This is a genomic window from Streptomyces sp. NPDC090077 (assembly GCF_044747545.1).
Taxonomy (GTDB): domain Bacteria; phylum Actinomycetota; class Actinomycetes; order Streptomycetales; family Streptomycetaceae; genus Streptomyces.
On the sequence record NZ_JBIVEG010000007.1, the window covers coordinates 52,485 to 167,290 of the forward strand.

Here is a 114,806-nt window from a genome sequence, read left to right on the forward strand (position 1 = left end):
CGGGGTCGTTGACCGGGTAGAGCTGGGCGCCGCGCAGGGCGGTCAGGAACTGCTCGTCGTTCTTGTCCAGGCCGCCGCCCGAGGGGGTGCGGGAGGCCGTGACGGTCGAGGGCAGCAGGCGGTAGCGGCCCGCGAAGTCCGACAGGTTCTTGTCCTGGTAGACGAAGTCGAGGAACTTGCCGATCTCCTCACGCTTGCCGTTCTGCTTGAAGGCCATCATCCAGTCGGCCACGCCCACGGCCGGCGGGGTCTCACCGGTGCCGAGGAAGTCCGAGACGGGCATGGACACGGTGCCGACGGTGATGCCCTTCGCGCGCGCCTCGTAGGAGAGGGACGGGTAGCCGTTGAGCATCCCGACCTCGCCGCGCAGGAACGCCGCGAAGGCGTCGGCGCGGTTGAGCTGCGCGGGCGGGGTCGGGCCGGTCAGCCCGGGGCCCACCAGCTTCTCCTTCAGCCACTTGAAGGTCTCGATGTTCTGGTCCGAGGCGAGGCTGTAGTTGCCGCTGCTGTCGGCGTAGCCGCCGCCGTTGGACAGCTCCCAGATCATCGCCTCCGCGTGCGCCTCCTCGGGGCCCAGGGGCAGGGCGAACGGGTACTTCACGCCCTTGGCCTTGAGGGCCTTGGCGGCGGTCTCCAGATCGGTCCAGGTCTTCGGCTGCCAGGTGGCCGAGCCGTCCTTGCCGACGAGGCCGGCGTCCGCGAACAGCTTGGTGTTGTAGAAGAGCAGGCGGCTGCTCGCCACGAACGGCAGGCCGTAGAGGGTGTTGCCGACGGACCCGGCCTCGGCGAGGGGCTGGAGGAAGTTCGCCTCCGCGGTGATCGAGAGCAGTTCCTCCGCGGAATACAGCTTCCCCTGGGCGGCGAAGTCCGAGTAGGAGCCCATGAGGGCCATGTCGGGCGCCTTGCCGGCGGCGACCATGCGGGAGACCTCGCGGTCGATGTCGGCCCACGGGATGAGCTCGACCTGGACCTTGATACCCGGGTTGGCCTTGGTGAAATCGGCCGTCACCTTGTCCCAGAAAGCCTTTGAACTGTTGGCGGACGTGTTGCCGTATTCGGCCGCGACCAGGCGCAGCGTGCCGCTGCCGGCGTCTCCGGAGGAACTTCCGCAGCCGGACAGCGGTATCAGTAGACCGAACACGGCTGCTGTCGCGGCCGCGCCGAACATTCTTCGTCGCACGGGTGGATACCCCTGATTTTCTTTTGAGTCCCGTTATTACTTATGAGTTGCTCCGGGCTGGGGTGTCCCGCCGTGCCCGTCTGGCCGGAATTCTCTCCTGAGGGCGGTCGGCTTGAATGCATTGGGTCGACGGTTGTGTTCGATACTCCAATCAATGGTTTTCCGAATTGTGTTTTCCGATATGGGTGAGGGATATGTGACGCGCGTAGAAATGCCAAAAGCCCGTTTCCGGAGCGGAAACGGGCTGTGGGTGCGGGCCGGCGGGCGGCGGGCCGGTGCGCGCTAGTCGGCGAACTCGCCGGCGTAGGGGTCGGGCTCGCCGGTCTCGGGGTTGCGGCCCTCCTGCCAGCGGCGCTGGGCCTTGCGCCAGTGGACGAAGCTCAGGTGCCCGGCGTCCCAGAAGGTGATGCTCACGGGGCTCACGTCGAACTCGTCGGAGCAGAGCCGGAGCAGGAATTCGGCCATGCCGTACGGGTGGACGGCGAAGGCGTCGGCGGTGTGCCGGCCGGCGACCAGCACCGGCCACCGGTCCGGGTCGGGGTCGGTGGTGAGCCAGCACAGGATGTCGGACCCGCCGGTGACGCCCCAGGCGATGATGGACTCCGGGTCCACGTCGAAGGCGGCCCGGCCGCCCCCGGCCTCCCAGAGCTGCCGGGCGTTGGCGGTCTCCTCGGCCATCTCGGCCGGGTCCCACTGGAGTCCGGGCTTGGGCAGCGGCAGCAGGATGCTGGCCTCGCCGTTGATGGAGCCGGCCCCGAAACGGCCCATGAACGCCACGAAGTCGGCCGGGAACCGGGTCCCCCAGGCCGCCTCCGCCGCCTGCCAGTCGATGTCCTCGTCGGCGCCGTGCGTCGCCGGCATGATCTGCTCCAGCGCCTTGATCCGCGCGTTCTCCGTCATGCCGCTCCCCTGAGACCCCAGCTCAACCGCCCCAACCTACCGCCCCGTGCGGAGAGGTCGAGACGGCGACCTGACTCCCCACGGCCAGGCCCCAGCCGGCCATGGCCCCCGCCGCGGCCTCCAGCACGTGCCGGGACCGGAGCCGGGGCAGGCCGAGGCGGCCCGGGGGCATGGTGGTCAGCGCGATCACGCGCAGCCGGCGGTCGAGGTAGGCCACGTCGATCGGGAACCGCATCCGGAAGGTGTGCACGCTCCCCGCGGGCGTCAGCAGCAGCGCCCCCTCGATCCCGTCGCGCCCGAGCAGGCCGCGGGTCCGGGCCCGGTAGGAGGCGGCGACCTCCAGGGGGACCGCGGCGGTGCCGATGTGGAGGGTGCCGATGCCGTCCGGCCAGTGCGCCATGGGGGCCACCCTAGGCTCCTGGGGGCTCCGCCCCCAGACCCTCCCCCAGCTACCGCTGGGGGTGCCCCCAGCCTCAAACGCCGGCGGGGCTGGATTCTGCCGGCCGGCGCGGCGTTGGGTCCTCGGGCCCGTGTCCGCGGCGGCCGCGCGGCCTACCGTCGCCGGATGGGCACCACCGTGATCATCGCCGCAGCCGCGTACGGCGCCACCGCCGGCCTCGCGCTGCCCCGCGCCGCGTACCGGCTCTCGGTGGAGCCGGGCGAGCCCTGGCGCGGGCGCTGCCCGGACGGCCACCCGCTGCGAGGGTGGCTCGGGCCCGCCCGGTGCGCCCCCGGCGGGGCCGGCGGGCCGGTGGCGCGGCGCTACGGCCCCCGCGCCGCAGGGGCCGCCGCCCTCACCGCCGCCGCGTGCGCGGCGCTCGCCGCCGCCGTCGGCCCCCGCCCCGAGGCGGCGGTGTTCGTCGGCCTGGCGCCCGTGCTGGTGCTGCTGGCCCTCGTCGACCTCGCGGTGCACCGGCTGCCCGACGTGCTCACCCTCCCCCTCGCCGCGGCCTGCGCGGCCCTGCTCGGTGCGGCCGCGCTGCTGCCCGGTGCCGCCGGGTCGTGGCGGCTCGCGCTGCTGGGCGGACTCGCGCTCGGGGCCGCGTACCTCGTGCTGTTCCTGATCAACCCCGCCGGGATGGGGCTGGGGGACGTCAAGCTGGCGCTCGCCCTGGGGGTCGCTCTTGGGTGGTACGGGTGGGGGGTATGGGCCGCCGGGGCGTTCCTGGGCCTGCTCTACGGCGCCGCATACGGCCTCGGCCTGGTGCTGAGCGGCCGCGCGGGCCGTGAGCAGGGGTTCGCCTTCGGGCCCTTCATGGCCGCCGGAGCCCTCACCGGAGTGCTGCTGGGCGGATTCGGAGCGTAATCGTTTTGCGGCAATGCACGCAGGACGCTTTACGAAGGGTTATGGTGGAACCCCCCCCTCGGGCCGGTCCGTATCCCCCCCACGGACCGGCCCGTTTTTCGTTCCACCTGCCCCTGGGGCAAAAGCGCAGGTCAGCCGCGCTGGGCCCAGATGTTGGTGCCGGGGGTGGACACCGCGAAGGAGTCGATCTCCTTCAGTTCCTGCTCCGTGAGCGGCGCACCCGCCAGCGCGGCCACGTTCTCCTCCAGCTGCTTCACGCTCGACGCGCCGATCAGCGCGGAGGTCATCCGCTCGTCGCGCAGCACCCACGTCAGCGCCAGCTGGGCCAGCGACTGGCCGCGCCGGGCCGCGATGTCGTTCAGGCCGTGCAGGCGGCGGACCACGTCCTCCGAGAGCAGCGAGGGGTTCAGGGACTTGCCCTGGCTCGCGCGGGATCCCTCCGGGATGCCCTGGAGGTACTTGCCGGTCAGCATGCCCTGCGCGAGCGGGGCGAAGGAGATGCAGCCCATGCCGGCCTCCTCCAGGGTGTCCAGCAGCGCGTCCTCCTCCGTCCAGCGGTTGATCATGGAGTAGGAGGGCTGGTGGATCAGCGGGCGCACGCCCATGTCCGTCAGGATCCGCGCGGCCTCCGCCGTCTGCTCCGCCGTGTACGAGGACACGCCGACGTACAGCGCCTTGCCCTGCTGGACCGCGGACGCGAGCGCGCCCATGGTCTCCTCCAGCGGGGTCTCCGGGTCGAAGCGGTGCGAGTAGAAGACGTCGACGTAGTCCACGCCCATCCGCTTCAGCGAGGCGTCGAGCGAGCCGAGGAGGTACTTGCGGCTGCCCCATTCGCCGTACGGGCCGGGGTGCATGAAGTAGCCGGCCTTGGTGGAGAGCACCAGCTCCTCGCGGTAGCGCGCGAAGTCCTGGGCGAAGATCTTGCCGAAGTTCAGCTCGGCGGAGCCGGGCGGCGGGCCGTAGTTGTTGGCCAGGTCGAAGTGGGTCACGCCGAGGTCGAAGGCGCGGCGCAGGATGGACCGCTGGGACTCCAGGGACCGGTCGTCCCCGAAGTTGTGCCAGAGGCCCAGGGAGATCGCGGGGAGCTTGAGGCCGCTGCGACCCGTGCGCCGGTAGTGCATGGAGTCGTAGCGCGAGGGCTCTGCCCGATAGGGATTGTTATCAGTCACGATGTCCTTGCTATCACGGACTTGTGACAGACCGAGTTGGGTACCCGATCCCGGCGCGCAGTAATGTGGCGGACTCGGGGGAGACCGCAATTCGCACGGGGGCATTGCACGGAGGGGCTCGAAGATCGTGAAGCTGCGCGACCTGGTGTACAGGCTCTATGCACGCCGGGTGGAAGGCCGCCTCGACCATGACGCGTCGCCCAAGCACATCGGCGTCATCCTGGACGGGAACCGGCGCTGGGCCAAGGCGTCCGGAGGCACGACGGAGCAGGGCCACCAGGCCGGCGCCGACAAGATCTCCGAGATGCTCGGCTGGTGCACCGAGACGGACGTCGAGGTCGTCACCCTGTGGATGCTCTCCACGGACAACCTGGACCGTCCGGAGGTCGAGCTCCGGCCCCTGCTCAACATCATCGAGAACACCGTGCGGGGCCTGGCCGAGGACGGCCGCTGGCGCGTCCACCACGTGGGCAACCTGGACATCCTGCCCGCGCGGACCCAGACGGTGCTGAAGGAGGCCGAGCAGGCCACCCACGACATCGACGGGATACTGGTCAACGTCGCCGTGGGCTACGGGGGCCGCCAGGAGATCGCCGACGCGGTCCGCTCCCTCCTGCTGGAGCACGCCGAGAAGGGCACCTCCTTCGAGGAGCTCGCCGAGGTCCTGGACATCGACCACATCGCGGAGCACCTCTACACCCGCGGCCAGCCCGACCCGGACCTGGTGATCCGCACCAGCGGCGAGCAGCGGCTGTCCGGGTTCATGCTCTGGCAGAGCGCGCACTCCGAGTACTACTTCTGCGAGGTCTTCTGGCCGGCCTTCCGCAAGGTCGACTTCCTGCGCGCGCTGCGCGACTACGCCGCCCGCCACCGGCGCTACGGCACCTGACCGGAAGACACCCCGCACCCCCCCCGGTCCCACGCGAACCCTTCACCAGGGATTCACCGAGCGTCCGTCATATGCCATGGCATGGCAGCGCACGTTCGAGGGCATAACCCAGGCAGGTCGACGCCCGATCCACGGGTGTCGAGTCTCAGCGGACGGCACAGGGCCGTCCGCCCGGGAGGCCCTTTGCACCAGGACGCGCGTGCGGTTCGCACGGACGGATTGGAGGGCCGGAATTCGGCCCTGGCATTGGCGCCGATGACCGGTCCGGTCTTCATGGCCCGACCTCTTCCGAGGGGGTACGTCCTTCCGTGGTGACCAGCACAAAGCGCCGCCTGCCCGACAGGCGGACCTACGTCCTCGACACCAGCGTCCTGCTGGCAGACCCCAACGCGTTCTCCCGCTTCGACGAGCACGAGGTCGTGCTCCCGATCGTGGTGATCACCGAGCTGGAGGCCAAGAGGCACCATCCCGAACTCGGCTACTTCGCCCGTCAGGCCCTGCGCCTGCTCGACGACTTCCGGGTCCGCTACGGTCGCCTCGACGCCCCCATCCCGCTGGGAGACCTGGGCGGCACGCTGCGCGTCGAGCTCAACCACTCCGACCCCGGCGTCCTGCCGGCGGGCTTCCGGCTCGGGGACAACGACTCGCGGATCCTCGCGGTCGCCCGCAACCTCCAGGCCGAGGGCTACGACGTCACGGTCGTCTCGAAGGATCTCCCGCTGCGCATCAAGGCCTCCTCCGTGGGGCTGCTCGCCGAGGAGTACCGCGCGGAGCTCGCCATCACCGACGCCGGCTGGACCGGCATGAGCGAGCTCGCCCTGTCGGGGGAGCAGGTGGACCTCCTCTACTCCGAGGAGCGGCTCTACGTACCGGAGGCCTCGGAACTGCCCGTGCACACCGGGCTGGTCCTCCAGTCCGAGCGCGGCAAGGCCCTGGGCCGGGTCACCGCCGACGGCAACGTGAAGCTCGTACGCGGCGACCGCGAGGCCTTCGGCCTGCACGGGCGCAGCGCCGAGCAGCGCATCGCCCTGGACCTGCTCCTCGACCCGGAGATCGGGATCATCTCGATGGGAGGCCGGGCCGGCACCGGAAAGTCGGCGCTGGCGCTGTGCGCGGGCCTGGAGGCGGTGCTGGAGCGGAGGCAGCACCAGAAGGTCATGGTCTTCCGCCCGTTGTACGCGGTCGGCGGCCAGGACCTCGGGTACCTGCCGGGAGACGCGGCCGAGAAGATGAGCCCCTGGGCGCAGGCGGTCTTCGACACCCTCTCGGCGGTCGCCGGGCGCGAGGTCATCGAGGAGGTGCTGGGGCGCGGGATGCTGGAGGTGCTGCCGCTCACGCACATCCGCGGCCGCTCGCTGCACGACGCGTTCGTCATCGTGGACGAGGCCCAGTCCCTGGAGCGGAACGTCCTGCTGACCGTTCTGTCCCGGATCGGGGCCAATTCGCGGGTCGTCCTCACCCACGACGTGGCCCAGCGCGACAATCTGCGCGTGGGCCGGTACGACGGAGTGGTCGCCGTCGTTGAGAAGCTGAAGGGGCATCCGCTCTTCGCCCACGTGACGCTGACCCGCTCCGAGCGCTCCCCGATCGCCGCCCTGGTGACGGAGATGCTGGAGACCCTCTAGGAGGGAACGGGGTAAAACCCCCATAGCGGGACGGTCAGTTGGCGCCGCCCGGCAAAGGCCCAGGAGCCTAGCCGGGCGGCGCCGTGCTGCACAGCCGTTTCACGGAATCACCTGCATCCCAGCAGGTGTGACCTTTCACACGCAACGCGGAATTGCCTTGCGGCGTCGAGGTCCGGCAGAGTCTGGTTTCCGTCAGGCCCCGCATACGGCACACCTGTATCTCCGGTTGAGATACGCGCAGTACGAACAACTCCACAGCCGATGTCCGTATGCCGCCCGGTACAGCCGGCAGCCCCCGCGAGGGAGTTGCCCACGGGCCAGCGTCTCCAGTGACCTCAACACCACGGAGACCAGTGTCGAGGGGGCACTCTTGCGCTCGCGCGGTCACTGCGGACGCTGCTGGAAGGACACCGTGTGAGCCGGATCTCGGTCCGGGGGTTCGCAGTGGCTTCGGCCACCGCGGTCACCACCGTCGGCGCAGTCGTGGGCGTCGCCACTGGCGATGCCGCCTCCAACGACATCGAGACGACCGCTTCCGGCGCGACTCTCCTCACTGACATCCCGCTCGGCGAGCAGGCCCAGGTCCAGAGCGCCACCCTGGCGCAGCAGGCCGACACCATCGCCCACGCCGCCGACGCCGACGCCAAGCGCTCGGTGGAGGAGGCCGCCCGCATCCAGGCCGCCGAGGACGCCAAGTCCAAGAAGGCGGAGGCCGAGAAGGCGGAGCAGACGAAGAAGGCCGAGGCCGAGGCCAAGCTCAAGGAGCAGCGCGAGGAGAGCGGCGAGGTCGCCAGCCGGTCCGCGACCCGCGACGCCGGCGACTTCCCGCTCCAGGGCTCCTACACGGTCGCCCAGGTCAAGGACATCGCCCGGCAGCTGGTCCCGGCGGGCCAGTTCCAGTGCTTCTCGAACATCATCAACCAGGAATCCACCTGGAACTACAAGGCCGTCAACTCCTCCTCGGGAGCCTACGGTCTGGTCCAGGCGCTCCCCGGTTCGAAGATGGCCTCGGCCGGCTCCGACTGGCGCACCAACCCGGCCACCCAGATCAAGTGGGGCCTCGGCTACATGAACGAGCGCTACGGCAGCCCGTGCAGCGCCTGGACCTTCCACCAGGCCAACGGCTGGTACTAGAGCCCCGGCATAGGGCCCGCGTACAACCTCGGGGAACCCCGCACCGTCCAACGGTGCGGGGTTCCTCGCGTGTACGGTCGTGCGAGGTGTCACCGCTGGGCGGGGGGAAAGGAACGACATGGCGAAGAGGGCAGGCTGGCTCGGCCGGCTCGGCAGCAGGCTGAGCCGGATGGAGGCGGCCCTGGACGAACGGCGGGCCGAGGTCGAGGCCGAGGGCGCCGTGGAACCGCCGCTGCCCGCGTCCGCCGTGACCGCGTCCCTGCGGGCCGGCGCGGCACCGGGCGAACCCGGGGCGGTCCCGCCGCCCGTGCGGCCCGACCCGGTGAGCGTCATCCCGTGGGGGGTGCGGGTCGCGGCCGAGGCGAGCTGGCGGCTGCTGCTGCTCGCCGGGATGGTCTGGGTGCTGATGCTGGTGATCAGCGAAGTCCGCCTGGTCGTCCTCGCCTTCGCCGCCGCCCTGCTCGTCACCGCGCTGCTCCAGCCGTTCGTGGTGCGGCTGCGCAGGCTCGGCCTGCCGCGCGGGCTCGCCACGGCCGTCACGGCGATCCTCGGCTTCGTCGTCATCGGACTGGTCGGCTGGTTCGTGGTCTGGCAGGTCATGGAGAACCTCGACGACCTGTCCAACCGGCTCCGCGAGGGCATCAACGAGCTCAAGAGCTGGGCACTGGACAGTCCGTTCCACGTGACCGAGAAGCAGATCAACGACATCGCGAAGAACCTCAGCGAGACCATCGGCACCAACACCGAGGAGATCACCTCCGCCGGGCTCCAGGGCGTGACGGTGCTCGTCGAGGTGATGACGGGCATGCTGCTCGCGATGTTCTCGACGCTGTTCCTGCTCTACGACGGCAAGAAGATCTGGACCTGGGTGCTCGGCCTCGTCCCGGCCGCCGCCCGCCCCGGTGTCGCGGGCGCGGGTCCGCGCGCCTGGCGCACGCTGACCGCGTACGTGCGCGGCACGGTGCTCGTCGCGCTGATCGACGCCGTCTTCATCGGCCTCGGGCTGTACTTCCTCGACGTGACGATGGCCGTGCCGCTGGCCGTGTTCATCTTCCTGTTCGCCTTCATCCCGCTCGTCGGCGCCGTGATCTCCGGCGCGCTCGCCGTGGTGGTGGCCCTGGTGACGCAGGGGCCCGTCATCGCCCTGGCGGTCCTGGGCGTGGTGCTGGCGGTCCAGCAGATCGAGGGGCACGTGCTCCAGCCCTTCATCCTCGGCCGGGCCGTACGGGTCCACCCGCTCGCGGTGGTGCTCGCGGTGGCGGCCGGCGGGATGATCGCGGGCATCGGCGGGGCCGTCGTCGCGGTGCCGCTGGTGGCCGTCACCAACACGGTGGTGGTCTACCTGAGGGCCTACTCGCGCGAGCGGCACCTCGGTGCGGCCGTCGCCGCCACGGGGCCGGGCCCGCACGGGGCCACGGCCGTACGGGCCGCCGCGCTGGAGGCCGGGGATGATCAGCGAGCCTGAGCTCGAAGGGGACTGGGCCGAGGCCCCCGCGGCCGAGCTCGCGGGCCCGCCGGACCGGCCCGGGCGCGGGGAGGGGCGCAGGCCCGCCCGCTGGCTGTGGGCCCTGGGCGGGGCCCTGGCGGCCTCCGCCGTGTGGGCGGGCGTCCTGGTCGTGCAGGAACGTTCCGCCGCCGCCGGGCCGCCGGTCGCGTACCGGCACAGCGAGCAGCTGTGCGGGGAGGTCCCGCTGAAGGCCGTGGGGGCCGCGCTCGGGGGCCTGGGCGTCGGCATGCCGGGCCACGACGAGGGCGCGGCGCTGGACTGGTCGCAGTGCTACTCCCTGGGCGGGCGGGACGACCGGATGCCCACCCACGAGGCCCTGGTGCTCGTGGAGCTGCACCACAAGACCGACCCCGAGGCCGAGTTCGGCTCCGGACCCGCCCTCAACCTCAACCTGCGCCGCCCGTCCGTCCCGCCGGAGCAGGTCCCCGGGCTCGGCGAGCGGGCGGTGTTCCTGGGGGAGGTGGAGGCGCCCCTGCTCCAGGTGCTCGACGGCGGGGCGGTCTTCTCGATGCGGGTCCAGTGGTGGGCCGGCCAGGACGGCGAGGGCGGCGACCTCGACGAGAACGCCGTCAAGGCGGCGATGATCGAGGACATGCGCGCGCTGATGGACCGGCTGCGCCGGAAGTGACCCCCGAACGCGCCGTGCCCCCGTCGCCGCCCGGGAGGGCGGCGACGGGGGCACGGCGGTGCGCGGCGCGCGGGGAGCGCGCCCGCGGGTGACTACTCCGCGGCCAGGGCCGCTTCGGCGTCGAGGGTGACGGCGACGGCCTGGATCACCGAGGCGATCTTGAAGGCCTCCTGGACCGTCTCGCGGTCGACGCCCGCCTTGCGCAGGACCTGCTCGTGCGAGTCCAGGCACTGGCCGCAGCCGTTGATCGCGGAAACCGCGAGCGACCACAGCTCGAAGTCGACCTTCTCCACGCCCGGGTTGCCGATGACGTTCATCCGCAGGCCCGCGCGCAGCGTGCCGTACTCCGGGTCGGAGAGCAGGTGGCGCGTCCGGTAGAAGACGTTGTTCATCGCCATGACCGCGGCGGCGGACTTGGCGGCGTTGTACGCCTCCGGGGACAGCGCGGCCTTGGCCTCCGGCTCCAGCTCACGCAGGACGCGCGGGGAGCGGGCGGCGATCGCGCAGGACAGGACGGTGCCCCACAGCTGCTGCTGGGTCAGGGTGTCCTGGTTGCCGATGACCGAACCGAGGTTCAGCTTCAGGTCCTTGGCGAAGTCCGGTATGGCCGACTTCAGGGTGTCGAGGGACATCCGTCACTCACCGGCCAGCAGGGCGCCGGCGTTCAGGGTGTCCTCGCCCTTGTTCCAGTTGCAGGGGCACAGCTCGTCGGTCTGCAGGGCGTCGAGGACCCGCAGGACCTCCTTGGGGTTACGGCCCACGGAACCGGCGGTCACCATGGCGAACTGGATCTCGTTGTTCGGGTCGACGATGAAGACCGCGCGCTTGGCGAAGCCGTCCTCGCCCTCGACGCCGCAGGCCTGCATCAGGTCGTGCTTGACGTCGGCCAGCATCGGGAAGGGCAGGTCGCGCAGGTCGGCGTGGTCCTTGCGCCAGGCGTGGTGGACGTACTCGGAGTCACCGGAGACGCCGAGGATCTGGGCGTCGCGGTCCGCGAACTCGTCGTTCAGCTTGCCGAACGCGGCGATCTCGGTCGGGCAGACGAAGGTGAAGTCGGCAGGCCAGAAAAACACCACGCGCCACTTGCCCTCGTAGGACTTGTGGTCGATCTGCGCGAACTGCTTGTCGGCGTCGAGGGAGACGCAGGCGGTCAGATCGTAGGTGGGGAACTTGTCACCGACAGTGAGCACACTGACTCCTAGCAGAGCGGAAAGGGGCCCTTTTGGGGGCTTTCCGAAGGGGTTGGACGGTCTCACATGCTGGCACAGTGACATTGATCGCGGAAATCGCTCAGGGCGGTCGCGCTGATCAGGCTTCCCTATCAATGCTCCGGGGGCCGGTGGCCGCGCCCTATCCGTGGCCGCCGCAGAAGGTCGTGGCGGCCAGCGCCGCGCCGGCGTCGTAGCCCTTCTGCCAGACGGGGTCGACCTGGCCCAGGGTGTTCGGCTGCTTGGCGCTGCAGTCCGCCCTGATCGACTGGAACCCCTTCCGGAAGCCGCTGTCGTACCGGGCCTTCGCGTCCGCGCCCGTGCCCGTGCCCGTGCCGTCCTGCGCCGGGGCCGTACCGCCCGTGCAGGCCACGCCCCCGACGGTGTAGTGGCCCGCGGGCAGGCCGGAGAGCCGGACGCTGCCGGCCGTGACCTTGGCCGCGGGGTTGTCGTAGCCGTTGTCGCCCGTGACCGCGGCCGTGTCCCCCGGGAAGCCGCTGCCCTCGATCGCCCAGGTGGTCGCCGAGTAGCCCTGGACGACCTTGCAGGATGCGGCGGCGGGCGCGGCGGGCGCGGGGTGGGCCGGGAGCGCCGGACCCAGGAGCAGCGGTACGGCCGCCAGCGGGGCCAGTACGGTGGTCAGTGCGAGCCCGTTCGTCATGGTCGCCTCCCGGGCGAAGGTCCCGGCCGGGCCCTCCTCGCCCTGTTTCCACTCTCACCCACCGCCGGGCCGCCCGCAGGCCGCACGGCCTACCCTGGTGGCGGGTGATCGGAGGTGCCTATCAGTGGCTGTCGGCAACAGGGGAGCGAAGCAGGCGACGCTCGCGCAGCTGCGCGCGTTCGCGGCCGTCGCCGAGCACCTGCACTTCCGGGACGCGGCCGCGGCGATCGGCATGAGCCAGCCGGCCCTGTCGGGCGCCGTCTCCGCGCTGGAGGAGGCCCTCGGCGTGCAGCTGCTGGAGCGCACCACCCGCAAGGTGCTGCTCTCCCCGGCGGGTGAGCGGATCGCCGCCCGGGCCCGGACGGTCCTCGACGCCATGGCCGGGCTCCTGGAGGAGGCCGACGCCGTGCGCGCCCCCTTCACCGGCATCATGCGGCTCGGGGTGATCCCCACGGTGGCCCCGTACCTGCTGCCGACCGTGCTCGGGCTGTTCCACCGGCGGTACCCGCGGATGGACCTCCAGGTGCACGAGGAGCAGACCTCCTCGCTGCTGGAGGGGCTGGCCGGCGGGCGGCTCGACCTGCTGCTCCTCGCGGTCCCGCTGGGCGTCCCCGGGGTCACCGAGCTGCCCGTCTTCGACGAGGACTTCGTCCTGCTCGCACCCCGCGGGCACCCGCTCGCCGGGCGGCGCGACATCCCGCGCGGGGAACTGCGCGACCTGCGGCTGCTGCTCCTCGACGAGGGCCACTGCCTGCGCGACCAGGCCCTCGACATCTGCCGCGAGGCCGGCCGGGCCGACGGGGCCGCCGTCACCACGACCGCCGCCGGGCTGTCCACCCTCGTACAACTGGTCGCCGGGGGACTGGGCGTGACCCTGTTGCCGCGCACCGCGCTGCGGCTGGAGACCGCGCGCAACGAGTACCTGGCCACCGGGTACTTCGCCGAGCCCGCGCCCTCGCGGCGGATCGCACTGGCCATGCGGACCGGCACGGCCCGGCAGGAGGAGTTCCGGGCCATCGCGGCGGCGCTGCGCGAAGCCGTACGCCCGCTCCCCGTCTGGCCCGCCGAGTAGGACGGGCCCGCGGGTGCGGGCGTACGGGGCGTACGGCCGGGCGCGCTACTCCGTGCGCAGCCCGTCCGGGCGCATCAGGCGCAGCAGCGGCGGCAGGCTCAGCAGGGTGACCACCGCGACCAGGCCCGCGCCCGCGCCGGTCAGCAGCAGCACCGAGGTCCACTCGACCCGGACCCGGACCTGCGCCATCCCCATCAGCACCGAGCCCAGCGCGATGCCGGTGCCCGCCGCGAGGACCAGCCCGAGGGCCACGGGCAGGGCCGTCTGCCAGAGCACCGACAGGCACAGCGTCGAGCGCTTGGTCCCGAAGGCGACCAGGGCGGCGAGCAGCCTGCGGCGTTCGCGCAGCTGCTCCAGCTGGCCGACCAGCAGGCTGGTGCCGATCAGGACCAGGACCCCGGTCGCGCCGGAGAACAGGCCGGCCTCGATGCCCGAGAAGGCGCGGTCCTGCTGCGTGGACCGCAGGCGCAGCACCGTGGCGAAGGGGTCGGCCTTGAAGGAGGCCGTGCGCACCCGCTCCAGCGCGTCCGGCACCGACCGGTCGAGCTGGACGTAGATCTGCGCGGACTGGGCGCGGCCCATGCCCTGGGGGGCGGCGGAGGGGGTGGCCAGCAGTCCGGTGCGGAGCCGGCCCATGGGGTCCTCGCGCGGGGTGACCGTACGGGCGCCCGCCGGGACGGTCCACTCGACGGTCTTCCCGCCCAGTGCCGCCGAGGCCTCGGCGGAGATCCCCACGTCGCCGGCGAGGACCCGGTCGCCGGGCTTGACGGGCGCGTCCAGCGGGCCGCCGGACAGGACGAAGGCGTCGCCGTCGCGGCAGGAGTCGAGCTCCGCGACCTCGGCCAGGGCCCGGCAGGTGCCGATGGTCACGTCGGTGAGGACGGGGCTGGGGACCTGCCGCGCGGTGCCGACGCTGTTCAGCGGGATGCTCCGGGTGACGCCCGGGGTCGAGGCGATCTGCCCGGCCAGGGCGTCGAGGCCGGACTCCGTGCCGCTGTGCAGCAGGATCGCGACCGAGGCCCGGGAGGGGTCCTGGTCCGTCTCCTCCGTCAGCTCGCCCCCGACGCCCGAGAAGAGCATCTGCAGGGCGATGGCCCCGGCGACCGCCACGGCGATGCCGTTGACCAGGCGGGTGGGGGAGCCGCCGGCGGCCTGGAGCCGGCGGACGGCCAGCTGCCAGGAGACGGGTCCGCCGCGCATCCGCCCGACGAAACGTTCCAGCAGCCAGGGGAGCAGGGCCGTGATCCCGACCAGCAGCAGCACCACACCGGCACTGACCTGCCACTGGTTGAACCGGCCCGGCCCGTTGCCGCGGCCCGCCAGCGGCGCGAGCAGGCCGATCCCGCCGAGCGGCAGCAGCAGCCGCCACCACAGCCGGCGCCGCACGGGCGCCGCCGTCCGCAGGACGCCCAGCGGCTCGATGACGACCCGGCGCAGCGTGAACAGGGTCACGGCCACGGCCGCGAGCGGCACGGCGAGCACCACGAGGGCGACCAGCCCCGGCGAGGGCGTGAGGTCGGCCGGGAAGACGCTGCGCCCGCCGAGGGAGACGGAACCGACCAGCCGGCGGCCGGCCAGGAAGAAGACGGAGCCCAGGACGAGCCCGGCCGCCGCCCCGGCCAGCGCCTCGCCGGCCGCGATCCGGCGGACCGCCCGCGCGTCGGCGCCGATCAGGCGCAGCGCGGCGAGCCGCTGGTCGCGCCGCTCCCCGCCGGAGCGGACGGCGGCGGCGATGAACACGGCGACCGGCAGCAGCAGGGCGACGAAGGCCAGCAGGACCGTGAGCATCAGCACCGGGCTGAGCTCCGGGCGTTCGGTCCTCCCGGCGAAGGCGGTGACGCGCTCGACGCGGAACTCGCCCGGCCCCGTCGCCGGGAGGCTGTCGGCGCCCCGGTAGAAGACGAGTTCGGCCGGGCCGGTCAGCCCGGCGTCGGCGATGACCCCGCCGATCCTGCCGTCCAGGCGCTCGCGCAGCAGCGCGCCGTCCGCCGACCGCAGCAGTTCCTCCAGCGCGGGGGAGACGGCCAGTTCGCCGGGGGCCGGGAAGGCCTTCAGGCCCGGCGGGAGGGGGGCGTCCGGGCCCTCCGGCTTCAGGAGCCGGCCCTCGATGTCCCGGCCGTGGTACGTCATGTCGGTCCGGGCCACCAGCAGGGTGTCCAGGCCCGGCGCAGAGGCCTTCGGCGCGCCCAGCAGGGACCGCGCCCCGTCGCGCTCCGCGCGGGCGGTGAGCGCGCCCGGGAGCGCCGTGGTGATCAGCAGCAGGGCGACGCCGAGGCCGACGCCCACGCCGGTGAACAGGGTGCGCGTCCATCCCTCCCGGCCGCCGCCGAGGGCGAACCGGGCGCCCATGGCGAGGTCCCGGGACCAGACGGCGAGCCTGCCCGGCGCGCTCATACGACCGGCTCCATGTCGCGGGTGCGCCCGTCGCGCACGACGATCTCGCGGTCGGAGTACGCGGCGACCCGGGTCTCGTGCGTGACGAGGACGACGGCCGCGTTCGCGGACCGGGCGGCCTCGGTGAGCAGCTGCATCACCAGCTCGCCGTTGAGGGAGTCCAGGGCGCCCGTGGGCTCGTCCGCGAAGATCACCCGGGGTCCGGTGACCAGGGCCCGCGCCACGGCCACCCGCTGGCCCTGGCCGCCGCTGATCTCGCCGGGGCGCTTCGCCCCGAGGTCCTCGACCTGGAGCCGCTCCATCCAGCGCAGGGCGGCCCGCTCGGCTTCCTTGCGCTTGGTCCCGGCGAGGCGCAGCGGCAGGGCCACGTTCTCCACGCAGGTCAGCTCGGGGACGAGCTGGCCGAACTGGAAGACGAAGCCGAACTCGCCGCGGCGCAGGGCGCTGCGCTCGGCGTCGGTCATCGCGGACAGCTCGCGGCCGGCGTAGGTGACGGTGCCGGAGTCGGGGGTGATGATCCCGGCGAGGCAGTGCAGCAGCGTCGACTTGCCGGAACCGGAGGGCCCCATGACGGCGACGACCTCGCCGGGGTGGACGGAGAACCCGGCGCCGTCCAGGGCCCGGGTGGGCCCGTACGACTTGCACAGGCCGGTGGCGGAGAGCAGGGTGCCGGCGGGGGTCATCGGCGCACCTCCCGGGCGAGCTGGTCGAGACGGGCGGCGGTGAGCTCCAGCCAGCGCAGGTCGGCCTCCAGGTGGAACAGGGCGTGGTCGCAGACCAGCTGGTCGGCGATGTCCCCCTTGCGCTTGCGCTGGGTCAGGATGCGCATCAGCCGCAGGTGCTCGGCGCGCTGGGTGTCGAGGAGTTCGTTGGCGCTGCGGTGGGTCAGCAGCGCCAGGACCACCTTGGTGTAGAGGGTGGACTGGAGGTACGGCTCGGGCTTCTCGGGCTCGGAGAGCCAGTGCTCGACGTCGGTGATGCCGGCGTCGGTGATCGCGTACCGCTTGCGCTCGGGACCGCCGCCGCTCTCGACCCCGTCGACCTCGACGAGGCCGTTCTTCAGGAGCCGGGACATGGTCGAGTAGACCTGCCCGTAGGCGAGCGGGCGGTCGTGGCCGAAGGTTTCGTCGAAGGCGCGCTTGAGGTCGTAGCCGTGGCGCGGGCCGGCCTCCAGGAGGCCGAGCAGGGTGTGGCCGATGGACATGGCGCGACTATACACAACGTGTATACGCACGGTGCATAGTGGCCCGACGTGCGGATGTGTGCATCCGGCATGCCGAAGGCCCGCCGGTGACACCGGCGGGCCTTCAAGGGCGTACGGGCTTGCGTGCGTGCGGGGTTCAGGAGTCGGGCGCCTTGCGGGGGCGGCCCCGCGGGGGGATCGGGGCGGCGCCGCCGGGGAGCCGGCCCGACTCGGCCAGGGCCCGGCGGAGCAGGAACTCGATCTGGGCGTTCGCGCTGCGCAGCTCCTCGCCGGCCCAGCGCGCGAGGGCGTCGTAGACCTGCGGGTCGAGCCGCAGGAGCACCTGCTTGCGCGCCTGCCGGGCCGCCCGGGCGGGCCTGGCGTCGGCGGGGGCCGCGCCGGGGTCGGGGGCCGGGGCGGAACCGGCGCCGGACCCCTGGCCCTGGGAGCCGCCGGGGCGGGCGGAGGGGGTCACTGGTAGAGGGTGCCCGTGTTGATGACCGGCGAGGCCGCGCGGTCGCCGCAGAGCACCACCATCAGGTTCGAGACCATGGCGGCCTTGCGCTCCGGGTCCAGGTCCACGATGTCCTCCTCGGCCAGCCGGGTCAGGGCGAGCTCCACCATGCCCACCGCGCCCTCGACGATCTGCTTCCGGGCCGCCACGACCGCGCCCGCCTGCTGGCGCTGGAGCATCGCGGAGGCGATCTCCGGAGCGTACGCGAGATGCGTGAACCGGGACTCGATGATCCGGACGCCGGCCGCCTCGACCCGGGTGGCCAGCTCGACCGCGAGCTTCTCGGTGATCTCCTCGGCATTGCCGCGCAGCGACAGGCCGCCCTCGTCATGGGCGTCGTACGGGTACTCGATGGCGATGTGCCGGACCGCCGCCTCGGTCTGCGTCTCGACGAACTCGGTGAAGTCCTCCACCTCGAAGACGGCGCGCGCGGTGTCCGAGACCTTCCACACCACGACCGAGGCGAGCTCGATCGGGTTGCCGTAGGCGTCGTTGACCTTGAGGACGGCCGTCTCGTGGTTGCGCACCCGGGTGGAGATCTTCCGGCGCGAGGTCAGCGGGTTGACCCAGCGCAGTCCGTCCGCGCGGACCGTGCCCCGGTAGCGGCCGAACAGCTGGACCACCCGGGCCTCTCCCGGGGCCACGGTGTTCAGTCCGGTCATCGCGAAGAGCGAGCCGAGGAACAGCAGGAAGCCCAGCGGGATCAGGGTCGCCTTGACCGCCGTGGCGTCCGACACGGCGGCGAGCGCCAGCAGGCCCGCACCGGCCGCCACCCCCGCCAGTCCGAGCAGCAGGGCGGGTCCGCCGCCGACGCTGCGCGCCGTGAACTCCCGTACCTCGGTCGGTCGTGCGTCCGCAGTGATTGCCATGGAATGCCCCCGTTTGATCCGATGTGTCCGGTCGTCGCCGACCGCGCCGTACTAGCAAAGTGATAACACTTTTTGCGGACACCGCAACCCTTCCGGCATCGTGGGCGTCGGTTCCATCGGAGTGGGTGCTGATTCTCACGTCCGAATTGACCGGTATTGATCTAGGTTGATCAACCTTTGTCACAGCCTGCGGTGTTAGTTTTCTGAGCTGACGTCGGGGGGGTAATCGAGCGGAGCGGGAGCGATGGGCCGAGCAGATGCGCGACGGGCGCAGCAGCAACGCAGTGCGCGGAAAGCGCCGAGCGGGCGCGCCAACGGGCGCGCGGGCAAGGCGACCGGGAAGCGCAGTGGCATACGTCGCTTCCTCAACTGGAAGACGCTGCTGGGGACTTTCCTCGGCGGCATCCTCCTCATGGTGGTCGCGGGCATAGCCCTCTACTTCTCCGTGGACGAGCCGACCGACCCCAACAAGACCGCGACGCTCCAGAGCAACACGTACAAGTACGCCGACGGTTCGATCATGGCCCGCACCGGCGACATGAACCGCGAGATCGTCCCGATCGACAAGGTCCCCGAGGACGTCCGCTTCGCGTTCATCGCGATCGAGAACAAGACCTTCTACCAGGACCGCGGCGTCGACGTCATGGGCGTGTTCCGCGGCCTCGTCAACACGGTCCGCGGCAAGGGCACGGCCGGCGGTTCGACGATCACCCAGCAGTACGTCAAGAACTACTACCTGACCCAGGACCAGTCGCCGACGCGCAAGCTGCGTGAGCTGATCATCTCCCTCAAGGTCGACCAGCGCATGGAGAAGCCCGACATCCTCGCCGGTTACCTGAACACCAACTTCTACGGCCGCAACGCCTACGGCATCCAGGCCGCCGCCCAGGCCTACTACGGCGTCGACTCCGACAAGCTGACCCTGGAACAGGGCGCCTACCTCGCCGCCGTCATCCAGGCCCCCAGCCAGTACGACTGGGCGACCGCAGGCCCCAACGGCAAGCGGCTGGTCATGATCCGCTTCAACGCCGTCCTCGACAACATGGTCGAGATGGGCAAGCTGGACGAGGCCAAGCGCAAGACCCTGAAGTTCCAGGAGCCGATCAAGCCCAAGCCGCGTCCGGGCATGGACGGGCAGAAGGGCTACCTCATCCAGGCCGCCGAGGCCGAGATGAACCGCCAGGGCATCAAGGACGCCGAGATCAACGCCGGCGGCTGGACGATCACCCTCGCGATCGACAAGAAGAAGCAGGCCGCGCTGGAGAAGGCCGTCCAGGACGAGCTGGAGTCCAAGCTCGACCGCAAGGACACCAAGAACCGGCCCCAGGACCAGAGCGTCCAGGCCGGCGCCACCTCCGTGGACGCCAAGACCGGTCACATCGTCGCGATGTACGGCGGCGTGGGCCTGACCGAGAAGGCGGCGAGCAACGCCCTGCGCACCGACTTCCAGCCGGGCTCGACCTTCAAGCCGATCGTGCTGGCCGCCGCCCTGGAGAACGGGTCGAAGACCCAGGACGGCCGCCCGATCAACCCGAGCACCCTCTACGACGGCACCAGCAAGCGCCCCGTGGTCGGCAGCGACACCCCGTTCGCCCCGCAGAACCAGGACAACGAGAACTACGGCGACCCGATGATCTCGGTCCAGGACGCCACGAACTCCTCCGTCAACTCGGTGTACGCCCAGATGATCGTGGACGCCAAGCCCACGAACGTGAAGAAGACCGCCATCTCCATGGGCATGACCGACCGCGACGGCTGGCCGGCCGACAAGCCCGCCATGTCGCTCGGCACCATGAGCGCCAACACCGTCGAGATGGCCGCCGTCTACGCGACCCTCGACAACCACGGCAAGAAGGTCACCCCGAGCATCATCAAGAAGGCCGAGCACAAGGACGGCGAGTTCAAGCCCGTCACGCCCATCGGCTCCCAGGTGCTCACCAGCACCACCGCCGACACCGTGACCAAGGTCCTCACCGGCGTGGTCGAGAACGGCTCCGGCAAGGCCGTCCGCAGCTCCGCCTACGAGGCCGCGGGCAAGACCGGCACCACCGAGTCCAACGTGGCCGCCTGGTTCACCGGTTACACCCCCGAACTGGTCACCGTCGTCGCGATGTTCGGCGAGGACCCCAACACGCACGGCCAGGTCACCCTGACCGGTACCGCCGGCAAGGGCCGCGCGGGCGGCTCCAGCTTCCCCGCGCAGATCTGGCAGGCGTACACGACGGCCGCGCTCAAGGGCCAGACCGCGGGCCAGTTCGACCTCGACGACGCCCGGATGGGCACCCCGGCGCCCTCCCGCGCCGCCACCCCGTCGGGCAGCCCCAGCGGCACCCCCAGCCCGACGCCGTCCGGCTCCGGCAGCACCCGTCCCACCGGCACCCCGGACCCGTCCGGCAGCTCCGGCGGCCCGACCCCGCCGACCGGCAAGCCGACCGGGCCGACCGGCAAGCCGACCGGGCCGACGGGCAAGCCGACCGGGCCGACGGGCAACCCGACACCGCCCGTCCCGCCGAACCCGAACCTGGAAGAGCGCTAGGCCGTCTCTTCCGGATCTCGCCTGACCCGCGCCGCCCGGCACCGCGCCTCGCCGCGTTGGCGGAGCACCCGAGTACGTCCAGTACGAGGGCGCCCCGCCAACGCGCCGATGCACGGCACCGGACGACGCGGGCTTGACCGGCAAGATCCGAAAGAGACGACCTAGCCGCACGCGAAGGGGCCCCGCAGCGAATCCGCTGCGGGGCCCCTTCGCACGTCCCGGCTCCCGCCGGTCAGCGCCGTTCGTGCGCCCCCGGCAGCGGGAGCTCGAACCAGACCACCTTGCCGCTGCTCAACCGGGTCGCACCCCACCGCCGGGCGAGCCGGTTGACCAGGAACAGGCCGCGCCCGCCCTCGTCGGTGTCCCGGGCCCGCCGCTGGCGCGGCAGCTGCGGGGAGTCGTCGCCGACCTCGCAGCGCAGCACGTCCGTGCGCAGCAGCCGCAGCGTCACCGGCCGCTCCGCGTACCGGACGGCATTGGTGACCACCTCGCTGACCAGCAGCTCCAGCGAGTCGCTCAGCTCCTCCAGGCCCCAGCGGGCCAGCGCCCGGCGGGCGAACCGGCGGGCCCGGCCCGGAGCCGTCTCCTCCGGGTCCAGGAACCAGTACGCCACGTCGCTGGGCGCGATGCCCTCGAAGCGGGCCGCGAGGAGCGCGATGTCGTCGTCCCGGTCGCCCGGGCCCAGCATGTCCAGCACGTCGTCGCAGAGGGCCTCCAGCGGCGGCGAGTGGTCCAGCCCGGTCAGCTGCGCGGTGGTGGCGAGGCGTTCGCGCAGCTGCTCGATGCCCGTCCACACGTCCCGCAGCCGGGACTCCACCAGCCCGTCCGTGTACAGCAGCAGGGTGGCCCCGGCCGGGGCGTCCAGCTCCACGGCCTCGAAGTCCACGCCGCCGACCCCGATGGGGGCGCCCGGCGGGACGCGCAGCACCTCCGCGCGGCCGCCCAGGTGCAGCAGCACCGGCGGCGGGTGGCCGGCGTTGGCGATGGTGATGCGGTGCGAGACCGGGTCGTAGACCGCGTACAGGCAGGTGGCCATGCGGTCGGAGCCCAGCCGCTGCGCCTGTTCGTCCAGGTGGTGCAGCACCTCGGCCGGCGGCAGGTCCAGCTGGGCCAGGGTCTGCGCGGTGGTGCGCAGCTGGCCCATGATCGCCGCCGAGGTCATGGAGTGGCCCATGACGTCGCCGACGACCAGCGCGACGCGGCTGCCCGGCAGCGGTATGGCGTCGTACCAGTCGCCGCCCACCCGGGCCGTCTCGGCCGCGGGCAGGTAGCGGGAGGCCAGCCGGACCCCGGTGGGCTGGGGGAGGCCGTCGGGCAGCATGGTGCGCTGGAGCTCGTCGGCGATGTAGGCCTCGCGCCCGTAGAGCACGGCCTTGTCGATGCCGAGCGCGGTGTGCGTGGCCAGCTGCGCGGCGACGAGCAGGTCGTTCTGCTCGAACGCGTCCCGGTCGGGGGTGCGCAGGAACACGGCCGCGCCGATCACCCGCCGACGGCCCCGCAGCGGGGCCAGGATGGCCCGCTGGCCGCGCGGCACGGGATGCTCGGTGCCCAGCAGCTCCGGGAGCGCGTCCTTGGCCCCGGCGGCCGACCCGAAGACCGGCCGTACGCCGCGCAGCACCTCGGCGAGGGCCCCGCCGGGGCGGATCTCGCACAGCTCGGCCGCGGGCAGGTCACCCTGCGGGCCGACCAGCGGCAGCTGGCTGAAGTCGAGCTCGCCGGCGGCCCCCGCGGCCCCGGCGCCCCCGTCGGCGTCGGTCAGGTCGTCGATCGGCCGGAGCCGGTCGGTGCGGCGCAGCCTTAAAACGACCGGGCCGACGGGCCGCTCGTCACCGACGGGCAGCGGGTCGCGTAGGTAGACGAGGATCGCGTCCGAGAAGGTCGGCACGGTCGCCCGGCACAGGCCGAGCACGATCTCGTCGAGGTCGATGCCGCGCGCGATCCGGCGCGTGGCGGCGCCGACGAAGCGCAGCCGGTCGCCCTCGCGGCGGGCCACGCCGACCTCGCCGGGGCCCGGTCCGCCGCCCGTGCCGGAGCCCGCGGGCGGGACCGCCCGTACGGCGGTGGCCGCGTCGCCGGCCGGTTCCGGACCCGGAGGCGCCGGCGGGGCCTGGCCGCCGGCCGGGGTGCGCCGGCCCGCGTTGCGGGCGGCCTCGCCGTCCCGGCCGCGCGGGGCCGCCTCGGCGGTGTCCGCCGGGCCGTGCCCGGAGCCCTCGCCCGTGGTGCCGCGCGGGCGCGGGAAGTCGGCATGCGTGCGTACGGCCTCGGCGGCCGCGATGGGGGCCTTGCCGTGGCCGAGCTCGTCCGTACCTCCGCCGGAGGCGACGGTGGGCTGCGGGCCCTCCTGGGAGGTGGGGTACTCCGTCACGCGTGGAATTCCGTCCGTTTGCGCTCGATGTGCGCTGCACTCAACTCGGTCAGTCGCGGTATACCCGCTCAGCGGCGGGGGCACCATCACCCCCGGGTACCGCGTCCCGCTCGTTACCTTTCGCTCGCGTCGACCTCCGGTCAAGTCCCGGTCGCCGCAGGTCATTTACGGGTGTGGGACCGGTGGGGCCCCTCGTGAACGACCTGCGGAGGACGATCCTACGGTTGACCCCCGGGGGCGCATCAAGGGTCTCATGAGGTCATATGCGCCGGGGTGCGGTCCCAGTCCTCGGGCAGAACCGGAACTCCCCAGGCCGGATCGGGCCTCCAGTCCTGCCATCCGTCGCAGAACGGAGCCCCCCAGGCCTTCACCACCTCGACCGCCGAGCGCCCCGCGTCGACCACCCGGCGCGCCTGGTCCTGGTCCATCAGCCCGATCCGCTGGGCCTGCGCGAACTCGTCCTCGTCCAGCCACTTCCAGCTGCGGTCCGGGTAGACCGCGATGTCGAGGAAGTGGTCCACGGAGTCGACCCCGCCGGTCCACCGGGTGCGGGGCTCCTCCAGGTTGACGTACCAGTTGCGCAGGTGCCAGTCGTCGTCCCAGAACAGCCAGACCGACCACGGCTCCCCGGGCCGCGCCAGCTTCAGCACGCCCCCGCCGAACCAGCGCGAACGCGCGGTGGTGCGCGGCGCGGTGTACCGGGTGGCGAGCGGCTCCCGGTGCACCGGGCTGCCGTCGGCCAGCACCGGCTTGACGCATTCGGTGCCGGGCGCCATCCACACGGCGAGCAGCTCGTCCGTGTCGCGCACCACCGTCACCGGCCGGGCGATGTGGAACTGGCCGTCCAGTCCCGGGGCGTGGTCGCGGTAGCGCCACAGGATCTGCTCCCCGGGCTCCCAGTGCCGCTCCTGCGCCCCGCCCCCCGCGGCGGGCCGTGCCGCGCCGCCCCCGGACCCCCCGTTGGTACCTGTCATGCGCAGATCTTAGGGCGGAGGCCCCGCGGGATGCTGCGGTGCAGGTCACGGAGGGGGCCGGGGACGGCAAACGACCGGATCCGGCCCATGGCCGGAACCGATTTCAGGGCCGCGTCATCCGCAGCACGTCGAGCGCCTCGTCCAGCTGCGCGAGGGTGAGCGCGCCCCGGTCGACGTAGCCGGACTCCAGCACGACCTCCCTGATCGTCTTCCGCTCGGCGAGGGCCCGCTTGGCCACCTTGGCCGCCTCCTCGTAGCCGATGTACCGGTTGAGCGGGGTCACCACCGAGGGCGAGGACGCGGCGTACTCCCTGGCCCGCTCGGAGTTGGCGGTGATCCCGTCCACGGTCCGGTCGGCCAGCAGCCGGCTCCCGTTGCCGAGCAGGCGGATCGATTCGAGCAGGTTCCGGGCCATCACCGGGAGCATCACATTGAGCTCGAAGTTGCCGGCCGCGCCCGCCACGGCGACCGTCGCGTCGTTCCCCATCACCTGCGCGGCGATCATCAGCAGGGCCTCGGGGACGACCGGATTGACCTTCCCGGGCATGATCGAGGACCCCGGCTGGAGATCCGGCAGATTGATTTCGGCCAATCCGGTGCGCGGGCCGGAGGACATCCAGCGCAGGTCGTTGCAGATCTTGGTGAGCGAGACGGCGATCGTACGGAGCACCCCCGAGGTCTCCACCAGCGCGTCCCGCGCGCCCTGGGCCTCGAAGTGGTCGCGCGCCTCGGTCAGCGGCAGCCCCGTCGCGCCGGCCACCTCGGCGATCACGGCCGCGGAGAAGCCGGGCGGGGTGTTGATGCCGGTGCCCACCGCCGTACCGCCCAGCGGCAGCTCGGCCAGCCGCGGCAGGGCGGCCCGCAGCCGGTCGACGCCGTAGCGGACCTGGGCGGCGTACCCGCCGAACTCCTGGCCCAGGGTGACCGGGGTGGCGTCCATCAGGTGCGTGCGCCCGGCCTTGACCACCTCGGCGAACTCGGCCGCCTTGCGCTCCAGGGCGGCGGCGAGGTGCTCCAGGGCCGGGATCAGCTCGCGGGAGACGGCGGCGGTGGCGGCGATGTGGATCGACGAGGGGAAGACGTCGTTGGAGCTCTGCGAGGCGTTGACGTGGTCGTTGGGGTGGACCTCGCGCCCGAGCCGCTCGGTGGCCAGGGTGGCGATCACCTCGTTGGTGTTCATGTTGGACGAGGTCCCGGACCCGGTCTGGAAGACGTCGACGGGGAAGTGCTCGTCCCAGCGCCCCTCGGCGACCTCGGCGGCGGCGGACCGGATCGCCTGCGCGACGTCCTCGTCCACCACCCCCAGCTTCGCGTTCACCAGGGCCGCGGCGGCCTTGATGCGGGCGAGGGCCTCGATGTGGGCGCGCTCGATGCGCTGCCCGGAGAGCGGGAAGTTCTCCACCGCGCGCTGGGTCTGCGCGCGCCATTTGGCGTGGGCGGGGACGCGCACCTCGCCCATGGAGTCGTGCTCGGTCCGGAACGCCTGCGGCTGCTGATCGTCAGTCATCTTTGTAGCCTCCTCAGAAACTTGAGCAATTGTCTTGTTCGGACTGTTCCCATCTCCCCTACCGGCCAGTAAATACCGGGGGTAACACCGATATCGGGGAGGCGTTCATGGCACGTGCCCGCACGAAACCCAGGCTCAGATGTACCTTCGCCGCCGTCGCGGCGTTCGCGGCCGCCCTCGGGGGCGTCACCGCCGTCACCCCCGTGGCCCAGGCCGCACCCGCCGCGTCCGGCTCGATCACACCCCTGTCGCCGGAGCTGGAGGCCGTACGCGCCGCCGAGGCCGTCAGGATCTACGGCGACCCGGCGATCCGGCCGCTCGCCGAGCGCAGGACCGGCCTCATCTCGCTCGGCGACAGCGAGATCTCCGGCGAGGGCGTCGGCAACTACGACCCCGCCACCAACACCCCGTCCAACCAGTGCCACCGCTCGCCCGACGCGGCCATCCACCGCACCGGCATCCCGGCCGACCTGACCTTCAACGTCGCCTGCTCCGGCGGCTACACGGGCAACATCCGCATCGGCGGCAGCAAGCAGTACGCCGACGAGCTCGTCCAGAGCGACAGCCTCGCCATCAAGGCCCGCAACACGAAGATCAAGATGGTGCTGCTGGTCGCCGGGGCCAACGACGACCTCCAGTTCGGCCCCGTCATGACCGACTGCGTCACCCGCTGGGTGCTCAGCCAGGGCACCTGCGAACCCAAGTACGGCCCCGGCTGGCAGGCGCGCGTCGACGGGCTGAAGCCCAAGGTCGAAGCCACCGTCGCCGACCTCAGGACGGTCATGCGCGACGCCGGCTACGCCGACTCCGACTACAAGCTCGTCGTCATGGGCTACCCGAGCCCCATCGGCCCCGACTTCAACGACAACCCGAACTTCCCCGGCAAACTCCCCGGAGGCTGCGCCGGATACGACTCCGACGCCACCTGGGGCCGCAACTACGCCGTCCCCACCTTCGAGAAGGGCATGCGCGCCGCCGCCCTCGCCTCCGGCGCGGTCTACCTCGACAACTCCAGGCTCTTCCACGGCCACGAGGTCTGCATGGAGGACACCTGGGCCCGCGGCCTCTACCTCGACCTCGGGGACCACTTCCCCTGGGACGAGAACACCGCCCGCCAGTCCTTCCACCCCAACTACCGCGGCCACGGCGCCTTCGCGTCCTGCCTGACCCAGCTCTACGACTCGGGCCTGCGCGAGGCCTCCTGCGCCGACCCCGCCAGCACCGGCACCCCCGTGCTCCAGGCCGGCGCCTGGGACTCCCTCTACAAGCCCCTGAAGAACGAGGCCACCGGCAACTGCCTCGACTCCTTCGGCGGCTCCAGCGCCAACACCACCAAGGTGGTCGGCTGGGACTGCCACGGCGGCCGCAACCAGGGCTGGTGGTACGACTCCGCGAAGAAGTCCCTCCACGTCGAACTCACCCACGACCGCTGCCTCGACGCCCCGGGCGCCAACTACGGCGCCGGCACCGGGCTGATCCTCTACAACTGCCACGGCGGAGCCAACCAGCAGTTCGTCCGCGACGGCGCCACCCTGCGCCCCGCCGCCGCCACCGGCATGTGCCTCACCGTCGCCGCCGCCCACGAGCAGCTGCGCCTCCAGCCCTGCAACGGCTCCGCGAACCAGCGCTTCGCGTAAGCCGCCCGTCCCCGTACCGCCACCGCACCCCCCACACCCGGCCGGACGACCCGGCCGGGTGTTCCCACGCCGGGGTGCCCGCGCACCCCCTACAGGGCCTCCAGCTGCTCCCGCACCTGCCGGGGCCGGTTGGTGATGATCGTCTCCACCCCGAGCCGTACGCACAGCTCGACGTCCTCCGGCTCGTCCACGGTCCACACCCGCACCCGCAGCCCCTTGGCCCGCAGCCGCCCCACCAGCCCCGGATCCCTGCGCACCAGGTCGATACCGGGACCGGCATGCCCCGCGAACGGCGGCCGCGGGGGCCGCAGCCCGCGCTCGATCAGGTAGACCGCGGGCAGGCCGGGCGCCAGCCGGTGCATCCGGGTCAGCGCGTTGCGGGAGAAGCTCATCACCTCGACGCGGCCGTCGGCGCCGTCGGCGAGCCCGTGCTCCTTCAGTACGCGCACGAGCTCCGCCTCCAGCCGCCCGCCGGCGCGGGTCGGGTGCTTGGTCTCCACGGCCAGCCCGACGGGCCGGTCCGCGGCGAGGGCCTCCTTGAGCAGGTCCTCGAAGAGCAGCACCCGCGCGCCCCGGTGCTCCTCGCCCTTCCAGCCGCCGAAGTCGAACGCGCACAGCTCCTCGTACGTCAGCTCGGAGACCACCCCGCGCCCGTCGGAGGTCCGCTCCACCGTCCGGTCGTGCACGCACACCAGCCGCCCGTCGCGGCTGAGCCGCACGTCGCACTCCAGGGCGTCGGCCCCGTCGGCGATGGCCTGCCGGTAGGCCTCGAGGGTGTGCTCGGGGTGCTCGTGGGAGGCCCCGCGGTGCGCGACGACGCGGACCCCACGGGCGGCGGGCGCTGAGGACGGGGAGGCCTGGGAGGACGGAGCAGTCATACGGAGATCCTTGCGAACCGGGGTGAACGGGAGACGCCCGAGCAGTCACTCCGAAGTAAACCGCCCCCACCACCTCCCGCCGCCCGCGGGTCAGTCCCCGAGCCCCGGCCCCGGGCCCCGCGGCCCGGCCTCCGGCGGCGGAGACTGCTGACCGCGCGACGGTCCGGACCCGGGCCCCGGCCGGACCGGCCGCAGGGTCGGTGCGCCCATCGTCCACAGGTGCGACCCGGCCGGACCCCGGTCGGGCGGCGTCCGTCCGGCCGCCGGCGCCTCGACGGAAGGCTTGGCGGCCGGTTCGACCGCCGGCTCGTCACGGGCCACGACCGCCGGGGCCGGGGCCTCGGCGGCGGGGGAGGGACGGGGTACCGCCGGACGCTTCCAGCGGTCCGGCACCGACGGCAGCGCCTGGACCGCCGCCGCGTCCCCCTCCCGCTCCTGCTCCACGGCCCGCGCCCGCAGCGCGCTCTGCCGTGCGACGGGGGCGAAGCCCGGCGCCGCGTTCCCGGTCTCGGAGGGCAGGGCACGCACGCCCATCCGGTTGAGGTCGCCCTGGAGCCCCTGCTCCGGCGGGAACACCTCGCGGGGCAGCTGCCACGCCGCGGCCCCGTCCACGTCCACGTGGTGCACGGTCCCGTCCACGGCGAAGCCGAGCCGGTAGCCGAGGAACTGGTCGTCCCGGTCGAAGAGCAGGTCGCCGGAGACCTCCCCGCCCCGGTCCCGCACGTCGTCCGCGAGTCCCTGCACGGCGGCGGGCAGCGGATTCGTCCGGCCCAGGCACGCCACGTAGCCGTCGGCGTCGACCGTCTTCGTCTCCTCGCCGACCGTGTACGTCATCCGCAGACGGGTGCGTCCGTCCTCACCGACCACCGGCTCGACCGCGCCGACTTCCGCCTTGCCGAACTCCAGGCGGCCGTCGCCGTTCTCCTGGCCGTACTTCTCCTCCATCGCCCCGAACTGCACCTGGTGGCGCAGGGCGGGCGGGGGGTCGCCGCGGCCGACCAGGGTGACCCGGGCCTGCTGGTTCTTCCGGAGGATGATCTCGGCGTTGGCGGCCCCGGTCCCGCCCGACCCGACGATGACCCAGTGCTCGGCGGCGTTCGGGTCGAACCGGTTCTCGGCGACCTCGTCGCCCATCAGGACCCGGCCGGGAGCCTGCGCCCGCGCGTCCTCCCACGTCCGGGTCGCCTCCAGGATGGTGAAGCAGTTGTCCAGGCGCGCGGCGGCGTCGCCCTCCAGGCCCTTGCGCAGCAGGTCCTTCACCGCCCCCGCTTCCAAGGGGCCGAGGACGGCCGCCGCGTCCGCCCCGCCACGCTCGGCGTCCGTCAGCCACCGACTCCAGTCGGCCGCTCCGGGGACGCCCTGCCCGTCCAGCTCCCGGAGCCGGTCCCCGAGCAGCCGTACGGCCTCGGCGCGGCTCTCCACGCCGTTCCTGCCGCGGGGCATGCCCGGCACCACCTCGGGGGTCAGCCCGGTCGCCACGACGGGGATCCCGTCACAGGACACCCGCAGCGGGGCGCCGCCCGAGGCGGGCTGGATCTCCGTGATCAGCTGCCCGTCGGGGCCCAGACGCAGCTGCCCGTGGCCGTTCACCACATCGCCCTGCGTGGCGAGCCGGTCCTCCCACACCCGGACTGCCTTGATCGGCACCCGGTCGCGGGGGTCGGACACGACCGCGTACGGGTCCGCGCCCATCCAGTGCGCCAGATCCCGGTCCTGGTCCGCCGACTGCACGATCCCGGCGCCGGGGTCGTCGTGCCAGCGGCCCACCGCGTCGATCAGCAGCTCCTCCGGACCCCGCCCGCTGAGGCTGGCCCCGCCTCCGATCCGCACCCTGCGGTGTGGCGTCTCCCCGGCCGCGTTCTGCTCTCCCAGCATCTGCGTGGCCTGCCCGCTGCGGTGCTCCCGCCAGGCCGCCCACTCCTGCGCGGCGGCCTTCCCCAGGCCGTCCCTGGGCAACGGCAGCCCGTTCTGGTCGTACCCGGGCAGCGCCATGGTGACCTCCCGCCCCGCGACGAACGCCTCCACCTGCCGCTGCGCCCGCAGCGAGGCCTCCCGGGAGGCGGCGAGCGCGGTGGCGTCGGCGGGGGAGAGGTGCTCGATGGGGCGGGCGAGGTCGCGCAGGAGGCGTTCTGAAGCGAGGGACACGGAGCTGGCGGCCACCAGATGGCGGTGGGCAGCCGCGTTCTGCTCGGGGAGGTGGGTCTGATCGTCCAGCGCCGCGGTCGGACGCAGTCCGTAAGAGTCCAGCAGGGCTGAGAACTCCGACCGTGCGAAGGCCTGCTCCTCCGTCGAGAGACCGGGGTCCGAATGCCGCGCAGCCAGCCAGTCGAGTTCCGCGATGCGCCCCATGTCGGCGGCGGACAGCTCACTTTCGGACGGGAGTACCGGGCCGGAGCGGAGCAAGTCATCCCGCACGGGCGTCAGGCCGTCGGCTGCACGCTCGCGGACGGCGTTGAGTTCGCCGAGCTCGTGGGCGAGGACGCGGTCCAGCATCGAGTCCGGCAGCCGGTCGGTGATCCGGATGACGTAGTTCTGCGAGGTGGTGTTCGTCGCGGTGTCGGCGAGCCTTCCCGACTCCAGCGGGATGGCGTCCACCCAGATCGTCGAGTGCTGCCCCGGGCCTTCCTCCATGACGAAGAACTGGCGGCCGTCCCGGTCCCGCCCTGCTCGGAGGGAGTCCATCCGGTCCCGCAGTACGGTCGCGGCCACCGACGCCATCCGCTGCTCCGCAGCTGACACCAGCTGCTGCCCGTGACCCTCGCGGTACGCCGGCAAGGTGCCGGGCGCCGCCCATGGGTACGTGTCCCGATCCATGTGACGCCCTCTCCCCCCGCACAACAGACCTTAAGATCATGTCATGTTGAAAGCCCGGTCTTCCTTGGAAGCGCACCTGTACATGGACCTGCACCCGTGTGAGTGCGGGGGCGACGGCGACTTCGAGCGTCGGCACCACCTGGAGCAGGTGGGCGAGGACATCGTCGCGGTGTACGAGGGGAAGTGCCGCGCCTGCGGGCGTGACCGGCGCTTCGCCTTCGTGATGGCGGAGGAGATCCCGCCCCCGCCGCCGGCCTATGGCGGGACTGAGCCGTCCGAGATCATCGATCCGGGTGAGTTCGCCGAGGTCGCGAGCCGGTACGGCAACTGGGGTTCACTCGGGGCGCTCAACTCTCCCGCGTCGGAGCACCACAAGTTCCGGGGCGCGCTGGTGAGTGCGCTGGCTGCCCTCGAAGAGGTACTCAAGTTCATTCCGGAGGGTCAGGACGCGGTCCCCGCCTCCGCGCTCACGTCCGAGCGGGGCAAGGCCCGCTATCAGAAGGACCCTGACAAGTTCAGCCGGGAAAGCCTGGAGTTCAGGGTAGAAGCCACGCACAGGGCCCTCGCCGCCATCGACAGCTCCCCGACCCCGCCCGCCGGGGCCGGGGCCGGGGAAGGCTGACGGGGGCTACGGCTTCGGCAGGGGCGACAGGGGGGCCGGTGCGACCTTGAAGCCGCCCTTGACCACCTCCGTGAAGGGGGCCGGGGCCATGCAGGTGCCCACCCGGGGCTCCGCCACCGAGCCGTCGGCCTTCACGTCGACGTTGGCGACCGCCCAGGAGAAGCCGACCCGGTCCGGCGCCCCGCGCTCGCCGTCCTGGACGCTGATCCCGATCCGCTTGCCCTCCCAGCCGACGTTCGAGCTCTTGACCACGGCCGTCAGGGTGGCGGTCTTCCCGCCCGTGACCAGGCAGTCGACCTCCGCCTCGGCGGTGCCGGTGAAGCCGGTCTCCTTGTAGTGGTGGGAGATGGTCACCCGGCCCCGCGCGTCCGTCGGCAGGCCCTTCTCCAGGCCCGGGGTGTCCGGGTGCGGCTTGGTCCACGGGACCGCCTCGGCGTCGACCGTGAAGCGGATGTCGTCCTTGGGGGCGTACGGGAAGAAGATCGCGGCGCCCCCGTGCACCGAGGCGGCCTTCGCCTCGACGGGTGCCGCCGGGGCCGGGGACGCCAGGGCCACGGCCGCGAGCAGGGCGGCGGTTCCGGCGAGGGCGAGGGCGCGGGTACGGGTCTTCATGGTGAACTCCCTTGTCAGGCGGGCCGTTTGGTTACGGGAACAGCCTCGCCGGGAGCGCGCCGGTACGGCATCTGCCGATCGGCCGACATGGGCGAGGGCCCCTCCCCCGAACGGGGGAGGGGCCCTCGGCCGCTCGTATGCCGGGCTACAGACCCGGGCCGCGGACCGGGATGTGGGTGAACGTCGGCTCGGGGGCCGGGTTCTGGAAGAAGTCGTTGCCCTTGTCGTCGACGACGATGAAGGCCGGGAAGTCCTCGACCTCGATCTTCCAGACCGCCTCCATGCCGAGCTCCTCGTACTCCAGGACCTCGACCTTCTTGATGCAGTCCTGCGCCAGGCGCGCCGCCGGGCCGCCGATCGAGCCGAGGTAGAAGCCGCCGTGCGCGCCGCACGCGTCGGTCACCTGCTGGGAGCGGTTGCCCTTGGCCAGCATGACCTTGGAGCCGCCCGCCGCCTGGAACTGCTCGACGTAGCTGTCCATGCGGCCGGCCGTGGTCGGGCCGAAGGACCCGGAGGCGTAGCCCTCGGGGGTCTTCGCGGGGCCGGCGTAGTACACCGGGTGGTCCTTGAGGTACTGCGGCATGCCCTCGCCCGCGTCCAGCCGCTCCTTGATCTTGGCGTGCGCGATGTCGCGGGCCACGACCAGGGGTCCGGTGAGGGACAGGCGGGTCTTGACCGGGTGCTTGGTCAGGGTCGCCAGGATCTCGTCCATCGGCTGGTTCAGGTCGATGGAGACCACGTCCGAGGCCTCGTCCAGGTGGGAGTCCGTGGTGTCCGGCAGGAAGCGCGCCGGGTCCGTCTCCAGCTGCTCCAGGAAGACGCCCTCGGCGGTGATCTTCGCGACCGCCTGGCGGTCCGCCGAGCAGGAGACGGCGATCGCGACCGGGAGGGAGGCGCCGTGGCGGGGGAGGCGGACGACGCGGACGTCGTGGCAGAAGTACTTGCCGCCGAACTGCGCGCCGATGCCGATCTTCTGGGTCAGCTCGAAGACCTGCTGCTCCAGGGCCTCGTCGCGGAAGCCGTGGCCGAGCGCGGAACCCTCGCGCGGCAGCTCGTCCAGGTAGTGCGCGGAGGCGTACTTCGCGGTCTTCAGCGCGTGCTCGGCCGAGGTGCCGCCGACCACGATCGCCAGGTGGTACGGCGGGCAGGCCGCCGTGCCGAGCGAGCGGATCTTCTCCTCCAGGAACTTCATCATGGAGGCCTCGTTGAGGACCGCCTTCGTCTCCTGGTAGAGGAAGGACTTGTTGGCGGAACCGCCGCCCTTGGCCATGAAGAGGAACTTGTACGCGCCGCCGTCGGTCGCGTAGAGCTCGATCTGCGCGGGCAGGTTCGAGCCGGTGTTCTTCTCCTCCCACATGGTCAGCGGGGCCATCTGCGAGTAGCGCAGGTTCAGCTTGGTGTAGGCGTCGTAGATGCCCCGCGAGAGGGCTTCCTCGTCGCCGCCCTGCGTGAGGACGTTCTGGCCGCGCTTGCCCATGACGATCGCCGTGCCCGTGTCCTGGCACATGGGCAGGACGCCGGCCGCCGCGATGTTCGCGTTCTTCAGGAGGTCGAGCGCGACGAACTTGTCGTTCGAGCTGGCCTCCGGGTCGTCGATGATCCGGCGGAGCTGCGCGAGGTGCGCGGGGCGCAGGAAGTGCTGGATGTCGTGGATGGCCTCGGCGGCCAGCGTGCGCAGCGCCTCGGGCTCGACCTTGAGGAACGTACGGCCGTCGGCCTCGAACGTCGAGACGCCCTCCGAGGTCACCAGCCGGTAGGGGGTGGTGTCCTCGCCCAGGGGCAGCAGGTCGGTGTACGCGAACTCCGGCATTTGGGTAGCCATTCCTCACTCGGCAGACAGCGCTGGCGACCAATTGGCAGCGCGGACATCAAGCGTAGGACCTCTCGCGCCGGCTGTGTCTGTGAGGTAAGGCTCACCCAGCAGTATCGCGATCTATCGTGTCTCGCTATGCTGGTCGGCGTGGACATGGAAAAGCACACCGCCGCCCCTGACCCCGCGCCCGCCGCGCCGGCCGCCGGGCCCGCCGGGCTGCGCGCCTCCGACGCCGACCGGGACCGGATCGCGCAGATCCTCTCCGACGCCCTCGCGGAGGGCCGGCTGACCTCCGAGGAGCACTCCGAGCGCCTGGACACCCTGTACGCGGTCAAGACGGTCGGGGAGCTGGACCTGCTGGTACGCGACCTCCCGGCGGCGGCCGGCGGCCACCGGCCGGCCGAGCCGGCCGCACCCGTCGGGGCCGCGGCGGCCGGCGGGCCCGTCGAGACGGTGGTCGCGGTGTTCAGCAGCTCCGCCCGCAAGGGCCGCTGGCGCCCCGGGGCCCGCACCCGCGCGGTATCGGTCATGGGCGACATCACCATCGACCTCTCCGAGGCCGTCTTCGAGCAGCAGGTCACCGAGATCACCGCGACCAGCGTCCTCGGCAACGTCGAGGTCCTCGTCCCGGAGAACGTCACCCTGCGCGGCTACGGGAGCGGCGTCCTCGGCAACTTCGAGGTGCGCGGGGAGGGCGTCGCCACCGACCCGCAGGCCCCCGTGGTGATCGTCCGCGGCTTCGCCCTGCTCGGCAACATCGAGGCCCGGCCCAAGCGCGGCTCCCGCCTCGTGGACCTGGCGGCCAGGCTCCGCAAGCATCTGGACTGAAACGGTCCGCCCGGCGGCCGGTTTCGGACGAACCGTGCCGCCCCGGCGGCGCAGGGTGCATAGCGGCACGCGCAGCGGGTAGGGACTGGTGCATCGTCTCTCGCTCGCGTATACGTCGTCAGGAGTAGACCGTGCCGCATCCGCCGCATCAGTCCCTGCAGGCAGCCGCCGTCCAGAGCCTTCCGACGCGTCCGGCCGTCGTGCCGAAGCCGCGGGTTCCGGCCAGGGAAGAGGACGGCCCATGGCACGCCGAGGCCGTCTGCCGCAGGGACGAGGCGGGACTCTTCTTCGCACCCTCCAAGGAGCCGACCGCGGCCCGGCTCGCCCGCGAGGAGGCCGCCAAAAGGGTCTGCGCCCGCTGTCCGGTGATGGTCGCCTGCCGCGAGCACGCCCTGCTCCAGCCCGAGCCGTACGGGGTCTGGGGCGGGCTCACCGCCGCCGAGCGCCGGGTGGTGCTGGGCCGCAGGCGCCGCCGGGCCGCCGAGCTGCTCCCCGGCGCGGGTGCGCCCGGACCGGTCGCCGCGGCGGGCTGACCGGCGCGCGCCGCACCGCAGACGTGCCGAAGGGGCGGCCCCCCGCACCGGGGCCGCCCCTTCGCCGTGCCGTCGCCGGCCGGACCGCGCCTACTTGGCGCGGTCGAAGTCGATGTCGCTGTAGGCGCGCAGCTTCGTCAGACGGTGGGTGGAGTCGATCTGCCGGATCGTGCCCGACTTCGAGCGCATGACCAGCGAGGACGTGGTCGCGGTCTCCGAGCGGTAGTGGACGCCGCGCAGCAGCTCGCCGTCCGTGATGCCGGTGGCGACGAAGAAGACGTTCTCGCCGGACACCAGGTCGTTCGTGGTCAGGACCCGGTCCAGGTCGTGGCCCGCGTCGATGGCCTTCTGGCGCTCGGCCTCGTCCTTGGGCCACAGCTTGCCCTGGATGACGCCGCCGAGGCACTTTATGGCGCACGCCGAGATGATGCCCTCGGGGGTGCCGCCGATGCCCATCAGCAGGTCGACGCCGGTGCCCTCGCGGACGGCCATGACCGAGCCGGCGACGTCGCCGTCGGAGATGAACTTGATCCGGGCGCCGGTCTCGCGGATCTCCTTGACGATGCCCTCGTGACGCGGGCGGTCCAGGATGACGACCGTGACGTCCTCGGGGGCGATGCTCTTGGCCTTGGCGACGCGGCGGATGTTCACCGAGACGGGGGCGTTGATGTCGACGAAGTCGGCGGCCTCGGGGCCGGTGACCAGCTTGTCCATGTAGAAGACCGCGGACGGGTCGAACATGGTGCCGCGGTCGGCGGCGGCCAGGACGGCGATGGCGTTGGGCATGCCCTTGGCGTTGAGCGTGGTGCCGTCGATCGGGTCCACCGCGATGTCGACCTCGGCGCCGGTGCCGTCGCCGACGCGCTCGCCGTTGAAGAGCATCGGGGCTTCGTCCTTCTCGCCCTCGCCGATGACGACGACGCCGTTCATCGAGACGGTGGAGATCAGGGTGCGCATCGCGTTGACCGCGGCGCCGTCGGCGCCGAGCTTGTCGCCACGGCCGACCCACCGGCCCGCGGCGAGGGCCGCGGCCTCGGTGACCCGTACGAGTTCGAGGGCGAGGTTGCGGTCGGGCGAGTCGGGGGCGACTTCGAGCTGGGGCGGCAGGTTGTGCTCGGTCATCGGAGCGCACCTTTCTGTACGACGACGGCCGGGATGTGAGGGTGCTGGAACTCTATCGGTTCATCGACATATTGAGCAGACCGGGTCACGTATGAGCGGTATATCGGTCATGCCGCACGGCTGAGCGGACACCGTGTGCTCCCGGCGGTGCGCCCGCCGGGAGCGCCACGCCCACCCCCCGCGCCGATCGGCGCGGGCGATGCGGGACGATGGTGCGGTGGCAGGTATGAAAGGCAAGCAGACAGTCTGGGACATGGTCCGGTCGCTGGCGGTGATCGGCGTCGTCGTGGCGGGCATCTACATCTTCATCCCCCATGACGATGATGCCGACCCGACGCGCACGGTGGACTACCGGGTGGAGACCATCACGGCCCGGCGCGCGGCGCCGTACCCGGTGGCGGCCCCGGTGGGCCTTCCGGAGCAGTGGCGGGCGACCTCGGTGACCTTCGAGCGCAAGAACGCGAACGCCTGGCACCTGGGCTTCCAGGATCCGGACCGGCAGTACGTCGCGGTGGAGCAGTCCACCGACGCGTCCGCCAAGAACGTGGCGAAGCTCACCCAGCAGGCGAAGGCCACCGGGCAGACCCAGCAGGTCGGCGACCGGGCGTGGGAGCGCTGGGACGGCGAGAAGTACGACGCGCTCGTCCGCCAGGAGCAGGGCTACGTGACCGTGGTGACGGGCACGGCCGACTTCGAGAAGCTCGGCGTGATGGCGGCGGCGCTGGAGTTCAAGCAGGGGCAGCAGACCCCGTAGCGGGCGCAGGCCCCGCAACGGCCGCAGGCCCCGCAACGGCCGCAGGCATGACGAAAAGGCCGCCCGCCCCGGGAACCCGGGGCGGGCGGCCTTTTGCGTCGTACGAGATGTCCGTGCCGGTGCTCAGGCGGCGCGGGCGGCTCAGACGGTGGTGATGACCTGGTCGAACTCCAGGCGCGGGGAGCGCGGGAACCAGGCGTTCTCGCCCGGCTTGCCGATGTTGACGACCATCAGCGGGGTGTGGTCGGCGTCGAGGAACTCCTTCTGGACGCCCTCGAAGTCCAGGCCGGTCATCGGGCCGGCGGCCAGACCGGCGGCGCGGATGCCGATGATGAAGTACGCGGCCTGGAGGGCGCCGTTCACCAGGGCGGCCTGCTCGCGGACCGGGCGCTCGGAGAAGAAGGCGTCCTTGGCCTGCGGGAAGTGCGGCAGCAGGAAGGGGAGCTCCTCGTGGAACTCGTTGTCCGTGGAGAGGATCGCGACCAGCGGGGCGGAAGCGGTCTTGGCCTGGTTGCCCTCGGCCATGTGCTTGACGAGGCGCTCGCGGGCCTCGGGGGAGCGGACGAGGGTGACGCGCAGCGGGCTCTGGTTGAAGGCGGTGGGGCCGAACTTCACGAGGTCGTAGATGGCCTGGACCTGCTCCTCGGTCACCGGCTCGTCGGAGAACGAGTTGGCGGTGCGGGCCTCGCGGAACAGCAGGTCCTGGGCAGCGGCGTCGAGCACGAGAGACATCGGTAAGCCTTCTTCTATGCGGAGGTGAAGCGGTGCTCCGACTCTACGGCCAAAGTAGATGAAATTTCAACTACTAGCTGAGGGGGTGGTGCGGGTCACTCCTCGCGGCCGTCCCCGTCGCCCCCGGCCGCCGCTTCGCGGGCGGCCAGCGCCGAGTCCAGCCGGGCGCGGGCTCCTTCGAGCCAGTGCCGGCAGACCTTCGCCAGCTCCTCGCCGCGCTCCCAGAGCGCCAGGGACTCCTCCAGGGAGGTGCCGCCGGCCTCCAGCTTGCGGACGACCTCCACGAGCTCGTCCCGTGCCTGTTCGTACCCCAGCGCCGTATCGGTGTCGGTCATTCCTTGGGTCCCATCGTAGGTAGGTGATGCGTCTGATTAGCGTGGAATGTGTCAGTTTTCGAGGGGGTCTGGACCGGTGGTCGAGTCCGCCTCCACCACCGCCTCCGCGACCTGCGGGGATCCCGGGCCGGCCGCCGCGACCGCTTCCGCGACCGCCACCGTGAACTCGCCCTCCGCCACCCGCGCCCGCAGCACCTCGCCCTCCGCGACCTCCCCAGGCGCCCGCACCACGTGCCCGTCGGCCCGCTGGAGCACCGCGTACCCGCGCTCCAGGGTCGCCTTCGGGGACAGCGCCACCACCCGCGCCAGGGTGTGCTCCAGCTCCGAGTCCGCCCGGTCCAGCAGGTGCCCCAGGGTGCGCCGGCTGCGGGCCAGCAGCGCCTCCAGCTCGGCCTCCCGCGTCTCCACCATCCGCTGCGGGTGCACGAACACCGGACGCGCGAGGGCGTGCGCCAGCCCCCGCTCCTCCCGGTCCAGCAGCCCGCGCAGCGCCCGCAGAGACCGGCCCTGGAGCTGGCGCACCCGCTCCAGCTCCTCGCCGACGTCCGGGACCACCTTCTTGGCCGCGTCCGTGGGCGTGGACGCCCGCAGGTCCGCGACCAGGTCCAGCAGCGGGGAGTCCGGCTCGTGCCCGATCGCCGAGACCACCGGGGTGCGGGCGGCCGCGACCGTCCGCACGACCTCCTCGTCGGAGAACGGCAGCAGGTCCTCCACGCTGCCGCCGCCCCGCGCCACGATGATCACGTCCACGCCCGGGTGCGCGTCCAGCTCCTTGACCGCCTGCACCACCTGCGGCACCGCGTGCACCCCCTGCACCGCCACGTTGCGCACTTCGAAGCGGACCGCCGGCCAGCGCCGCCGGGCGTTCTCCAGCACGTCCCGCTCGGCCGCCGAGGCCCGCCCCACCACCAGGCCGATCAGCTGCGGCAGGAACGGCAGCGGCTTCTTGCGGTCCAGCGCGAAGAGGCCCTCGGCCGCCAGCGACCGCTTCAGCCGCTCCAGGCGGGCCAGCAGCTCCCCGATGCCGACCGGGCGGATCTCCGTCACCCGCAGGGACAGCTGCCCGCGCGGGGCGTACCACTCCGGCTTGGCCAGGACGACGACCCGCGCGCCCTCGGACACCACGTCCGCGACCTCGTCCCACACCTGGCGGAAGCAGGTCACGCTGACGGAGATGTCGTGCGAGGGGTCGCGCAGCGTCAGGAACACCACCCCGGCCCCCGGCCGCCGGGACAGCTGCGTGATCTGCCCCTCCACCCACACCTGGCCCAGGCGGTCGATCCAGCCCCCGATGAGCCGGGACACCTGGCCGACCGGCAGCGGCGCATCAGCCGACGTATTCAGACCCATGCACGCAGGCTAACCGGCGCCGCCGACAGCGCCTCAGGGCCCGGTCGGGGTGTCGGCGCCCGCCCGCCCGCGCCCCTGCCCGCGCTGTACGAGCAGCAGCACGAGCCCCGCCAGCAGCCACACGGCCCCCACCAGCTGCGCGGCCCGGGAGGCCTCCACGATCACGGCCACCGTCACCGCCGCCCCCAGCACCGGCACCACCAGGTGCTTCCACCACACCGGGGGCCCCTCGCGCCGCTGCACCACGAACCACCCCACCACCGAGGCGTGCAGCAGGGTGAACGCCACCAGCGCCCCCACGTCCACCACGGAGACCAGGTGGTCGAGGCCGTCGTCGCGGCGCGCCGCCCACACCGCCGCCACCAGCGTCACCGCGGCCGCCACCAGCAGCGCCGCCCTCGGGGTGCCGCCCGAGGTGCGCGCCAGCGCACGCGGCAGCCGCCGCTCCCGGGCCATCGCGAACAGCAGCCGCCCGGCCGCGGCCTGCCCGGCCAGCGCCGCGAAGGCGGCCCCGACGGCCTTGCTCGCCGCCACCACGTCATGCAGCCAGGACCCGACCGAGGCCTCCACCGCGTCGTAGAAGGCCGGCCCCTGCAGCCCCGGGTCGGCCGCCAGCTCCGCCGAGGACACCGGGGCCAGCAGCGCCGCCAGATAGGTCTGGGCGACGAACAGCACCCCGGTCAGCGCCAGGCAGAACAGCACCGCCCGGGCCACCCGGGCGCTGCCCCCGGTGACCTCCTCGGCGAAGGAGGCGATGGCGTCGAAGCCCAGGTACGACAGGACGGCCACGGACACCGCGCCCAGCACGGCCGCCGCCGAGAAGGCCGTCGAGCCGTCCCCGGTCAGCGGCGAGAGCCAGCCCCGCCGGGGCCCGTCCTGCACCAGCACCGCCACCGCGGCCACCAGGAACACCAGCAGCACCACGATCTCCATCGCCAGCACCGCGAAGCCCACCCGCGCGGCCGCCCGTACGCCCCACAGGTTCAGCCCGGTGGTCACCACCACCGCCAGCGCCGTCCACACCCACCGGGACACCTCCGGCACCAGTGCGTGCATCGCGATCCCGGAGAACAGGTACGCCACCGCCGGGATCAGCAGGTAGTCGAGCATCGCCATCCAGCCCGCGATCAGCCCCGCCCCCTCGCCGAGCCCCTTGCGGGCGTACGTGAAGACCGAGCCGGCCTGCGGGGCCACCCGCACCATCTGCGCGTACGAGAAGGCCGTGAAGGCCATCGCCACGGTCGCGACGACGTACACGAGGGCGACCGCGCCGTGCGACTTCGCGTCGAGGGTGCCGAAGACCCCCACCGGGGCCATGGGGGCGATGAAGAGCAGCCCGTAGACCACCAGGTCCCGGAAGCCCAGACTCCGGCGCAGCGCCGAGGGGGCCGCCGTGCTGGTGTCCGCAGCGGATGCCATCGGTCCTCCGGGGGGACGGTCGGTACGTACGTCCGACCAAGTCTGTGCCGAACGGGCGACGTACGGCCTGCTGGAGACCCCCGTACGATGGAGCACATGACTGCTGCCGCCCCTGCTCCCGCCGCCCGCCGCGTCCTGCTCGCCGCCCCCCGCGGTTACTGCGCGGGTGTGGACCGTGCCGTGATCGCCGTCGAGAAGGCCCTGGAACAGTACGGCGCTCCGGTCTACGTCCGCCACGAGATCGTGCACAACAAGTACGTCGTCCAGACGCTGCAGAAGAAGGGCGCCATCTTCGTCGAGAAGACGGAGGAGGTCCCCCCGGGCAACATCGTGATGTTCTCCGCGCACGGCGTGGCGCCGGTGGTGCACGAGGAGGCGGCGCGCGGGAAGCTCGCGACCATCGACGCGACATGCCCGCTGGTCACCAAGGTCCACAAGGAAGCCATCCGCTACGCGAACGAGGACTTCGACATCCTCCTCATCGGCCACGAGGGCCACGAGGAGGTCATCGGCACCTCCGGCGAGGCCCCGGACCACATCACCATCGTCGACGGCCCCGACGACGTGGCGAACGTCGAGGTCCGCGACGAGTCCAAGGTCGTCTGGCTCTCCCAGACCACCCTTTCGGTGGACGAGACCATGGAGACCGTCGACGCGCTGAAGACGAAGTTCCCGCTGCTCGTCTCCCCGCCCAGCGACGACATCTGCTACGCCACCTCGAACCGGCAGGCGGCCGTCAAGGTGATGGGCGCCGACTCCGACCTGGTCATCGTCGTCGGCTCCAAGAACTCCTCCAACTCCATCCGCCTCGTCGAGGTCGCCCTCGACGCCGGCGCGAAGGCCGCCCACCTCGTCGACTTCGCGAGCGAGATCGACGAGGCCTGGCTGGACGGCGTCACCACCGTCGGCCTGACCTCGGGCGCCTCCGTCCCGGAGGTGCTGGTCGAAGAGGTCCTGGAGTGGCTCTCCCAGCGCGGCTACGCGGACGTGGAGATCGTCAAGACGGCGGAGGAGCACATCACCTTCTCCCTGCCCAAGGAGCTCCGCCGCGACCTGCGGACCGAGGCCGCGGAACTGGTCGCCGAGAAGTAAGACCTTTCGTACGGTATGTCCATGCAGATCTTCGGTGTGGACATCGGCGGTTCAGGCATCAAGGGCGCTCCCGTGGACCTGGAGCGCGGCGAGCTGGCGCAGGAGCGCCACAAGGTACTCACCCCGCACCCGGCCACCCCCGAGGGGGTGGCCGGGTGCGTCGCGGAGGTGGTCGGCGCCTTCTCCTGGGACGGCCCGGTCGGGGTGACCTTCCCGGGCGTGGTCACGGGAGGCGTCACCCGCACGGCGGCCAACATGGACAAGGGCTGGATCGGCACCGACGCGGCCTCCCTGCTCTCGGCCGGGCTGGGGGGCAGGCCGGTCACCGTCCTCAACGACGCCGACGCGGCGGGCATCGCCGAGATGGCGTACGGGGCGGGGCGCGGGGTCGGGGGCACGGTGCTGCTGCTCACCCTGGGCACGGGCATCGGCAGCGCGCTCTTCCAGGACGGCCGGCTCGTGCCGAACACGGAGCTGGGCCACCTGGAGCTGAAGGGCCACGACGCGGAGACGCGGGCCTCGGTGAAGGCCAAGGAGGACGGGGACCTCACCTGGGAGCGCTGGGCGCACCGGCTGCAGAAGTACCTGGCCCACGTGGAGATGCTCTTCTCCCCGGACCTGTTCATCCTGGGCGGCGGCGTCAGCCGCAAGCCGGAGAAGTTCCTGCCGCTGATCAAGGGGATCCGGGCGGAGATCGTCCCCGCGAAGCTCCAGAACAACGCGGGGATCGTCGGCGCGGCCATGGCCGCGCGCGACGCCTCCGGCCGGTAGGTCAGGCGGTCCGGGCGCGCTGCTGCCGGGCGGCGCGCTTGCGCCCGCTCAGCGCGGCCCGGCGCACCAGCGCGATCAGCCCGGCGGCCAGCGTGCCCGCGTACAGCCACCCGGCGTGCAGCGACAGCGCGGACACCACCCCCATGAGCTGCCCGCCCAGGCCGCCGGAGCCGCCCGAGACGGGCCACACCCCGGCGGCGAAGGCGATGGGGGCCGAGATCGGCGCGGTGACCAGGTCCGCCGGCCGCACCCACACGCCGATCGCGGCGGCGACGGGCAGGAACAGCAGCCCGTAGGCGAAGAGCGAGGAGCCGAAGAGCAGCCGGCACACCCCCGCCACCAGCAGCATCGCCAGACAGGCGAACAGCCCGGCGCCGAACCCGGTCAGCATGGGCCGCGGCAGCCGGCGGGGCGCGGCGGGGCGCCGCGACTGGGCGGGCACCCGGCCGGGCACCTGCGGGTGACGCACCGAACGCATCCTGTATTGCTCCACCCCACCAAACTAGGCGGGAAGGGCCCCGAACCGGGGCCCGGACACGCGTACAACGAGTGCCGCTCATCGGAAAGTAAACTGTCCGGTGGCCCACCTCCGGGCCGCCGCCCCCTCCAGCTACGGGAAGTCGCCAACGTGTCGCTCACGATCGGAATCGTCGGCCTGCCGAATGTCGGCAAGTCGACCCTGTTCAACGCCCTGACCAAGAACGACGTGCTGGCGGCCAACTACCCGTTCGCCACCATCGAGCCGAACATCGGCGTCGTCGGCGTCCCGGACCCCCGCCTGGGCAAGCTGGCCGAGATCTTCGGCTCCCAGAAGGTCCTCCCCGCCACGGTCGACTTCGTCGACATCGCGGGCATCGTGCGCGGCGCCTCGGAGGGCGAGGGCCTGGGCAACAAGTTCCTGGCGAACATCCGCGAGTCGGACGCGATCTGCCAGGTCATCCGCGCCTTCAAGGACGAGAACGTCGTCCACGTCGACGGCAAGGTCTCGCCCAAGGACGACATCGAGACGATCAACACCGAGCTGATCCTCGCCGACCTCCAGTCCATCGAGAAGGCCGAGCCGCGCCTGACGAAGGAGTCCCGTCTCCAGAAGGAGAAGGTCGCGGTCCTGGCCGCGGTCGTCGAGGCGAAGAAGATCCTCGAAGCCGGCGACACGCTCTTCTCGAAGGGCATCACCAAGGGCACGGAGAAGGGCGACCTCCTCCACGAGCTGCACCTCCTCACCACCAAGCCCTTCCTCTACGTCTTCAACGTGGACGAGGACGAGCTGACGGACGACGCCTTCAAGGCGGAGCAGGCAGCCCTGGTCGCCCCGGCCGAGGCGATCTTCCTGAACGCCAAGCTGGAGGCGGACCTCGCGGAGCTGGACGACGAGGAGGCCCTGGAGCTCCTCCAGTCGGTCGGCCAGGACGAGCCCGGCCTCGCCACCCTCGGCCGCGTCGGCTTCGCCACCCTGGGCCTCCAGACCTACCTGACGGCCGGCCCGAAGGAAACCCGCGCCTGGACCATCAAGCAGGGCGCCACCGCCCCCGAGGCGGCCGGCGTGATCCACACCGACTTCCAGCGCGGCTTCATCAAGGCCGAGGTCATCTCCTTCGCCGACCTCGTCGAGTGCGGCTCGGTCACCGAGGCCCGCGCCAAGGGCAAGGCCCGCATGGAGGGCAAGGACTACGTCATGCAGGACGGCGACGTGGTGGAGTTCCGCTTCAACGTCTAATACGTTCGGCGAAAGGCCGTCTGACCTGCGACGGAGCGGGTTGGGCGGCCTTTGCGGTCCACACAAAGTCCGCAGCGTGCTGGCTTCGGCCAGCGCGCGGGGCAGCGGCTACGCCGCTTCGTCGACCTGTTGCCTGGCATTGGCGGACTGGTCCGCGTACGCCTTGTCGACGGCGGCCCGGGTCCGCTCTTCGGAGTCGGGCCACAGGTGGGTGTAGATGTTCAGCGTCATGGCCGCGTTGGTGTGGCCGAGGCGTTCGGAGACCGTCTTCACGGACTCGCCGTGCTTGATCAGCAGGCTGGCGTAGTGGTGCCGCAGCGCATGAGGCCCAGTGCCCTTCGCTATGTCGGCCTTCGCGCAGGCGGGCTGCCAGGACCCGTCCATGAAGTGCGTGTAGACGACGGGTCTGCCTTGCGGCGCCGTGAAGAGCCAGCCCTCGGGCCCATCGGCGGGGAAGGCCCGGAGATGGGCCTTCATCGCATCCACCGCCATGCGGGGGAGCGGGACCGTGCGGTGCGAGCGAGCGGTCTTGGGCGGGCAGACATACACGCCGTGCTTGGCGGTCTGCTGGACCTGCTGCTCGACCGAGACGGTCGCGTGCAGCAGGTCCACGTGCCGGAGCTGGAGGCCGAACAGCTCGCCGGGGCGGAGCCCGGTGGTAGCGCCGAGCAGCACGAGGCCCTTGTAGCGGGCGGGTATCTCCTCAGGCAGCGTCCGCACCTGCTCGACGGCCAGCGACACGATCTTCTTCCGGGGGTACCGAGGGCTGGACGGTTGATCGATGCCAACCACGGCTATCCCGTTCAGAAACTGAGCTGCGCCCAAGTACAGGCCAGGGACTACATCGCACCCTGATGCCCTCGCTGCCTGTGGCAGCGAGGGCATCAGTTGTCACGCGACCCGGGCTCTGGGCAGCTGCGAGACCCACGTTATGACCTCGGTCAGGTGCTCGGGCTGCAGTCCGAGGTGCGGTTCGGGCTGAACGAGGAGAGTCGGCGTGCCTTTGGCGGTCCGCTCCGCCGCCCAGGCGTGGTCGAGGTTGGTGAAGTCGTCGTCGACCCAGGCGACTGCCGACCCGCCGAGCCACGGTTCGACGTGGTCGCGCTTCCAGAGGTAGCCGTTGGGGTGGCTGGTAGTGATCTCGGGACGGGGGAGATCGAGGTACGGGAACTCCGGCAGCCCGAGGAGCGGCCCGACGATGGTGGTGGCGTCATTGCGCCAGCTCGTGCACCACGCGGGGGCGACGAGGCCGCCGGTCAGGAAGCCGGCGAGCAACGGGCCGTGGGCGGGGGCAGCGTGAACCTCGGGCCGTTCTCGTCGAGCAGGGTGAAGACCAGGGCTCGGGGCGGATACACCCCGATTATGGGCAGGACCATCCGTTGGCGAAGTCGCAGTGGAGGTCAGTCCAGCGGCGCCGCTCTTTGGGTGTGTAGGTGGGGTGGTCGCGGGGCTGGGCCAGGGCATTGATCCACTGGCCCCAGAGGCTGTCGGGCCAGCAGCGCGTTCGAGGTGTGCCGTCTTCGCTGCGTAGCGGCTGGGCACCCCGGGGCCCATGCTGGGTGCCTGATGGCCGTCTTGGAATGGGGCATCAAGTCGGTAGCTCGGGGTCATATCTGCTCAGCCAGTCATCGAGGAACGTTGTGCTGACCTAACGAGTGCCTCCGGATTGGGCGCTGTGTAGTTGAGCGCGTCTCACTGTGTCGATGCTCAGGCGGGCCGGCGCTCTACGACGTCGGGTGCCCTCAGCAACAGGCTTACGGACAGATCGAGTTATCCCCGGCAGTCGCCTTGATGCTGGATAGGATCGAGCTGGAGTACCTGTCGCTGAAGGAGGAAGTATGAGCACGGAATTGGCCAATCTGGCTGCTTCTGCTGCCAATACGGTCGTAGCGTTGATGCTCACTGACACTTGGAACCGCGCTCGTTCGGGCGTGATCTCCCTATGGCAGCGGTCTCGACCAGAGCAGGGAGACGACGTAGCCCGAGACTTGGATGACTCGCGATCGGAGCTAGAGCGCGCCCGTGAGGTTGGGGACTCGGACACGGAGGGAGAGCTGCAGGCCCAATGGGCGGGCAGGTTTCGGCGATTCCTGAGAGACCATCCTGCCGCTGCAGAGGATCTGCGAGCGCTCTTGAATGAGACTCGGAGGCCCGAGGATGTGACAGCGGACGTGAGCATCAGACAGACAGCCAGCGCTAGCGGGAGGAACGCACGGGTCTACCAGGCCGGCGGGGACCAAATCAATCACTGACTGGTACGGCGCGGTGGTGGAGGCGAGATCGGTGAGTCTGGAGCCTGGTCGGAAAGACCCTTCGTTGCATGCCGGCAAGCTGTACCAGGACGGCTGGGCCAGCCAAGGTGGTGAGGTCAACCAACTGGGGCAAGGAACCCAGATCAACGGTCTCTCGGGGAAGGCTGCCATTGGGATCGTTGCTGCGGCCATGTCGATTGCGCTCGCGGCGGTCCTGGTTTTCACCACACTGAATAGCCCGGATCAGCCTCGGGCAGACTCACCACGGTCCCCCGGTGACGGCCAGGTCGCTGGCACAGCGGATGGTGTCAAGGCGGTCCTGAGTTTACCTCGGGAGGGAGGGCTCGACGCCTCGAAGTATCTCCCTACCGACGGTGAGGAGCGAGACTACTTCAGCAAGATCGGGGAGGGTGCCGAGAAGGCTGGGTACGCCTCCTTCGTAGAGAGGCAGCACCTCGTCCACGTTGGCGGCGACTCGTACAAGCTGTCGGTCGTAAACACCGGGAAGGCGCCTATCCGGGTTGTCGAAATCAAGCCAGTCTCCCTTCATCGCGAGGAGCCGATCAGCGAGGTCCTGTACTACCCCGTGGGGGGTGCGGGCGGCGAGGAAGGCGTGATTGCCGACTTGGACCTCGATGATCCGCGGCCTTATCTGGCGCTCGGCAGGGCCGAGTACTTCGCCGGACACTCCGTTCCGATCCAGCCAGCAGATGCCTTCGACATCTTCATCCGGGTCAGAACGCTGAAGTGTTACTGCACCTACTCACTTGAGGTGCAGTACATCGATAGCGGGGGATCCCTGAAGAGCCTGCTGGTTCAGCACCCGAACCGGCGCACTGGTCGCCTTGGTAGTTTCGAAGTGACGGCGGCCCTTGCAGGCACCTCCAAGTACCAGAGGGCCTACAAGCCCAAGCTTGACGACCCACGCGCAAGCATGCGCGAGGCGAGCTACGTGCGGGTCAACCCACCTTCAGGTCTCGAGCCACCGCCGTAGTCTGTGCCTGAGCAGAGCTGCAAGGCTCCGGCTGCGTTACCTATGCGCTATCCGCACGCGGGAGCGGCTACGTGCGGGACCAGCCGTCTGCGAAGTCGCAGTGGAGGTCCGTCCAGCGGCGCTGCTCCGCGGGGGTGTAATCGGGGTGGTCGCGGAGGTGGACCAGGGCATTGACCCACTGGTCCCAGAGGCCGTCGGGCTGGGTGAAGCGGTCGGCGTGGTGGGTGCCGAGGTGGGCGTCGAGGCGGAGGAGGGCGCCGAGAGCTTCTGGCTGGTCGTAGCGGAGGTCGGTGCGGGGCAGGTAGCGGTCGAGGTAGGCGGTGAGGATCTCGGCGTCCGCGTGCGTGCCGAGACGGGCCAGGGCGAAGCAGTAGCCGCCGCCGGAGTAGCAGACCTCGCTGGCCAGAAGCAGGTCGCCAATGCGCTTGCGGAACGAGGTGCGCTGGCCTACGCCGATCAGCCAGGCGGCGGTGAGGCGCGAACGCCATTCGTAGGCGAGGAGAGCTTCCAGCTCGGCGTCGGTGATCGCGGCCGCGTCGTCGATCAGGTGGCGGGCGAAGCTTTCGGCGTACGGCCACCCTGGCCGCAGGACACGACGGCTGTTCAATTCGAGGTAGCGCGGGTGGTCCGAGTCCTTCCTCGTTACGTAGCGCTTGATCACGTGGCCGTAGCCGGTCTCCTCGGGGCGCTGGAACGGCATGGGGTTACCTCTCTGGGTGCAGGTCGGTGCGGTCGATCCAGGTGGGGGCGACGAAGATGTCCTCGCCGACCGGCGCTTCGGTAGCTTCCAGGAGGGACCAGGCGCGGGCCTCTTCGACCAGGTGCTCCCAAGGCGCACTCCAGTCGAGCTGCCAGTCGAGGCCGGTGCCGGAGACGGAGTACGTGCGGCCGGCGTCCACCCGCCAGAACTGGGAGTAGAGGATCAGCTGGGCGTGGTCGGCCAGGTCGTTGATGATCGCCGTGAAGTGGGCAGAGGGCCAGCCGGGGCTGTCCGCTGGGGTATCGGTGCGCAGACGGGCGGTCAGGGAGGGGACGACGGCGCTGCGGGCGCCGAGTTCCGTCATCGCCCAGCGGATGCCGTCGGGCTCGGTCCAGTCCGGCGGGGTGGCACGTTCCAGGCAGGCGCGGTAGGCGCGGCGCAGGGGCTCGATGGCGCCGTCGATCTCCAGGCTCGCCAGGGCCACAGCTGCCCATTCGCGGACGGTCGGGTTGTCGCTGTCCAGCAGTCCGATGAGGGCGGTGCCACAGCGTGGGTCGCCCACCTCCTGGAAGACCTCGATGGCGGTCAGCTGCCCGAAGCCACCGAGGGAAGGCAGGCCGTCGATGATGGCGGGGATGGCGGCGGAGCCGAGCCAGATCAGTTCCGCGCGGGCATCGTAGGACGCCCCGGCATCGCCGTCGAGCTGCTGGATGAGTCTCTCGATGGGGGAGGTCATGACGCCGGGTGGTTGTGGCGCCAGAAGGTGGGGAGCCACCAGCAGAGCACCGAGCGGTCGTCGGGCCACGGGGCGCGTTCGGTCGCGTCCCAGTCCTCGAAGGAGTCGCGCGTCGAGTCGATGGGGCGCCAGGCGGGGTCGAGCGGCTCGTCCTCGGCCGGAGGGCGGACGTACTGCCGGCCGTGCTGGTCGCAGGCGCCGAAGTCCTGGTAGTTGCGCTGGGCCTCGATCAGGGAGACCTTGTTCGCTCCGACGTCCGTGGTCGGCCAGCGGAACTGGACCCCGTCGTCCTCCCAGAAGCAGACGGGGCAGATCTCGTAGGAGCCGGGCATGGCGTCGAGTACGCGGTGCCCGCAGCAGGGACAGGGGTAGCGGTCGCTCACCTGCGCAGTCTCGTTGGAGGTCCGGCCGGTGCGTCATGGATTTCTCTGCCTCGGCACCCCCGGCCAGTCCGCAGCCAGTCCGCAGGACACTCGTAAACAGTCATCGGGAGCCAACGCATGCCAACGGAGAAATGGCTGGTCAGGGCGCTTTACGGGGCTCCGCCGCAGGTCAGGATCGGGCCGCAGACATTCCGCTTCAACGTGTGACGCAATGTCAACAGCTGTGTCCGACCCGCCTGTTGGCGGGTCGGACGCAGCTGTCTGCTCGCAGTGAGTCCTCGGATCCCGCGATGCGCTGACAGCGTTCGGCCGAGCAGCGTGACGGCGACGCGGGCTCAGACCTTGACGACCTCCACGGAAGGGCCGCACAGGAGCGTCAAGTCCTCTGGGTCGGAGGTGAGGACGGTGACCGGCTGGGGTGCGCTGCGGGCGATGACGGCGAAGGCGGCATCGATGGCGTACTTGTGGCCGTGGAGGTGGTGGGTGCGGAGGAGGGCCGCGGCCTGGTCGGTGGTCTCCTTGGTGACGTCGTGAACGTCGACGCGGGAGAGGACCCACTTGATGCGGGCCGGGTGAATGCGCTCGTAGTCGGCCTCAAGCGTGGTCATGGCGCTGGTGGCCACTCGGACGCCCTCCTCTGACGCCGCCTGGACCAGGGTCACGACGGTGCGGTCCTTGCGGTAGAGCTTCGAGAGTCCTTCGCTGCCGAGCAGGAGGGTGCCGGGCATCAGGCGGCGGCCCCGCCGGCCTGCCGGTGGTCGTGGCGCAGCAGCGCCCGGGCGGCCTCGACCTCCTCGCGGGTGAGGGCTTCGTTGTCGGTCTCGAAGTCGGCGACGATCTCCCGCAGCTTGTCCATGGCGACCCGCTGTTCGAGAGCCTCGGCGACGTAGGCGGAGAAACCGCCGGGCCCGACATGGGCGCGTACGGCCTCGGCGAGATCCTCGGGCAGGCTGATCGAATACTTCCTACTACCGCTCATGGTGTTGATCCTACCGACGGTCGTAAGTCTGCGGGTGGGAGCGTGGGGCGTGGCGAGCGGGACACTGTCGCGAGGGGAGCGCGACTCTATGAGGCGGCGCAGGCAGTGGTCGGTGACCACGGAAGGGCAGTGGAGGCGGTAAGGGCGGCACCGGAGCTCGGTCTGCGCCTCGGGTCGGAAGACGGTTCGGTACTCACTCACCGAGTGCCGGCGTCTCCCTCATGACGTGCTCGATCGGGATGCCGGGTGCGGGGTTGGCCATGCGCTCGTCGATGATCCGGTTGATCTCGCGCTCTTCCCACTCCTGGTACTTGCGCAGCACCTCGATGGAGACGGCGGCGGCGACTTCCTTGCCCCGGCGTGTGATCACCGCGGGTACGTCGTCGCGGTCCGCGCGCTCCACCACTTCCGCCAGGTGGGCTCTACGGGCAGTGGCTGCGTCATGCGCTCAAGGGTGCCGAGTGTCCCATGTGTACACAATGCCGAGCGGCTCGGCGGCCTGCCCTCGTGGCGGCCCGGGGCTGGTCCTCGGATTCGGGCTTCAAGAGCAGTTCCACTCTTCGGCGGGCAGGGCGTGCCACAGGTCGAGCCAGTCGTGGAGCAGGAAGAGGGGGCGGGTCAGGGCCAGGTTCCCGGCCCGCTGGGAGCGGATCGCCAGGCCGAGATCGGCGGAGACCGGATCGCCGGCGACGCTGAACGCCAGGCTGCCGGGCCGTGTCGTGCGGTGGACGAGCCACTCCTCCACGTCGGACGGTGCGCAGCCGGTCAGCGGGGCTCCGTCCAGCCGCACCTGGGGGCCGGTGAGGGCGTCCGCGGCGACGCACCCCAGGCGGCCGTCGTGGAAGAGGGCCCTGATCCCGTTCGCGGCGAAGTCGGCGTGGCCGAGCTGCCGGTCTCCGTGGCGGCGGGAGCCGGACGAGGTGGCCGGGGCTTCGCCGAGGGCGCGGGAGACCTCCTCCAAGGTCATCCCGAAGTGCAGGGGGCCGACGCCCACGTACGGCGTGAACGCCCACTCGGCGCGCTCCTCCTCCCGGGCGACCAGCCGCGGAACGGCCACGGGTGGCTCGGTCGGCAGGGGTGCGGTCCGGGCCGCAGGCCGGGGGCCGAGGGGTTCCGGAGCCGCGGTGTCCTCGGGCTGTTCCTCCAGCCAGCGGATCGCCTGCGCCTGAGCCTGCTCCGGGGCGAACGGGTCCTCCGCCAACGCGCCTGCCCGGTTCAGGGCCGCGCGGCGCTCCTCCTCCGCGGTGACGAGGCCGGTGACGTCCTCACCCCAGGCGGCCAGCCGGTCCCGGGCGATCCACCGGTAGTGGGAGTCCGCGCTCACGGCGAGGACCTCGCGGACGGCGGGCGCGTACCGGGGTGTGAGCGGGACGAGGGCGGGGTCGGCCAGGAGCAGGGCGGTGGCCGCGAGCGCGGCCTCCCTCACCCGAGGGTCGCCGTCGTCGCAGAAGTCCGCGATGAGGCCGTGGAGGGCCGGCCGTGCCGCGCGGGCGGCGGCCGGATCCTGCGCCGTGCCGACGCCGTCCTCGAGGTCCAGCCGGGCGATGTCGGCGAACGAAGCCAGCCAGTTGAGGAGTTCGGCGCGAAGGGGCCGCCGGCCGGCCCTGCGCCCCCAGCGGTCTTCGGCGAGGGTGCGCGGGTCGTCGAGGAGGCGGGCGAGGACCAGGGCCGCCGGAGCGGTCGCCGGGAACAGCTGCGCCTGATGGAGGAGCAGACGGTACAGATCGCCCACCGCCCGTACCCGGCGGGCCGGGTCGGGGGCGAGCACGGCACCGAGGACGTCCGGTGTGTCGGGCACGCCGTGCAGGCCGGTACAGACGTGCGGCAGCCCTTCCCAGGCGGTGCCGGCGAGCTCCGCCTGCGCTCCGGGCGGCAGGGAGGTGGCGGGAGCGTCGGGGAGGACCGGGCTCGTCTCGTCGATCATGGCCGAAGTGTTCCAGCCGACTGCGACACCGAACGCCGGCGTGTCCGAGCGCGAGCTGATCGATCCCGACGCGTCGACGATGAACACCGCCTCGTGTACCCGGTGACCGGAACGGAGATCGCCGTCCTCGCGGCCCGGTACCGCTACTGACGCTCCTGCGGGGCGCCGGAGCGGCTAGGTTCGGGGGACGGATCCGGACGGGGGGAGTGGTCGATGTACGCGGGGGAGGCCCGGATCGACGGGGCGGGCCAGGTGATGGTCGCGCCCGCGGGGCGGCACGGTGACGGCGTGGTCAGGGACTTCTTCGGGGTCGTGGTCACGCCGGAGGAGTTCGGTTCCGGGGTGGTCCGGCCGGAGGGGCGGAGCGTCTACCTCTACGGGGAGCCGGCCGGGGTCGATGCCGGGCGGCTGCGGGCGGCGGAGCGGGTGTTCGTCGTGGGGGAGCCGGAGTGCCGGGACGGCCGGGCGGCCGTCGGGCCCGGGCGGGTGCCGCTGCGGGTGCACGGGGTCGGGGTGCACTACCGGCGGTTCTTCGATCCCGGTGCGGGGTACTTCGGGCGGATCCGGGCCGAGCACGAGTTCCAGTCCCTGACGGAGTCCACCAAGCCCGGCACGGCACACCGCAGCGGGATCTACCTGACCCCCGTCACGCGGGACGGCGACGAGCTGCACTTCCGGCTGCTGCGGTGCTCCACGAACCTCTCGGGGCCGACCGAGGGCTTCGGCGCGACCGACACGGAGATCGTCGAGGCTCTGAACCGCGAGGCCGCTGCCGTCTTCCGCGGCCATGCGCCGCTCAACCACGTGCTGGCCCAGATCTACCACAACACCCCCGCCGCGGAAGGCCGCAAGCAGGCGAAGGCGAAGATCTCGGCGCACGCGGACAAGACGAAGGACATGCCCGTCGACGGGGTCATGGCCTTCTGCACGTTCTACGACCGGCTCGACGGGCTCCAGCCCCTGGACGAGGACCCCTTCGACTACGGGGTGAAGGGGGTCAGCGGGCTGACCAGGCTGCGGTTCCGGCTGAAGGAGCAGGGAGGTGGGGCGGCGGGGTTGCCGGAGCAGTTCGGGGTGACGCTCCATCCCGGGTCCGTGTTCTTCATGCCGCTGTCCACCAACCGGCTGTACACGCACGAGATCCGGCCCTCGGCGCTGGACGCCGGGCTGCTCCCGACCCGCCTCGGGTACGTGGTGCGCTGCTCGAACGCCGAGGCCGTGCACAAGGACGGCGGTACGTTCCTCAAGGCGGACGGCGGTCCGGTGAGGCTGGGACCGGCCACGGAGGCGGGCATGGCCGAGCTGCGCAGGCTGTACGCCGAGGAGAACCGGAGCACGTCCTTCGTCGACTACGGTCCGGAGCTGCCGTTCAGCATGAACGAGGGGGACTACCTTGCGCCCCGGGCCTAGGGTCCCGGACGGGATCGTCACGTGTGGTCTGCCGGCCGGGGAGGATCCGGAGGACCTGTACGGGGAGCTCTGCGCGTCGGTCCGCTGGGAGGACGTGGGGAAGGGGCGGCGGGGCGCCGTGCTCACCAGGATGGATGCGGCGGGCGGTGTGCCGCTGGTGCGCACCACCACCCGGTACGGCAGCCCGGCGCAGCGGTTCGGGGCGGTGCACGAACGGCTGGCGCGGCGGGTGCAGGAGGCCGCCGGGGTGCCGGTCGGCTTCAACAACGCGCTCGTGGAGCGGTATGCGGATGCCTACCGGCGCATGGGGGCCCATTGCGACCAGGCGCTCGATCTGGAGGAAGGTCCGGGTTCGTTCATCGCGCTCTTCTCCTGCTATCGGAGTGCCGGGGCCGGGCCGCTTCGGAAGCTGGTGTTCGAGGAGAAGGGGGAGAGGGGGGAGAAGGGGGAGAAGGGCGAGGGGGGCGGGGGGTTCGAGGTGGAGCTCCGGCACAACGGCGTCGTGGCGTTCTCCGTCGAGGCGAACCGGCGGTTCAGGCACCGGATCCTGCTGGACGCGTCCTCCCCGGCCGGGGAGGACGAGTGGCTGGGGGTGACCTTCCGGACCTCCAGGACCCTCGTCCGGTTCCGCGACGGGCACGCGTACCTGCCGGACGGCGAGCGCCTGGCGGTCGCCGGGGAGGAGCAGGCGCGGGAGTTCTACGGGCTGCGGCGGCGGGAGAACCAGGAGACGGACTTCCGTTACCCGCCGCTGGCGTACACCGTCAGCGAGAGCGATCTCGTGCCGCCCGTCCGATGGGTCTGCGGGTTCCCGCAGTGCGGGTTCACCACCCCCTGCGGGCATTGAAGGTGCGGCCGGTGCTGCGTGAGCATGGCGGTACCAGCCCGGTACCCATGAGAGAGGCACCATGTACCGCTTCGCCGCCGCCCCCCTTCCCGCCCCCTTCCCGGCCGCCCCGCCCCTCGGGCCGGTGCCCGGGGACGTGGTGGCCGGTGACATCGGCTGGGACGTGACCAAGCGGTCGGGGCGCCGGAGCGCCTGAGGGGCGGTTCCGGGTCAGCAGGCGCGCGCCGCCGGGGCCGCTTCCCCGGGGGCGCCGTCGAGCAGTCCCGACTTGGCGATCAGGTAGCCCAGTTGGGCCCGGCTGCGGCTGCCCAGCTTCGCGGACATCCGCGCCACGTACTCCTGGCAGCGGCGCACGCTGATGCCGAGCCGCGAGGCCGTCACGGAGTCGGTGTCGCCGGCGACGATGTGCCGCATGATCGCCAGCTCCAGGTCGTCGGTGATGCGGGTCGTGGCCCGGTCCCGGCCGGGCGGGGTGAAGGGGACGGCCCTGATCCACGAGCGTTCGAAGAGGGCCACGAGGAACGAGACCACGGCCGGGGCGCGGATCTCCGCGGCGACCCGGCGGTCGCCGTCCTCGGGGATGAACGCCACCGTCCGGTCGAAGACGATCAGCCGGTCGAAGTTCTCGTCCAGGGTCGCCACCCGGGCGCCGCGCTGCTGGACCGTGCGGACGAAGGTGCGCGTCGCCGCACTGGACCGTGCGTTGTGCTGGTAGATCGTCTTCATCCGCACCCCGCGGTCCAGCATCTCCAGCGTGGCCGGCAGGGACTCGCTCAGAACGGCCTCGGACCTGCCTCCGCCGGGCTGCGAGGTCAGCACCTCGAAACGGCATTCCCGCGCGGCCAGCCGGATGGCGGCGTTGATGTTCGGGTGGTCGGTGTGCGTCACGTACCCGTAGGCGTTCCGAAGCTGGTTGTTCCGGTATTCGGCGACCACCGGGCCCAATTCGTCCCGGACCCGCAGCAGATTGATCGCCGACCGGGCGGAATTCTCCAGGATCTCGGCCACGACGTAACTGCCGATCGTCTCCGGATTAACCGGAGTGAAGCCTGTGCTGCTGCGCTCGTCCGGTACGGCCAGGCCGGAGGAGAGGAGCCTCTCCAGTGAATCCTCCCGGGATTCGGGGGAACGGTCGCCGGCGGATTGGTTCGGGATCGGCGACGGATGGGACGCCGCGTCCTGTGCGAGCAGCTCTCGGTAGAGCTGAATGTCCTGGGATCGGAGTGATTCGAGAGGTGTACCGAACGTAGGCGTCATCGGGCGTTCCCCCATGCTGGCAACTGGCGCTCCCCACCAGGCTAGTTGACGCAAACTCGACCAGCAGCCGCGCCGGCTGGAGATTTAGGTCACGCCCCTGGTGGAGTGGTGGAGGGGTGGATTCGGCCATTGAGTCGGCTGTTTTCAGACTCTTTTGTCGAGGTCTGCGGGCTCGGGGAATATTTGGAAAGGCGGCGGTCGGCCGGTGGGTGAATTCGGTCGGAGGGTGTGATTCCATTTGCTCCGCGTGTTCCTGCGGCGCGGGTTCCCGAACCGGTTTCCCTCCTTGTCCGGGTGGTTGCTTCCGGCCAGGATCGGTGAGGCAGCATTCGCTGTGGCAATGTAGAAGAATCCGAACAGAGGGAGTTCGTGGTGACGACCGAGGCCATACGTTCACAGAGCCCGGCCGGTGATATCAACCCCCCGTACCGGTATTTCTCGGACGAGGATCTCAAGCAGGCCCTGGACCTCCACACGGCGAGCGAGATCAAGCTGTTCCTGGAATCCTGGGAGGACATGCCCGTCGACGCGTACATGAAGGACGGCGCGGACTACCGCCGCCGCCGTCACGGCTGCTTCCACTTCTCCGGCGGGGAACTCGTACAGGACCCGCCGCGCGCCTTCCACCAGTCCGCCGAGGTGAATTCCCTCCACGGCGGGGTCGACCGGCACTTCCCGCCGCTGGCCGGGGAGGTGGCCGCCGGCGGCGTGCTCCACACCCTCGTCCGCTTCTTCGCCGAGCGGGTGCCCGGCGACCTGGACCCGGCCACCACCGGTGTCGGCGTCCACCAGATCCGCATCACCGCCACCCGCGACGCCCAGGGCCTCCCGGCCCCCGAGGGCGTGCACGAGGACGGCCACCACTACGTGGCGCAGGTCCTGATGCGCCGCACCGACGTCGAGGGGGGCGAGTCCCAGCTGTACGACCGGGACCGCAGGCCCCTCCACAGCACCACGCTGCTGCGGCGGTTCGAGTCGATCGTGATCGACGACCGCCGGGTCTTCCACGGCGTGTCAGCGATCGAGCCGGCCGCCGGAGTTCGGCAGGGCGTGCGCGACATGCTGCTGATCGACTACTTCCCGCTCCCGGCCGACGGCACGGCCGGCTGACCCGCCGCACCACCCGACCGCCGCCGCCCCGCCCCTCAGGGAAGGACGCCATGAAGGACGCCATGAACGATGCCGTCAACGATGCCGTGAAGGACGCCGTGAACGACTTCACCGGGCACCTGCAGTCGCGGCTGCCCGCAGCCCGCACGGACCTGCGGACCCGGACCGCCTACACCTCCGACGCCTCGATCTACCGCGTCATGCCGACCGCGGTGCTGGAACCCCGGGACGCGGAGGAGGCGGCGGTCGCCGTGGGCATCGCCACCGAGCACGGCGTCGGCATCACCTGCCGGGGCGGCGGCACCTCCATCGCCGGCAACTCCATCGGCACCGGGCTGATCCTCGACTTCTCCCGGCACATGAACCGCATCGAGGAACTCGACCCGGAGGCCGGCACCGCCACCGTCCAGCCCGGCGTCGTCCTCGGCACCCTCCGGGACCGGGCCGCCGCCCACGGGCTCACCGTCGGACCCGACCCCTCCACGTACTCCCGCTGCACCATCGGCGGAATGATCGGCAACCACGCCTGCGGAGCCCACTCCGTGGCCTGGGGCACCACCGCCGACATCACCGAACAGGTCGACCTGCTCCTCGCCGACGGCCGCCGGATCCGCGCCGGCCGCGGCACCAGCGGGGACGCCGGGATCGACCGCAGGCTGAAGCAGCTGCGCGACCACCACCTCGCACCCCTGCGCACCGAACTCGGCCGGTTCGGCCGGCAGGTGTCCGGGTACGGGCTGGGCGCGCTGCTGCCCGAGAAGGGCTTCCACGTCGCCCGCTCGCTCGTCGGCACCGAGGGCACCTGCGGCGTCCTGCTCGGCGCGAAGATCAGGCTCACCCCGGTCCCGGCCGCCCGGGTGCTCCTCGTCCTCGGCTTCCCCGACGTCTACGCGGCCGCCGACCGCGGCGCCTCGCTGGCCAAGGCCGGCGCGCTCACCGTGGAGGGGCTGGACGCCCCGCTGGTCGAGGCGCTGCGCTCGCGCGGCGGCCGCGCCCCCGGCGTCGACCTGCTCCCGCGCGGCGAGGCCTGGCTCTACTGCGAGATCGAGGGCAGCAGCGAGGCCGATGCGCTGGCCAACGCCGGTCACCTGGCCCGGGAGACGGACGCCACCAGCTTCGTCACCGCCGACCCGGAGCAGACGGCCGCCCTCTGGTCCATCCGCCGCAACGGCGCGGGCATCGCCACCCGCATGGCCGACGGCCGGCAGGCCTGGCCCGGCTGGGAGGACTCCGCCGTCCCGCCGGAGCGGCTCTCCGGGTACCTGCGGGACCTGCACGCCCTGATGGCCGAACACCGGCGGACCGGAACCATCACGGGCCACTTCGGCGAGGGCTGCCTGCACGTCCGGGTCGACTGGGAACTCGGCACCGAGCAGGGCATCGCCGCCTACCGGGAGTTCATCACCGCCGCCGGCGACCTCGTCGTCGCCCACGGCGGCTGCGCCTCCGGGGAGCACGGCGACGGACGCGCCCGCTCCGAGCTGCTGGCCCGTACGTACTCGCCCGAACTCATGGGCGCCTTCGCCGCGTTCAAGGAGATCTGGGACCCCCGCAACCTGCTCAACCCCGGCATCATCGTCGACCCGGCACCCTTCGACGCCGACATCCGCCCCGGCCCCGGCCGCGACCGCAACGAGCTGCCGCTGATCCAGCGCTTCGGCGCCGACCACGGCTCGCTCACCAACGCCGTGCACCGCTGCACGGGCGTCGGCACCTGCCGCAACGACACCGGCCACATGTGCCCCTCGTACCAGGTCACCCGCGACGAGGTGCACTCCACCCGCGGCCGCGCCCGGGTGCTCAGCGAGATGCTGCGGGGGGAGACGATCACCGACGGCTACCGCTCCACCGAGGTCCGGGACGCGCTCGACCTGTGCTTCTCCTGCAAGGCCTGCAAGAGCGACTGCTCCGTCAACGTCGACATGGCCGCCTACAAGTCGGAGTTCCTGCACAAGCACTACGCGGGACGCCTCAGGCCCCGCGCCCACTACACCCTGGGCTGGCTGCCGCTGCTCGGCCGGCTGGCCTCGCTGGCCCCCCGCACGCTCAACCGGCTGACGCGGCGGGCACCGGTCGCGGCCCGGCTGAGCGCCCTGGCCGGGCTGGAGACGCGCAGGCCGCTCGTGGAACTGCCCCCGCAGACCTTCAGGCAGTGGTTCCGCTACCGCAAGCCGGCCCCCGCCGACCCCGCCGCCGAGCCGGGCCGCTCCGGGACCGTCGTCCTGTGGCCCGACACCTTCAGCAACCTCCTCGACCCCCGCGGCGCCCGCGCCGCCACCCGGGTCCTGGAAGCCCTCGGGTACCGGGTCGTCCTGCCCGACGGCCCGGTCTGCTGCGGCCTGACCTGGCACTCCACCGGCCAGCTCGGGACCGCCCGCGCCGTGCTCGGCCGCTCGGTGGCCGCCCTGCGCGAGCACCTGGAAGCCGGCCGGACCGTCATCGGCCTGGAACCCTCCTGCACCCAGACCCTGCGCGAGGAGGCCGCCGAACTGCTGCCGGACTCGCCCCTCGTGCGCAGGCTGTCCCGGCAGGTGCGCACCCTCGCCGAAGTGGTCGCGGAACACGAGGGCCCCTGGCCGTTCGGCACGCTCGACCAGGACGCCGTGATGCAGCCCCACTGCCACCAGGAGGCCGGCCACGGCCACGGCCCGGAGAGCGAGGTGCTGCGCCGGCTCGGCGTCACCACCGACGTCGTCTCCGCGGGCTGCTGCGGCATGGCCGGCAACTTCGGCTACGAACCGGGGCACTGGGACGTCTCCCAGGGCGCGGCCGAGCGGGAGCTCTACCCGAAGCTGCGGGCCGCCGGACCGGACACCGCCGTGGTGGCCGACGGGTTCTCCTGCCGGACCCAGATCTCCCAGGAGGGCTCGCGCCGCCCCGAACACCTGGCGGAGCTGCTGCTGCGCGCCCTGCCCGGACACACCCCCGCCCAGAGCAAGAACGAGAACGGAAGTGGCTCATGCGCATCGTGAGGTTCGAGAAGGCGGGCACCGTCCGCTACGGCCTCCTCGCCGACGGCGAGGTCGCCCCGCTGGTCAACGGACCCTTCGGGCCCCTGGACGTCCCCCCGGGAGCCCCCCGCTTCCCCCTCGGCGAGGTACGGCTGCTCGCCCCCGTCACCCCGGGGAAGGTCCTCGCCATCGGCCGGAACTACGCCGAGCACGCCGCGGAGCTCGGCAACGAGGTGCCCGAGGAGCCGCTCGTCTTCCTCATGCCGGGCAGCGCCGTCATCGGCCCCGGCGAGGCCATCGTCAAGCCGTCCTACACCGACGAGCTCCACCACGAGGCCGAGCTCGCCGCGGTGATCGGACGGACCTGCCGGGACCTGAAGCCCGAGCAGGTGGCCGACCACGTCCTCGGCTACACCTGCGCCAACGACGTCACCGCCCGCGACCTCCAGGGCCCGGACCGGCAGTGGTGGCGGGCCAAGGGATCGGACACCTTCTGCCCCCTCGGCCCCTGGGTGGAGACCGAACTCGACGTGAGCGCGCTCGCGGTCCGGGCCACGGTCAACGGAGAGATCCGCCAGGACGGGAACAGCTCCCGTATGGTGCACCCCGTCGAGCGCCTGATCAGCCACATCAGCTCGGCGATGACACTGCACCCCGGTGACGTGGTACTCACCGGCACCCCGGCGGGTGTCGGACCGCTGCGGCGCGGCGACCGGGTCACGGTCTCCGTCGAGGGGATCGGCGAGCTCACCAACCCCGTCGCCTGAACCGTGCCGCCCGACCTGGAGACCCCTGCCCCATGTTGATCCTCCTCGGCGCCTTCCTGGTGCTGGCCGCCGCCTCCGTCGTACGCACCACGGCCGGCTTCGGCTTCTCCCTGGTGGCCGTCCCGCCCCTGGCGCTGCTCATCGACCCGGCGAGCGCGGTGGTGGTGGCCGGGATCATGGCCGCCCCGCTCAGCCTGTGGATCGCCGTCCGCGACTGGCGGTACGTCGACCGGCGCCTGATGACGGCCACCCTGCTGTCGGGGCTGGCCGGCGTGCCGTTCGGCGTGTGGCTGCTGGACACGCTCTCGTCGCGGGTTCTGCTGTTCGTCATCACGGGGGTGGTCCTGCTCGGCACGTTCATCGTGTGGCGGAAGATCACCCTGGGCGGCGGACTGAAGACCGTGATGGCCGTGGGCCTGTTCTCCGGAGCCTCCTTCGCCGCCACCGGCATCGACGGCCCCCCGATGGTCGCCGCGTTCCAGAGCATGAAGCTGGAGCCCCGGGTCCAGCGCGCCACCCTGGGCGTGGTGTTCTCCGGCACCAGCCTGGCCGCGCTCGCCGGATTCGGGATCAGCGGCCGGCTCACCGCGACCGTCGGGCAGATGCTCCTCGTCGGGGTGCCCGCCCTGTTCATCGGGATATTCGCCGGCGAGAAGGTCTTCCACCGCCTGAACGCCGAGCGGTTCCGCCGGGTCGTCCTCGGCCTGCTGGTCGTCAGCTCCCTGTCGGTGGTGCTGCGCGTGGCCGCCGCCTGACGGGCCCCGGGGGAGTCCGGGCTCACCCGGCCCGCAGGGCCGCGAGGAAGTCCAGCCGGGTCTCCAGGCGGGCCAGGTCGGTGCCGGTCACCTCCTCGATCCGGGAGACCCGCTGGCGCAGCGAGTTGACGTGCAGGCGGAGCCGGGCCGCGGTCCGGGACCAGGACGCGTCGCAGTCGAGGAACGCCTCCAGCGTGGCCAGCAGCTCCGTCCGGTGGCGGCGGTCGTGGTCCCGCAACGGCCCGAGGTGGCGCTCCGCGAAGGCCCGGCGGGCCTCGGCCGGGATGAGGGGGAGCAGCGACAGCACGTGCGCGGTGAGGTCGCCGGGGCCGCGCACCGCCACCCGGCCAGGGTCCTCCCGGGCCACCCGCAGCGCGTGGTGGGCCTCCTCCAGGGCCCGGCGGGCGTTCCCGGGGTCGCCCACCGGGGAGCTCACGCCGACCGACACCGCCTCCCGCGGGCCGAGCCAGCGCGCGAGGGCCGCGGCGAGCCGCCGCTGGAGGGCGGCGCAGTCGAGGCCGGCCGCCGGTTCGGGCATCAGGACGAGCAGCACCGCCCGGTCGCCGTCCACGGTGGCGGCGATGTCCTGCGGTGACACCGCCGCCGGGCCCGCCGGCTCGACCAGGGCCTCCTCCAGGAGGACGCGCAGGGCCCGGGCCGGAACGCCGTCGGCCACCACGTACTGGCAGCGCGGCCAGTGGCCGACCCCGCTGACGACGGACTGCGCGGTACTGCGCAGCCGTACGGGGATCTCCCCGGCCGGGACGTCGCTGCGCACCAGGTCCAGGGAGCGCCGGGCCAGGTCCCGCAGGGCCGCCTTCGACCGCTCGTGCGCGGACCGCGCGTCGGCGAGCAGCTCCACGACCCGGTCGAGCAGCTCCAGGTCCGAGGCGGGCCACCCCGAGACGTCGGCCTCCACCACCACCGTCCAGTCGCCCAGTTCGGCAGCCTCCCCGCCGGCCGCCCCGGCGCCGTCGCGGACCGGCACCAGGGAGTACCGCCGCCCGCCGACCTCGACCCGGTGGGGGGACGGCTCGCCCGCCCGGCGCGCCGCGAGGTACCGGGCGGCCAGCGCCGCCCCCGTCCTGGGGTGCGGCGGGGGCTGGGCCCCGGCGATCTGGCGCCCGGTCGCGGACAGCACGCGCACGTCCAGACCGAGGCTGTGCCGCAGCAGCTCCAGTACGGAGTCAGGCGCGGCCCGGTCGGCGAGCAGCCGCCGGTGGCGTTCGACCACGGCGGCCAGGGTGCCGACGTCCCGCCGGTGCAGACGGTGCAGGACCCGTTCGGTGATCGCGGCGAACGAGGTCTCCGGAGGCACCGCCACGAGCGGCAGGCCGTACCGCCGGCAGGCCCGTACGAGGTCGTGCGGGACGAGCCGGTGCTCGACCTCGCCGGCCGCCAGGGCCGTGACGCCCGCCCCCGCGAGGACGCGCACGAACGGCTCCGCGTCCCCGTCGCCCCGCCACCAGGCCAGCCCCGTGAGGACGAGCTCCCCTCCGGTGAGGAAGCGCCCGGGGTCGGCCAGGTCGATGGTCGGGACGGATCCGATGGCGCGGTCGAGCACCTCGTCACCGGCGTCCGAGCCCACGAGCAGCAGCAGCCCCAGCTCGTCGGTCTCCAGGAGTTCACGCAGCCGCATGCCCGGCACCCTCTCACGCCGCCCCCCTTCCCGTACACGGATCACCGCAGCTCAGGGGTGTGCGACAGGGGAAACGCACGGTCTTCCACAGGCGGCGCGGAAGCCGGTTCTGAGCGATCGGTGACTGCCCCGTCCCCCCGGCCGCTGTGTCTACTGCTCCGCGTGGCCGGCAGCGGTTCCGGCCACGCGGTAGCCGGATGCCGCGCACGGGGGTCGCGGCACCGGCACCGGCACGTCACGCAGAGAGGCGGTCCGCACATGGCCGGCACCACCAGCGGTATCCCCAGCAACGTCACCCAGGGTTCCCGGACCCGGGGCGGCATCGGAGAGTCGACGCTCCGCCCGGACGGCACCCTCAAGGTCACCGGCGAGTTCGCGTACTCCTCGGACATGTGGCACGAGGACATGCTGTGGGGCCAGACCCTGCGCTCCACGGTCGCGCACGCCGAGATCGTCTCCATCGACGTCGCCGAGGCCCTGGCCGTCCCCGGTGTGCACGCGGTCATGACGTACGACGACCTGCCGTCCCCGGTGAAGTACTACGGCATGGAGTTCCGGGACACCCCGGTGCTGGCCCACGGCAAGGTCCGCCACCACGGGGAGCCGGTCGCCCTGGTGGCCGCCGACCACCCCGAGACCGCCCGCCGGGCCGCCGCGAAGATCAAGGTCGAGTACCGGGAGCTGCCGCTCGTCACCGACGAGGCCTCCGCGCTCGCCCCGGACGCGGTGCTCGTCCACGAGAATCGCGACGACCACCACAGCGCCCACGTCCCGCACCCCAACATCGTCCACCGCCAGCCGATCGTCCGCGGCGACGCCGCCGCGGCCGCCGCCCGGGCCGACGTCGTCGTCAGCGGCGAGTACACCTTCGGCATGCAGGACCAGGCCTTCCTCGGCCCCGAGTCCGGCCTCGCCGTACCCGCCGAGGACGGGGGCGTCGACCTGTACGTCGCCACCCAGTGGCTGCACTCGGACCTCCGGCAGATCGCGCCCGTCCTCGGCCTGCCCGAGGAGAAGGTCCGGATGACGATGGCCGGCGTCGGCGGCGCGTTCGGCGGGCGCGAGGACATCTCCATGCAGATCCTCGCCTCCGTCCTCGCGCTGCGCACGGGCAAGCCCGTGAAGATGGTCTACAACCGCTACGAGTCCTTCTTCGGCCACGTCCACCGGCACCCGGCGAAGCTCTGGTACGAGCACGGCGCCACCCGTGACGGCAAGCTGACGCACATGCGCTGCAGGATCGTGCTCGACGGCGGCGCGTACGCCTCCTCCACGGCCTCCGTCGTCGGCAACGCCGCCTCCCTCTCCGCAGGCCCGTACGTCATCGACGACGTGGACATCGAGGCGGTCGGCCTGTACACCAACAACCCGCCCTGCGGCGCGATGCGCGGCTTCGGCGCCGTCCAGGCCTGCTTCGCGTACGAGGCCCAGATGGACAAGCTCGCCGACGAACTGGGCATGGACCCGGTGAAGTTCCGCCAGCTCAACGCGATGGAGCAGGGCACGGTCATGCCCACCGGGCAGGTCGTGCACCACCCCGCCCCGGTCGCCGAACTGCTGGACATGGTCAAGGGCCGTCCGCTGCCGCCCCAGCGCCAGTGGGAGTCCGCCGGCGGCCCGGCCGACCTGCGCGCGCTGCCGGGCGGCCTGTCCAACACCACGCACGGCGAGGGCATCGTCCGCGGGGTCGGCTACGCGGTCGGCATCAAGAACGTCGCCTTCTCCGAGGGGTTCGACGACTACTCGACGGCCAGGGTGCGCCTGGAGGTCATCGGCGGCGAGCCCGTCGCCATGGTGCACACCGCCATGGCGGAGGTCGGCCAGGGCGGCGTCACCATCCACGCGCAGATCGCCCGTACCGAACTGGGCGTCCAGCAGGTCACCATCCACCCCGCCGACACACACGTCGGATCGGCGGGTTCGACCTCCGCGGGCCGCCAGACGTACATGACCGGCGGTTCGGTGAAGAACTCCTGCGCGCTCGTCCGGGAGCGGGTCCTGGACATCGGACGCTACAAGTTCGGCGCGCAGCAGCCGGCGTGGGCCTCCGACGGGCTGCTCCTGGAGGGCGGCAAGGTGGTCACCTCCGGCGGGGAGGTCCTCGCGAGCCTCGTCGACGTCCTGGAGGACGAGGCCGTCGAGATCGAGGCCGAGTGGCGGCACTTCCCCACAGAGCCCTTCGACCGGGTCACCGGCCAGGGCAAGGGCCACGTGCAGTACGCCTTCGCCGCGCACCGGGCGGTGGTGGAGGTGGACACCGAACTGGGCCTGGTCAAGGTCGTGGAACTGGCCGTCGCCCAGGACGTGGGCAAGGCGCTCAACCCGCTGTCCGTCGTCGGCCAGATCCAGGGCGGCACCGTCCAGGGGCTGGGCGTCGCGGTGATGGAGGAGATCATCGTCGACCCGAAGACCGCGAAGGTGCGCAACCCCTCCTTCACGGACTACCTGCTCCCGACGATCCTCGACACCCCGACGATCCCGGTCGACTACCTCGAACTGGCCGACCCCGAGGCCCCGTACGGGGTCCGCGGCATCGGCGAGGCCCCGACCCTGTCGTCCACCCCGGCCGTCCTCGCCGCCATCCGCAACGCGACGGGCCTGGAGCTGGACAGGACCCCGGTCCGCCCGGAGCACCTGACCGGGCTCTGAACCGGGCTCTGAGGGGTCACCACCCCTGGACCGAGGCCACCGAGAAGGTGGTGGGCGTACCCGTGGTGGGGCCCAGGAGGCCCATCTTGTCGAACTGGGAGCGGACCACCAGGGTGCGGCCGGGGACGTGGGCCAGGGTGGTGGGGATCTGGAGCGAGGGGTCCGTGAGGGTGCGGGTCAGACGGGCCCGGGTGCCGTCCTCGGTGAGCTGCCAGCGCGTCAGCGTGTTGGTGACGTTGTGGGCGGCCCGGAGGGTGCCCGAGGGGGAGAGCTGGAGGCCGTCGGCGGCCTTGAGGTCGCCGCCGGTCAGGGCGACCCGGCTCAGGGCGCCGGTGCGCAGGTCGACGCGGTGCAGTTCGCCCGCGGTCATGTCGACCGTCAGCAGGTAGCGGCCGTCCCGGTCGGCGGTGATGCCGTTGAGGGTGAGCTTGCCGGGCGGCGGCGGGGTGACGTGCCCGCTCAGGTCGTACGCCACGGTCAGCGGGCCGGAGCCGGCGCGCAGCTGCCCGGGGGTGACCCGGTAGATCACCGCGCGGACGCTGTCCGTCAGGTAGGCGGTGCCGTCCGGGGTGACGACCAGGTCGTTGACGAAGTGGGGGACGGCGGCGTCGGTGTCGAAGCGGGCCAGGCGGGCGCCCGTCCTCGTGTCGTACACCGACACCCCGGCCGTGGAGTCCGTGACCCACAGGCGGCCCCGCGCGTCGACGTGCAGCCCGTTCGCCGTGCGCCGGCCGTCCGTGCCGGACGGGAGGAACACCTCGGCCGTACGGGCCCCCGGGCGGGCGCGGTACACCGTGCCGTCCGCGTACGAGCCGACGTACACCGTGCCGGTGCGGGGGTCGGAGGCTATGCCCTCCGGGTAGACCTTCGAGCCGGGGAGGGTGAACGCCGTCCCGACGGCGGGCGCGGCGGGAGCCGGGGCGGGGGCGGCCCCCGTGGTCAGGACGGCTGCCAGGGCGACGGCCGCGGCGGTGACCAGGCCATGAGAACGCATGCGCATGGATGAACCCTTCTTGATCGGTGTGTTCGCAGAGTAATTAGAGTTCTAATGACTGGCAAGGGTCATAGGATGCGGCCATGACCTCCATGCCTCCCGAGGAGCGCATCGGCGCCCACATCAAGCGCGCCGAACAGGCGCTCCTCGCGGCGAAGAACACCGCGTGCAAGCCGGCCGCAGTAACGGTTCCGCAGTACGCCGCCCTGCTCTGGCTCGCCGAGAAGCCGGGCATCTCGGCGGCCGCCCTCGCCCGGCTCTGCGGGGTCACGCCGCCCACCATGAACACCGTCCTGAAGAACCTCCACGAGCGCGGCCTCATCGAGCGGACCCCCCACGAGTGGCACCGCAACGTGCTGGAGACCCGGCTCACCCCGGAGGGCCGCGCCGCGATGGAGCTGGCGGACACCGGCGCCGTCCGCGTCGAGACCGCCCTCGCCGCCGCCCTCACGGAGCAGGAGCGGACGCAGCTCATCGAGCTGCTGGGCCGCTGTGCCGAGGTGCTCGACACCCTGCGCTGAGCCGCCGGAAACCGGATGTTCCGGCCGGGTTTCCGCGCAGGCCGGGAACGTCCCGCAGGATCCGCGCATCAGCAGGGGTGGGGGAGTCCTCCCGCACCGCCCCGCCCGCACCGCCCCTCCCGGGGCGGGCCCGACCGTTCGGAGCGAAGTCCGTGCACGAGTACCCGCAGCAGTCGTCCGGCCGTCGGCCCGCGCCGGGGCGGGGCCGCAGGAGGTCCCGGCGCGCGAGCTGGACCGGCGCGGGCATCGCCTGCGCGCTGCTCCTGGGCGGGGCCGGCTGCGCCGGCCCGGACCGGGACCGGTCCTCCGGCGACGGGGCCGCCCGCCCCGGCGGGCCCGGACCGTCCGCCGCCACCCCGTCCTCCGCCGCGAAGCCGGCGGAGCCCTCCGCCGCGCCCGTGCCGAGCGGCGACCCGGACGTGCAGATGCCGGCCGGCCCGAGGTCCGAGTTCCGGCAGACCGCCACGCTCGACGACGGCACGGTCGTGTCCAGGACCCGGCTGGCCGGCGCCAAGTCCGGCTTCGAGGGCGACGTCTGGGTCTGGACCCCCAAGGAGTACGACGACCCGAAGTACGCCAGGAGCGCCTTCCCGGTCCTCATCGCCCTGCCCGGCGGCAACGGCTTCCCCGCCAACTACTGGGCCGACCGCAGCCTCGGCCTCCAGAAGGCCGTGTCCGACGGCGTGCGGGCCGGCACCAGCCTGCCCTTCGTCCTGGTCATGCCCGTGCTCAACCCCGACGCGAAGTACTACTACGACGGCTCCGACATACCCGGCCGGCCCAAGATGGGCACCTGGATCGCCGAGGACGTCCCGGACTTCGCCCGCGCCCACTTCCGTACGTACCGGTCCCGCGACGGCTGGGCCTTCATGGGCGCCTCCTCCGGCGCCTTCGTCGGCATGAAGACGCTCCTCCAGCACCCGGACCGGTTCAAGGCCGTGATCGCCAGCGGCGGCGAGACCACCCCCGACTCCCCGCTCTGGAAGGGCCACCAGGCGGAGATGGACGCCAACGACCCCGGGAAGCTCGCCGAGAAGCTGATCGCGAACGGCGGCCCGGACGTCTACGTCAACTTCCAGGTCGGCACGAAGGAGTCCGGCAAGGACCGGATGACGAAGTTCGCGGAGCAGTACGGCAAGGGCCCGGTCAAGACGACCATCCGCGACATCCAGAACGGCGAGCACAACGGCTGGCACTACGTGCGCGGCATGAAGGAGGGCTCGCTGGAGTGGATCAGCAAGGTGATGAAGGGACCCGTGCCCGCCGCGGGCTGACCGCGCCCCCGTACGTTCGAAAGCCTTCCCGTTCCCGCAGGCCGCAGCCCTCCCCGGACCGTCGCCGGACTCCGCCACGTGGCCCTCGCCACGTCGCCCCGGTCCCAGGCAACCCATACGGTCGTTCACACCTCTGTACAGGTGTTAAGGGGGACCAATCGGTCCGACCCGCGCCCAACCAGGGCGCCGGAGAAGGAACGGGAACGAATCCGTGCAGTATGACCACCAAGGCGACGGCGGCCCCACGACCAAGGGCGGCCGTCGCCCCCGGCGCCCCCGCAGGCGCCAGATCCTGATCGGCGGCGGACTCGCGCTCGCCCTCGCCGCCGGGGGCGGCGCGGCGTACAAGGCGGGCCTCTTCTCGGACATAGGGGATCCGGTCTCCTTCGGCAAGATCCAGGAGTCGGCCACCGCCGAGGACATCCGCCCGGGGGTGCTGATGCCCACCGGGCCCAAGGCCGAGTTCACCCGCACGAGCCGGCTGCCGGACGGCACGCAGATCGCGATGACCACCCTGACCGGCCAGAAGTCCGGCTTCACGGGCGACGTGTGGGTGTGGGTGCCCAAGGAGTACGACGAGCCCCGGTACGCCAAGAGCGCCTTCCCGGTGCTGATCTCCCTGCCCGGCGGCCGCGGCTACCCCAAGAACTACTGGGGCACCGGTCCCGGCCTCGGGCTCCAGCAGGCCGTGATCGACGGGGTCAAGGCGGGTACCAGCCTGCCCTTCATCCTCGTCATGCCGGTGATCAACGCGGACACCAAGCACCACTTCGACGGCTCGGACATCCCCGGCCAGCCGAAGATGGGCACCTGGATGGCCGATGACGTCCCGGATTTCACGAAGGCCAACTTCCGCACCTTCACCTCCCGCGACGGCTGGGCCTTCATGGGCTCCTCCTCGGGCGGCTTCGGCGCCTTCAAGCACGTCCTGAAGTACCCCGACCGCTTCAAGGCGGTCATCGCCAGCGGCGTCGATTTCGTCCCCGACTCCCCCCTGTGGAAGGGGAACCGGCAGGCCATGGACGAGAACAACCCCGAGAAGCTCGCCGAGAAGCTGATCAAGGAGGGTGGTCCGGAGGTCTGGATCAACTTCCAGATCGGCACCAAGGAGAGCGGCCGCGACCTGGCCGAGCGGTTCATGCGCGAGTACGGCAGGGGCCCCGTGCACACCCGGCTCCAGGTGATCCAGGATGGTGAGCACAACGGAAAGTCGTACGTACGAGGAATGAGGGAGGGCTCCCTGGAGTGGATCAGCAAGGTGATGCAGGGACCGACACCCGACCCCGCCGTGCGATGAGCCCCGTGGTGAAGGGGGCGACGGCGGCCGCCGCCGCGGGGATCGCGATGGTCTGCGCCGTCGCGTTCCTCAAGGCGCCCGGCGAGCGCCCGGTGCACCCCTTCCCCACCGTCGGCGTGCTCATGGCCAACGGGGAGCACTGGTGCACGGCGAGCGTGGTCGACAGCCCCCGGGGCAACGTCGTCGCGACCGCCGCGCACTGCGTCGCCCCGGCGGGCGAGGACGGGGTGCCCGGCGAGGTCGCCCACGACGGCCTCGCCATCGGCGAGCTCTCCTTCGCGCCCGCCTTCTCCGGGGAGGGCTCCGGCACCCAGCCCCTCGGCGTGTGGAAGGTCCGCTCCGTCCACGTCGACGAACGCTGGACGAAATGGGGCGACGACACCGCCGACTTCGCCTTCCTCACCATCGAGCCCGACGAGGACGGCCGCAGCGTGCAGGAGGCCGTCGGCGGCACGAACGAGGCCCCCGCACCCGACTGGACCTCCGGGTACGAGCGCGAGGTCACCGTCGTCGGCTACCCGGAGTCCGAGCACAACCCGCAGAACAAGCCCGTGTCCTGCACCACCCAGACCCGCCACGACCTCGACGACCCCGACATGCTGTACATCAGCTGCTCGGGCTTCTGGACCGGCACCAGCGGCAGCCCCTGGATCGCCGACCGCGGCGGCACGGGACAGCCGGGCCGGCTGATCGGGGTGCTCAGCGGCGGCGACACGGACGTGGACTCCACGGCCGCGCTCTACGACGAGAAGGCCAAGGCCCTCTACGAGAAGGCCGCCAAGGGCTGAGCCGGCCTACTTCTTGCGGCGCTCCGTGCTGACGATCACGCCGACCGCCGCCACCACGATCGCGCCGCCCAGCACGATCGGCAGGGTCAGCGCCTCGTCCAGGATCAGCGCCCCCAGCGCCACGGCCACCACCGGATTGACGTACGCGTACGTGGCCACCAGCGACAGCGGCGCCGCCTGGAGCAGCCACGCGTACGCGGTGAAACCGACGACCGACCCGATCAGCACCAGGTAGCCCAGCGCCACCCACGAGGCGGTGGAGAAGGAGCCGGGGTCCAGGCCGCGCTGCTCGCCGCGCAGCAGCCCCACCACCACCCCGGCGACCCCGCCCGCCAGCATCTGGTACGCGGAGCCGGTGAAAGGATTCTCCGGCAGCGGCAGCCGCCCGGCCGAGAACGAGCCCAGCGACCACAGCAGCGCGGCGCCCAGCACCAGCAGCACCCCGCCCAGGTGGACCGTGCCGCTGAGCCCCGGGCTGGTCAGCACCGCCAGCCCGGCCAGGCCCACCAGCACCCCGGCCAGGGTGCGCAGCGGCGGCCGGTCCCCGGTGGCGGCGCGCAGCACCACCACCCACATCGGCACCGACGCGACCAGCAATGCCGCCAGCCCGGACGGGATCGAGGTCTCGGCCAGCACCACCAGGCCGTTGCCGCCCAGGATCAGCAGCAGGCCGACCAGCACCACCGAGCGGGCCTGCGCGGCCGTGATCCTGAGCGCGCCCGGCCCGAACTTGCAGGCGACGATGCCGGCCAGCACCAGGCCGGCGGTGATGAAGCGGGCCCCGGCGGACAGGAAGGGCGGCATGGTCTCGACGACGATCCGGATGCCGAGGTAGGTCGATCCCCAGACCACGTACACGAGCGCGAGCGCGAACCACACGGCCCCGGTGGTGCGGCGGGACGCGTCCGCCCTGGCGTCCGTGCTGTCGGTCGGAGTCGAGGTGCCCATGCCGGGATCCTATGGTCGGTGTCCGATGCACGCTTCTCGATATCTCAGCCCTTGAGCAGGGCGTTCAGCTCCCCGTACGGCAGGGATCCGGCGAGGGAGCCGTACGTGCCGCCGGCCAGCAGCTCCTCGGTGGCGCGCCGGACCACGGCGTAGGCCGCCTCGGCCACCCAGGAGCCCAGGCTGACGCGGGCCGCGCCGAGGGCGCCGAGCTCGGCGACGGAGGGGGCGCCCGGGCCGACGAGCACGTTGAGCGGGCCGTCGACGCCCTTGGCGAGCTCGGCGACGGTGGCCGGGTCGGTGACGCCGGGCACGAAGACGCCGGTGGCGCCGGCGGCGAGGTAGGCGGCGGCCCGGGACAGGGTCTCGTCCAGGCGGGCGGACTCCTCGCCGAGCCCGAGGAGGTACGTGTCCACGCGGGCGTTCACGTACAGCGGCACCCCGGCCGCGTCGGCCGCGGCCCGGGCCGCGGCCAGCCGCTCCGCCTGCTCGGCGGGGGCGCGGTGGCGGTCCTCGATGTTGATGCCGACGGCCCCGGCGGCCAGCACCCCGGCGACGGTCTCCCCGACCCCAGCGGCGTCGGCGGCGAACCCGCCCTCGATGTCGGCGGTCACGGGCACGGAGACCGCCGAGGCCACCCGGGCGATCAGCTCCAGCGCCCGGTCCCGCGCGAGGAAGTCCCCGTCGGGCGCCCCGAGCGACCAGGCGACCCCGGCACTCGTGGTGGCGACGGCCGCCGCCCCGGCGGCCTCGACGAGACGGGCACTGGCGACGTCCCAGGCGTTGGCGAGGGCGAGGGGGGCGGCGGGGGTGTGCAGCGCGGTGAAGGCGGCGGCCCGGGCGGCGAGGTCAAGGTTGCTGGTCATGGGGTCAGTTGAACAGATCCGGCCCCGCCCGGCTGGCGGTTTTCCGACCTCTGCCCCTCAGGGCCCTCGGGACCCTCAGGAAGCGGCCAGTCCCGTCTTGGCGCCCGCGCCGCACAGGGGGAGGACCGCCGTGCGCCCGCGCAGGGGGTCGCCGGGGGCGCCGGGGGCCACCGCCGCCCAGCAGGCGGCCGCCGTCGGCTCCACGAACAGGCCCCGCCGCGCCAGGTCCCGCTGGGCCTCGCGCAACCGGTCGTCCGGGACCGTCAGGAAGGTGCCGCCGGACTTGCGGACCGCCGCCAGGATCTGCCGGGCCCGGGGCGGGGCCGGGATCGCGATGCCCTCCGCCGCCGTCGGCAGCTGCGGGACCGGGTCGGCGTCCTCGGCGCCCGCCGCGAAGGCGGCCGCCAGCGGGGACACCGCCTCCGCCTGCACCCCGATCAGCGCGGGCGGACGTACGCCGTGCCGCGCCAGCTCCTCCACCGCCAGCGCCGCGCCCAGCAGCAGGGTGCCGTTGCCGACCGGTACGACCAGCGCCTCCGGGAGCCGCCCGCCGAGGGCCTCCCAGATCTCGTACGCGTACGTCTTCGTCCCGTGCAGGAAGTACGGGTTGAAGACGTGGCTGGCGTAGAAGACCCCCGGTTCGTCCGCCGCCGCCCGCGCGGCCCGCGCCGTGGCCTCCCGGCCGCCCGCGATCAGACGTACGGACGCCCCGTGCGCCCGCATCTGCTCCGTCTTCTTCTCCGAGGTGCCCTCGGGCACGAAAACTTCACAACTCAGCCCGGCCCGCGCGCAGTACGCCGCCACGGACGTCCCCGCGTTGCCGCTGCTGTCGGCGATCACCCGCTCCGGAGCCAGCCGGCGGGCCAGTTCGGCGAGCATGACCGCGCCCCGGTCCTTGAAGGACAGCGTCGGCATCAGGAAGTCGAGCTTGGCGTGAATCCGCTCCGCCAGCGGCACCAGCGGGGTGTGCCCCTCCGCGAGCGAGACCGAGAACGCCCCCGGCAGCGGCAGCGCGGGCGCGTACCGCCACAGCGAGTGGGGTCCCGCCGCCGGTTCGAGGGGGATGGCCGGATCGGGTGCGAAGTCGAGGTCCCAGGGGCCCCCGCACAGCGGGCAGCACCACGGCGCGGTCCGCACGTCCGCGTGCGTGCCGTCCTCGGGGCAGACGTAACCAGGAAGTGCGTGCGTCATGTGCTGAGCACCTTTGCTCGTTCATGGCCGTTGTATGGCACGGATGTTACGCGTCCATGGTGCGCCCGTTGTGCTCTTGTGGGATGGCGCGGGGGTGGGTCAACCTTTCGGGGACGGCGGCCCGTTGGGGCGGGATTCGTTGTCATGGACATGCTTAAAAGGAGTTCTTCCGCATGTCCGCGCACCGCCGCCCGGCACCCACGCCACCCCTACGAGGAGGACCCCCCACATGTCCGTGATGCGTCACACCCGCCGGAGGATCGCCGGCGTCAGCGCGACCGCCGTCGTCGCCCTCGCGCTCGGCGCGGCCGCCGCCTTACCCGCCTCCGCGGCCGACGGCGGCCCCCAGGGCGTCATCGAGAACGCCGGCGTCGCCGGAGCCGTCCCCGGCAGCTACATCGTGACCCTGAAGGACTCCGCCGCCCGCTCCACCGCGGACAGCGGCAAGGCCGTCGCCAAGCGGTACGGCGCCAGGATCGACCGGACCTACAGCGCGGCCCTCAACGGCTACTCCGTCGAGGTCTCCGAGGCGCAGGCCAGAAAGCTCGCCGCGGACCCGGCCGTGCAGTCGGTCGTGCAGAACCGCACCTTCACCGTCGACGCCACCCAGCCCAACCCGCCGTCCTGGGGCCTGGACCGCATCGACCAGCGGGCCCTCCCGCTCGACCAGAGCTACACCTACCCCGACAAGGCCGGCGAGGGCGTCACCGCGTACATCATCGACACCGGCGTCCGCATCACGCACCAGGACTTCGGCGGCCGCGCCTCCTACGGCTTCGACGCCGTCGACAACGACAACACCGCGCAGGACGGCCACGGCCACGGCACGCACGTCGCCGGAACCGTCGCCGGCGGCGCGTACGGCGTGGCCAAGAAGGCGAAGATCGTCGGCGTCCGCGTCCTCGACAACAACGGCTCCGGCACGACGGCCCAGGTGGTCGCCGGCATCGACTGGGTCACCCGCAACGCCGTCAAGCCGGCCGTGGCCAACATGTCGCTCGGCGGCGGCGCGGACTCCGCGCTCGACACCGCCGTACGCAACTCCATAGCCGCCGGCATCACCTACGGCGTCGCGGCCGGGAACGAGTCCACGGACGCCTCCAGCAAGTCCCCGGCGCGCGTCGCCGAGGCCATCACCGTCGGCTCGACCACCAACACCGACGCCAAGTCCAGCTTCTCCAACTACGGCAGCATCCTGGACATCTTCGCGCCGGGCTCCTCCATCACCTCCGCCTGGGGCACCGGGGACACCGCGACGAACACCATCTCGGGCACCTCGATGGCCACCCCGCACGTCGTCGGCGCGGCGGCCCTCTACCTCTCGCAGAACCCGGCGAGCACCCCGGCGCAGGTCCGCGACGGCCTCGTCGCGGCGGCCACCCCGAACGTGGTGACCGGCCCCGGCACCGGATCCCCCAACCGGCTGCTGAACGTGGGCGCGGGCACCACGCCGCCGAACCCGGGCACCAAGTTCGAGAACACCGCCGACTACGCGGTCAACGACAACGCCACCGTCGAGTCGCCGGTCACCGTCAGCGGGATCCCCGGCAACGCCCCGGCCGCGCTGAGCGTCTCGGTCGACATCAAGCACACCTACATCGGTGACCTGAAGGTCGACCTCGTCGCCCCCGACGGCACGCTCTACAACCTGCACAACCGCAGCGGCGGCAGCGCCGACAACATCATCCGCTCCTACACGGTCAACGCCTCGTCCGAGGTGGCCAACGGGGTGTGGAAGCTGCGGGTGAACGACAACGCCAACGTCGACACCGGCAAGATCGACTCCTGGGCGCTGCAGTTCTGACGGCAGGCGCGGAGTCCAGGTCCTCCGCCCGGGTGACCGGGTGGCGAGGGGCGCGATAACAGGCTGGATCGCGCGATGAACGCGGGGGCGACCGACTAGTCGGTCGCCCCCGCTGCGTACTATTTCGCGCATTCGTTCGCGCCGCCCGTGATGGAGCACTCACCCCGTGAGCACCCCGCCCCCGCAACATCCCCCCGCCGGCCCGGGCCACTCCTGGCCCCCGCCGTCGCCGCCGCCGGTGTGGGGACCGCCGCCGTCGTACGGGCACCCGCCCGCACTCAACGGGTTCGCGCTGGCCTCCCTGCTGGTCGGGCTGCTGTGCTTCCCGCCGCTCGGGATCGTCTTCGGCGTCGTGGCGCTGGTGCAGATCGCGCGCAAGGGGGAGAGGGGCCGCGCCCTCGCCGTCGCGGGCCTGGTGGTGTCGCTGCTGACGACCGCGGTCCTGACCGTCGGCGTCACCCGGTACGCGGAGCACTTCACCGGCGCGCTGGGCGGGGTGCCGGCGCCCGAGGAGGTCGAGGGCCGGCTGACGGGCATGGACGAGCTGCGCGTGGGCGACTGCTTCAACGTCCCCGGCGGCGACCTCCTGGACGAGGCCCGCTTCACCTACCGGGTCGGCTGCGACCGGGTGCACGACGCCGAGGTGACGTCCGCGACGACGCTCAGGCCGGGCCCCTACCCCGGCAAGGGGTGGCTGAAGGAGACGTCCACGGACACCTGCTGGAAGGCGCAGGACGCGTACGCGATGGACTCGTGGGCGCTGCCCGACTACGCGGAGATGTTCTACTTCACCCCCTCGCCGGACGGCTGGCAGTCCGGCGACCGCCGGCTCCTGTGCCTGGTCGGCACGTCGACGCAGGACCACAAGGGCAGTCTGCGCAAGGATGCGGGCATGCTGACGCCGGACCAGGTGACCCTGCTGAGCGCGCTGAACACGGTGGACCAGGCGCTGGGGCGCGCTCCCGAGCGGGACCTCGACGAGGCGCTGGGCGAGCACCAGAAGTGGGCGCGGGGCGTGGACGAGGCGCTGGCGGCGGAGGAGCGGGTGCTCCAGGGCGTCACCTCGCGCGAGGCCACGGGCCCGGCGGCGGTCGCCCAGCTCAAGGAGCTCGCGGCCGCGCGCAAGGAGTGGCAGCGGGCCGCCCGGGCGACGCGGCCGGCCGATTTCCAGCGGGCGTGGGACGCGGCGCTGGCGGCGCTGTCGGTGGACACGGAGAAGGCGCTGCGCGGCTCGTACGGGCTCTCGACGCGGGTGCCGCAGTGGCTGGAGTCGGGTCCGGGCGGGTCCGGGCGGGGGCCTTCGGTGGAGTCCGTCTGAGGTCCTCTGCGTAACGCGTGGTAACGGGTTTGAGTGACCTGGGTTCATCACATCGAGTGAAACTCTGGCCCGTGCTTGCGCTGCTCAACCGTCGGTTGCCAGGGTGTAGCTGTCTGTCAACCTGATGGGAGTGGCTCGTGACTTTCGGTGAGCAGCCGGCCTATCTCCGCGTGGCCGGGGATCTGCGACGGAAGATCGTGGACGGCTCCCTGCCCCCGCACGCCCGGCTCCCTTCCCAGGCCCGGATCCGCGAGGAGTACGGGGTCTCCGACACCGTGGCGCTGGAGGCGCGCAAGGTCCTCATGGCCGAGGGGCTGGTGGAGGGCCGCTCCGGGTCCGGCACCTACGTGCGCGAGCAGCCCGTGCCCCGGCGGGTGGCCCGCTCCGGCTACCGGACGTCCGGGGCCTCGACGCCGTTCCGCCAGGAGCAGGCCGAGGCGGGCGCGCGCGGCACGTGGGAGTCCAGCAGCGAGCAGACGGCCGCGCCGGACCGGATCGCGCAGCGCCTCGGCATCGAGCCCGGGGACCGGGTCATGCGCACCCGGTACGTCTTCCGCGACGCGGGGGAGGCCATGATGCTCTCCACCTCCTGGGAGCCCCTGGCCGTGACCGGCCGGACCCCGGTGATGCTGCCCGAGGAGGGGCCGCTCGGCGGCTCGGGGGTGGTGGACCGGATGGCCGCCATCGACGTGGTCGTGGACAACGTGGTCGAGGAGGTCGGGGCCCGCCCCGGCCTGGCCGAGGAGATCATGTCGCTGGGCGGGGTGCCGGGGCACGTGGTGCTCGTGGTGAGCCGCACGTACTTCGCCTCGGGCCGCGCCGTGGAGACCGCGGACGTGGTCGTGCCGGCGGACCGCTACCGCCTCTCGTACCACCTGCCTGTCCGGTAACAGGCCAAGCGCGGGGTTTTCGGTCGTATCGCAGGGGTCCGGGGCGCGCCCCGGACCCCTGTTCGAGTGTGGGGCGGGGGCCGCCGCGGCCGCCCCCACGCCGCCCACCCGCCGGTGTGCTCCGTGCGCCGGGTCCGGACCGGCGCGCACGACCCGCTCGTACGCCTGGCCGGATGCGTACGCCCCCCAGGTACCTCTTCGTGAAAAACCGTATCCGCTCAGTAAAGGTCGGGCGTAAGCTCGGGCATATGCGCAATGCGGTTTCCTGGGCAGGTACAGCGGCGGAGGGTGAAGCGCGATGACCGACAGCGGTGCCCTGCTTCCATGGCTGGTCATACGTCAGGACGACAACGGCAACCGCTACCGGGTGGGCCGCTACCCCACCCGGGCCGAGGCCCAGAAGGTCGTCGACAGCCTCGACGACCGCGGACACAAGCAGCTCTACTGGGTCGAGCGGATCGGACAGGAAAGCCAGACCGCCACCACCAACTGAATCGGCTGAAGGCGCTGGCATAGGCTCCGCCCATGACTGTACGCGTGGTCGTGGGCGGAGCCCTTTGTCGTGACGGGCGCCTGCTGGCCGCCCGGCGCAGTGCGCCGCCCGAGCTGGCCGGCCGGTGGGAACTCCCGGGCGGCAAGGCCGAGCCGGGCGAGACCGTGCCCGAGGCGCTGGTGCGCGAACTGCGCGAGGAGCTCGGCGTGGAGACCGAGGCGCTGGAGCGGATCCCGGGGGAGTGGCGGCTGCGGCCCGACCTGGTCCTGCACGTGTGGACGGCCCGGCTGCTCTCGGGGGAGCCCGAGCCGCTGGAGGACCACGACGAGCTGCGCTGGCTCGCCCCGCACGAGCTGGACTCGGTGGACTGGCTCGACCAGGACCGGCCCTTCGTCGAGGAGGCGGGCCGCCGGCTGCGCGCCGGAGCGGACGCCGGGACGGGGACCGGAGCGGACGCGGGAACGGGCGCCGAAACCGGTGCCGAAACCGGTGCCGAGTCGCACGGCGGGGCGCACCGGGGCGCGTGACGCTCCCGCTCTAGGCCGTCTGCGCCACAGTGCGCCGGTGCGTGGGGGATCGGGTGGTACGGCGCCCCGAATATCGGGTATGTCGCTATTAGTCCCAATCTCGTCCCCCTTTCGTCCCGACGAACCTGACTGGGGTCGCTGGTGGCCCGGGAAGTGATCGGCGTGATCGACACAGACGGTGAATGCGCCGAGTGGGCCTTCCCAGCCGAGCCCGGTGCCGTCCGCACCGCACGCCACGCCGTGCGCGGCACCCTCCGCTCCTGGGGGCTGGACTCCGTCGGCGACGTGACCGTCCTGCTGGTCAGCGAGCTGGTCACCAACTCCCTGCGCTACGCCTCCGGCCCGATCGGAGTCCGCCTGGTACGGCGCAATCCGGCCGCACCGGACCTGGCTGGCGGCCCGGCCCTGCTCGTGGAAGTCTCCGATCCGCTTCCGGATCCGCCCCGCGAGCGCGTCGCGAACCCGGACGACGAGGGCGGGCGCGGCCTGCACCTCGTCGCCGTCTCCGCGCGCCGCTGGGGGACCCGGCACGGGAAGACGGGGAAAACCGTGTGGTTCGAGTTGGCTCTTCCTGGTGAGTAACAAGGAGAAGGGCGGCAGTGGGTCTCCCGGGCGGCGTCTGGGGAGACCACCGGACATGGCCGGAAAACAACGGGACCCTTTTGTGATCGTGAACGCCGTGCCGTACGGGGCCGTGGTGCTGAATACTTCGGTCATGGCCGGTCCGGTTGCGGTGAGCTGGAGGGGACGGTCGCGTGAGCGAGATACCTGCGCAGACACATCAGGCCCGGGTGCCCGGGGAGCCTTTGCACGACTCCCTGTGGCACAGCAGTCCGCCTGGCTCGATATACGACTACATAAAGGTCGCCTCCTTCTCGATCGGCCCTGACGGGCTCATCGACCAGTGGAGCCTGCGCGCCGAGGAACTGTTCGGCCTCCCCGCGGCACAGGCCGTCGGCCGCGACCCGGTCGAGGCCTTCATGCCGCCCGAGCTGCGCGAGGGAGGGCACCGCAAGGTCGCCGAGATCCTCGACGGCAAGGAATGGACCGGCCTGATCCCCTTCCGGATCCCCGGCGGCCAGGGGGCCCACGGGGTGGCCGAGATCTATGTGATGCCCACCCAGACCGAGAGCGCCGAGCGGGCCGCACTCTGCGTCGTCGTCGACGTACGCGCCCTGCGCCGCATCGAGTCCGACCTCGCCGCATCACAGGCCATATTCGGCCAATCTCCCTTCGGGTTCCTGCTCTTCGGCACCGACCTCACCGTGCAGCGGGCCAACCGGCGCTTCGCGACCGTCTTCGGCGGCACCGTCGCCGAGCACCGCGGCCGGACCGTCCACGACTACCTGCCGCCCCACGAGGCCGACCGGATGGCCGAAGCCCTGCGCCGGGTACTGGAGACCGGCGTCTCCGTCACCGACCTGCGGATCACCGGAGCCACCCCCCGCAGCCGCGACGACCGCCACTGGTCCATCAACCTCTACCGGGTCCACGACGGCACCGGCCGCCCCATCGGCGTCGCCGGCCTCGGCACCGACGTCACCCGCCGCCACCTCGCCGCCCGCGAGGCCGCCGGGGTCCGCCGCAACCTCGCCCTCCTCAACGAGGCCGGGCACCGCATCGGCAACTCCCTCGACCTGGAGACCACCGCCCGCGAACTCCTCGACGTCACCGTCCCCGGCTTCTGCGACCTGGCCGCCGTCGACCTCTACCAGGGCCTGCTGCTCGGCGACGACGACCGGCCCGCCCGGCCCCAGGGCCCCGGCATGCCCTCGCTGCCCGACCAGGGCGCCCGCCGCGCCCCCTCCGCGAAACTGCGCAGGGTGGCCTTCGCCTCCGCCGTCTCCGACGCCCCCCTCTCGGGACCCGGCGCCCTGGTCGCCGTCGGAGAGACCCACCGCTACCCCGCCGCCTCACCCGGAGCGATGGCCCTGCGCACCGCACGCCCCCGGCTGGTCGACGCCGCGGGCCCCGACGACCTCGTCCAGTCCACCCTGATCGTCCCGATGGTCGCCCACGACACCGTCGTCGGCCTCGCCCAGTTCTCCCGCACCAAGGGCAGCGAGCCCTTCGGCGAACGCGACCGGGCCGTCGCCGTGGAACTCGCCGCCCGGGCCGCCGTCTGCATCGACAACGCCCGCCTCTACCGGCGCGAGCACGAACGGGCCCTGATCCTCCAGCGCAGCCTGCTCCCGCCCGGCGACCCCGAGGCCGCCGGCCTCGACATCGCCTGCCGCTACCTGCCCGGCAACGCCGCCACCGAGGTCGGCGGCGACTGGTTCGACGTCATCGAACTGCCCGGCCACCGCACCGCCCTCGTCGTCGGCGACGTCATGGGCCGCGGCCTGCGCGCCGCCGTCGCCATGGGCGAACTCCGCACCGCCGTGCGCACCCTCGCCCTGCTGGACCTCGAACCGGCCGAGGTGCTCACCGCCCTCGACGAGGTCGCCCGCGGCCTCGGTGCCCCCGGCGGCGCCCAGCAGGCCTCCCGCGCCGCCCTGCACTCCCGCGACGCCGACCGCTCCGAGGTCTACCTCGCCACCTGCGTGTACGCCGTCTACGACCCCGTCACCCGGCGCTGCACCATCGCCAACGCCGGCCACATGCCGCCCGTCCTCGTCGAACCCGCCGAGGACGGCGCCGACCCGCGCCCCGGGCTGCTGCTGGAGATCCCGACCGGCATGCCGCTCGGGGTGGGCGGCGAACCCTTCGAGGAGGTCGAGGTGGAACTCCCCGAGGGCGCGCTGCTCGCCCTCTACACCGACGGGCTGGTCGAATCCCGCGACCACCCCCTGGAAGAAGGCCTGCGCGGGCTGCGCGGGGCGGTCGCCGATCCGTCCCGCCCCCTGGAGGAGGTCTGCGACCACGTCCTGAACACCCTCCACACCCGCCACGGCGAGGACGACATCGCCCTCCTCATGGCCCGGGTCCAGGGTCTGCCCGTCGACGCCGTCGGCGACTGGCAGCTGCCCCGGGAGGCCCGCTCGGTGGGCCGGGCCCGGGAACTGGCCCGCGCCAAACTGCCCGGCTGGGGCCTGGAAGGCCTCCTCGACACCACGGAACTGCTGGTCAGTGAACTCGTCACCAACGCCCTGCGGTACGGGGAGGGCGAGATCCGGCTGCGGCTGCTGCTGGACCGGACCCTGGTCTGCGAGGTCTGGGACGGCAACCTCGCCCAGCCCAGGCGCCGCCGCGCCCGGGACACCGACGAGGGCGGCCGGGGCCTCCAGCTCGTCGGCCTGCTCTCGGCCGGCTGGGGCACCCGCCGCACCCACCGCGGCAAGACCGTCTGGTTCGAACTCCCGCTCCCGATGCCGGGCGGCGCACCGGGAGAGGCGGTCACCGAGCTGTCGGCGGAGCAGCTGCTGAGCATGTACGGCTGAGGAGGGACCCGTTCAGGCCGCCCGGGACTTCAGGGCGGCCAGGCGGGCCTCGACCTCCGAGGACCGGTCGAGGTCGTCCAGCGCCTCGAACTGGGCGTCCAGGGAGGAGGCCGCCAGCTCCGACTTGCCCAGGGCCATCGCCTCCTCCCGCCGCACCTTCTCCTCGAAGCGGTTCAGATCGCTCGTCGGGTCCAGCACGTCGATGTTCTTGACCGCGTCCAGCATCGTGTTCTGCGCCCGTGCCGTCTTCGCCCGCGACACCAGCTCGTCCCGCTTGGCCTGCAGCGCCGTCAGCTTGTCCTTCATCGCGGACAGGCCCGCCTTGAGCTTGTCCACGACCTCCGTCTGAGCGGCGATCACCGGCTCCGACGTCGCCGCCTCCTTCTCCGACTGCAGCTGCCGGCCCAGGGCCACCTTCGCCAGGTTGTCGAAGCGGTCCGCCTCCGCCGCCGCCCCCGACGCGCGCAGGTCGTCCGCCTTCCGGCTGGCCGCCAGGGCCTTGCCGCCCCACTCTGCGGCCGCGTCCACGTCCTCCTTGTGGTCGGCCTCCAGCATCCGCAGGTTGCCGATGGTCGTCGCCACCGCCTGCTCGGCCTCCGAGATGTTGTTCGCGTAGTCGCGGATCAGCTGGTCGAGCATCTTCTGCGGATCCTCCGCCTGGTCCAGCAGCGCGTTGATGTTGGCCTTCGCGAGCTGGGTGACACGGCCGAGGATGGTCTGCTTGCTCATCGGGGTCCTTCCTGAGGGGTTCCGGTCCGTCTGGTGCCTCGTCGTTCAGAAGCGGCCGCCGCCGCCCATGCGGCCGCCGCCGCCCATGCGGCCGCGGGTGCCGCCGCCGCCGTACGAGCCCGGTCCGCCGCCGAACCCGCCCCCGCCCCCGCCTCCGCCGAAGGCGCCCCCGCCGCCGAACCCGCCCCGGCCGCCGCCGCCCCGGAGGATCTCGCCGAGGATGATCCCGCCGAGCACGGCACCGCCCCGGCCGCCGCCCCCGCGCTGCCCCGCGTACGGGTTCCGGTACGCCCGTACGTCCTCCTCCGCCAGCTGCTGCGCCTGCCGGGCCAGCGAGTCCGCCTGCTGGGCCTCCGCCAGCGCGCCCGCCGGATCCGGGCCGGCCAGCGACGCCGACCGCTCCAGGTGCCGCTGCGCCTCCGCCAGCCGGGTCCGGGCCTGGCTGCCGACCGCGCCCCGGCTGGTGGTCACGTAGTCCGCCGCCGCGCCGATCGCACTGCGGGCCGACAGCTGCGCCTGGTCCAGCAGCGACGCCGCCCGCCGCCGCCCCGACTCCTGCTCCCGCGCCCCCGCCAGCGCCTCGTCCAGGGCCGCGTCCGCCTCCTCGACCCGGCGCAGCGCGTCGATCGGGTCGTACCGGCCGGCCTCCTGCTCCCGCCGGACGTCGGCCACCACGGACTCCGCCCGGCCGATCCGGCCCCGCAGGTCGCCCGTGGCGGAGCCCGCCTGGGTACCGGTGAGCAGGCCGCGGGCGTCGGCGAGGTCCGTCTCCGTCTCGGTCAGCGCCCCCGGCAGCTTCCCGGCCGCCTCCGCCAGCTCCTGCGCCCGCCGCTCGACCGCGTCCACCAGGGTCGCGGCCTGGTCCACCGCGCCCTCGGCGGCCCGTACGTGCACGGCGGCCCGGCCGTTGTCCCCGCCGCCGAGGGCGGCCCGCGCCTCGCCGAGACTGGTCGTCGCGAACAGCAGCCGGTCCTCGGCCTGTTCCGGATTGGACGCCACCGGCGCGGCCGCGGAATCCGCGTAGCGGCCCGTCAGCGCGGTCAGGGTCGCCGCGGCGGTCGTCGTACGGCCGGCCAGCGCACGGAACCGCGCCTCCACCGCGGCCAGGGCCTGCGGGGCGTTCTTCTCCAGGTCCCGCAGCCGGTCGAAGGCCGCCGACTCGGCGTCGAGCCTGCGGTTCGCCTCCGCGCAGCGGGCCACGATCTCCTCCAGCATCCGCCGCCGGGTCGCCTCGTCCTCCGGGTAGGCGTCGTCCAGCTGCTGGCGCAGCCGGAAGGCGTGCGTCAGCTCGTCCTTGGCGTACGCCACCGCCGCGGTGAACGTGCCGACCGCCTCGTCGCCGAACTGCGCGGTGGCGAAGCCGAGCTCCTCCGTGCTGGTGCGGACGGCGTCGTCGGTCTCCACCAGCAGGGCCTTCGCCCTGGCGTCGAGCTCGGGCAACGGAGCGGGCCCGGCCCGCGCCCCGCCCCAGCCGGCGTGGGCCGTGGTGGTGCCCCGGTCCGTCCCGCCGCGCTTCCTGCGGCGCCGGTACGCGTACACCCCGAGCGCCCCGGCCGCCCCGACGGCGACCACCGGCAGCACGAAGTCCCCGGCCCCGCCCTCCCCCTCCGCCGCGCCACCGGGGTCGGCGGGGCCGGGGGTGACGGCGGGCACGGGCACGGGCTTCCCGCCGAGCACGGCGTCGTAGCCGTTCGCCGCGCCGATGGCCGCACCCGCCCAGTCGTTCTCGCGCAGGGCGGGCTCGATGGCGGTCCGGGCCACGTCCGCGAGCTGCGCCTCGGTGAAACCGGAGTCGACATCGGCCGAATAGGCGTACTGGCGGTCCCCGGTCGCCACCGCGAGCAGCACGTCGTCCCGGCCGAGGCCGTTCTTCTGCGCAGTCGCGTCCGCCCAGCTCTGCGCGCCGCGGCCGGAGAAGTCGCGTACGTACGCCACGAACAGCTGGACCTTCCGGGCGGCGTAGAGCCGGTCGAGGGCGGCGGCCACGGCGGGCCCCCGGTCACCGAGGGCGCCGACGCGGTCGGTGACCTGCCCCTGGCGCGAGAGCGCGACGGGGTCTTCGGCGTGGGCCGACTGCGTCGGCAGCGCGAGCAGTGCGAGCAGCGCGGCGGCGACGATCAGGCCCCGGAGGGCAGCGGTGCCTCTCAGCGGATACACATGGGGAGGCTATGTCCCGCTCTGTCCCCCCGCACCCGGAGCTCGCCGGGCGGCCGGCGGGCCGGGTCGAGGTCCCCTACCCGCCCTTCGCCCGTTCCCTGGGGGCTCCGCCCCCAGACCCCCGCGCCTCAAACGCCGGCGAGGCTGAAATCAGCCCCGCCGGCGTTTGAGGCGCGGGTCCGGGCAGCGCCCGGGGAACGGTGGAAGGGCGGGTAGGGGACCTCCGCCCCGCGCAGCGGCGCAGCCACCCGCAGGCGACGTACCGGCCCCCGCCACCCGGACCGGCGCGAAGCCGGGGAGGCGCCCCGGCGCTGAGCGGTGCGAGGACCGCGTCAGAAGGGGGCCAGGGGCAGGCCCCCGAGGCTCGGCCGGGCATGGAGCAGCGTGCCGGCCGCGACCACCGGCTCGGGGGCGTCCGCCGGATGCTCCCAGTGCCCGCGCGGCTTGCCCGTACCGGTGTCCAGGCCCGTCACGAACGGCAGGGCCACCCGCCCCAGCAGCCCGCGCCGCCCGCCGTGCGCGGACTTCACGTACAGCACCCCCCGCCGCACCCCCAGCAGCTCCAGCACGCACGCCGTGCCCTCCCGCCGCGTCACCGGCCGCTGCCACCGCACCGCCCCGCTCTCCGCGTCGAGGGCGAACACCACGTCCCAGCCCTGCTCCGCCCGGTACGCGGCCGCGTACACCACCCCGTCCTCGACGAGCAGCCCCGCCGCCGGCACCCCCGGCTCGAAGCGCCACAGCTCGTAGCCCTTGCGCCGGTCCAGGGCGCGCAGGACACCGCGGTCCAGGACGTGCACCGGTCCGCCCGGCAGGTGGTCGGGCGCCGGGCGCGCGCCGGCGTCGTAGCCGCGCGGCCAGGACCACAACGGGGTCCCGCTCGGCAGGTGGAGCGCCCGCAGCTGCCGGCCGTCCCCGAGGACGAGGCACTCGCCCGCGACGGTCAACGCCGCCCCGGCCGGCAGCGGATGCCGCCACACCGGGTCCCCGGCCGCCTTGTCCAGGGCGGTCAGCTCGCCCTCCGCCGCGTGCAGCACCAGCCCCGCCACCGGGGTGGGCGAGGCCGGCTCCGACAGCTCCCGCCACCACCGCACCCGCCCGTCCGCCGGGTCCCGGACCACCAGCCGCCCGCGCGACCCGCCGCCCGACCCCACGACCACGCACACGGTGTCCGCGTCGGCGGCGCACCACACCCGCTCCGGTTCCGGCAGGGGCCGGGCCCGTACCCCCTCGTCGGCGTAGGCCGTCCAGCGGCCGGCCCCCGTCGCGGCGTCCGCGGCGCCGACCTCGGCCCCCGCCGTCCACACCACCCGCTCCCCGGCGGCGTACAGCGCGTCCGGCCGGTCCCCGGCGCGCCACTCCGCCGGGGGCCGGGGCCCGGCCGCGCCGGGGCGCGGGGCGGCCCCGCGCGGGGGCGGCGTGCCGGGGTCGGCCGCGGCGGCCGCCAGCCAGGGCGCACCCGTCGTGCAGTCCCGGGCGATCCAGGCCAGCTCCCGCCCCCGCTCGGCGGGTTCGGCCAGCCGCCGGGCCGCGGCGGCCCGCTCCTGCGCGACGGCCGGGTCCAGTACGGAGGGGCGGCCCTGCGCGCTCAGGTCCCGGGCGGCCTCCAGGGCCGCCCGGGCCGCGTCCAGTTCCTCGTCCCGGGTGTCGGTCAGCGACTGCTCCGCCAGGGCCAGGGCCTCGGCCGCCCCGGCCCGGTCCCCGACGGCGGAGCGCTCACCGGCCACCCGGCACAGCGCCCGCACCCGGGCCCCGCCGCCCGGTATCCGCGCGGCCAGCCGCAGCGCGGCGGGCAGGTCCTGCCGGGCGACGGCGGTGACGGCCCTGGACTCGGTGGCGGCCCGCACCGTCGGGCTCTGGATCAGGGACAGGTAGCCCTCCGCCCCGGACAGGTCGGCCGGGGCGGAGGCCAGGGCGGCCCGCGCCAGGACGGCCTCCTCCGCCGAGCTGCCGGCGAAGTACCGCCGGGCCAGTCGGACCCCGCGTTCGGGGGCGACCCCCGCGAGCTCCTCCGCGACCTTGCGCAGCCGGGCCAGCCGCTTCGGCCCCGACACCGCGAACAGGGCCTGCTGCGCGTCGGTCAGCACCCGCTCGGTCCGGGCGGGGGCGTCCCGCGAGATCCGCCGGGCCAGCCCGGTCAGCAGCGCGGCCACCCGGGCGCCGTCGCCGTCGCCGTCGGTCCAGGCCCACCGCTCGGCGTCCGCCAGCAGCCGGCCGGCGAGGCCCGCGTCGAAGCGCGCCGCGGCCTCCGCCGCGAGGGCGAGCCCCTCGGTGCGGGCCTCGCCGGCGCCGGGCGGCAGGGAGACCAGCGTCTCCTCGGCCTCCAGCAGCAGCTCCCGTACGAACTCCCGCACCGACACGGGCAACAGCCCCGGCGCGGGCTCGGACCCCGGCTCGGACCCGGGCTCGGGCTCCGGCTCGGACCCGGGCTCGGGCTCCGGCTCGGACCCGGACCCGGGCTCCGGCTCGGACCCGGGCTCCGGCTCGGACCCGGGCTCCGGCTCGGACCCGGGCTCCGGCTCGGACCCGGGCTTGGACCCGGGCTCGGGCTCCGTCCCGGGCTCGGGCTTGGACCCCGGCTCGGGCTCCATCCCTGGCCTCGGCTCCGGGCCTGGCCCCGGCACGGCCCCCAGCCCCGACCCCCGCCCCAGCCCCGACCCTGCCCCCGGCCCCGCCTCGGACTCGAGCCCCGGCCCAGGCTTCAACCCGGGCCAAGGCCCGAGCCCCGGCCCAGGCCGCGACCCCGTCCCCGCCTCCGACCCCGCCCCCGGCGCAGGCGCAGGCGCAGCCTCCGGCTCCCGCGCCGCGTCCTCCACGACGCGCTCCGGACCCCGTCCACCGCCGGACCCCCCGGCCCCGCCGGCCACACCCCGCAGCGCCCCCGCCAGCCACTGCGCCGAGTCCGGCCGGTCCCGGGGGTCCTTCGCCAGCAGGGCCGGCACCAGCCGGCCCAGCTCCGCCGGCATCCCCGGCACCCGCAGCGGCGGCGGCGGGTCCTCCACGTGGCGGCGCATCAGGACGTACATCGGCTCCGCCGACCCGAACGGCGGCTCCCCGCTCAGCAGGGCGTACAGCACGCACCCCAGCGCGTACAGGTCGCAGCGGGCGTCCACGTGCTCGCCGCGCCACTGCTCGGGCGCCATGTACGGCGGGGTGCCGAACATCCGCCCGGTCACCGTCCATCCGGCCGTCGCGTCGGCGGAGTGGGCGATGCCGAAGTCGCAGATCTTCAGGCGGCCGCCGGGCAGCAGGAAGAGGTTCTGGGGCTTCAGGTCCCGGTGCACCACGGCCTGTTCGTGTGCGGCGGCCAGCGCCTCCGCCGTCTGCGCCGCCAGTTCGACGGCCTCGGCCACCGGGAGCCCGCCCGGGGAGCGGGCCAGCCGCGCCCCCAGGTCCTCCCCGGAGAGCAGCTCCATCACGATGAACAGCCGCCCCTCGTGCTGCCCCACGTCGTGCACGACGGTGATGCCCGGGTGCTGGAGGCGCGCCCCGATGGTGGCCTCCCGCCGGAACCGGGCGATCAGTTCCTCGTTGGTCGCCGCGTCCAGCAGCACCTTGACCGCCACGGCCCGGTGCAGGGCCTGGTCGTGGCCGCGCCACACCTCGCCCATGCCGCCGGCGCCGAGCCGCCGGTCCAGCCGGTACCGGTCCGCCAGTACTTCCCCCACCCGCACCGCGAAGCCCCCTGAGATCACGTCGTACGACGGTCATCCAGGGGGCATTCTCCACCGCGAAGTGAACTAACGGGGGTCGGTGGCTGAACGCCGCCGGATCTTGTTCCCGAGCCACACCAGCGGGTCGTACTTGCGGTCGACCGCCCGCTCCTTCAGCGGGATCAGCGCGTTGTCGGTGATCCTGATGCCCTCGGGGCAGACCTCCGTGCAGCACTTGGTGATGTTGCAGTAGCCCAGCCCGTGTTCCTCCTGGGCGCTCCGCTTGCGGTCCAGGCCGGACTCCGCGGCCGCGTCCAGCGGATGCATGTCCAGCTCGGCCACCCGCATCAGGAAGCGGGGCCCGGCGAACGCCGGCTTGTTCTCCTCGTGGTCGCGCACCACGTGGCAGGTGTCCTGGCACAGGAAGCACTCGATGCACTTGCGGAACTCCTGCGAGCGCTCCACGTCCACCTGCTGCATCCGGTACTCGCCCGCCGCGACCCCGGGCGGGGGCACGAACGCCGGGACCTCGCGGGCCTTGGCGTAGTTGAAGGACACGTCCGTGACCAGGTCGCGGATGACCGGGAAGGCGCGCAGCGGGGTGATCGTGACGGTCTCGTCCCGGTCGAAGACGGACATCCGCGTCATGCACATCAGCCGCGGCCGGCCGTTGATCTCCGCGCTGCACGAACCGCACTTGCCCGCCTTGCAGTTCCAGCGGACCGCCAGGTCGGACGCCTGGGTGGCCTGGAGCCGGTGCACGATGTCCAGGACCACCTCGCCGTCGTGCACCTCGACGGTGAAGTCCCGCAGGTCCCCGCCCTCCGCGTCGCCCCGCCAGACCCGGAACCGCGCGTCGTATGTGGTCACCCGTACAGCTCCTCTTCGGCGAGGTACTTGGCCAGTTCTTCCTTCTCGAAGAGCGCGAGCAGGTCGGGGCGGATCGGCTCGGTACGGACCCGCTCCAGCGCGATCCGCGCCGCCGCGGGGTCGGCGGGAGCCGGATCGACCGGGCGGCACAGCAGGTTCACCGGCCGCCACTCCCGTTCCATCGCCGGACGGTCCTCCCGGGTGTGCCCGCCCCGGCTCTCGGTGCGCTCCAGCGCGGCGCGGGCCACGCACTCGCTGACCAGCAGCATGTTGCGCAGGTCCAGCGCCAGGTGCCAGCCCGGGTTGAACTGCCGGTGCCCCTCGACGCCGGCCCGGGCCGCCCGTACGCGCAGGGCCGCCAGCCGCTCCAGGGCCTCGGCCATCTCGCCCTCCCGGCGGATGATGCCGACCAGGTCGTTCATCGCCGTCTGGAGCTCCTGGTGGAGGGTGTACGGGTTCTCCGCGCCCTCGTCGGCGTGGAACGGCGCCAGCGCCTCGGCGGCGGCCGCGTCGACCTCCGCCTGGGAGACGGCGGGCCGCTGCCCGGGGACGGCCGCGTGCTCCGCCGCGTGCAGCCCGGCCCGCCGGCCGAAGACCAGCAGGTCGGAGAGGGAGTTGCCGCCGAGCCGGTTCGATCCGTGCATGCCGCCCGCGACCTCGCCGGCGGCGAACAGGCCCGGTACGCCGACGGTGGCGGCGGTGTCGGAGTCGACCGCGATCCCGCCCATCACGTAGTGGCAGGTCGGGCCGACCTCCATGGGCTCGGCGGTGATGTCCACGTCCGCCAGCTCCTTGAACTGGTGGTACATGGACGGCAGCCGGCGCCTGATCCGCTCGGCGGGCATCCGCGTCGACACGTCCAGGAACACCCCGCCGTGCGGGGAGCCGCGGCCGGCCTTCACCTCCGCGTTGATGGCGCGGGCCACCTCGTCGCGGGGGAGCAGTTCGGGCGGGCGCCGGTTGTGGTCCGGGTCCTCGTACCAGCGGTCGCCCTCCTCCTCCGACTCGGCGTACTTCTCCTTGAAGACGTCCGGGACGTAGTCGAACATGAACCGCCGGCCCTCGGAGTTGCGCAGCACCCCTCCGTCGCCGCGCACCGATTCGGTGACGAGGATGCCCTTCACCGAGGGCGGCCAGACCATGCCCGTCGGATGGAACTGCACGAACTCCATGTTCAGCAGCGGCGCCCCGGCGAGCAGGGCCAGGGCGTGGCCGTCGCCGGTGTACTCCCAGGAGTTGGAGGTGGTCTTGAAGGACTTGCCGATCCCGCCGGTGGCCAGCACCACGGCGGGGGCCTCCAGGACGAAGAAGCGCCCGGTCTCGCGCTCGTAGCAGAAGGCCCCCGACACCCGTCCGCCGTCCTTCAGGATCCGGGTGACCGTGCACTCCTGGAAGACCTTGAGCCGGGCCTCGTGGTCCCCGTACTCCTCGAAGTCCTCCTGCTGGAGCTGGACGGTCTTCTGCTGGAGGGTGCGGATCAGCTCCAGGCCGGTGCGGTCGCCGACGTGCGCGAGGCGCGGGTACTCGTGGCCGCCGAAGTTGCGCTGGGAGATCCGCCCGTCGGGCGTGCGGTCGAAGAGGGCGCCCCAGGTCTCCAGCTCCCAGACCCGGTCCGGGGCCTCCTTGGCGTGCAGTTCGGCCATCCGCCACTGGTTGAGGAACTTGCCGCCGCGCATGGTGTCGCGGAAGTGCACCTGCCAGTTGTCGCCCTCGTTGACGTTGCCCATGGAGGCGGCGATCCCGCCCTCCGCCATCACCGTGTGGGCCTTGCCGAACAGGGACTTGCAGATCACCGCGGTACGGGCGCCCCGCTCCCGGGCCTCGATCGCGGCCCGCAGCCCGGCACCGCCCGCGCCGACCACGACCACGTCCCACTGCTGCCGTTCCACTTGAGCCATCTCAGAAGATCCTCGGGTCGGTGATGGTGCCGGTGGCCAGCAGGTACACGTAGAAGTCGCACAGGGCCACGCTGATCAGGGAGGCCCACGCGAGCTGCATGTGGCGGGCGTTGAGCCGGCTGACCCAGCCCCACAGGCGGTAGCGCACCGGATGCCGGGAGAAGTGCTTGAGGCGGCCGCCCATGATGTGCCGGCAGGAGTGGCAGGACAGGGTGTAGGCCCAGATCAGCGCGATGTTGGCGAGGAAGAGGAGCGTGCCCAGCCCCATGTGGCCCCAGGCGTAGTGCTCGTCGCGGAAGGTCAGCACGGTGTCCCAGGTGAGGATCCCCGCGACCGGCACCGCCGCGTAGAAGAAGTACCGGTGCAGGTTCTGCAGGACCAGCGGGAAGCGGGTCTCGCCCGTGTACGCGGCGTGCGGCTCGGCGACGGCGCAGGCGGGGGGCGAGGCCCAGAAGCCGCGGTAGTAGGCCTTGCGGTAGTAGTAGCAGGTCAGCCGGAAGCCGAGCGGGAAGACCAGGATCAGCAGGGCGGGGGACAGGCCCCACCAGCTGCCGAACAGGTCGAGGTTGGGTCCGCCGCGCATCTCCTGGCAGTTCTCCGCCAGACAGGGGGAGTAGAAGGGGGAGACGTACGGCGCCGCGTAGTAGTCGTCGTTGGCGAAGGCCCGCCAGGTCGAGTACGCGATGAAGGCGAGCAGTCCGGCCGCGGTGCCGGCGGGCGACAGCCACCACCGGTCGGTGCGCAGGTGCCGGGCCGCGATGGCGGCCCGGGAGGGGCCGTGGACCCCGCCGGGCCGCTGCTGGGGTGGTTCCGTGCCTGTGGCCAAAGGGAACTCCGGGTGGAGTGGTCGAGGGGTGGCCCAGGAGGCCCGGCCGCCGGAGCGGCCGGGCCAGATGGGGGTGCTGCGCGGGGACGGCCGCCGGGACGGCTAGGGGGCGCGGCGGTCGCGGGCGCCGAGGCCCTCGTCGTCGGTGTCCGTCCACAGCGCGTTGTCGTACGGGGCGTCCGGGATGCTGACCATCCTGGATTTCTCCGGCGGCCGGGAGCCGGCGGCCGGTGCCTGCCGGGCGACGTCCTTCTCCAGCTGTTCCACCGAGCGGACCAGCTCGTCGAGGCTGCGCCGTACGGCGGTCAGATCGTCTTGCAGGGACATGACTTGCCCTCACTTCCGCAGGGTGCGGTGGCAATGCTCACGGGCGCCTGCGAGTGTCGCGCCTCCCGTCCCCGGTTGTGAAGGGACGTGCAGCGATTCCGGGCGCGCAGGCTCAAACCGTGCGCCCCTCCCTGCCCCCATTTTCATCCCTCGAACGAGGGAACGCGCGCCTGCGCGCGCAGCGCGGCGGCGGCCGGAGGCAGGGGGCGCGCCCGGGGGCGCAACCGGGATTGGTCCGCACGGGTGGGGTTCGCGGCGTGGCGAGGGGCCGCTGCGGAGGACGCGGGCGGTGGTCGATTTCAGTGGGTTTCCACACCGGTGTGATCAGCTCCATATACCGCCGAACGTGATCAAGACCCTCTTTTCACGGCCCTCGCGCCCCGCCCCGGAGGTACCACCCATGACCCAGAGAAGGCGCAGGTCCTTGGCGCTCCTCACCTCGGGAGTCCTCGCACTGCCGCTGCTCGCTGGCTGCGGGGCCGGTGAGGACGAGGGCGGCCCGGCCGCCGCGGGACCGGACATCGCGACGACCGTGCGCGAACAGGTCGCCGACGGCGGCGTGCTCCGCTGGGCGGTGGACTCCCTGCCGGAGACGCTGAACACCTTCCAGGCGGACGCGGACGCCACCACCAACCGGATCGCCGGCGCGGTCCTGCCGCAGCTGTTCACCCTGGACGCCAAGGGGCGGCCGGTGGCCAATCCGGACTTCCTGGAGAAGGCCGAGGTCGTCGAGCGCGAGCCCAAGCAGGTCGTGCTGTACAAGCTGAACCAGCAGGCGGTGTGGAGCGACGGCCGGGAGATCGGCGCCGCCGACTTCGTCGCCCAGTGGCGGGCCCTGAACGGCAAGGACTCGGCGTACTGGACCGCCCGCAACGCCGGCTACGACCGGATCGAGAAGATCGAGCGCGGCAAGACCGACCTGGAGGTCAAGGTCACCTTCGTCAGGCCGTACGCCGACTGGCGCTCCCTGTTCAGCCCGCTCTACCCCAAGCAGGTCATGGGCACCCCCGAGGCCTTCAACGAGGGCGCCCGCGGCGCCCTCAAGGTCACCGCGGGGCCCTTCGGACTCGGGGCCATCGACAAGAAGACCGGCACCGCGGCGCTCACCCGCAACCCCCGCTGGTGGGGCCGGCCCGCGAAGCTGGACACGCTCGTGCTGACGGCGGTGCCCCGGTCGGGCCGCCCGGCGGCGCTGGCCGCGGGGAAGGTGGATCTGGCCGAGATCGACCGCTCGGGCGCCGACCGGATCGCCCTCGCGCACCGCGACGCCGGCCGGGTGGACGGCACGCACGGTCCGGGCGCCTCCGTCACCCCCGCCCAGGCCACCCTCTCCTGGGCGCTGGCGCACGGCGCCGACGAGGCCAGGGCGAAGGAGGAGCAGGAGACCCGGCAGAAGAACGCCGACGCCGTCAAGAAGTACGCCGAGGAGCAGTCGGCGCTGCGCGGGTTCACGGTCCGCAAGTCGCTGGAGCCCGCCTACACGCAGCTGGCGATGAACGGGGCCTCCGGCCCGCTGTCGGACGAGCGGGTGCGGCGGGCGGTGGCCCGCGCCCTGGACCGCAAGACGCTGGCCGAGATCGTGCTCAAGCCGCTGGGCCTGCCGGCGAAGCCGGTCGGCAGCCACCTGGCGCTGGCCGGGCAGCAGGCGTACGCGGACAACAGCGACGCCATCGGCGGCCAGGACACCCAGGCGGCCCAGGCCCTGCTCGCGGACGCGGGCTGGCGCAAGGGCGGCAAGCTGAACGAGCCGGCCGGGGCGAAGGCGGGGGCCGAGAGCGCCGAGGGGGCGCAGGACGACTCCAAGACCCCGGCGGGCGCCAAGCCCGGCCCGGGTGACGGCACCGGCGACGACGGCCTCTACATCGTGGGCGACGACGACGGGCGCAACGGCGACCTGCGCTCGGCCACCGCCGACCTGGGCATCCGCCGGGCCCGCCCGGGCCTGCCCGGCGCCCCGGCCGCGGGGCTGCGCGTCTTGTCCGAGGGACCCGGCCGCGGCCTCGGGGCCGACCCGGCCGACGGCCTCGCCACCTTCGGCCGCACCGACGGGCCCGCGCAGGCCCTGGCCCCGGCCTCGCTCGCCGCGCAGCAGGAGCACGTCCTGCTGGCCCAGGCGGAGGCCCTGGCGAAGGCGGCGCCCGCCCCGGCGGCGGCCGACGACGCCAAGGCGCCGGCAGAAGGCGAGGAGGCCAAGGAGGGCGACGACGCCAAGGAGCCCGCGGCCGCCAGCCCGGCCCCCGTCCCCGCCAAGCAGGCCCGCACCTCCGGCGCGATGCTGGCCAAGGACGGCAAGCCCCTCGCCCTGCGCTTCGTCCTTCCGGCCGGACCCGGCTCGGAGGCCCTGCGCGCGGTCGGCGAGCGGATCTCCCAGATGCTCCAGAAGCTCGGCATCAGCACCGAGATCAAGAAGGTCGCCGACGAGAGCTTCTTCAAGGACCACATCGCCTCGGGCCAGTACGACCTGGCCCTGTACTCGTGGCCCGCGACGGCCTTCCCGGCCACCGACGCGCGCCCCATCTTCGCCAAGCCGGAGCCGGCGGCCGACGGCTCGCTCCTCGTCGAACAGAACTACACCCGGGTCGGCACCGACCACATCGACCAGCTCTTCGACCAGGCGGCCGGCGAGCTGGACGAGGCGCAGGCCCGGGAGCTGATGCGCAAGGCGGACGCCCGGATCTGGGCGGCGGCCGGCTCCATCCCGCTGTACCAGCGCCCCGAGCTGGTCGCCGTGAAGCCGGGGCTGGCCAACGCCGGGGCCTTCGGCCTCGGGGCGCCCCGCTACCAGGACATCGGGTGGAAGAAGCCGCCGGCCGCCAAGGACACCAAGGACGGCAAGAAGAAGTAGCCGCGGACATCGGATGAAAAAACGGGGCCTGTCGGGTTGACCGACGGGTAGCAAGCTCAGAAGTGACTCAAGTCCCTTGCCCGCCGGATCCCCGGCGGGCAAGGTCGTGCCCGCACCCTTTGACCAGCCCGTTGACCCGAACGCACACAGGCCGCGCGCACCGCCGGGACCCCCCACCCGAAACCCGGCGTTCCTCAGTCGTCCGGCCCCTTGACAGACCCCCCGGCAGGCGGTTCCCGCCACTCGACGTACGATGGGGTAAGGCCGTGGCAGGTTTTCCGCCCGGCAGAGGCTCGCGTGCCAGGCCGTACGCGACGCCATCCACGATCCCGGGAGAAGCGCCGAAGTGCCCACGCGCCACGACATCCGTAACGTCGCCATCGTCGCCCACGTCGACCATGGCAAGACGACCATCGTCGATGCCATGCTCAAGCAGGCCGGTGCCTTCGCCGCCCACCAGCAGCTCGACGACCGCATGATGGACTCGAACGACCTGGAGCGTGAGAAGGGCATCACGATCCTCGCCAAGAACACGGCGGTGAAGTACCACCCCAAGGACGGCGGGGCCCCGATCACGATCAACATCATCGACACCCCCGGCCACGCCGACTTCGGTGGCGAGGTCGAGCGCGGTCTGTCGATGGTGGACGCCGTCGTCCTCCTGGTGGACGCCTCCGAGGGTCCGCTGCCGCAGACCCGCTTCGTGCTCCGCAAGGCGCTCCAGCAGCGGAAGCCGGTCATCCTCTGCATCAACAAGACGGACCGCCCGGACTCCCGGATCGACGAGGTCGTCAACGAGACGTACGACCTCTTCCTCGACCTGGACGCCGACGAGGACCAGATCGAGTTCCCGATCGTCTACGCCTGCGGCCGTGACGGCGTCGCCTCGCTGACCAAGCCGGAGGACGGCACCGTCCCCGCGGACAGCGACAACCTGGAGCCGTTCTTCTCGGCCATCCTGGAGCACGTCCCGGCCCCGGTGTACGACGAGGCGGCCCCGCTCCAGGCCCACGTCACCAACCTGGACGCCGACAACTTCCTCGGCCGCATCGCGCTGCTCCGCGTCGAGCAGGGCGAGCTGCGCAAGGGCCAGACCGTGGCCTGGATCAAGCGCGACGGTTCGATCTCCAACGTCCGCATCACCGAGCTGATGATGACCGAGGCGCTCACCCGCAAGCCCGCCGAGGTCGCCGGCCCCGGTGACATCTGCGCCGTCGCCGGTATCCCCGACATCATGATCGGCGAGACCCTGGCCGACCCGGAGAACCCGGTGGCGCTGCCGCTGATCTCGGTCGACGAGCCGGCGATCTCCATGACCATCGGTACGAACACCTCCCCGATGGTCGGCCGCGGCGGCACCGGCAAGGGCGCGGACGCCAAGGCCGCGGTCAAGGACCGCAAGGTCACCGCCCGCCAGGTCAAGGACCGTCTGGACCGCGAGCTGATCGGTAACGTCTCGCTGCGCGTCCTGGACACCGAGCGTCCGGACGCCTGGGAGGTCCAGGGCCGCGGTGAGCTCGCGCTCGCCATCCTGGTCGAGCAGATGCGCCGCGAGGGCTTCGAGCTGACCATCGGCAAGCCGCAGGTCGTCACGCAGGAGATCGACGGCAAGACGCACGAGCCGGTCGAGCGCATGACGATCGACGTGCCCGAGGAGCACATGGGCGCGGTCACGCAGCTCATGGGCGTCCGCAAGGGCCGCATGGACAACATGTCGAACCACGGCTCCGGCTGGGTCCGCATGGAGTTCGTCGTCCCGTCGCGCGGTCTCATCGGCTTCCGCACGGAGTTCCTGACGAACACCCGCGGTACGGGCATCGCCCACTCGATCCACGAGGGCCACGAGCCGTGGTTCGGCCCGCTGGTCACCCGCAACAACGGTTCGCTCGTCGCGGACCGCTCGGGCGCGGTCACCCCGTTCGCCATGATCAACCTGCAGGAGCGCGGCGTCCTGTTCACCGAGCCCGGCACCGAGGTGTACGAGGGCATGATCGTCGGCGAGAACTCGCGCTCCGACGACATGGACGTGAACATCACCAAGGAGAAGAAGCTCACCAACATGCGTGCGGCTTCCGCGGACAACACGGAGAACGTGATCCCGCCGCGCAAGCTCTCCCTGGAGCAGTCCCTGGAGTTCTGCCGCGACGACGAGTGCGTCGAGGTGACCCCGGAGGCCGTCCGCATCCGCAAGGTCGTCCTGGACCAGAAGGAGCGCTCGCGCACCGCGTCGCGCGCCAAGTCCGCCAAGTAGTACGCCAGTCGGACTCTGGCCGAAAGCAGTACGGCTGACAACGGCCCCTCCCCGCACCGGTCCGGTGCGGGGAGGGGCCGTTCGCGTTTGTCAAACGGATTGTTGAGTTCAGGTGTCCGCATACCGGCCGTGACACTCCGGATGATGAGCTAACCGTCCGTTTCGCACGTGTCTGTCTCCTATCCGTTTGTCCGGATTTCGGGTTTTCGCCGCGCGGTGATGTTGTGAAAACGAGACCACTTAAGTGTGGTTTACGGCCTGGCGGTCCCTGAGGATTGGCTCCATTGAGCTCGGGTCAATGGGTCACACGCTGTGGGGAGCGTCGACTCACGAGCACACACGATGGGACCGGATTTCGCTGTCAGGGGTGTCAGCGGGGACCGGGTCCTTCACGAATCGACAGTGACTCCTGAGGAGGCAAATACCCATGCGCGGAGCAACGAGCGCCAAGTGGGTCGCGGGTGCCGTGATCGTGGCCATGGCCGCGACGGCCTGCAGCACCGGTAGCAACGACGCCGGTGGCAAGGGCGGCAACATCACCGTTGTGCTCGGCGAGCCGCAGCACCGCCTGATCGGTCAGGACACCGCGGAGTCCGAGGGCTCCGAGGTCATGAACGCGGTCTTCAGCGGCCTGGTCAAGTACGACAGCAAGACCAACGAGCCGAAGCTCGACGTCGCCGAGTCCATCGAGAGCACGGACTCGAAGACCTGGACGATCAAGGTCAAGGACGGCTTCACCTTCCACAACGGCGAGAAGGTCGACGCGCAGTCGTTCGTCCGCGCCTGGAACTGGGGCGCCAACCAGGAGAACGTGGCCGAGGCCATGCCGTTCTTCGCCAAGATCGAGGGCTCCGAGGAGCTCGCGCCGGGCAAGGACAAGAAGCCCACCTCCAAGGAGCTCAAGGGCCTCAAGGTCGTTGACGAGAAGACCTTCACCGTCACGCTGAAGGAGCCCTTCTCCCAGTTCAAGACGATGCTGGGCTACAACGCCTTCTTCCCGCTCCCGAAGGCCTTCGAGACCATGGACTCGAAGAAGTTCGGCGAGAGCCCGATCGGCAACGGCCCCTTCCAGATGGACGGCGCCTGGGAGCACAACAAGCAGATCAAGGTCAAGCGCTTCGACAAGTACCCGGCCGAGGGCCGTGCGAAGCTCGCGGGCGTCACCTTCAAGATCTACGACAACATGGACACGGCGTACAACGACCTGCGCGCCGACAACATCCAGATCGTCGACAAGCTCCCGATCTCCGCGATGGCCACCGTCTCCCAGGAGTTCGGCGACCGCTACATCTACAAGCCCGAGTCGGCCGTCGGCTACATCGGCCTCCCGCTGGAGACGAACCCCGAGGCGTTCGGCAAGGTGGAGATCCGACAGGCCATCTCCATGGCCATCGACCGGGACACGCTGACGAAGACCATCTTCAACGGCACCCGCAAGCCGGCCGACGACTTCATCAGCCCCATCATCCCGGGCTACCGCAAGGGCGCGCTGGGCGAGGTCGGCCAGTACAACCCGACCAAGGCCAAGGAGCTCTTCGAGAAGGCCGGCGGTGTCCCCGGCAACAAGATCGAGCTTGGCTACAACGCCGACGGCGGCCACAAGGAGTGGATCGAGGCCGTCGCGAACCAGCTGAAGGCGAACCTCGGCATCGAGGTCACCGCCAAGCCGTACGCCAAGTTCGGCGACATGCTGGACGACCTCGGTGCGGCGAAGTACAAGGGTGCCTTCCGCATGGCGTGGTCGATGGACTACCCGGCGGCGGAGAACTACCTGCGTCCGGTCTTCTCGAAGGTCGCGATCGAGCAGGGCTCCAACTACGGCCACTACCGCAACGACGAGTTCGAGAAGGTCATGGCGGACGCCGACAAGGCGACCGACGCCGCCGAGGGCCTGAAGCTGTACCAGAAGGCCGATGACATCATCATCCGCGACCTTCCGTACATCCCGGTGTTCACGTACATGTCCTCCGCGGCCTACTCCAAGTCCGTGAAGAACGTCGAGGTCGACGCCCAGGGCCAGATGGACCTGGCGAACGTCGAGCGCAACTAACACCCCTCGTCACTTAGGGGAGTTCGCGGGGGCGGGTAGACGGAATCAGGTTTCCGTCTGCCCGCCCTTTCCCCCTGTTCTTTGCTGGAGGTCTGATGGGCCGCTACCTCATCCGCCGACTCATACAGGCGATCCCTGTGCTGATCGGTGCCACGTTCCTGATCTACCTGCTCACCTTCGCGATGCCCGGCGCTGACCCGATTCAGCTCCTCGCCGGCGAGAAGAAGGCAGACCCGCTCGTCGCCGCCATGCTGCGCGAGAAGTACCACCTGGACGACCCGTTCCTGCTGCAGTACTGGAACTACATCACCGGTGTCTTCCAGGGTGACCTCGGCGAGACCCTCACCGGGCGCAAGGTCACCGACCTGATCGGCGAAGCGTTCCCGTACACGGTGAACCTCGCCATCTTCTCCTTCGTGATCGAGGCCGTCGTGGGCGTCGCGGCCGGCATCATGGCCGCCCTGCGCCGCGGCAAGTTCCTCGACCAGCTGGTCCTCATCTCCACCCTGATGGTCATCTCGATCCCCGTCTTCGTGACCGGCTTCGTCCTCCAGCTGACGCTCGGCGTCCAGCTGAAGAACAGCTGGGGCATCGAGCTCTTCTCCGTCTCCTTCAACGAGAACGACGGTCTCCAGGCCTACCTCCTCCCGGCCTGGGTGCTCGCCTCGACCTCGCTCGCGTACGTGGCCCGACTCACCCGTACCAGCCTGATGGAGACCATGCGCGCGGACTACGTCCGCACCGCGACCGCCAAGGGCCTGCCCCGCCGCCGCGTCGTCGTCAACCACGCGCTGCGCAACGCGCTGATCCCGATCGTCACCTTCCTCGGCGCCGACCTCGGTGCCCTCATGGGCGGTGCGGTCATCACCGAGCGCATCTTCAACATCCACGGCCTCGGCGGCCTGCTCGCCCAGTCCGTCTACCTCAAGCAGGGTGCCGTCGTCGTGGGTGGTGTGACCCTCCTGGTCCTCATCTACCTCGTCGCCAACCTCCTTGTGGACCTGCTGTACGCCGTGCTCGACCCGAGGATCCGCTATGCGTGACACGAATACGGTGGAGGACTCGATGACCGACACCCAGACGGCTCCGGCCACCTCCGGGGGCAGGCAGGCCGGCAAGGTCCAGAACAAGAAGAAGAAGGACCGCGAGGCCAGCCTCTGGTCCGACGCGATCGACGACCTGCGCCGCAACCCGATCTTCATCATCGGTGCCGTGCTCGTGGTGTTCCTGCTGATCATCGCGGCCGTGCCCCAGCTGTTCACCGACGGCAGCCCGTTCGACGCCGGCGCCTGCAAGCTGGAGGACTCGCTCAAGACCCCGAGCGCGGCCCACTGGTTCGGCTACGACATCCAGGGCTGCGACGTCTACACGCGTACCGTGTGGGCCGCCCGCAACTCCGTGATCGTCGGCGTCGTCACCACCACGCTCGTCCTGCTCGTCGGCGGCGCCCTCGGCCTGATCGCCGGCTGGGTCGGCGGCTTCGTGGACAGCGTCCTGTCCCGCTTCACCGAGATCTTCTTCGCCATCCCGCTGCTGCTCGGCGGCATGCTGATCATGTCCGCCATGCCCGGCAACGCCTGGACCGTCTCCCTGGTCCTCGCGGTCCTCGGCTGGCCGCAGATCTTCCGCATCATGCGGTCCTCGGTGCTGCAGAACAAGAACAACGACTACGTGGTGGCCGCCCGCGCCCTCGGCGCCGGCACCATGCGCATCACGATCCGTCACATCCTGCCGAACGCCGTCGCCCCCGTCATCGTGGTCGGCGCGATCAGCCTGGGTGTGTACATCTCCGCCGAGGCGGCGCTGTCCTACCTCGGTATCGGTGTCCAGCCCCCGGAGATCTCCTGGGGCCTGATGGTCAGCGACGCCTCGGCGCGCTGGCTCCAGGCACCGCACGTGCTGCTGTTCCCGTCGATCGCGCTGAGCATCACCGTGCTCGCGTTCATCATGGTCGGCGACGCGGTGCGCGACGCCCTCGACCCGAAGCTGCGCTGAGGAAGGGCGTACGTTGACCACCATCGACAAGACCTCGAACGTCCCCGCGCCCCGCTCGGCGCCGGAGGGGACCCCCCTCCTCGATGTGCGCGACCTGCACGTCGAGTTCCACACCCGCGACGGTGTCGCCAAGGCCGTGAACGGCGTCTCGTACTCGGTGAACGCCGGCGAGACCCTCGCCGTCCTCGGCGAGTCCGGCTCCGGCAAGTCCGTGACGGCGCAGGCCATCATGGGCATCCTCGACATGCCGCCCGGCAAGATCCCCTCCGGTGAGATCCTCTTCCAGGGGCAGGACCTGCTGAAGCTCCCGGCCGAGGAGTACCGCAAGATCCGCGGTTCGAAGATCGCCATGATCTTCCAGGACGCCCTGTCCTCGCTGAACCCGGTGCACACCGTCGGCGCCCAGCTCGGCGAGATGTTCCGCGTCCACCGCGGCATGTCCAAGAAGGACTCGCTGGCCAAGGCCGTCGAGCTGATGGACCGGGTGAAGATCCCCGCCGCCAAGGCGCGCGTGGGCGACTACCCGCACCAGTTCTCCGGCGGCATGCGCCAGCGCATCATGATCGCCATGGCGATGGCCCTGGAGCCGGACCTGATCATCGCCGACGAGCCGACCACGGCCCTCGACGTGACGGTCCAGGCCCAGGTCATGGACCTCCTCGCGGAACTCCAGCGCGAGATGAACATGGGCCTGATCCTGATCACCCACGACCTCGGCGTCGTCGCCGACGTCGCCGACAAGATCGCCGTCATGTACGGCGGCCGGATCGTCGAGACCGCCCCGGTCCACGAGATCTACAGCCGCCCGGCGCACCCGTACACCCGCGGCCTGCTCGACTCGATCCCGCGTCTGGACCAGAAGGGCCAGGAGCTCTACGCGATCAAGGGCCTGCCGCCCAACCTGCTCGACCTCCCCTCGGGCTGCGCCTTCAACCCGCGCTGCCCCAAGGCCCAGGACATCTGCCGCACCGACGTGCCCGTCCTGCACCAGGTGACCGAGCAGGACGGCACCGAGCTGCCGGGCCGCGGCAGCGCGTGCCACTTCTGGAAGGAGCAGATCCATGGCTGATCTCACCAAGCCCAAGGGCGAGCCGATCCTTCAGGTGCGCAACCTGGTGAAGCACTTCCCGCTGACCCAGGGCATCCTGTTCAAGAAGCAGATCGGTGCGGTCAAGGCCGTCGACGGGGTCTCCTTCGACCTCTACCAGGGCGAGACCCTCGGCATCGTCGGTGAGTCCGGCTGTGGCAAGTCCACCGTCGCCAAGCTCCTGATGAACCTGGAGAAGGCCACCGCCGGTGAGGTCTTCTACAAGGGCCAGGACATCACCCGGCTGAGCGGCAAGGCCCTCAAGGAGGTCCGCCGCAACATCCAGATGGTGTTCCAGGACCCGTACACCTCGCTGAACCCGCGCATGACGGTCGGCGACATCATCGGCGAGCCCTTCGAGATCCACCCCGAGGTGGCTCCCAAGGGCGACCGCCGGCGCAAGGTCCAGGAGCTCCTGGACGTCGTGGGTCTGAACCCGGAGTACATCAACCGGTACCCGCACCAGTTCTCCGGCGGCCAGCGCCAGCGCATCGGCATCGCCCGCGGCCTCGCGCTCCAGCCCGAGATCATCATCTGCGACGAGCCGGTCTCCGCGCTCGACGTGTCGGTGCAGGCGCAGGTCATCAACCTGATGGAGAAGCTCCAGGACGAGTTCAACCTCTCCTACGTCTTCATCGCGCACGACCTCTCCATCGTCCGGCACATCTCGGACCGCGTGGGCGTCATGTACCTGGGCAAGATGGCCGAGATCGGCAGCGACGCCGAGATCTACGACCACCCCACCCACCCGTACACCCAGGCCCTGCTCTCCGCGGTGCCGGTGCCGGACCCGGAGGCCCGCGAGGGCCGCGAGCGGATCATCCTCACCGGTGACGTCCCCTCGCCGGCCAACCCGCCGTCGGGCTGCCGCTTCCGCACCCGCTGCTGGAAGGCCGAGGAGCGCTGCTCCACGGAGGAGCCGGTGCTGGCGATCCCGACGCGCTTCCAGGGTGTCGACACCCCGGCCGCGCACGAGTCGGCCTGCCACTTCGCGGAGGAGCGGGCCGTCCTGGCCGGCTGACCTCCCCGTACGGCGTACGCGTCCCAGGGCGCCCGGGACCGGAGCAGCAGCTCCGGCCCCGGGCGCCCTCGGCGTTTCCCCGACCGGCCCGGCCCCGCAGGTCCAAAGTCCGTTGCGGCCGCCCCCCGCGGCCGCCGACAGTGGACGGATGACCACCGAGACGCTGACCGTCCGCCCGGCCGGACCCGGGGACGCCCGGGACATCTGCGCCCTGCTCAACGCCGTCGACGTCATCGAGATCGGCAGACCCGAGACCGACCTCGGCACCGTCGAAGCCGACCTCAACCATCCCGACGTGGACCTCGCCGCCGACTCCTGGCTCGCCTTCGAGGACGGCCGGCTCGTCGCGTACGCCCTCGTCTGGGCCGACTCCGGCCCCGGCCGCGTCGACGGCGACCACTACGTCCTGCCCGGCCGCGAACGGGCCGCGATGGCCCTGCTGCACCGGATGGAGGAGCGCGCCCGCCGGATGGCCTCCGGCACCGGCGCCGACGCCCGGCTGCGGATCCAGCTCAACGTCCGGCCCACCCTGAACCTCGCCCTCCTGACCGGCCGCGGCTACCGCAGCGTGCGCCGCTACCAGGTGATGACCCGCCGGCTCTCGCCCACCGCCGACCTGCCGCCCGGCCCGCTCGGCGGCCTCGCCCTGCGCCACTGCGGCGCCGACGAGGCCGACCGCCGCCGCGCCCACGCCCTGGTGGAGGAGACCTTCGCCGCCCACTTCGGGCACGCGCACCGCACGTACGAGGCCTGGCTCGACCACATCGACGGCCGCTCCCTGGACTGGTCCCTCGTGTGGATCGCGAGCCTGCCCGGCCAGGGCGACGCGGGCGTCCTCGTCACCCGCGACGACCGCACCAGCATGGGCTGGATCAGCCACCTCGGCGTACGCGGGGACCTGCGAGGGTACGGCTTCGGCTCCCACCTGCTGCGGCACGCCTTCGCCGCCTACGCGGCCCGCGGCCGCGACACCCTGGGCCTCGGCGTGGACACCCTCAACGAGAGCGGCGCCCTCGCCCTCTACGAGGCGCACGGCATGGCCCTGCACTACGCGGTCGACACCTGGGAGCTCAGGTTGCACCCCCAGGGGTGACAGGCGGGGGACGCGAGGGTGCAAAAGGGCCAACCGGGGGTGCGCAGGACCCGACATGAGGTGACATTGCCCCTAAGTGAGTCCTGGTACCTCTAGGAGGCAGTCCATGCGCGGAGCCACCCACGCCAAGTGGGCCGCATGTGCGGTGGCCGTCGCCCTCGCGGCGACGGCCTGCGGCGGCGGGAGCGACAGCGGCGGGGGCGGCGGCGCGGCCGGGATCGTCAGCTCCTCCTGGGGTGACCCGCAGAACCCGCTGGAGCCCGCCAACACCAACGAGGTGCAGGGCGGCAAGGTCCTCGACATGCTCTTCCGGGGCCTCAAGCGCTACGACGCGAAGACCGGCGAGGCCACGAACATGGTCGCCGAGAAGATCGAGACCACCGACAGCCAGAACTTCACGATCACCCTCAAGGACGGCTGGAAGTTCAGCAACGACGAGCCCGTCACCGCGCAGTCCTTCGTCGACGCCTGGAACTACGCGGCTGACGTGCGCAACAAGCAGAACAACGCGCCCTTCTTCGCCGACATCGTGGGCTACGCCGACGTGCACCCCGCCAGCGGCGAACCCAAGGCCAAGACCATGTCCGGCCTGGTGGTCAAGGATCCCAAGACCTTCACCGTCGCCCTGAAGTCGAAGTTCTCCACCTGGCCCGAGACCCTCGGCTACCAGGCCTTCTCCCCCCTGCCCAAGGCCTTCTTCACCGACCACTCCGCCTGGCTCGACAAGCCCGTCGGCAACGGCCCGTACACGGTGGACTCGTACACCAAGGGCACCGGCATGAAGCTGCGCAAGTGGGAGGGCTACCCCGGCGAGGACAAGGCGCAGAACGGCGGCGTCGACCTCAAGGTCTACACCGACAACAACACCGCCTACACCGACCTGATCTCCGGCAACCTCGACCTCGTCGACGACGTCCCCGCCCAGCAGCTGAAGAACGTCAAGAACGACCTCGGCGACCGCTACATCAACCAGCCGGCCCTCATCATCCAGACCCTCACCTTCCCCCTGTACGACCCCCAGTGGGGCAAGGAGGGCATGGAGAAGGTCCGCCGCGGCATCTCGATGGCCATCAACCGCGACGAGATCACCCAGCAGATCTTCCGCGAGACCCGCACCCCCGCCAAGGACTGGACCTCCCCGGCCCTCGGGGCCAAGGGCGGCTTCAGCTCCACCCTCTGCGGAGACGCCTGCACGTACGACCCCAAGGCGGCGAAGGCGCTCATCCAGGAGGGCGGCGGACTGCCCGGCGGCAAGATGACCCTCACCTCGAACGTGGACACCGGCTCGCACCGCGACTGGATGGACGCCGTCTGCAACAGCGTCAACAACGCCCTCGGCGAAGGCCCGGTCTGCACGGTCAACCCGGTCGGCACCTTCGCGGACTTCCGCAACCAGCAGAGCGCCTTCAAGCTCACCGGCCCCTTCCGCTCCGGCTGGCAGGCCGACTACCCGCTGATCCAGAACTTCCTCCAGCCGCTGTACTACACCGGAGCCTCCTCCAACTACGGCAAGTTCAGCAGTCCGGACTTCGACAAGCTCGTCGACCAGGCCAACCAGGAGACCGACGCCGCCAAGGCCACCGCGCTCTTCCAGGACTCGGAGAAGGTCCTCGCCGAGCAGATGCCGTCCATCCCCCTCTGGTACCAGAACGGCAGCGCCGGCCACTCCGAGCGGATCTCCGACGTCACCCTGAACCAGTTCAGCGTCCCGGTCTACAACGAGATCAAGGTCAGCTGACCCCTCCGACGGATCGATCCTGGAGCAGTCATGGGACGTTACGTGATCCGGCGGCTGCTCCAGATGATCCCCGTGTTCATCGGCAGCACCTTCCTGATCTTCATCATGGTCTACGCGCTCGGCGACCCGGTCGCGGCCCTCTTCGGCGACAAGGCCCCCGACCCCGCCACGGCCGCCCGGATCCGCAAGGACCTCTACCTCGACCGCCCGCTGTGGGAGCAGTACCTCCACTACATGGGGCAGATCTTCAAGGGAGACTTCGGCACGGCCTTCAACGGCCAGCCGGTCACCGAGCTGATGGCCTCGGCCTTCCCCGTCACCCTGCGCCTGACCATGGTCGCGATCTTCTTCGAGATCGTCATCGGCATCACCCTCGGCGTGGTCAGCGGACTGCGCCGGGGCAAGGCGATCGACACCAGCCTGCTCGTCCTCACCCTCGTCGTCATCTCGGTGCCCACCTTCGTCACCGGCTACCTGCTCCAGTTCGTCTTCGGCGTCAAATGGGGCTGGGTGCGCCCCACCGTCTCCCCGGACGCCCCCTTCAACGAGCTGATCCTGCCCGGCATCGTCCTCGCCCTGGTCTCCCTCGCGTACGTCACCCGGCTCTCGCGGACCTCCATCGCCGAGAACGTCAAGGCCGACTACGTCCGCACCGCCGTCGCCAAGGGACTGCCGCGCCGCCGGGTCATCACCCGCCACCTGCTGCGCAACTCCCTGATCCCGGTGGTCACCTTCATCGGCACCGACATCGGCGCCCTCATGGGCGGCGCCATCGTCACCGAGCGGATCTTCAACATCCACGGCGTCGGCTACCAGCTCTACCAGGGCATCCTGCGCAACAACTCGCCCACGGTGGTCGGCTTCGTCACCATCCTCGTCATCGTCTTCCTGGTGGCGAACCTGCTCGTCGACCTGCTCTACGCGGTCCTGGACCCGAGGATCCGTTATGCCTGAGCCCGAGAGCCCCGAAGAGCCCGGCGGCTACGACCCCGTGGGCCCCCGTGCGGGCGAGGCGATGTCCCCCACCGGCCAGGGCGGGGCCATGGACCTGGCCCTCCAGGAGGCCGAGAGCGTGGAAGGCGTCGCCAAGGAGTCCGGCCCCGCCGAACCCGTCGGAGCGGCCGGACCGCAGGAGAAGGCCCGCTCCCTGGGCTCCGACGCCTGGCACCAGCTGCGCCGCAACCCCGTCTTCATCGTCTCCGCGCTGCTCATCCTCTTCCTCGTCGTCATCTCCATCTGGCCCCAGCTCATCGCGAGCGGCGACCCCCTCCAGTGCGACCTGTCCAAATCGCAGCAGGGCTCCGCCCCCGGACACCCCTTCGGGTACGACACCCAGGGCTGCGACGTCTACACCCGCACCGTCTACGGCGCCCGCGCCTCCATCACCGTCGGCGTCTGCGCGACCGTCGGCGCCGCCCTGCTGGGCTCCGTGCTCGGCGGGCTCGCCGGCTTCTTCGGCGGCTGGGGGGACTCCCTGCTCTCCCGCGTCGCCGACATCTTCTTCGGGATCCCCGTCGTCCTCGGCGGCCTGGTCTTCCTGTCCGTGGTCACCAGCACCACCGTGTGGCCCGTCGTCGGCTTCATCGTGCTGCTCGGCTGGCCGCAGCTCGCCCGCATCGCCCGCGGCTCGGTGATCACCGCCAAGCAGAACGACTACGTCCAGGCGGCCCGCGCCCTCGGCGCCGGCAACGGGCGCATGCTGCTGCGCCACGTGGCCCCCAACGCCGTGGCCCCCGTCATCGTCGTCGCCACCATCGCGCTGGGCACCTACATCGCCCTGGAGGCCACCCTGTCCTTCCTCGGCGTGGGCCTGCGCCCGCCCACCGTCTCCTGGGGCATCGACATCTCCAACGCCGCCACCCAGATCCGCAACGCCCCGCACATGCTGCTCTGGCCGGCGGGCGCCCTGAGCCTGACCGTGCTCGCCTTCATCATGCTCGGCGACGCGGTCCGCGACGCCCTCGACCCCAAGCTGCGCTGAGGAGTGTGAGCCGCCAGATGCTGCTCGAAGTCCGGGACCTCCACGTCGAGTTCACCACCCGCGACGGGGTCGCCAAGGCCGTCAACGGGGTCAACTACTCGGTGGACGAGGGCGAGACCCTCGCCGTGCTCGGCGAGTCCGGCTCCGGCAAGTCGGTGACGGCCCAGGCCGTGATGGGCATCCTCGACGTCCCGCCGGGCCGGATCGCGGGCGGCGAGATCCTCTTCAAGGGCAAGGACCTCCTGAAGACGAAGGAGGAGGAGCGCAGGAGGATCCGCGGCGCCGAAATGGCGATGATCTTCCAGGACGCCCTGTCCTCCCTCAACCCCGTGCTCAGCGTCGGCGCCCAGCTCGGCGAGATGTTCGAGGTCCACCGGGGCGCGTCCCGCAAGGAGGCCCGGGCCAAGGCCGTGGAGCTGATGGACCGGGTGAAGATCCCCGCCGCGAAGCAGCGGGTGGGGGACTACCCGCACCAGTTCTCCGGCGGCATGCGCCAGCGCATCATGATCGCGATGGCGCTGGCCCTGGAACCCTCCCTGATCATCGCCGACGAGCCCACCACCGCCCTCGACGTCACCGTCCAGGCCCAGGTCATGGACCTCCTCGCCGAGCTCCAGCGCGAACTCAACATGGGCCTCATCCTGATCACCCACGACCTCGGCGTCGTCGCCGACGTAGCCGACAAGATCGCCGTGATGTACGCGGGCCGGATCGTCGAGGCCGCCCCCGTCCGGGAGATCTACGCCTCGCCCGCCCACCCGTACACCCGCGGGCTGCTCGACTCGATCCCGCGGCTGGACCAGAAGGGCCAGGAGCTCTACGCGATCAAGGGCCTGCCGCCCAACCTGCTGGCCATCCCGCCCGGCTGCGCCTTCAACCCGCGCTGCCCGATGGCCCGGGCCGCCTGTCGCGCCGAGGTCCCGCCGCTGGCCGACGTCGCCCCGGACCGGGCCAGCGCCTGCTTCTTCTGGAAGGAGTGCCTCGGTGCCTGAGCCCATCCTGGAGGTCCGCGACCTCGTCAAGCACTACCCGCTGACCCAGGGCATCCTCTTCCGGAAGCAGGTCGGCGCGGTCAAGGCCGTCGACGGGGTCTCCTTCGCCCTGGCCCCGGGGGAGACACTCGGCATCGTCGGCGAGTCCGGCTGCGGGAAGTCCACCGTCGCCCGGATGCTGGTCAACCTCGAACGGCCCACCGCCGGCGCGATCTCGTACAAGGGCGAGGACGTCACCAAGCTCTCGGGCCGCGCGCTGAAGGCCGTCCGCCGCAACATCCAGATGGTGTTCCAGGACCCGTACACCTCGCTGAACCCGCGCATGACGGTCGGCGACATCATCGGCGAGCCGTACGAGATCCACCCCGAGGTGGCCCCGAAGGGCGACCGGCGGCGCAAGGTCCAGGAGCTCCTGGACGTGGTCGGCCTGAACCCGGAGTACATCAACCGGTACCCGCACCAGTTCTCCGGCGGCCAGCGCCAGCGCATCGGCATCGCCCGCGGGCTCGCCCTGCGGCCGGAGGTCATCGTCGCGGACGAGCCGGTGTCCGCGCTCGACGTCTCGGTCCAGGCCCAGGTGGTCAACCTGCTGGAGCGGCTCCAGGACGAGTTCGGCCTCTCGTACGTGTTCATCGCGCACGACCTGTCGATCGTCCGCCACATCTCCGACCGGGTCGGGGTCATGTACCTGGGCCGGGTCGTCGAGATCGGCACCGACACCCAGATCTACGACCACCCCACCCACCCCTACACCCAGGCCCTGCTCTCGGCCGTGCCCGTGCCCGACCCCGGCGCGCGCGCCCACCGGGAGCGGATCATCCTCACCGGCGACGTGCCCTCCCCGGCCAACCCGCCGTCGGGCTGCCGCTTCCGCACCCGCTGCTGGAAGGCCGAATCCCGCTGTGCGGAGGAGGTCCCCCTGCTGGCCGTCCCGCAGGCCCTCCCGCCGGGCCCGGCCGCCCATCCGTCGGCCTGCCACTTCGCGGCGGAGAAGCGGGTGGTCCCGCCCGCGGGCGAACTCCCGCCCCCGCCGACCCCCCTGACGAAGGAGTAGCGGGACCGTTCGGACGCCCTGGTGAGCGATCATTTCCAGCCACCCCGAGTGCGACCTCGGATGCGGGCGTCCGGTCGGGCCCGCTTTGACCCAACACGCTTAACACAGGGGCAACTTGACCGTTTCTGCCCCGAGATCTGGGGCATGCACTCTGGGCCGTGTGCGGCCGTGCGGGTGCCGACAACCGGCCGGGAGGGCGTCCAGCCCTCCCGGCCGGCCTTCGTGCGCCCCCGGCCGTGCGCGGCATGCGCCCCTCGTGCTGCCGGAATTCGATCGATGCGCTGGTACGGATAGTTATGATCCGTAGCGCACGGTGGGTATGAATGCGCCGAGCACGAGTACGCATACCGATGTCCGCTCGACGTGGAGGTGAAACGCCGTGGCACTCTCGATCTCGGCCGTGGTGCTGCTGGCGATCGTCGTCTTCCTTCTGGTCCGGAGGTCGGGTCTGAAGGCGGGACACGCGTTCGTCTGCGTACTGCTCGGGTTCTACCTGGCGAGTTCCACGGTCGCGCCCACCCTCAGCCAGCTCACGTCCAACGTGGCGAGCATGATCAGTGGCCTCAAGCTGTAGTTCCGGCTCGTAGGGTGGGACCCATGAACGGTCTTCCCGCCCGTCGTCTGCTCCTCGTGCACGCGCACCCGGACGACGAGTCGATCAACAACGGCGTCACCATGGCCAAGTACGCGGCCGAGGGTGCCCACGTCGCGCTGGTGACCTGCACCCTCGGCGAGGAGGGCGAGGTCATCCCCGCCGAGCTGGCCCACCTGGCGCCGGACCGCGACGACGCCCTCGGCCCCTTCCGCGTCGGCGAGCTCGCCGCCGCCATGAAGGAACTCGGGGTCTCCGACCACCGCTTCCTCGGCGGCGCCGGCCGCTTCAGGGACTCCGGGATGATGGGCGCCCCGCAGAACGCCCGCCCCGGCTCCTTCTGGTCGGCCGACCTGGACGAGGCCGCCGGGTACCTCGTGGAAGTGATCCGGGAGCTGCGCCCGCAGGTCCTCGTCACCTACGACCCCGACGGCGGCTACGGCCACCCCGACCACATCCAGGCCCACCGGGTCGCCTCCCGGGGCGCGGAGCTGGCCGCCGAGGCCGGGTACCGCCCCGAGCTCGGCGCCCCGCACGCCGTCGCGAAGGTGTACTGGAACCGCGTGCCGGCCTCGGTCGTCGAGGAGGGCTTCGAGCGGCTGCGCGCGGCGGGCACCGCCTTCCCGGGCACCGCGACCGCGGACGACGTGCCGGGCGTGGTCCCCGACGGGCGGATCACCGCCGAGATCGGCGACGAGGACGGTTCCACCGTCCTGGTGGCGGCGAAGGCGGCCGCCATGCGGGCGCACGCCACCCAGATCGCCGTCGACGGCCCCTTCTTCGCCCTCTCCAACGACCTGGGCCAGCCCCTGTTCGCCCGGGAGTACTACGAGTTGGCCGCCGGCCGCTCCGGCGCCCCGGCCGGCGAGCGCGAGCGGGACCTCTTCGCGGGGGTGGAGGCGTGACCACCGCGCTGACCCCCGGGCGGATCGCCGCCCTGCTCGGCCTGTTCGCCCTCGGCGCGCTGACCGGCGCGGCCGGCTGGCTCGTGGTCGACCTGTGGTTCCCGGGCGGGCTGCTGCTCGCCCTGCTGGCCCTCCTCGGGCTGTTCCTCGGCGGCCGGCTGACGGCCGGCGGGGGGCTCGGGGTGGGTGCCCCGGCGGCCGGCTGGTTCCTCTCCTACGTCCTCCTCAGCGTCCCCCGTCCCGAAGGGGACTTCCTGCTCGGTTCCTCCGGAATCGGCATGTACGCATACCTTTTGGGGGGAAGTGCGGCCGCTGTGATCTGTGCCACGATGCGCGACCCCGCGCAGGGACCCGTTCCGGCCTCCACGCCCCGCGGATGACGGGCCGCCGAACTCCCGCACCCGCCGATCGGGGACGGGTTGCGGGGGTTTGACGGGCCCTCGTACGGGGGCGCGCGGAAGCAGAAGAGGAACCTGGGATTCCTGGCCGACAGTTGTGCCCGGGCGGCGGCCAGTATGGTGGACGGGCCGCCGAGCTGCCCGCGCACGGAATGACGGGCGGCGGAGCCAACCGGGAGAACCTGCCTTGAGTCGTGAAACCGACAGTTCGTCCCCCGGGCCCCAAGGGCACGGTGGAGCCGCCTACCCCTCGGGTACGCCGCCGTATGGAACCGGCCAGTATCCGTCCGTGCCACCCGGTCCCGGCGCCGCGACCGTCCCGGAGGAGAACCCAGTGACCTCGAACCCGTCCACGCCCGACACCGACGGGCCGAAGACCGAGACCCACCTGACGACCCGGATCCGGATCAACATCCCCGGATCCCGGCCGATCCCGCCCGTGGTCGTGCGCAAGCCCGTCAAGGACGGCGCCCAGGACGCGTCCCCGGCCGCCGCCGGGCCCGCCGACACGGCCGCGCGCACGCCCGAGCGGCGCCCCGCGCCCGCACGGCCCGCGGCCTCGGCCCCCGCGCTCCCCGCGGCACCGGCCCCGGCCCCCGCACCGGCCGCGCCCGCCCCGGAGCCGGCCCCCGCGCCCGCCGACGCGCCGGCCGGCGGATGGTTCGCCCCGCGCAAGGCGGTGACGCCCCCGCCGTCCGCGACGCCGCCCGCCGGCGTGCCCGCGGTCCCCGGCGGCCCGGGTGCGCCCGGTGCCCCCGGCGGCCCCGGGATGCCCGGCGGTCCCGGCGCGAGCTACGGCTCCGGCGTGCCCGGCACCGGCGCGGGCTTCGCGCCCCCGGCCGAGCCCGGACACCCGCAGCCCCCGGCCGCGCACGGCCCCGGAGCCGGCTTCGCCCCGGCCCCCGCCGTCGGCGGACCCGGAGTCGGCGCGCCCCAGGGGTACGCCGGGTACGACAACGGCCCCGTCACCGAGCCCTTCCCCGCCTTCCCGGACCCCGCCGGGCCGACGGGCGGACCCGCGCTGGGCACCGTCCCCGTCGGCGCCGAGGTGCCCCCGAGCTGGCCCGGCCCCGAGGCCTTCGAGACCCCGGCGCCGGTCCCCGCACCCGCGCCGGTCCCCGGCCCCGGCCCCGGCCCGGTCGCCCCGCCGCCGCCGGGACCGAAGCCGCCGCGCCAGATGACGCCGCCGCCCGCCCCCGCCGGCACGTCGGCCAAGGCCGCCCCGGCCGGCAAGGCCGCCAAGAAGAAGAAGGGCCGCTCCAAGCTGGTCCTGCTCGGCGGCGGCATCGTCGTCCTCGCCGGCGTGGCCTACGGCGCCGGACTGCTGATGAACCACTCCGACGTCCCCAAGGGCACCACCGTCCTCGGCGTCGACATCAGCGGCAGCCGCGACGACGCCGTCGCCAAGCTCCAGACCGCCTTCGGCAAGCGCTCCGCCACCCCGCTCCAGCTCAGCGTCGGCGGCAAGCAGGTCGAGCTGAAGCCCGAGAAGGCCGGCCTCACCCTCGACAGCCAGACCACCGTCCGCAACGCCACGGGCAGCGACTACAACCCCGTCACCGTCATCGGCTCCCTCTTCGGGGTCGAGCGCACGGCCACCGCCGTCATGCCGGTCGACGAGGAGAAGCTGCGGGTCTCCCTCCAGGAGCTGGCCGGCGCCGCCGGCTCGGCCTCCGAGAGCACCATCAAGTTCGACACCGGCAAGGCCGTCGCCGTACCCGGCAAGGCCGGCGAGGGCCTCGACGTCGACGCCTCCGTGGACAAGGTCACCAAGGCCTTCCGCGAGCTCGTCGCCAACGGCAAGGGCCCGACCGTCCAGCTCCCCGTCACCAAGCGGGAGCCCACCGTCACCCAGCAGGAACTGGACCGCGCCATGAAGGAGTTCGCGGAGCCCGCGATGTCCGGCGTGGCGACGGTCAAGGCGGGCACCAAGTCCATCCCCTTCGGCCCCAAGTCCCTGCCGAAGATCCTCAGCATGACGGCCGTGGACGGACGCCTCGTCGAGAAGTACGACCTCGACGCCCTGAAGGCCACCTACGGGAACGCCTTC

100 protein-coding genes (2 of these 100 cut by a window edge) are annotated in these 114,806 nt (G+C 72.2%); 53 read left to right on the forward strand and 47 right to left on the reverse strand.

The genetic code is table 11. The features are described 5' to 3' along the window. From ACIPW5_RS14370 to ACIPW5_RS14380, 3 genes are all read right to left on the reverse strand, one after another. Positions 1–1,168, reverse strand: the 5' portion of a protein-coding gene (locus ACIPW5_RS14370) for an extracellular solute-binding protein (protein WP_401244859.1). 128 nt of this gene lie to the left of the window's left edge; 1,168 of the gene's 1,296 nt are visible here — the first part of the coding sequence; the start codon lies at positions 1,166–1,168; the stop codon falls past the left edge of the window. A 294-nt stretch (positions 1,169–1,462) separates the two neighbouring features. After that, positions 1,463–2,080 (reverse strand): SMI1/KNR4 family protein, encoded by a 618-nt coding sequence (locus ACIPW5_RS14375; protein ID WP_401244511.1) that lies wholly within the window; start codon positions 2,078–2,080, stop codon positions 1,463–1,465. A gap of 22 nt (positions 2,081–2,102) precedes the next feature. Next, positions 2,103–2,480, reverse strand: a complete 378-nt coding sequence (locus tag ACIPW5_RS14380) for a DUF192 domain-containing protein (protein ID WP_401244513.1) — start codon at positions 2,478–2,480, stop codon at positions 2,103–2,105. A 165-nt stretch (positions 2,481–2,645) separates the two neighbouring features. On the opposite strand from ACIPW5_RS14380, the gene ACIPW5_RS14385 reads away from it, so the two are divergent. After that, positions 2,646–3,386, forward strand: a complete 741-nt coding sequence (locus tag ACIPW5_RS14385) for a prepilin peptidase (RefSeq protein ID WP_401244515.1) — start codon at positions 2,646–2,648, stop codon at positions 3,384–3,386. A gap of 131 nt (positions 3,387–3,517) precedes the next feature. Here the strand turns inward: ACIPW5_RS14385 and mgrA are convergent, their stop codons facing one another. Beyond that, complete coding sequence (mgrA, locus tag ACIPW5_RS14390) at positions 3,518–4,555, reverse strand: L-glyceraldehyde 3-phosphate reductase (RefSeq protein WP_401244517.1); 1,038 nt, start codon at positions 4,553–4,555, stop codon at positions 3,518–3,520. 127 nt (positions 4,556–4,682) lie between these two features. Between mgrA and ACIPW5_RS14395 the strand changes: the two genes are divergently transcribed. The 5 genes from ACIPW5_RS14395 to ACIPW5_RS14415 all read left to right on the forward strand — a co-directional run bounded on the left by ACIPW5_RS14395 (position 4,683) and on the right by ACIPW5_RS14415 (position 10,338). Beyond that, positions 4,683–5,444, forward strand: coding sequence for an isoprenyl transferase (locus ACIPW5_RS14395; protein WP_007266248.1), 762 nt, complete (start codon positions 4,683–4,685; stop codon positions 5,442–5,444). 308 nt (positions 5,445–5,752) lie between these two features. After that, positions 5,753–7,069 carry a PhoH family protein gene (locus ACIPW5_RS14400; protein ID WP_401244519.1) on the forward strand — a complete coding sequence of 439 codons (1,317 nt, stop codon included), beginning with the start codon at positions 5,753–5,755 and terminating at the stop codon, positions 7,067–7,069. A gap of 396 nt (positions 7,070–7,465) precedes the next feature. Then, positions 7,466–8,203 carry a transglycosylase SLT domain-containing protein gene (locus ACIPW5_RS14405; protein WP_401244861.1) on the forward strand — a complete coding sequence of 246 codons (738 nt, stop codon included), beginning with the start codon at positions 7,466–7,468 and terminating at the stop codon, positions 8,201–8,203. A gap of 118 nt (positions 8,204–8,321) precedes the next feature. After that, complete coding sequence (locus tag ACIPW5_RS14410) at positions 8,322–9,668, forward strand: AI-2E family transporter (RefSeq protein ID WP_401244521.1); 1,347 nt, start codon at positions 8,322–8,324, stop codon at positions 9,666–9,668. Then, on the forward strand, positions 9,652–10,338 hold the full coding sequence (locus tag ACIPW5_RS14415; RefSeq protein WP_401244522.1) for a hypothetical protein: 687 nt from the start codon (positions 9,652–9,654) through the stop codon (positions 10,336–10,338). Before ACIPW5_RS14410 ends, ACIPW5_RS14415 begins: the two co-directional genes overlap by 17 nt. Before the next feature lie 92 nt (positions 10,339–10,430). On the opposite strand, the gene ACIPW5_RS14420 is transcribed toward ACIPW5_RS14415, so the two are convergent. The 3 genes from ACIPW5_RS14420 to ACIPW5_RS14430 all read right to left on the reverse strand — a co-directional run bounded on the left by ACIPW5_RS14420 (position 10,431) and on the right by ACIPW5_RS14430 (position 12,207). Further along, positions 10,431–10,970, reverse strand: a complete 540-nt coding sequence (locus tag ACIPW5_RS14420; RefSeq protein ID WP_125601103.1) for an alkyl hydroperoxide reductase — start codon at positions 10,968–10,970, stop codon at positions 10,431–10,433. Between the two features lie 3 nt (positions 10,971–10,973). After that, a complete protein-coding gene (locus ACIPW5_RS14425; protein ID WP_401244525.1) occupies positions 10,974–11,528 on the reverse strand; it encodes a peroxiredoxin in 555 nt (184 codons plus the stop codon). Positions 11,529–11,688: 160 nt separating this feature from the next. Next, positions 11,689–12,207, reverse strand: coding sequence for a hypothetical protein (locus ACIPW5_RS14430; RefSeq protein ID WP_401244527.1), 519 nt, complete (start codon positions 12,205–12,207; stop codon positions 11,689–11,691). Positions 12,208–12,331: 124 nt separating this feature from the next. Between ACIPW5_RS14430 and ACIPW5_RS14435 the strand changes: the two genes are divergently transcribed. Then, positions 12,332–13,279: a hydrogen peroxide-inducible genes activator gene (locus ACIPW5_RS14435; protein ID WP_401244528.1), complete on the forward strand. Its 948-nt coding sequence runs from the start codon at positions 12,332–12,334 to the stop codon at positions 13,277–13,279. A 45-nt stretch (positions 13,280–13,324) separates the two neighbouring features. On the opposite strand, the gene ACIPW5_RS14440 is transcribed toward ACIPW5_RS14435, so the two are convergent. From ACIPW5_RS14440 to ACIPW5_RS14460, 5 genes are all read right to left on the reverse strand, one after another. Continuing rightward, positions 13,325–15,673 carry an ABC transporter permease gene (locus tag ACIPW5_RS14440; RefSeq protein WP_401244530.1) on the reverse strand — a complete coding sequence of 783 codons (2,349 nt, stop codon included), beginning with the start codon at positions 15,671–15,673 and terminating at the stop codon, positions 13,325–13,327. Beyond that, positions 15,670–16,356: an ABC transporter ATP-binding protein gene (locus ACIPW5_RS14445; RefSeq protein ID WP_401244532.1), complete on the reverse strand. Its 687-nt coding sequence runs from the start codon at positions 16,354–16,356 to the stop codon at positions 15,670–15,672. The genes ACIPW5_RS14440 and ACIPW5_RS14445 overlap by 4 nt, the downstream gene beginning before the upstream one ends. Further along, complete coding sequence (locus ACIPW5_RS14450; RefSeq protein WP_401244534.1) at positions 16,353–16,877, reverse strand: PadR family transcriptional regulator; 525 nt, start codon at positions 16,875–16,877, stop codon at positions 16,353–16,355. The genes ACIPW5_RS14445 and ACIPW5_RS14450 overlap by 4 nt, the downstream gene beginning before the upstream one ends. A gap of 136 nt (positions 16,878–17,013) precedes the next feature. After that, positions 17,014–17,331, reverse strand: coding sequence for an AT hook motif protein (locus ACIPW5_RS14455; protein WP_401244536.1), 318 nt, complete (start codon positions 17,329–17,331; stop codon positions 17,014–17,016). Beyond that, positions 17,328–18,239 (reverse strand): SPFH domain-containing protein, encoded by a 912-nt coding sequence (locus ACIPW5_RS14460; RefSeq protein ID WP_401244538.1) that lies wholly within the window; start codon positions 18,237–18,239, stop codon positions 17,328–17,330. The genes ACIPW5_RS14455 and ACIPW5_RS14460 overlap by 4 nt, the downstream gene beginning before the upstream one ends. Before the next feature lie 244 nt (positions 18,240–18,483). Here ACIPW5_RS14460 and ACIPW5_RS14465 point away from each other — a divergent pair, with 244 nt between their 5' ends. Continuing rightward, positions 18,484–20,775: a transglycosylase domain-containing protein gene (locus tag ACIPW5_RS14465; protein ID WP_401244540.1), complete on the forward strand. Its 2,292-nt coding sequence runs from the start codon at positions 18,484–18,486 to the stop codon at positions 20,773–20,775. A gap of 232 nt (positions 20,776–21,007) precedes the next feature. Here the strand turns inward: ACIPW5_RS14465 and ACIPW5_RS14470 are convergent, their stop codons facing one another. From ACIPW5_RS14470 to ACIPW5_RS14480, 3 genes are all read right to left on the reverse strand, one after another. Continuing rightward, entirely contained in the window at positions 21,008–23,140 is a 2,133-nt protein-coding gene (locus ACIPW5_RS14470; protein ID WP_401244542.1) for a SpoIIE family protein phosphatase, read from the reverse strand. Between the two features lie 251 nt (positions 23,141–23,391). Then, positions 23,392–24,114: a DUF402 domain-containing protein gene (locus tag ACIPW5_RS14475; protein ID WP_401244544.1), complete on the reverse strand. Its 723-nt coding sequence runs from the start codon at positions 24,112–24,114 to the stop codon at positions 23,392–23,394. A 103-nt stretch (positions 24,115–24,217) separates the two neighbouring features. Then, positions 24,218–25,621, reverse strand: coding sequence for a class II fumarate hydratase (locus ACIPW5_RS14480; protein WP_401244546.1), 1,404 nt, complete (start codon positions 25,619–25,621; stop codon positions 24,218–24,220). A 107-nt stretch (positions 25,622–25,728) separates the two neighbouring features. On the opposite strand from ACIPW5_RS14480, the gene ACIPW5_RS14485 reads away from it, so the two are divergent. Further along, the gene (locus tag ACIPW5_RS14485) at positions 25,729–27,258 is read left to right on the forward strand and encodes a ricin-type beta-trefoil lectin domain protein (protein WP_401244548.1); all 1,530 of its coding nucleotides are present in this window, start codon (positions 25,729–25,731) and stop codon (positions 27,256–27,258) included. An 89-nt stretch (positions 27,259–27,347) separates the two neighbouring features. On the opposite strand, the gene ACIPW5_RS14490 is transcribed toward ACIPW5_RS14485, so the two are convergent. After that, positions 27,348–28,136 (reverse strand): glycerophosphodiester phosphodiesterase, encoded by a 789-nt coding sequence (locus tag ACIPW5_RS14490; protein ID WP_401244550.1) that lies wholly within the window; start codon positions 28,134–28,136, stop codon positions 27,348–27,350. A 90-nt stretch (positions 28,137–28,226) separates the two neighbouring features. Next, positions 28,227–30,950 (reverse strand): hypothetical protein, encoded by a 2,724-nt coding sequence (locus tag ACIPW5_RS14495; protein ID WP_401244552.1) that lies wholly within the window; start codon positions 30,948–30,950, stop codon positions 28,227–28,229. A 43-nt stretch (positions 30,951–30,993) separates the two neighbouring features. On the opposite strand from ACIPW5_RS14495, the gene ACIPW5_RS14500 reads away from it, so the two are divergent. Further along, on the forward strand, positions 30,994–31,572 hold the full coding sequence (locus ACIPW5_RS14500) for a hypothetical protein (RefSeq protein WP_401244554.1): 579 nt from the start codon (positions 30,994–30,996) through the stop codon (positions 31,570–31,572). A gap of 6 nt (positions 31,573–31,578) precedes the next feature. On the opposite strand, the gene ACIPW5_RS14505 is transcribed toward ACIPW5_RS14500, so the two are convergent. Beyond that, a complete protein-coding gene (locus ACIPW5_RS14505) occupies positions 31,579–32,184 on the reverse strand; it encodes a hypothetical protein (protein WP_401244556.1) in 606 nt (201 codons plus the stop codon). Between the two features lie 145 nt (positions 32,185–32,329). Next, complete coding sequence (locus ACIPW5_RS14510; protein WP_125822334.1) at positions 32,330–33,994, reverse strand: fumarate hydratase; 1,665 nt, start codon at positions 33,992–33,994, stop codon at positions 32,330–32,332. A 150-nt stretch (positions 33,995–34,144) separates the two neighbouring features. On the opposite strand from ACIPW5_RS14510, the gene ACIPW5_RS14515 reads away from it, so the two are divergent. Both ACIPW5_RS14515 and ACIPW5_RS14520 read left to right on the forward strand, forming a co-directional pair. Beyond that, positions 34,145–34,825 (forward strand): DUF1707 domain-containing protein, encoded by a 681-nt coding sequence (locus ACIPW5_RS14515; RefSeq protein ID WP_401244558.1) that lies wholly within the window; start codon positions 34,145–34,147, stop codon positions 34,823–34,825. Between the two features lie 131 nt (positions 34,826–34,956). Next, positions 34,957–35,358, forward strand: a complete 402-nt coding sequence (locus tag ACIPW5_RS14520; RefSeq protein ID WP_401244560.1) for a WhiB family transcriptional regulator — start codon at positions 34,957–34,959, stop codon at positions 35,356–35,358. A gap of 90 nt (positions 35,359–35,448) precedes the next feature. On the opposite strand, the gene glpX is transcribed toward ACIPW5_RS14520, so the two are convergent. Further along, a complete protein-coding gene (gene glpX / locus ACIPW5_RS14525; protein ID WP_401244562.1) occupies positions 35,449–36,480 on the reverse strand; it encodes a class II fructose-bisphosphatase in 1,032 nt (343 codons plus the stop codon). Positions 36,481–36,706: 226 nt separating this feature from the next. Between glpX and ACIPW5_RS14530 the strand changes: the two genes are divergently transcribed. Continuing rightward, positions 36,707–37,234 (forward strand): DUF4245 domain-containing protein, encoded by a 528-nt coding sequence (locus ACIPW5_RS14530; protein WP_401244862.1) that lies wholly within the window; start codon positions 36,707–36,709, stop codon positions 37,232–37,234. Between the two features lie 141 nt (positions 37,235–37,375). On the opposite strand, the gene ACIPW5_RS14535 is transcribed toward ACIPW5_RS14530, so the two are convergent. The 4 genes from ACIPW5_RS14535 to ACIPW5_RS14550 form a co-directional block, all read right to left on the reverse strand. Then, on the reverse strand, positions 37,376–37,966 hold the full coding sequence (locus ACIPW5_RS14535; protein ID WP_401244564.1) for a malonic semialdehyde reductase: 591 nt from the start codon (positions 37,964–37,966) through the stop codon (positions 37,376–37,378). Between the two features lie 95 nt (positions 37,967–38,061). Beyond that, positions 38,062–38,301 carry an exodeoxyribonuclease VII small subunit gene (locus tag ACIPW5_RS14540; protein WP_401244565.1) on the reverse strand — a complete coding sequence of 80 codons (240 nt, stop codon included), beginning with the start codon at positions 38,299–38,301 and terminating at the stop codon, positions 38,062–38,064. Between the two features lie 51 nt (positions 38,302–38,352). Continuing rightward, positions 38,353–39,651, reverse strand: coding sequence for an exodeoxyribonuclease VII large subunit (xseA, locus tag ACIPW5_RS14545; RefSeq protein ID WP_401244567.1), 1,299 nt, complete (start codon positions 39,649–39,651; stop codon positions 38,353–38,355). Positions 39,652–39,684: 33 nt separating this feature from the next. Continuing rightward, positions 39,685–41,070 (reverse strand): APC family permease, encoded by a 1,386-nt coding sequence (locus ACIPW5_RS14550; protein ID WP_401244569.1) that lies wholly within the window; start codon positions 41,068–41,070, stop codon positions 39,685–39,687. Between the two features lie 87 nt (positions 41,071–41,157). Here ACIPW5_RS14550 and ACIPW5_RS14555 point away from each other — a divergent pair, with 87 nt between their 5' ends. Then, entirely contained in the window at positions 41,158–42,162 is a 1,005-nt protein-coding gene (locus ACIPW5_RS14555) for a 4-hydroxy-3-methylbut-2-enyl diphosphate reductase (RefSeq protein WP_401244571.1), read from the forward strand. 21 nt (positions 42,163–42,183) lie between these two features. After that, positions 42,184–42,933 carry a polyphosphate--glucose phosphotransferase gene (gene ppgK, locus ACIPW5_RS14560; RefSeq protein ID WP_401244572.1) on the forward strand — a complete coding sequence of 250 codons (750 nt, stop codon included), beginning with the start codon at positions 42,184–42,186 and terminating at the stop codon, positions 42,931–42,933. Between the two features lies 1 nt (position 42,934). Here ppgK and ACIPW5_RS14565 read toward each other — a convergent pair whose 3' ends face one another. Beyond that, positions 42,935–43,411, reverse strand: coding sequence for a DUF6542 domain-containing protein (locus ACIPW5_RS14565; protein WP_401244574.1), 477 nt, complete (start codon positions 43,409–43,411; stop codon positions 42,935–42,937). A gap of 150 nt (positions 43,412–43,561) precedes the next feature. Between ACIPW5_RS14565 and ychF the strand changes: the two genes are divergently transcribed. Further along, positions 43,562–44,650, forward strand: a complete 1,089-nt coding sequence (ychF, locus tag ACIPW5_RS14570; RefSeq protein WP_401244576.1) for a redox-regulated ATPase YchF — start codon at positions 43,562–43,564, stop codon at positions 44,648–44,650. Positions 44,651–44,758: 108 nt separating this feature from the next. Here the strand turns inward: ychF and ACIPW5_RS14575 are convergent, their stop codons facing one another. Together ACIPW5_RS14575 and ACIPW5_RS14580 are read right to left on the reverse strand one after the other, a co-directional pair. Then, complete coding sequence (locus ACIPW5_RS14575; RefSeq protein ID WP_401244578.1) at positions 44,759–45,391, reverse strand: site-specific integrase; 633 nt, start codon at positions 45,389–45,391, stop codon at positions 44,759–44,761. A 150-nt stretch (positions 45,392–45,541) separates the two neighbouring features. Next, the gene (locus ACIPW5_RS14580) at positions 45,542–46,114 is read right to left on the reverse strand and encodes a hypothetical protein (RefSeq protein WP_401244579.1); all 573 of its coding nucleotides are present in this window, start codon (positions 46,112–46,114) and stop codon (positions 45,542–45,544) included. 819 nt (positions 46,115–46,933) lie between these two features. Here ACIPW5_RS14580 and ACIPW5_RS14585 point away from each other — a divergent pair. Further along, positions 46,934–47,896: a hypothetical protein gene (locus tag ACIPW5_RS14585; protein ID WP_401244580.1), complete on the forward strand. Its 963-nt coding sequence runs from the start codon at positions 46,934–46,936 to the stop codon at positions 47,894–47,896. A gap of 67 nt (positions 47,897–47,963) precedes the next feature. Here ACIPW5_RS14585 and ACIPW5_RS14590 read toward each other — a convergent pair whose 3' ends face one another. From ACIPW5_RS14590 to ACIPW5_RS14620, 7 genes are all read right to left on the reverse strand, one after another. Next, positions 47,964–48,596, reverse strand: a complete 633-nt coding sequence (locus tag ACIPW5_RS14590; protein WP_401244582.1) for a DUF6000 family protein — start codon at positions 48,594–48,596, stop codon at positions 47,964–47,966. Between the two features lie 4 nt (positions 48,597–48,600). Further along, complete coding sequence (locus ACIPW5_RS14595) at positions 48,601–49,332, reverse strand: HEAT repeat domain-containing protein (protein WP_401244583.1); 732 nt, start codon at positions 49,330–49,332, stop codon at positions 48,601–48,603. After that, the gene (locus ACIPW5_RS14600) at positions 49,329–49,715 is read right to left on the reverse strand and encodes a CPCC family cysteine-rich protein (RefSeq protein WP_401244585.1); all 387 of its coding nucleotides are present in this window, start codon (positions 49,713–49,715) and stop codon (positions 49,329–49,331) included. Before ACIPW5_RS14600 ends, ACIPW5_RS14595 begins: the two co-directional genes overlap by 4 nt. Positions 49,716–50,050: 335 nt before the next feature. After that, positions 50,051–50,443: a DNA-binding protein gene (locus tag ACIPW5_RS14605; RefSeq protein WP_401244587.1), complete on the reverse strand. Its 393-nt coding sequence runs from the start codon at positions 50,441–50,443 to the stop codon at positions 50,051–50,053. Then, positions 50,443–50,694 carry a hypothetical protein gene (locus ACIPW5_RS14610; RefSeq protein ID WP_018845686.1) on the reverse strand — a complete coding sequence of 84 codons (252 nt, stop codon included), beginning with the start codon at positions 50,692–50,694 and terminating at the stop codon, positions 50,443–50,445. Before ACIPW5_RS14610 ends, ACIPW5_RS14605 begins: the two co-directional genes overlap by 1 nt. Before the next feature lie 193 nt (positions 50,695–50,887). Beyond that, a complete protein-coding gene (locus ACIPW5_RS14615) occupies positions 50,888–51,109 on the reverse strand; it encodes a type II toxin-antitoxin system prevent-host-death family antitoxin (RefSeq protein ID WP_401244864.1) in 222 nt (73 codons plus the stop codon). A 126-nt stretch (positions 51,110–51,235) separates the two neighbouring features. Then, positions 51,236–52,618, reverse strand: a complete 1,383-nt coding sequence (locus ACIPW5_RS14620) for a hypothetical protein (protein WP_401244590.1) — start codon at positions 52,616–52,618, stop codon at positions 51,236–51,238. 213 nt (positions 52,619–52,831) lie between these two features. Here ACIPW5_RS14620 and ACIPW5_RS14625 point away from each other — a divergent pair, with 213 nt between their 5' ends. From ACIPW5_RS14625 to ACIPW5_RS14635, 3 genes are all read left to right on the forward strand, one after another. Continuing rightward, complete coding sequence (locus ACIPW5_RS14625; protein ID WP_401244592.1) at positions 52,832–54,028, forward strand: hypothetical protein; 1,197 nt, start codon at positions 52,832–52,834, stop codon at positions 54,026–54,028. Further along, on the forward strand, positions 54,012–54,875 hold the full coding sequence (locus ACIPW5_RS14630) for a hypothetical protein (RefSeq protein ID WP_401244594.1): 864 nt from the start codon (positions 54,012–54,014) through the stop codon (positions 54,873–54,875). Before ACIPW5_RS14625 ends, ACIPW5_RS14630 begins: the two co-directional genes overlap by 17 nt. 61 nt (positions 54,876–54,936) lie before the next feature. Further along, complete coding sequence (locus tag ACIPW5_RS14635; RefSeq protein WP_401244596.1) at positions 54,937–55,071, forward strand: hypothetical protein; 135 nt, start codon at positions 54,937–54,939, stop codon at positions 55,069–55,071. Positions 55,072–55,085: 14 nt separating this feature from the next. Here the strand turns inward: ACIPW5_RS14635 and ACIPW5_RS14640 are convergent, their stop codons facing one another. Further along, on the reverse strand, positions 55,086–55,883 hold the full coding sequence (locus ACIPW5_RS14640) for a helix-turn-helix transcriptional regulator (protein ID WP_401244597.1): 798 nt from the start codon (positions 55,881–55,883) through the stop codon (positions 55,086–55,088). Between the two features lie 621 nt (positions 55,884–56,504). Between ACIPW5_RS14640 and ACIPW5_RS14645 the strand changes: the two genes are divergently transcribed. The 4 genes from ACIPW5_RS14645 to ACIPW5_RS14660 are packed head-to-tail and all read left to right on the forward strand — an operon-like array spanning position 56,505 to position 61,715. Further along, complete coding sequence (locus ACIPW5_RS14645) at positions 56,505–57,242, forward strand: 2OG-Fe dioxygenase family protein (protein ID WP_401244599.1); 738 nt, start codon at positions 56,505–56,507, stop codon at positions 57,240–57,242. 50 nt (positions 57,243–57,292) lie between these two features. Beyond that, entirely contained in the window at positions 57,293–60,214 is a 2,922-nt protein-coding gene (locus tag ACIPW5_RS14650) for an FAD-binding and (Fe-S)-binding domain-containing protein (RefSeq protein WP_401244601.1), read from the forward strand. Continuing rightward, a complete protein-coding gene (locus ACIPW5_RS14655) occupies positions 60,202–60,960 on the forward strand; it encodes a fumarylacetoacetate hydrolase family protein (RefSeq protein WP_401244602.1) in 759 nt (252 codons plus the stop codon). The genes ACIPW5_RS14650 and ACIPW5_RS14655 overlap by 13 nt, the downstream gene beginning before the upstream one ends. 32 nt (positions 60,961–60,992) lie before the next feature. After that, a complete protein-coding gene (locus ACIPW5_RS14660; protein WP_401244604.1) occupies positions 60,993–61,715 on the forward strand; it encodes a sulfite exporter TauE/SafE family protein in 723 nt (240 codons plus the stop codon). Between the two features lie 22 nt (positions 61,716–61,737). On the opposite strand, the gene ACIPW5_RS14665 is transcribed toward ACIPW5_RS14660, so the two are convergent. Next, positions 61,738–63,354 (reverse strand): PucR family transcriptional regulator, encoded by a 1,617-nt coding sequence (locus ACIPW5_RS14665; protein WP_401244606.1) that lies wholly within the window; start codon positions 63,352–63,354, stop codon positions 61,738–61,740. Positions 63,355–63,612: 258 nt separating this feature from the next. Here ACIPW5_RS14665 and ACIPW5_RS14670 point away from each other — a divergent pair, with 258 nt between their 5' ends. Continuing rightward, positions 63,613–66,003, forward strand: a complete 2,391-nt coding sequence (locus ACIPW5_RS14670) for a xanthine dehydrogenase family protein molybdopterin-binding subunit (protein WP_401244607.1) — start codon at positions 63,613–63,615, stop codon at positions 66,001–66,003. Positions 66,004–66,019: 16 nt separating this feature from the next. On the opposite strand, the gene ACIPW5_RS14675 is transcribed toward ACIPW5_RS14670, so the two are convergent. Next, positions 66,020–67,003: an SMP-30/gluconolactonase/LRE family protein gene (locus ACIPW5_RS14675; RefSeq protein WP_401244609.1), complete on the reverse strand. Its 984-nt coding sequence runs from the start codon at positions 67,001–67,003 to the stop codon at positions 66,020–66,022. 77 nt (positions 67,004–67,080) lie between these two features. Between ACIPW5_RS14675 and ACIPW5_RS14680 the strand changes: the two genes are divergently transcribed. From ACIPW5_RS14680 to ACIPW5_RS14695, 4 genes are all read left to right on the forward strand, one after another. Then, positions 67,081–67,518 (forward strand): MarR family winged helix-turn-helix transcriptional regulator, encoded by a 438-nt coding sequence (locus ACIPW5_RS14680; RefSeq protein WP_401244611.1) that lies wholly within the window; start codon positions 67,081–67,083, stop codon positions 67,516–67,518. Positions 67,519–67,670: 152 nt separating this feature from the next. Continuing rightward, the gene (locus ACIPW5_RS14685) at positions 67,671–68,792 is read left to right on the forward strand and encodes an alpha/beta hydrolase (protein ID WP_401244612.1); all 1,122 of its coding nucleotides are present in this window, start codon (positions 67,671–67,673) and stop codon (positions 68,790–68,792) included. A 211-nt stretch (positions 68,793–69,003) separates the two neighbouring features. Then, the gene (locus ACIPW5_RS14690) at positions 69,004–70,089 is read left to right on the forward strand and encodes an alpha/beta hydrolase (protein ID WP_401244614.1); all 1,086 of its coding nucleotides are present in this window, start codon (positions 69,004–69,006) and stop codon (positions 70,087–70,089) included. Continuing rightward, a complete protein-coding gene (locus tag ACIPW5_RS14695) occupies positions 70,086–70,877 on the forward strand; it encodes a trypsin-like serine peptidase (protein ID WP_401244616.1) in 792 nt (263 codons plus the stop codon). The genes ACIPW5_RS14690 and ACIPW5_RS14695 overlap by 4 nt, the downstream gene beginning before the upstream one ends. 6 nt (positions 70,878–70,883) lie before the next feature. Here the strand turns inward: ACIPW5_RS14695 and ACIPW5_RS14700 are convergent, their stop codons facing one another. The 3 genes from ACIPW5_RS14700 to ACIPW5_RS14710 form a co-directional block, all read right to left on the reverse strand. Then, positions 70,884–71,825 carry an EamA family transporter gene (locus ACIPW5_RS14700; RefSeq protein WP_401244618.1) on the reverse strand — a complete coding sequence of 314 codons (942 nt, stop codon included), beginning with the start codon at positions 71,823–71,825 and terminating at the stop codon, positions 70,884–70,886. 44 nt (positions 71,826–71,869) lie between these two features. Then, positions 71,870–72,688 (reverse strand): isocitrate lyase/phosphoenolpyruvate mutase family protein, encoded by an 819-nt coding sequence (locus ACIPW5_RS14705; protein WP_401244620.1) that lies wholly within the window; start codon positions 72,686–72,688, stop codon positions 71,870–71,872. A gap of 75 nt (positions 72,689–72,763) precedes the next feature. Further along, positions 72,764–73,879, reverse strand: coding sequence for a pyridoxal-phosphate dependent enzyme (locus ACIPW5_RS14710; protein ID WP_401244622.1), 1,116 nt, complete (start codon positions 73,877–73,879; stop codon positions 72,764–72,766). A gap of 229 nt (positions 73,880–74,108) precedes the next feature. On the opposite strand from ACIPW5_RS14710, the gene ACIPW5_RS14715 reads away from it, so the two are divergent. From ACIPW5_RS14715 to ACIPW5_RS14745, 7 genes are all read left to right on the forward strand, one after another. Next, on the forward strand, positions 74,109–75,683 hold the full coding sequence (locus ACIPW5_RS14715) for a S8 family peptidase (RefSeq protein ID WP_401244624.1): 1,575 nt from the start codon (positions 74,109–74,111) through the stop codon (positions 75,681–75,683). Between the two features lie 166 nt (positions 75,684–75,849). Continuing rightward, entirely contained in the window at positions 75,850–77,001 is a 1,152-nt protein-coding gene (locus ACIPW5_RS14720; protein WP_401244626.1) for a septum formation family protein, read from the forward strand. Positions 77,002–77,138: 137 nt separating this feature from the next. Then, positions 77,139–77,891: a GntR family transcriptional regulator gene (locus ACIPW5_RS14725; protein WP_401244628.1), complete on the forward strand. Its 753-nt coding sequence runs from the start codon at positions 77,139–77,141 to the stop codon at positions 77,889–77,891. Between the two features lie 298 nt (positions 77,892–78,189). Further along, positions 78,190–78,384, forward strand: coding sequence for an SPOR domain-containing protein (locus ACIPW5_RS14730; RefSeq protein WP_125598320.1), 195 nt, complete (start codon positions 78,190–78,192; stop codon positions 78,382–78,384). Between the two features lie 32 nt (positions 78,385–78,416). After that, complete coding sequence (locus ACIPW5_RS14735; RefSeq protein ID WP_401244630.1) at positions 78,417–78,911, forward strand: (deoxy)nucleoside triphosphate pyrophosphohydrolase; 495 nt, start codon at positions 78,417–78,419, stop codon at positions 78,909–78,911. A gap of 153 nt (positions 78,912–79,064) precedes the next feature. Then, positions 79,065–79,493: an ATP-binding protein gene (locus ACIPW5_RS14740; protein ID WP_401244866.1), complete on the forward strand. Its 429-nt coding sequence runs from the start codon at positions 79,065–79,067 to the stop codon at positions 79,491–79,493. A 182-nt stretch (positions 79,494–79,675) separates the two neighbouring features. After that, positions 79,676–82,294 (forward strand): SpoIIE family protein phosphatase, encoded by a 2,619-nt coding sequence (locus ACIPW5_RS14745; RefSeq protein ID WP_401244868.1) that lies wholly within the window; start codon positions 79,676–79,678, stop codon positions 82,292–82,294. 12 nt (positions 82,295–82,306) lie between these two features. Here ACIPW5_RS14745 and ACIPW5_RS14750 read toward each other — a convergent pair whose 3' ends face one another. The 7 genes from ACIPW5_RS14750 to ACIPW5_RS14780 form a co-directional block, all read right to left on the reverse strand. Next, entirely contained in the window at positions 82,307–83,023 is a 717-nt protein-coding gene (locus tag ACIPW5_RS14750; protein WP_401244631.1) for a PspA/IM30 family protein, read from the reverse strand. Positions 83,024–83,068: 45 nt separating this feature from the next. Continuing rightward, positions 83,069–85,180, reverse strand: coding sequence for a TPM domain-containing protein (locus tag ACIPW5_RS14755; RefSeq protein WP_401244633.1), 2,112 nt, complete (start codon positions 85,178–85,180; stop codon positions 83,069–83,071). A 332-nt stretch (positions 85,181–85,512) separates the two neighbouring features. Further along, positions 85,513–88,875: a protein kinase gene (locus ACIPW5_RS14760; RefSeq protein ID WP_401244635.1), complete on the reverse strand. Its 3,363-nt coding sequence runs from the start codon at positions 88,873–88,875 to the stop codon at positions 85,513–85,515. A 45-nt stretch (positions 88,876–88,920) separates the two neighbouring features. Beyond that, positions 88,921–89,703 (reverse strand): succinate dehydrogenase/fumarate reductase iron-sulfur subunit, encoded by a 783-nt coding sequence (locus ACIPW5_RS14765; protein ID WP_401244637.1) that lies wholly within the window; start codon positions 89,701–89,703, stop codon positions 88,921–88,923. Continuing rightward, on the reverse strand, positions 89,700–91,601 hold the full coding sequence (locus tag ACIPW5_RS14770) for a fumarate reductase/succinate dehydrogenase flavoprotein subunit (protein ID WP_401244639.1): 1,902 nt from the start codon (positions 91,599–91,601) through the stop codon (positions 89,700–89,702). Before ACIPW5_RS14770 ends, ACIPW5_RS14765 begins: the two co-directional genes overlap by 4 nt. Position 91,602: 1 nt before the next feature. Further along, positions 91,603–92,427 carry a hypothetical protein gene (locus ACIPW5_RS14775; RefSeq protein WP_401244641.1) on the reverse strand — a complete coding sequence of 275 codons (825 nt, stop codon included), beginning with the start codon at positions 92,425–92,427 and terminating at the stop codon, positions 91,603–91,605. A 102-nt stretch (positions 92,428–92,529) separates the two neighbouring features. Beyond that, positions 92,530–92,754 carry a hypothetical protein gene (locus ACIPW5_RS14780; RefSeq protein WP_401244642.1) on the reverse strand — a complete coding sequence of 75 codons (225 nt, stop codon included), beginning with the start codon at positions 92,752–92,754 and terminating at the stop codon, positions 92,530–92,532. A 400-nt stretch (positions 92,755–93,154) separates the two neighbouring features. Between ACIPW5_RS14780 and ACIPW5_RS14785 the strand changes: the two genes are divergently transcribed. The 17 genes from ACIPW5_RS14785 to ACIPW5_RS14865 form a co-directional block, all read left to right on the forward strand. Next, positions 93,155–95,599: an ABC transporter family substrate-binding protein gene (locus ACIPW5_RS14785; RefSeq protein WP_401244644.1), complete on the forward strand. Its 2,445-nt coding sequence runs from the start codon at positions 93,155–93,157 to the stop codon at positions 95,597–95,599. A 346-nt stretch (positions 95,600–95,945) separates the two neighbouring features. After that, complete coding sequence (typA, locus tag ACIPW5_RS14790) at positions 95,946–97,850, forward strand: translational GTPase TypA (protein WP_401244646.1); 1,905 nt, start codon at positions 95,946–95,948, stop codon at positions 97,848–97,850. Between the two features lie 427 nt (positions 97,851–98,277). Next, positions 98,278–99,900, forward strand: a complete 1,623-nt coding sequence (locus ACIPW5_RS14795) for an ABC transporter substrate-binding protein (protein WP_401244648.1) — start codon at positions 98,278–98,280, stop codon at positions 99,898–99,900. Between the two features lie 95 nt (positions 99,901–99,995). After that, positions 99,996–100,943, forward strand: coding sequence for an ABC transporter permease (locus tag ACIPW5_RS14800; RefSeq protein WP_401244650.1), 948 nt, complete (start codon positions 99,996–99,998; stop codon positions 100,941–100,943). Then, on the forward strand, positions 100,936–101,895 hold the full coding sequence (locus ACIPW5_RS14805; protein ID WP_401244652.1) for an ABC transporter permease: 960 nt from the start codon (positions 100,936–100,938) through the stop codon (positions 101,893–101,895). Before ACIPW5_RS14800 ends, ACIPW5_RS14805 begins: the two co-directional genes overlap by 8 nt. Before the next feature lie 13 nt (positions 101,896–101,908). Beyond that, positions 101,909–102,964 carry an ABC transporter ATP-binding protein gene (locus ACIPW5_RS14810; RefSeq protein WP_401244654.1) on the forward strand — a complete coding sequence of 352 codons (1,056 nt, stop codon included), beginning with the start codon at positions 101,909–101,911 and terminating at the stop codon, positions 102,962–102,964. Further along, positions 102,957–104,003 (forward strand): ABC transporter ATP-binding protein, encoded by a 1,047-nt coding sequence (locus ACIPW5_RS14815; RefSeq protein WP_401244656.1) that lies wholly within the window; start codon positions 102,957–102,959, stop codon positions 104,001–104,003. The genes ACIPW5_RS14810 and ACIPW5_RS14815 overlap by 8 nt, the downstream gene beginning before the upstream one ends. Positions 104,004–104,151: 148 nt before the next feature. Beyond that, positions 104,152–105,096 (forward strand): GNAT family N-acetyltransferase, encoded by a 945-nt coding sequence (locus tag ACIPW5_RS14820; RefSeq protein ID WP_401244658.1) that lies wholly within the window; start codon positions 104,152–104,154, stop codon positions 105,094–105,096. 106 nt (positions 105,097–105,202) lie between these two features. Continuing rightward, positions 105,203–106,834: an ABC transporter substrate-binding protein gene (locus ACIPW5_RS14825; protein ID WP_401244660.1), complete on the forward strand. Its 1,632-nt coding sequence runs from the start codon at positions 105,203–105,205 to the stop codon at positions 106,832–106,834. 30 nt (positions 106,835–106,864) lie between these two features. Then, on the forward strand, positions 106,865–107,788 hold the full coding sequence (locus tag ACIPW5_RS14830) for an ABC transporter permease (protein ID WP_401244662.1): 924 nt from the start codon (positions 106,865–106,867) through the stop codon (positions 107,786–107,788). Further along, entirely contained in the window at positions 107,781–108,815 is a 1,035-nt protein-coding gene (locus tag ACIPW5_RS14835; RefSeq protein ID WP_401244664.1) for an ABC transporter permease, read from the forward strand. The genes ACIPW5_RS14830 and ACIPW5_RS14835 overlap by 8 nt, the downstream gene beginning before the upstream one ends. Before the next feature lie 17 nt (positions 108,816–108,832). Beyond that, positions 108,833–109,807, forward strand: a complete 975-nt coding sequence (locus ACIPW5_RS14840; RefSeq protein ID WP_401244870.1) for an ABC transporter ATP-binding protein — start codon at positions 108,833–108,835, stop codon at positions 109,805–109,807. Continuing rightward, positions 109,800–110,861 (forward strand): ABC transporter ATP-binding protein, encoded by a 1,062-nt coding sequence (locus tag ACIPW5_RS14845; RefSeq protein ID WP_401244666.1) that lies wholly within the window; start codon positions 109,800–109,802, stop codon positions 110,859–110,861. Before ACIPW5_RS14840 ends, ACIPW5_RS14845 begins: the two co-directional genes overlap by 8 nt. A 379-nt stretch (positions 110,862–111,240) precedes the next feature. Then, positions 111,241–111,435, forward strand: a complete 195-nt coding sequence (locus ACIPW5_RS14850; protein WP_045952243.1) for a hypothetical protein — start codon at positions 111,241–111,243, stop codon at positions 111,433–111,435. 23 nt (positions 111,436–111,458) lie between these two features. Beyond that, the gene (gene mshB, locus ACIPW5_RS14855; RefSeq protein ID WP_401244668.1) at positions 111,459–112,358 is read left to right on the forward strand and encodes an N-acetyl-1-D-myo-inositol-2-amino-2-deoxy-alpha-D-glucopyranoside deacetylase; all 900 of its coding nucleotides are present in this window, start codon (positions 111,459–111,461) and stop codon (positions 112,356–112,358) included. Beyond that, positions 112,355–112,738, forward strand: a complete 384-nt coding sequence (locus tag ACIPW5_RS14860) for a DUF6113 family protein (RefSeq protein WP_401244670.1) — start codon at positions 112,355–112,357, stop codon at positions 112,736–112,738. The genes mshB and ACIPW5_RS14860 overlap by 4 nt, the downstream gene beginning before the upstream one ends. A 352-nt stretch (positions 112,739–113,090) precedes the next feature. Further along, a protein-coding gene (locus tag ACIPW5_RS14865) for a hypothetical protein (RefSeq protein WP_401244672.1) crosses the window boundary here: on the forward strand, positions 113,091–114,806 show its 5' portion. Its footprint extends 138 nt past the window's final position; only the first 1,716 of its 1,854 coding nucleotides appear in the window; its start codon is at positions 113,091–113,093; its stop codon lies beyond the right edge, outside the window.

Coding starts and splice junctions, on each gene's coding strand:
- ACIPW5_RS14535 (WP_401244564.1), bottom strand. CDS start 37,966: ATGTCTCTCGTGCTCGACGCCGCTGCCCAGGACCTGCTGTTCCGCGAG.
- ACIPW5_RS14825 (WP_401244660.1), top strand. CDS start 105,203: ATGCGCGGAGCCACCCACGCCAAGTGGGCCGCATGTGCGGTGGCCGTC.
- ACIPW5_RS14625 (WP_401244592.1), top strand. CDS start 52,832: ATGTACGCGGGGGAGGCCCGGATCGACGGGGCGGGCCAGGTGATGGTC.
- ACIPW5_RS14555 (WP_401244571.1), top strand. CDS start 41,158: ATGGAGCACATGACTGCTGCCGCCCCTGCTCCCGCCGCCCGCCGCGTC.
- ACIPW5_RS14710 (WP_401244622.1), bottom strand. CDS start 73,879: ATGACGCACGCACTTCCTGGTTACGTCTGCCCCGAGGACGGCACGCAC.
- ACIPW5_RS14505 (WP_401244556.1), bottom strand. CDS start 32,184: ATGAAGACCCGTACCCGCGCCCTCGCCCTCGCCGGAACCGCCGCCCTG.
- ACIPW5_RS14730 (WP_125598320.1), top strand. CDS start 78,190: ATGACCGACAGCGGTGCCCTGCTTCCATGGCTGGTCATACGTCAGGAC.
- ACIPW5_RS14595 (WP_401244583.1), bottom strand. CDS start 49,332: ATGACCTCCCCCATCGAGAGACTCATCCAGCAGCTCGACGGCGATGCC.
- ACIPW5_RS14650 (WP_401244601.1), top strand. CDS start 57,293: ATGAAGGACGCCATGAACGATGCCGTCAACGATGCCGTGAAGGACGCC.
- ACIPW5_RS14680 (WP_401244611.1), top strand. CDS start 67,081: ATGACCTCCATGCCTCCCGAGGAGCGCATCGGCGCCCACATCAAGCGC.
- mshB (WP_401244668.1), top strand. CDS start 111,459: ATGAACGGTCTTCCCGCCCGTCGTCTGCTCCTCGTGCACGCGCACCCG.
- ACIPW5_RS14715 (WP_401244624.1), top strand. CDS start 74,109: ATGTCCGTGATGCGTCACACCCGCCGGAGGATCGCCGGCGTCAGCGCG.
- ACIPW5_RS14780 (WP_401244642.1), bottom strand. CDS start 92,754: ATGTCCCTGCAAGACGATCTGACCGCCGTACGGCGCAGCCTCGACGAG.
- ppgK (WP_401244572.1), top strand. CDS start 42,184: ATGCAGATCTTCGGTGTGGACATCGGCGGTTCAGGCATCAAGGGCGCT.
- ACIPW5_RS14480 (WP_401244546.1), bottom strand. CDS start 25,621: ATGACTGACGATCAGCAGCCGCAGGCGTTCCGGACCGAGCACGACTCC.
- ACIPW5_RS14440 (WP_401244530.1), bottom strand. CDS start 15,673: ATGAGCGCGCCGGGCAGGCTCGCCGTCTGGTCCCGGGACCTCGCCATG.
- ACIPW5_RS14580 (WP_401244579.1), bottom strand. CDS start 46,114: ATGCCCTGGCCCAGCCCCGCGACCACCCCACCTACACACCCAAAGAGC.
- ACIPW5_RS14635 (WP_401244596.1), top strand. CDS start 54,937: ATGTACCGCTTCGCCGCCGCCCCCCTTCCCGCCCCCTTCCCGGCCGCC.
- ACIPW5_RS14385 (WP_401244515.1), top strand. CDS start 2,646: ATGGGCACCACCGTGATCATCGCCGCAGCCGCGTACGGCGCCACCGCC.
- ACIPW5_RS14465 (WP_401244540.1), top strand. CDS start 18,484: ATGGGCCGAGCAGATGCGCGACGGGCGCAGCAGCAACGCAGTGCGCGG.
- ACIPW5_RS14835 (WP_401244664.1), top strand. CDS start 107,781: ATGCCTGAGCCCGAGAGCCCCGAAGAGCCCGGCGGCTACGACCCCGTG.
- xseA (WP_401244567.1), bottom strand. CDS start 39,651: ATGGGTCTGAATACGTCGGCTGATGCGCCGCTGCCGGTCGGCCAGGTG.
- ACIPW5_RS14735 (WP_401244630.1), top strand. CDS start 78,417: ATGACTGTACGCGTGGTCGTGGGCGGAGCCCTTTGTCGTGACGGGCGC.
- ACIPW5_RS14770 (WP_401244639.1), bottom strand. CDS start 91,601: ATGGCTCAAGTGGAACGGCAGCAGTGGGACGTGGTCGTGGTCGGCGCG.
- ACIPW5_RS14550 (WP_401244569.1), bottom strand. CDS start 41,070: ATGGCATCCGCTGCGGACACCAGCACGGCGGCCCCCTCGGCGCTGCGC.
- ACIPW5_RS14420 (WP_125601103.1), bottom strand. CDS start 10,970: ATGTCCCTCGACACCCTGAAGTCGGCCATACCGGACTTCGCCAAGGAC.
- ACIPW5_RS14590 (WP_401244582.1), bottom strand. CDS start 48,596: ATGCCGTTCCAGCGCCCCGAGGAGACCGGCTACGGCCACGTGATCAAG.
- glpX (WP_401244562.1), bottom strand. CDS start 36,480: ATGACCGAGCACAACCTGCCGCCCCAGCTCGAAGTCGCCCCCGACTCG.
- ACIPW5_RS14415 (WP_401244522.1), top strand. CDS start 9,652: ATGATCAGCGAGCCTGAGCTCGAAGGGGACTGGGCCGAGGCCCCCGCG.
- ACIPW5_RS14445 (WP_401244532.1), bottom strand. CDS start 16,356: ATGACCCCCGCCGGCACCCTGCTCTCCGCCACCGGCCTGTGCAAGTCG.
- ACIPW5_RS14430 (WP_401244527.1), bottom strand. CDS start 12,207: ATGACGAACGGGCTCGCACTGACCACCGTACTGGCCCCGCTGGCGGCC.
- ACIPW5_RS14820 (WP_401244658.1), top strand. CDS start 104,152: ATGACCACCGAGACGCTGACCGTCCGCCCGGCCGGACCCGGGGACGCC.
- ACIPW5_RS14700 (WP_401244618.1), bottom strand. CDS start 71,825: ATGGGCACCTCGACTCCGACCGACAGCACGGACGCCAGGGCGGACGCG.
- ACIPW5_RS14485 (WP_401244548.1), top strand. CDS start 25,729: ATGGCACGTGCCCGCACGAAACCCAGGCTCAGATGTACCTTCGCCGCC.
- ACIPW5_RS14670 (WP_401244607.1), top strand. CDS start 63,613: ATGGCCGGCACCACCAGCGGTATCCCCAGCAACGTCACCCAGGGTTCC.
- ACIPW5_RS14695 (WP_401244616.1), top strand. CDS start 70,086: ATGAGCCCCGTGGTGAAGGGGGCGACGGCGGCCGCCGCCGCGGGGATC.
- ACIPW5_RS14610 (WP_018845686.1), bottom strand. CDS start 50,694: ATGAGCGGTAGTAGGAAGTATTCGATCAGCCTGCCCGAGGATCTCGCC.
- ACIPW5_RS14655 (WP_401244602.1), top strand. CDS start 60,202: ATGCGCATCGTGAGGTTCGAGAAGGCGGGCACCGTCCGCTACGGCCTC.
- ACIPW5_RS14800 (WP_401244650.1), top strand. CDS start 99,996: ATGGGCCGCTACCTCATCCGCCGACTCATACAGGCGATCCCTGTGCTG.
- ACIPW5_RS14620 (WP_401244590.1), bottom strand. CDS start 52,618: ATGATCGACGAGACGAGCCCGGTCCTCCCCGACGCTCCCGCCACCTCC.
- ACIPW5_RS14490 (WP_401244550.1), bottom strand. CDS start 28,136: ATGACTGCTCCGTCCTCCCAGGCCTCCCCGTCCTCAGCGCCCGCCGCC.
- ACIPW5_RS14410 (WP_401244521.1), top strand. CDS start 8,322: ATGGCGAAGAGGGCAGGCTGGCTCGGCCGGCTCGGCAGCAGGCTGAGC.
- ACIPW5_RS14380 (WP_401244513.1), bottom strand. CDS start 2,480: ATGGCGCACTGGCCGGACGGCATCGGCACCCTCCACATCGGCACCGCC.
- ACIPW5_RS14500 (WP_401244554.1), top strand. CDS start 30,994: ATGTTGAAAGCCCGGTCTTCCTTGGAAGCGCACCTGTACATGGACCTG.
- ACIPW5_RS14460 (WP_401244538.1), bottom strand. CDS start 18,239: ATGGCAATCACTGCGGACGCACGACCGACCGAGGTACGGGAGTTCACG.
- ACIPW5_RS14510 (WP_125822334.1), bottom strand. CDS start 33,994: ATGCCGGAGTTCGCGTACACCGACCTGCTGCCCCTGGGCGAGGACACC.
- ACIPW5_RS14705 (WP_401244620.1), bottom strand. CDS start 72,688: ATGACCAGCAACCTTGACCTCGCCGCCCGGGCCGCCGCCTTCACCGCG.
- ACIPW5_RS14785 (WP_401244644.1), top strand. CDS start 93,155: ATGACCCAGAGAAGGCGCAGGTCCTTGGCGCTCCTCACCTCGGGAGTC.
- ACIPW5_RS14805 (WP_401244652.1), top strand. CDS start 100,936: ATGCGTGACACGAATACGGTGGAGGACTCGATGACCGACACCCAGACG.
- ACIPW5_RS14815 (WP_401244656.1), top strand. CDS start 102,957: ATGGCTGATCTCACCAAGCCCAAGGGCGAGCCGATCCTTCAGGTGCGC.
- ACIPW5_RS14495 (WP_401244552.1), bottom strand. CDS start 30,950: ATGGATCGGGACACGTACCCATGGGCGGCGCCCGGCACCTTGCCGGCG.
- ACIPW5_RS14665 (WP_401244606.1), bottom strand. CDS start 63,354: ATGCGGCTGCGTGAACTCCTGGAGACCGACGAGCTGGGGCTGCTGCTG.
- ACIPW5_RS14830 (WP_401244662.1), top strand. CDS start 106,865: ATGGGACGTTACGTGATCCGGCGGCTGCTCCAGATGATCCCCGTGTTC.
- ACIPW5_RS14675 (WP_401244609.1), bottom strand. CDS start 67,003: ATGCGCATGCGTTCTCATGGCCTGGTCACCGCCGCGGCCGTCGCCCTG.
- ACIPW5_RS14840 (WP_401244870.1), top strand. CDS start 108,833: ATGCTGCTCGAAGTCCGGGACCTCCACGTCGAGTTCACCACCCGCGAC.
- ACIPW5_RS14475 (WP_401244544.1), bottom strand. CDS start 24,114: ATGACAGGTACCAACGGGGGGTCCGGGGGCGGCGCGGCACGGCCCGCC.
- ACIPW5_RS14450 (WP_401244534.1), bottom strand. CDS start 16,877: ATGTCCATCGGCCACACCCTGCTCGGCCTCCTGGAGGCCGGCCCGCGC.
- ACIPW5_RS14375 (WP_401244511.1), bottom strand. CDS start 2,080: ATGACGGAGAACGCGCGGATCAAGGCGCTGGAGCAGATCATGCCGGCG.
- ACIPW5_RS14605 (WP_401244587.1), bottom strand. CDS start 50,443: ATGCCCGGCACCCTCCTGCTCGGCAGCGAAGGACTCTCGAAGCTCTAC.
- ACIPW5_RS14565 (WP_401244574.1), bottom strand. CDS start 43,411: ATGCGTTCGGTGCGTCACCCGCAGGTGCCCGGCCGGGTGCCCGCCCAG.
- ACIPW5_RS14660 (WP_401244604.1), top strand. CDS start 60,993: ATGTTGATCCTCCTCGGCGCCTTCCTGGTGCTGGCCGCCGCCTCCGTC.
- ACIPW5_RS14795 (WP_401244648.1), top strand. CDS start 98,278: ATGCGCGGAGCAACGAGCGCCAAGTGGGTCGCGGGTGCCGTGATCGTG.
- ACIPW5_RS14750 (WP_401244631.1), bottom strand. CDS start 83,023: ATGAGCAAGCAGACCATCCTCGGCCGTGTCACCCAGCTCGCGAAGGCC.
- ACIPW5_RS14530 (WP_401244862.1), top strand. CDS start 36,707: ATGAAAGGCAAGCAGACAGTCTGGGACATGGTCCGGTCGCTGGCGGTG.
- ACIPW5_RS14540 (WP_401244565.1), bottom strand. CDS start 38,301: ATGACCGACACCGATACGGCGCTGGGGTACGAACAGGCACGGGACGAG.